This window comes from Methylobacterium sp. GC_Met_2, from assembly GCF_026540795.1.
Classification (GTDB): domain Bacteria; phylum Pseudomonadota; class Alphaproteobacteria; order Rhizobiales; family Beijerinckiaceae; genus Methylobacterium.
On sequence record NZ_JALNUM010000005.1, the window covers coordinates 1 to 108524 of the forward strand.

At 68.0% G+C, this 108524-nt stretch carries 106 protein-coding genes, 1 tRNA gene, 2 pseudogenes and 1 riboswitch; of the genes and pseudogenes, 64 read left to right on the top strand and 45 right to left on the bottom strand.

All coding sequences use genetic code 11. From position 1 onward, the window contains the following. Window positions 1–126: 126 nt before the first annotated feature. Window positions 127–939: a hypothetical protein gene (locus tag OXS49_RS03145; protein WP_267421738.1), complete on the bottom strand. Its 813-nt coding sequence runs from the start codon at window positions 937–939 to the stop codon at window positions 127–129. Window positions 940–1185: 246 nt separating this feature from the next. On the opposite strand from OXS49_RS03145, the gene OXS49_RS03150 reads away from it, so the two are divergent. From OXS49_RS03150 to OXS49_RS03185, 8 genes are all read left to right on the top strand, one after another. Next, window positions 1186–2667, top strand: coding sequence for an ATP-binding protein (locus tag OXS49_RS03150; protein WP_267421741.1), 1482 nt, complete (start codon window positions 1186–1188; stop codon window positions 2665–2667). Next, window positions 2664–3338, top strand: coding sequence for a response regulator transcription factor (locus OXS49_RS03155; protein WP_243917968.1), 675 nt, complete (start codon window positions 2664–2666; stop codon window positions 3336–3338). Before OXS49_RS03150 ends, OXS49_RS03155 begins: the two co-directional genes overlap by 4 nt. 16 nt (window positions 3339–3354) lie before the next feature. Further along, complete coding sequence (tenA, locus tag OXS49_RS03160; RefSeq protein ID WP_267421891.1) at window positions 3355–4038, top strand: thiaminase II; 684 nt, start codon at window positions 3355–3357, stop codon at window positions 4036–4038. Between the two features lie 145 nt (window positions 4039–4183). Continuing rightward, window positions 4184–4834: a DJ-1/PfpI family protein gene (locus OXS49_RS03165; RefSeq protein WP_267421893.1), complete on the top strand. Its 651-nt coding sequence runs from the start codon at window positions 4184–4186 to the stop codon at window positions 4832–4834. A 223-nt stretch (window positions 4835–5057) separates the two neighbouring features. Further along, window positions 5058–5519, top strand: a complete 462-nt coding sequence (locus OXS49_RS03170) for a TerB family tellurite resistance protein (RefSeq protein WP_244004903.1) — start codon at window positions 5058–5060, stop codon at window positions 5517–5519. Window positions 5520–5533: 14 nt separating this feature from the next. Then, window positions 5534–5938, top strand: coding sequence for a CidA/LrgA family protein (locus OXS49_RS03175; protein ID WP_244004905.1), 405 nt, complete (start codon window positions 5534–5536; stop codon window positions 5936–5938). Between the two features lie 3 nt (window positions 5939–5941). After that, window positions 5942–6658: an LrgB family protein gene (locus OXS49_RS03180; RefSeq protein ID WP_243925033.1), complete on the top strand. Its 717-nt coding sequence runs from the start codon at window positions 5942–5944 to the stop codon at window positions 6656–6658. Between the two features lie 349 nt (window positions 6659–7007). Continuing rightward, window positions 7008–7415 (top strand): MucR family transcriptional regulator, encoded by a 408-nt coding sequence (locus OXS49_RS03185; protein ID WP_267421747.1) that lies wholly within the window; start codon window positions 7008–7010, stop codon window positions 7413–7415. Between the two features lie 28 nt (window positions 7416–7443). On the opposite strand, the gene OXS49_RS03190 is transcribed toward OXS49_RS03185, so the two are convergent. Next, window positions 7444–10098 carry a glucosidase gene (locus OXS49_RS03190; protein ID WP_267421749.1) on the bottom strand — a complete coding sequence of 885 codons (2655 nt, stop codon included), beginning with the start codon at window positions 10096–10098 and terminating at the stop codon, window positions 7444–7446. Window positions 10099–10184: 86 nt separating this feature from the next. Next, window positions 10185–10847, bottom strand: a complete 663-nt coding sequence (locus tag OXS49_RS03195; RefSeq protein WP_267421751.1) for an HAD family hydrolase — start codon at window positions 10845–10847, stop codon at window positions 10185–10187. Between the two features lie 149 nt (window positions 10848–10996). Here OXS49_RS03195 and trpA point away from each other — a divergent pair, with 149 nt between their 5' ends. The 3 genes from trpA to OXS49_RS03210 all read left to right on the top strand — a co-directional run bounded on the left by trpA (window position 10997) and on the right by OXS49_RS03210 (window position 14150). Continuing rightward, entirely contained in the window at window positions 10997–11836 is an 840-nt protein-coding gene (gene trpA, locus OXS49_RS03200; RefSeq protein ID WP_244004913.1) for a tryptophan synthase subunit alpha, read from the top strand. An 81-nt stretch (window positions 11837–11917) separates the two neighbouring features. Beyond that, window positions 11918–12814, top strand: coding sequence for an acetyl-CoA carboxylase, carboxyltransferase subunit beta (gene accD / locus OXS49_RS03205; protein WP_267421753.1), 897 nt, complete (start codon window positions 11918–11920; stop codon window positions 12812–12814). A 10-nt stretch (window positions 12815–12824) separates the two neighbouring features. Beyond that, window positions 12825–14150, top strand: a complete 1326-nt coding sequence (locus OXS49_RS03210) for a folylpolyglutamate synthase/dihydrofolate synthase family protein (RefSeq protein WP_244004917.1) — start codon at window positions 12825–12827, stop codon at window positions 14148–14150. Window positions 14151–14372: 222 nt separating this feature from the next. Here the strand turns inward: OXS49_RS03210 and trxA are convergent, their stop codons facing one another. Continuing rightward, on the bottom strand, window positions 14373–14696 hold the full coding sequence (trxA, locus tag OXS49_RS03215) for a thioredoxin (protein WP_243925026.1): 324 nt from the start codon (window positions 14694–14696) through the stop codon (window positions 14373–14375). A 240-nt stretch (window positions 14697–14936) separates the two neighbouring features. Next, entirely contained in the window at window positions 14937–18422 is a 3486-nt protein-coding gene (addA, locus tag OXS49_RS03220; protein ID WP_267421756.1) for a double-strand break repair helicase AddA, read from the bottom strand. Between the two features lie 211 nt (window positions 18423–18633). Between addA and minC (OXS49_RS03225) the strand changes: the two genes are divergently transcribed. From minC (OXS49_RS03225) to minE, 5 genes and pseudogenes are all read left to right on the top strand, one after another. After that, window positions 18634–19293 carry a septum site-determining protein MinC gene (gene minC, locus OXS49_RS03225; protein WP_267421895.1) on the top strand — a complete coding sequence of 220 codons (660 nt, stop codon included), beginning with the start codon at window positions 18634–18636 and terminating at the stop codon, window positions 19291–19293. A 127-nt stretch (window positions 19294–19420) separates the two neighbouring features. Further along, a pseudogene (locus OXS49_RS03230) lies at window positions 19421–19693 on the top strand (CopG family ribbon-helix-helix protein); the annotation flags it as partial. A gap of 591 nt (window positions 19694–20284) precedes the next feature. Continuing rightward, on the top strand, window positions 20285–21013 hold the full coding sequence (gene minC, locus OXS49_RS03235; protein WP_267421759.1) for a septum site-determining protein MinC: 729 nt from the start codon (window positions 20285–20287) through the stop codon (window positions 21011–21013). Window positions 21014–21042: 29 nt separating this feature from the next. Then, window positions 21043–21858: a septum site-determining protein MinD gene (gene minD, locus OXS49_RS03240; RefSeq protein WP_267354356.1), complete on the top strand. Its 816-nt coding sequence runs from the start codon at window positions 21043–21045 to the stop codon at window positions 21856–21858. Further along, window positions 21855–22193: a cell division topological specificity factor MinE gene (gene minE / locus OXS49_RS03245; RefSeq protein ID WP_243925022.1), complete on the top strand. Its 339-nt coding sequence runs from the start codon at window positions 21855–21857 to the stop codon at window positions 22191–22193. Before minD ends, minE begins: the two co-directional genes overlap by 4 nt. Before the next feature lie 376 nt (window positions 22194–22569). Here minE and OXS49_RS03250 read toward each other — a convergent pair whose 3' ends face one another. The 3 genes and pseudogenes from OXS49_RS03250 to OXS49_RS03260 form a co-directional block, all read right to left on the bottom strand. Beyond that, window positions 22570–24006: a cytochrome P450 gene (locus tag OXS49_RS03250; RefSeq protein WP_267421761.1), complete on the bottom strand. Its 1437-nt coding sequence runs from the start codon at window positions 24004–24006 to the stop codon at window positions 22570–22572. A gap of 68 nt (window positions 24007–24074) precedes the next feature. Then, the gene (locus OXS49_RS03255; RefSeq protein ID WP_267421762.1) at window positions 24075–26720 is read right to left on the bottom strand and encodes an ABC transporter transmembrane domain-containing protein; all 2646 of its coding nucleotides are present in this window, start codon (window positions 26718–26720) and stop codon (window positions 24075–24077) included. A 287-nt stretch (window positions 26721–27007) separates the two neighbouring features. Further along, window positions 27008–27615: pseudogene (locus OXS49_RS03260) on the bottom strand (SDR family oxidoreductase). Window positions 27616–28022: 407 nt separating this feature from the next. Here OXS49_RS03260 and typA point away from each other — a divergent pair. Together typA and OXS49_RS03270 are read left to right on the top strand one after the other, a co-directional pair. Continuing rightward, on the top strand, window positions 28023–29849 hold the full coding sequence (gene typA, locus OXS49_RS03265; protein ID WP_267421764.1) for a translational GTPase TypA: 1827 nt from the start codon (window positions 28023–28025) through the stop codon (window positions 29847–29849). A 168-nt stretch (window positions 29850–30017) separates the two neighbouring features. Next, window positions 30018–30245 (top strand): RAG2 PHD domain containing protein, encoded by a 228-nt coding sequence (locus OXS49_RS03270; protein ID WP_244005094.1) that lies wholly within the window; start codon window positions 30018–30020, stop codon window positions 30243–30245. Between the two features lie 15 nt (window positions 30246–30260). Here OXS49_RS03270 and OXS49_RS03275 read toward each other — a convergent pair whose 3' ends face one another. The 5 genes from OXS49_RS03275 to cysK form a co-directional block, all read right to left on the bottom strand. Beyond that, window positions 30261–30419, bottom strand: a complete 159-nt coding sequence (locus OXS49_RS03275; protein WP_244004934.1) for a hypothetical protein — start codon at window positions 30417–30419, stop codon at window positions 30261–30263. Then, window positions 30416–30730, bottom strand: a complete 315-nt coding sequence (locus OXS49_RS03280) for a hypothetical protein (RefSeq protein WP_267421771.1) — start codon at window positions 30728–30730, stop codon at window positions 30416–30418. Before OXS49_RS03280 ends, OXS49_RS03275 begins: the two co-directional genes overlap by 4 nt. Beyond that, a complete protein-coding gene (locus OXS49_RS03285; protein ID WP_244004938.1) occupies window positions 30730–31071 on the bottom strand; it encodes a hypothetical protein in 342 nt (113 codons plus the stop codon). Before OXS49_RS03285 ends, OXS49_RS03280 begins: the two co-directional genes overlap by 1 nt. A gap of 93 nt (window positions 31072–31164) precedes the next feature. Continuing rightward, complete coding sequence (locus OXS49_RS03290; protein WP_267421773.1) at window positions 31165–31617, bottom strand: hypothetical protein; 453 nt, start codon at window positions 31615–31617, stop codon at window positions 31165–31167. 394 nt (window positions 31618–32011) lie between these two features. Beyond that, window positions 32012–32986: a cysteine synthase A gene (gene cysK, locus OXS49_RS03295; protein WP_267421775.1), complete on the bottom strand. Its 975-nt coding sequence runs from the start codon at window positions 32984–32986 to the stop codon at window positions 32012–32014. A gap of 313 nt (window positions 32987–33299) precedes the next feature. Here cysK and OXS49_RS03300 point away from each other — a divergent pair, with 313 nt between their 5' ends. Beyond that, a complete protein-coding gene (locus OXS49_RS03300) occupies window positions 33300–34214 on the top strand; it encodes a TAXI family TRAP transporter solute-binding subunit (RefSeq protein ID WP_267421777.1) in 915 nt (304 codons plus the stop codon). Window positions 34215–34226: 12 nt separating this feature from the next. On the opposite strand, the gene OXS49_RS03305 is transcribed toward OXS49_RS03300, so the two are convergent. Next, window positions 34227–34757, bottom strand: coding sequence for a GcrA family cell cycle regulator (locus tag OXS49_RS03305; RefSeq protein ID WP_267421780.1), 531 nt, complete (start codon window positions 34755–34757; stop codon window positions 34227–34229). A gap of 479 nt (window positions 34758–35236) precedes the next feature. Between OXS49_RS03305 and OXS49_RS03310 the strand changes: the two genes are divergently transcribed. Next, window positions 35237–36424, top strand: coding sequence for a patatin-like phospholipase family protein (locus OXS49_RS03310; protein WP_267421783.1), 1188 nt, complete (start codon window positions 35237–35239; stop codon window positions 36422–36424). A gap of 44 nt (window positions 36425–36468) precedes the next feature. Here OXS49_RS03310 and OXS49_RS03315 read toward each other — a convergent pair whose 3' ends face one another. The 3 genes from OXS49_RS03315 to OXS49_RS03325 form a co-directional block, all read right to left on the bottom strand. Next, window positions 36469–36597 (bottom strand): TFIIS helical bundle-like domain containing protein, encoded by a 129-nt coding sequence (locus OXS49_RS03315; protein ID WP_192706684.1) that lies wholly within the window; start codon window positions 36595–36597, stop codon window positions 36469–36471. A 103-nt stretch (window positions 36598–36700) separates the two neighbouring features. Continuing rightward, window positions 36701–38113 (bottom strand): pyruvate kinase, encoded by a 1413-nt coding sequence (gene pyk, locus OXS49_RS03320; protein WP_267421785.1) that lies wholly within the window; start codon window positions 38111–38113, stop codon window positions 36701–36703. Window positions 38114–38266: 153 nt separating this feature from the next. After that, complete coding sequence (locus tag OXS49_RS03325; RefSeq protein ID WP_267421786.1) at window positions 38267–38761, bottom strand: SRPBCC family protein; 495 nt, start codon at window positions 38759–38761, stop codon at window positions 38267–38269. 240 nt (window positions 38762–39001) lie between these two features. On the opposite strand from OXS49_RS03325, the gene OXS49_RS03330 reads away from it, so the two are divergent. After that, entirely contained in the window at window positions 39002–40198 is a 1197-nt protein-coding gene (locus tag OXS49_RS03330; RefSeq protein WP_346016925.1) for a lytic murein transglycosylase, read from the top strand. Between the two features lie 162 nt (window positions 40199–40360). Here the strand turns inward: OXS49_RS03330 and OXS49_RS03335 are convergent, their stop codons facing one another. From OXS49_RS03335 to OXS49_RS03350, 4 genes are all read right to left on the bottom strand, one after another. Further along, on the bottom strand, window positions 40361–41149 hold the full coding sequence (locus tag OXS49_RS03335; RefSeq protein ID WP_244004954.1) for an aldolase: 789 nt from the start codon (window positions 41147–41149) through the stop codon (window positions 40361–40363). Window positions 41150–41212: 63 nt separating this feature from the next. After that, entirely contained in the window at window positions 41213–42229 is a 1017-nt protein-coding gene (locus tag OXS49_RS03340) for a biotin-dependent carboxyltransferase family protein (protein WP_267421790.1), read from the bottom strand. Beyond that, the gene (locus OXS49_RS03345) at window positions 42226–42963 is read right to left on the bottom strand and encodes an allophanate hydrolase subunit 1 (protein ID WP_267421791.1); all 738 of its coding nucleotides are present in this window, start codon (window positions 42961–42963) and stop codon (window positions 42226–42228) included. Before OXS49_RS03345 ends, OXS49_RS03340 begins: the two co-directional genes overlap by 4 nt. After that, window positions 42960–43721 carry a 5-oxoprolinase subunit PxpA gene (locus tag OXS49_RS03350; RefSeq protein ID WP_267421793.1) on the bottom strand — a complete coding sequence of 254 codons (762 nt, stop codon included), beginning with the start codon at window positions 43719–43721 and terminating at the stop codon, window positions 42960–42962. The genes OXS49_RS03345 and OXS49_RS03350 overlap by 4 nt, the downstream gene beginning before the upstream one ends. 324 nt (window positions 43722–44045) lie before the next feature. Between OXS49_RS03350 and OXS49_RS03355 the strand changes: the two genes are divergently transcribed. The 19 genes from OXS49_RS03355 (at window position 44046) to OXS49_RS03445 (ending at window position 61896) form a co-directional block, all read left to right on the top strand. Beyond that, window positions 44046–44444 carry an exopolysaccharide production protein YjbE gene (locus OXS49_RS03355; RefSeq protein WP_244004961.1) on the top strand — a complete coding sequence of 133 codons (399 nt, stop codon included), beginning with the start codon at window positions 44046–44048 and terminating at the stop codon, window positions 44442–44444. Between the two features lie 237 nt (window positions 44445–44681). Beyond that, on the top strand, window positions 44682–45782 hold the full coding sequence (locus OXS49_RS03360) for an efflux RND transporter periplasmic adaptor subunit (protein ID WP_267421897.1): 1101 nt from the start codon (window positions 44682–44684) through the stop codon (window positions 45780–45782). Next, a complete protein-coding gene (locus OXS49_RS03365) occupies window positions 45775–48933 on the top strand; it encodes an efflux RND transporter permease subunit (RefSeq protein WP_267421795.1) in 3159 nt (1052 codons plus the stop codon). Before OXS49_RS03360 ends, OXS49_RS03365 begins: the two co-directional genes overlap by 8 nt. Window positions 48934–49564: 631 nt before the next feature. Further along, window positions 49565–50155, top strand: coding sequence for a cell division protein DivIVA (locus OXS49_RS03370; RefSeq protein WP_267421796.1), 591 nt, complete (start codon window positions 49565–49567; stop codon window positions 50153–50155). A gap of 50 nt (window positions 50156–50205) precedes the next feature. After that, window positions 50206–50658, top strand: a complete 453-nt coding sequence (locus OXS49_RS03375; protein ID WP_267421797.1) for a hypothetical protein — start codon at window positions 50206–50208, stop codon at window positions 50656–50658. Window positions 50659–50787: 129 nt separating this feature from the next. Continuing rightward, a complete protein-coding gene (locus OXS49_RS03380) occupies window positions 50788–51327 on the top strand; it encodes a hypothetical protein (RefSeq protein WP_267421799.1) in 540 nt (179 codons plus the stop codon). 25 nt (window positions 51328–51352) lie between these two features. After that, window positions 51353–51643, top strand: a complete 291-nt coding sequence (locus OXS49_RS03385; RefSeq protein WP_267421801.1) for a hypothetical protein — start codon at window positions 51353–51355, stop codon at window positions 51641–51643. 218 nt (window positions 51644–51861) lie between these two features. Beyond that, window positions 51862–52077 (top strand): hypothetical protein, encoded by a 216-nt coding sequence (locus tag OXS49_RS03390; protein ID WP_267421803.1) that lies wholly within the window; start codon window positions 51862–51864, stop codon window positions 52075–52077. Beyond that, the gene (locus OXS49_RS03395) at window positions 52074–52301 is read left to right on the top strand and encodes a transcriptional coactivator p15/PC4 family protein (protein WP_267421805.1); all 228 of its coding nucleotides are present in this window, start codon (window positions 52074–52076) and stop codon (window positions 52299–52301) included. The genes OXS49_RS03390 and OXS49_RS03395 overlap by 4 nt, the downstream gene beginning before the upstream one ends. Next, window positions 52298–53212, top strand: a complete 915-nt coding sequence (locus tag OXS49_RS03400) for a toprim domain-containing protein (protein WP_267421808.1) — start codon at window positions 52298–52300, stop codon at window positions 53210–53212. The genes OXS49_RS03395 and OXS49_RS03400 overlap by 4 nt, the downstream gene beginning before the upstream one ends. Continuing rightward, on the top strand, window positions 53205–54638 hold the full coding sequence (locus tag OXS49_RS03405; protein WP_267421810.1) for a phage/plasmid primase, P4 family: 1434 nt from the start codon (window positions 53205–53207) through the stop codon (window positions 54636–54638). Before OXS49_RS03400 ends, OXS49_RS03405 begins: the two co-directional genes overlap by 8 nt. A 119-nt stretch (window positions 54639–54757) precedes the next feature. Then, on the top strand, window positions 54758–55054 hold the full coding sequence (locus tag OXS49_RS03410) for a helix-turn-helix domain-containing protein (protein WP_267421812.1): 297 nt from the start codon (window positions 54758–54760) through the stop codon (window positions 55052–55054). An 89-nt stretch (window positions 55055–55143) separates the two neighbouring features. Continuing rightward, complete coding sequence (locus OXS49_RS03415; protein ID WP_267421813.1) at window positions 55144–55365, top strand: hypothetical protein; 222 nt, start codon at window positions 55144–55146, stop codon at window positions 55363–55365. Between the two features lie 129 nt (window positions 55366–55494). Next, the gene (locus tag OXS49_RS03420; protein WP_267421814.1) at window positions 55495–56106 is read left to right on the top strand and encodes a hypothetical protein; all 612 of its coding nucleotides are present in this window, start codon (window positions 55495–55497) and stop codon (window positions 56104–56106) included. A gap of 61 nt (window positions 56107–56167) precedes the next feature. Continuing rightward, entirely contained in the window at window positions 56168–57148 is a 981-nt protein-coding gene (locus OXS49_RS03425) for a hypothetical protein (RefSeq protein WP_267421817.1), read from the top strand. Then, entirely contained in the window at window positions 57145–57396 is a 252-nt protein-coding gene (locus tag OXS49_RS03430; protein WP_267421819.1) for a hypothetical protein, read from the top strand. The genes OXS49_RS03425 and OXS49_RS03430 overlap by 4 nt, the downstream gene beginning before the upstream one ends. Continuing rightward, window positions 57393–58259 carry a head maturation protease, ClpP-related gene (locus tag OXS49_RS03435; RefSeq protein WP_267421821.1) on the top strand — a complete coding sequence of 289 codons (867 nt, stop codon included), beginning with the start codon at window positions 57393–57395 and terminating at the stop codon, window positions 58257–58259. Before OXS49_RS03430 ends, OXS49_RS03435 begins: the two co-directional genes overlap by 4 nt. A gap of 142 nt (window positions 58260–58401) precedes the next feature. Then, window positions 58402–58617 carry a hypothetical protein gene (locus OXS49_RS03440; protein ID WP_267421822.1) on the top strand — a complete coding sequence of 72 codons (216 nt, stop codon included), beginning with the start codon at window positions 58402–58404 and terminating at the stop codon, window positions 58615–58617. A 12-nt stretch (window positions 58618–58629) separates the two neighbouring features. Further along, window positions 58630–61896 carry a hypothetical protein gene (locus OXS49_RS03445; protein ID WP_267421824.1) on the top strand — a complete coding sequence of 1089 codons (3267 nt, stop codon included), beginning with the start codon at window positions 58630–58632 and terminating at the stop codon, window positions 61894–61896. Window positions 61897–61981: 85 nt separating this feature from the next. Here the strand turns inward: OXS49_RS03445 and OXS49_RS03450 are convergent, their stop codons facing one another. After that, entirely contained in the window at window positions 61982–66529 is a 4548-nt protein-coding gene (locus OXS49_RS03450) for an ATP-binding protein (protein ID WP_267421826.1), read from the bottom strand. A 305-nt stretch (window positions 66530–66834) separates the two neighbouring features. Here OXS49_RS03450 and OXS49_RS03455 point away from each other — a divergent pair, with 305 nt between their 5' ends. From OXS49_RS03455 to OXS49_RS03485, 7 genes are all read left to right on the top strand, one after another. Further along, complete coding sequence (locus OXS49_RS03455; RefSeq protein ID WP_267421828.1) at window positions 66835–67371, top strand: hypothetical protein; 537 nt, start codon at window positions 66835–66837, stop codon at window positions 67369–67371. Further along, a complete protein-coding gene (locus OXS49_RS03460) occupies window positions 67368–67586 on the top strand; it encodes a hypothetical protein (RefSeq protein ID WP_267421830.1) in 219 nt (72 codons plus the stop codon). The genes OXS49_RS03455 and OXS49_RS03460 overlap by 4 nt, the downstream gene beginning before the upstream one ends. Further along, a complete protein-coding gene (locus OXS49_RS03465) occupies window positions 67583–67975 on the top strand; it encodes a hypothetical protein (protein WP_267421832.1) in 393 nt (130 codons plus the stop codon). Before OXS49_RS03460 ends, OXS49_RS03465 begins: the two co-directional genes overlap by 4 nt. Then, on the top strand, window positions 67966–68151 hold the full coding sequence (locus tag OXS49_RS03470) for a hypothetical protein (RefSeq protein WP_267421833.1): 186 nt from the start codon (window positions 67966–67968) through the stop codon (window positions 68149–68151). Before OXS49_RS03465 ends, OXS49_RS03470 begins: the two co-directional genes overlap by 10 nt. A gap of 318 nt (window positions 68152–68469) precedes the next feature. Then, on the top strand, window positions 68470–69018 hold the full coding sequence (locus tag OXS49_RS03475; RefSeq protein ID WP_267421834.1) for a hypothetical protein: 549 nt from the start codon (window positions 68470–68472) through the stop codon (window positions 69016–69018). 55 nt (window positions 69019–69073) lie between these two features. Then, entirely contained in the window at window positions 69074–69274 is a 201-nt protein-coding gene (locus OXS49_RS03480; RefSeq protein ID WP_346016926.1) for a hypothetical protein, read from the top strand. Continuing rightward, on the top strand, window positions 69264–70487 hold the full coding sequence (locus tag OXS49_RS03485) for an integrase (protein ID WP_267421837.1): 1224 nt from the start codon (window positions 69264–69266) through the stop codon (window positions 70485–70487). The genes OXS49_RS03480 and OXS49_RS03485 overlap by 11 nt, the downstream gene beginning before the upstream one ends. 87 nt (window positions 70488–70574) lie before the next feature. Here the strand turns inward: OXS49_RS03485 and OXS49_RS03490 are convergent. Both OXS49_RS03490 and OXS49_RS03495 read right to left on the bottom strand, forming a co-directional pair. Continuing rightward, window positions 70575–70649, bottom strand: a tRNA-Gly gene (locus OXS49_RS03490). A 137-nt stretch (window positions 70650–70786) separates the two neighbouring features. Next, window positions 70787–71125: a flagellar protein FlaG gene (locus OXS49_RS03495; protein ID WP_244005022.1), complete on the bottom strand. Its 339-nt coding sequence runs from the start codon at window positions 71123–71125 to the stop codon at window positions 70787–70789. A 210-nt stretch (window positions 71126–71335) separates the two neighbouring features. Between OXS49_RS03495 and OXS49_RS03500 the strand changes: the two genes are divergently transcribed. Next, window positions 71336–71872, top strand: coding sequence for a hypothetical protein (locus OXS49_RS03500; RefSeq protein WP_267421838.1), 537 nt, complete (start codon window positions 71336–71338; stop codon window positions 71870–71872). A 22-nt stretch (window positions 71873–71894) separates the two neighbouring features. Here OXS49_RS03500 and thiC read toward each other — a convergent pair whose 3' ends face one another. After that, window positions 71895–73781 carry a phosphomethylpyrimidine synthase ThiC gene (thiC, locus tag OXS49_RS03505; RefSeq protein ID WP_267421840.1) on the bottom strand — a complete coding sequence of 629 codons (1887 nt, stop codon included), beginning with the start codon at window positions 73779–73781 and terminating at the stop codon, window positions 71895–71897. A gap of 73 nt (window positions 73782–73854) precedes the next feature. Further along, window positions 73855–73960: riboswitch (TPP riboswitch) on the bottom strand. 292 nt (window positions 73961–74252) lie between these two features. Here thiC and OXS49_RS03510 point away from each other — a divergent pair. The 3 genes from OXS49_RS03510 to OXS49_RS03520 all read left to right on the top strand — a co-directional run bounded on the left by OXS49_RS03510 (window position 74253) and on the right by OXS49_RS03520 (window position 76531). Continuing rightward, window positions 74253–74954, top strand: coding sequence for an alpha/beta hydrolase (locus OXS49_RS03510; protein ID WP_267421842.1), 702 nt, complete (start codon window positions 74253–74255; stop codon window positions 74952–74954). 23 nt (window positions 74955–74977) lie between these two features. After that, on the top strand, window positions 74978–75352 hold the full coding sequence (locus OXS49_RS03515) for a restriction endonuclease (RefSeq protein WP_267421844.1): 375 nt from the start codon (window positions 74978–74980) through the stop codon (window positions 75350–75352). Window positions 75353–75460: 108 nt separating this feature from the next. Further along, a complete protein-coding gene (locus tag OXS49_RS03520) occupies window positions 75461–76531 on the top strand; it encodes an acyltransferase family protein (protein WP_267421900.1) in 1071 nt (356 codons plus the stop codon). Window positions 76532–76540: 9 nt separating this feature from the next. Here the strand turns inward: OXS49_RS03520 and OXS49_RS03525 are convergent, their stop codons facing one another. Continuing rightward, window positions 76541–76786 (bottom strand): pilus assembly protein PilZ, encoded by a 246-nt coding sequence (locus OXS49_RS03525; protein WP_243924951.1) that lies wholly within the window; start codon window positions 76784–76786, stop codon window positions 76541–76543. A gap of 114 nt (window positions 76787–76900) precedes the next feature. After that, window positions 76901–77836: a hypothetical protein gene (locus tag OXS49_RS03530; protein ID WP_267421847.1), complete on the bottom strand. Its 936-nt coding sequence runs from the start codon at window positions 77834–77836 to the stop codon at window positions 76901–76903. Window positions 77837–78123: 287 nt separating this feature from the next. Here OXS49_RS03530 and OXS49_RS03535 point away from each other — a divergent pair, with 287 nt between their 5' ends. Beyond that, window positions 78124–80322, top strand: coding sequence for a transglycosylase domain-containing protein (locus tag OXS49_RS03535; protein ID WP_267421850.1), 2199 nt, complete (start codon window positions 78124–78126; stop codon window positions 80320–80322). A gap of 39 nt (window positions 80323–80361) precedes the next feature. Here the strand turns inward: OXS49_RS03535 and OXS49_RS03540 are convergent, their stop codons facing one another. Then, window positions 80362–81201, bottom strand: a complete 840-nt coding sequence (locus OXS49_RS03540) for an aldo/keto reductase (RefSeq protein WP_267421853.1) — start codon at window positions 81199–81201, stop codon at window positions 80362–80364. Between the two features lie 262 nt (window positions 81202–81463). Between OXS49_RS03540 and OXS49_RS03545 the strand changes: the two genes are divergently transcribed. From OXS49_RS03545 to OXS49_RS03555, 3 genes are read left to right on the top strand one after another with little or no spacing between them, the layout of a single operon-like run. Next, window positions 81464–82537 (top strand): adenylate/guanylate cyclase domain-containing protein, encoded by a 1074-nt coding sequence (locus OXS49_RS03545; protein ID WP_267421854.1) that lies wholly within the window; start codon window positions 81464–81466, stop codon window positions 82535–82537. Then, window positions 82537–82740 (top strand): hypothetical protein, encoded by a 204-nt coding sequence (locus OXS49_RS03550; RefSeq protein ID WP_244005042.1) that lies wholly within the window; start codon window positions 82537–82539, stop codon window positions 82738–82740. The genes OXS49_RS03545 and OXS49_RS03550 overlap by 1 nt, the downstream gene beginning before the upstream one ends. Then, window positions 82737–83219: a YaiI/YqxD family protein gene (locus tag OXS49_RS03555; RefSeq protein ID WP_244005044.1), complete on the top strand. Its 483-nt coding sequence runs from the start codon at window positions 82737–82739 to the stop codon at window positions 83217–83219. The genes OXS49_RS03550 and OXS49_RS03555 overlap by 4 nt, the downstream gene beginning before the upstream one ends. Before the next feature lie 36 nt (window positions 83220–83255). On the opposite strand, the gene OXS49_RS03560 is transcribed toward OXS49_RS03555, so the two are convergent. The 7 genes from OXS49_RS03560 to OXS49_RS03590 all read right to left on the bottom strand — a co-directional run bounded on the left by OXS49_RS03560 (window position 83256) and on the right by OXS49_RS03590 (window position 87660). Next, window positions 83256–83516: a BrnA antitoxin family protein gene (locus OXS49_RS03560; protein WP_244005046.1), complete on the bottom strand. Its 261-nt coding sequence runs from the start codon at window positions 83514–83516 to the stop codon at window positions 83256–83258. 6 nt (window positions 83517–83522) lie between these two features. Further along, entirely contained in the window at window positions 83523–83864 is a 342-nt protein-coding gene (locus OXS49_RS03565; protein WP_244005048.1) for a hypothetical protein, read from the bottom strand. A 292-nt stretch (window positions 83865–84156) separates the two neighbouring features. Beyond that, the gene (locus tag OXS49_RS03570) at window positions 84157–85155 is read right to left on the bottom strand and encodes a TonB family protein (protein ID WP_267421856.1); all 999 of its coding nucleotides are present in this window, start codon (window positions 85153–85155) and stop codon (window positions 84157–84159) included. 4 nt (window positions 85156–85159) lie between these two features. After that, on the bottom strand, window positions 85160–85645 hold the full coding sequence (locus tag OXS49_RS03575; RefSeq protein ID WP_267421858.1) for an ExbD/TolR family protein: 486 nt from the start codon (window positions 85643–85645) through the stop codon (window positions 85160–85162). A 139-nt stretch (window positions 85646–85784) separates the two neighbouring features. Next, window positions 85785–86477, bottom strand: coding sequence for a MotA/TolQ/ExbB proton channel family protein (locus OXS49_RS03580; RefSeq protein ID WP_267421860.1), 693 nt, complete (start codon window positions 86475–86477; stop codon window positions 85785–85787). A gap of 147 nt (window positions 86478–86624) precedes the next feature. Further along, window positions 86625–87101, bottom strand: coding sequence for a Tat pathway signal protein (locus OXS49_RS03585; protein WP_267421862.1), 477 nt, complete (start codon window positions 87099–87101; stop codon window positions 86625–86627). 67 nt (window positions 87102–87168) lie between these two features. After that, window positions 87169–87660, bottom strand: coding sequence for a hypothetical protein (locus tag OXS49_RS03590; protein WP_267421864.1), 492 nt, complete (start codon window positions 87658–87660; stop codon window positions 87169–87171). Window positions 87661–88067: 407 nt separating this feature from the next. Between OXS49_RS03590 and OXS49_RS03595 the strand changes: the two genes are divergently transcribed. Together OXS49_RS03595 and OXS49_RS03600 are read left to right on the top strand one after the other, a co-directional pair. After that, complete coding sequence (locus tag OXS49_RS03595; protein ID WP_243924936.1) at window positions 88068–88496, top strand: Hsp20 family protein; 429 nt, start codon at window positions 88068–88070, stop codon at window positions 88494–88496. A 93-nt stretch (window positions 88497–88589) separates the two neighbouring features. After that, window positions 88590–88874, top strand: a complete 285-nt coding sequence (locus tag OXS49_RS03600) for a DUF1150 domain-containing protein (RefSeq protein WP_267421865.1) — start codon at window positions 88590–88592, stop codon at window positions 88872–88874. A 20-nt stretch (window positions 88875–88894) separates the two neighbouring features. Here the strand turns inward: OXS49_RS03600 and OXS49_RS03605 are convergent, their stop codons facing one another. Further along, window positions 88895–89662: an alpha/beta hydrolase gene (locus tag OXS49_RS03605; protein ID WP_267421867.1), complete on the bottom strand. Its 768-nt coding sequence runs from the start codon at window positions 89660–89662 to the stop codon at window positions 88895–88897. Between the two features lie 107 nt (window positions 89663–89769). Here OXS49_RS03605 and OXS49_RS03610 point away from each other — a divergent pair, with 107 nt between their 5' ends. The 3 genes from OXS49_RS03610 (at window position 89770) to moeB (ending at window position 92745) form a co-directional block, all read left to right on the top strand. Beyond that, window positions 89770–91056, top strand: coding sequence for a glycosyltransferase family 4 protein (locus OXS49_RS03610; protein ID WP_267421868.1), 1287 nt, complete (start codon window positions 89770–89772; stop codon window positions 91054–91056). Between the two features lie 220 nt (window positions 91057–91276). Then, window positions 91277–91798 (top strand): translation initiation factor IF-3, encoded by a 522-nt coding sequence (infC, locus tag OXS49_RS03615; RefSeq protein ID WP_243924932.1) that lies wholly within the window; start codon window positions 91277–91279, stop codon window positions 91796–91798. A 161-nt stretch (window positions 91799–91959) separates the two neighbouring features. After that, complete coding sequence (moeB, locus tag OXS49_RS03620; RefSeq protein WP_244005099.1) at window positions 91960–92745, top strand: molybdopterin-synthase adenylyltransferase MoeB; 786 nt, start codon at window positions 91960–91962, stop codon at window positions 92743–92745. Here the strand turns inward: moeB and OXS49_RS03625 are convergent. The 5 genes from OXS49_RS03625 to rpmI all read right to left on the bottom strand — a co-directional run bounded on the left by OXS49_RS03625 (window position 92734) and on the right by rpmI (window position 98011). Beyond that, a complete protein-coding gene (locus tag OXS49_RS03625; RefSeq protein WP_267421869.1) occupies window positions 92734–93615 on the bottom strand; it encodes a DUF1186 domain-containing protein in 882 nt (293 codons plus the stop codon). The two genes, moeB and OXS49_RS03625, sit on opposite strands and share 12 nt — an antisense overlap. A 10-nt stretch (window positions 93616–93625) precedes the next feature. Next, window positions 93626–96046, bottom strand: a complete 2421-nt coding sequence (pheT, locus tag OXS49_RS03630) for a phenylalanine--tRNA ligase subunit beta (RefSeq protein ID WP_267421870.1) — start codon at window positions 96044–96046, stop codon at window positions 93626–93628. A gap of 99 nt (window positions 96047–96145) precedes the next feature. After that, a complete protein-coding gene (pheS, locus tag OXS49_RS03635; protein ID WP_244005069.1) occupies window positions 96146–97228 on the bottom strand; it encodes a phenylalanine--tRNA ligase subunit alpha in 1083 nt (360 codons plus the stop codon). 151 nt (window positions 97229–97379) lie between these two features. Then, window positions 97380–97757, bottom strand: a complete 378-nt coding sequence (rplT, locus tag OXS49_RS03640; protein WP_267421875.1) for a 50S ribosomal protein L20 — start codon at window positions 97755–97757, stop codon at window positions 97380–97382. 50 nt (window positions 97758–97807) lie between these two features. After that, a complete protein-coding gene (rpmI, locus tag OXS49_RS03645; protein WP_243924925.1) occupies window positions 97808–98011 on the bottom strand; it encodes a 50S ribosomal protein L35 in 204 nt (67 codons plus the stop codon). 426 nt (window positions 98012–98437) lie between these two features. On the opposite strand from rpmI, the gene OXS49_RS03650 reads away from it, so the two are divergent. The 3 genes from OXS49_RS03650 (at window position 98438) to dapE (ending at window position 103324) form a co-directional block, all read left to right on the top strand. Further along, entirely contained in the window at window positions 98438–99568 is a 1131-nt protein-coding gene (locus OXS49_RS03650; RefSeq protein ID WP_267421880.1) for a glycosyltransferase family 4 protein, read from the top strand. A gap of 147 nt (window positions 99569–99715) precedes the next feature. Further along, on the top strand, window positions 99716–102073 hold the full coding sequence (locus OXS49_RS03655; RefSeq protein ID WP_267421883.1) for a glycogen debranching N-terminal domain-containing protein: 2358 nt from the start codon (window positions 99716–99718) through the stop codon (window positions 102071–102073). A 72-nt stretch (window positions 102074–102145) separates the two neighbouring features. Further along, entirely contained in the window at window positions 102146–103324 is a 1179-nt protein-coding gene (gene dapE, locus OXS49_RS03660; protein ID WP_244005076.1) for a succinyl-diaminopimelate desuccinylase, read from the top strand. On the opposite strand, the gene truA is transcribed toward dapE, so the two are convergent. The 4 genes from truA to recR all read right to left on the bottom strand — a co-directional run bounded on the left by truA (window position 103306) and on the right by recR (window position 106215). Continuing rightward, window positions 103306–104067 carry a tRNA pseudouridine(38-40) synthase TruA gene (truA, locus tag OXS49_RS03665; RefSeq protein ID WP_244005078.1) on the bottom strand — a complete coding sequence of 254 codons (762 nt, stop codon included), beginning with the start codon at window positions 104065–104067 and terminating at the stop codon, window positions 103306–103308. The two genes, dapE and truA, sit on opposite strands and share 19 nt — an antisense overlap. Beyond that, complete coding sequence (gene fmt, locus OXS49_RS03670; RefSeq protein ID WP_244005080.1) at window positions 104067–104996, bottom strand: methionyl-tRNA formyltransferase; 930 nt, start codon at window positions 104994–104996, stop codon at window positions 104067–104069. Before fmt ends, truA begins: the two co-directional genes overlap by 1 nt. A 7-nt stretch (window positions 104997–105003) precedes the next feature. Next, a complete protein-coding gene (gene def, locus OXS49_RS03675) occupies window positions 105004–105519 on the bottom strand; it encodes a peptide deformylase (protein WP_267421888.1) in 516 nt (171 codons plus the stop codon). Between the two features lie 90 nt (window positions 105520–105609). After that, window positions 105610–106215, bottom strand: coding sequence for a recombination mediator RecR (recR, locus tag OXS49_RS03680; RefSeq protein ID WP_244005084.1), 606 nt, complete (start codon window positions 106213–106215; stop codon window positions 105610–105612). A 412-nt stretch (window positions 106216–106627) separates the two neighbouring features. Here recR and OXS49_RS03685 point away from each other — a divergent pair, with 412 nt between their 5' ends. Then, window positions 106628–108247: a phosphoenolpyruvate carboxykinase gene (locus tag OXS49_RS03685; RefSeq protein WP_267421889.1), complete on the top strand. Its 1620-nt coding sequence runs from the start codon at window positions 106628–106630 to the stop codon at window positions 108245–108247. The last annotated feature ends 277 nt before the right edge of the window (window positions 108248–108524 follow it).

A 108524-nucleotide genomic window follows, 5' to 3' on the forward strand; every position in this document is an offset into this window, starting at 1 on the left:
CTTCCCGCAAGCTTGAGCGATCCCGAGCAAGCCCGGGGTCGCCAGGGGGGAGAGCGTGTCGGCACGATTGTGTGAACTTCGTAGCCCGCAGTGAAGCGAGGGAGGGCGCGCGAGCGGTCCAGCCGTTCAGAACACGCTCTTCACCGCGTCGCCGATGGCGTCGACGCTTTCCTTCAGCTTGCGTCCGGCGGGCGCCAGCGACGGGAGCTTGATCCCGAGCACCTCCGTTTCCTCCGACTCCGCGGGCTCGGCCTGCGCGACGGCGGTGGGGGCCGTACGCTTGGCCTTCTCGGCGGTCTTCGTCGGCGGCGTCGGCTTCGCGGCGACAGCCTTGGGCGTCGCTTTCGGAGACTTCTCCGCCGGTGCGACCGCCGCGACCGGCTTCGGGGCCGGCTCGCTCAGCACGCGGGCGCGCACCGTCTCGGACGCGCGCGGCGTCTGGAGCGCCGCCGTGCGGCTCGGCGGAAGCGGCACGACCTGTCGGCTCGCCGCGAGCGGCGCGACCGGTGTCGGGGTCGGGATGCGCCGGGTCGGCGGAACGGATGCGTCGGTGGCCTTGGCGGGGGGCGCGACCGGCGCTTTGCTGGGCGCCGCCGCCGGGGTGAACGTGTCGGGCAGGGATGCCATGCGGGGGGCCTGAGCGACCGGTTCGGCCGGCTTCGCCTCGGGGGTCGCGGATGCAACGGTTCCGGCCAGGGCCGGAAGCCCGTCCTTCAGGTCGGGCCAGTCCTGGGCGCGGCCAGGCGCGGCGGTGATCTTCATCGGGGGCGGCGATGCGAGCCCGGCCATCAGCGTCGAGGCGGCGACCCCGAAGCCGCCGAGCACGCCGATCCCGGCCAGCCCGAACAGGACGATGCGCAGGTCGAGCGCACGGCGCGGTGGCGCTGCCGGAATCCGGTTCTCCCGGGTGTCTGACGGGTCCAGAGCGAGGTCGATCATGGTCCGGGGTCTCTGACACGAGGCACGACGCGCGACCGGCCCCCCCATGACCGATCGCCTTCCTCCGGCGAGCCGGAGGCGGTTCAACTCGGCTGCCAGTAGAGGAGCCGCAATACGGCGCAAAGATGTCGGTCCGAAGTCTGGGCGGGGCCAGTCGATCCACGTCTATCCACAAGATATGCAGCGACGGCTTAACGATCCGTCATCGACCGGCACATTGGAGACGTCAGGGTCGACGGGCGCCGCATGGACTTCGCCCGCGTGCCCGCTATGGGTCTCGGAGTGGATACACGACCGACAAATCTCCCGATGCCCGCAGCTCCCGCAAGCCGGGCCGGGCGCTGGCCCTGGTCGACGTGGTCGACCCGGGCGCGGCTCATCGCCGTGGTGCTGTTCATCGACGCCCTGGCGGCCCTGATCTCGTGTGGCGTGATCGTGCTCAACGCCCGGACGGCGGTGCGGGTGGAGACACGGGCCTCGCTTGCGACGGTGGAGTCGCTGGTCGCCGACACGATCCGCCTCTCCGAGACGACCCCACCCGAGAGCCTGCTCCAGACCCTCGACCTGCGCTTCAAGGTGCTGCGGCACGTCCGCGTCGCGGTCCTCGACGATGCCAGCGCGCGCGTCGGCAGCGCGGTCCCGACCCATCGGACCGTGCGGGAAGCACCGGGCTGGTTCGCCGACCTGATCAGGCCGCCGATCGAGCGCCACACCCTTCCGATCACGGCAAAGGGGCAGCAACTCGGCACGGCGCAGATCACCACCCAGCCCCTCGACGAGATCGACGAGATCTGGGGCTACGCGCGGGCGCTCTCGCTGACCACGGCGGCGATCAACGTCGCCATGCTGATGGCGCTCTACGTCGCCCTCGGCCGCATCCTGGCGCCGCTGCGGCGGCTCGGCGCCGGCCTGACGCAGCTGGAGCACCACGATTACACCGCCCGTCTGGAGCCCCCAGGCGCCCAGGAACTCGCGGTCATCGCCGAGCGGTTCAACAAGGTGGCGGCGGCCTTGAGCGAGGTCCGCGCCGCCAACGGGCGCCTCAACCGGCAGCTGCTGACGGCGCAGGACGACGAGCGTCGCCGCACCGCCCTCGAACTGCACGACGAGTTCGGCCCTTGCCTGTTCGCACTGGAGGCGAATGCCGCCTCGATCGCCCGGATCGCCTCGGGTCCGACCGAGCCCAGCCGCGAGAAGCTCGCCGCGCGGGCGGCCGAGATCAGCGCCATCGTGGGGCAGGTCCAGACCGTCAACAGGGAGTTGCTGAACCGTCTGCGGCCACACGGGCTCGGGCAGGCGCCGCTCGCCACCTGCCTCGATCTGCTCCTGCGGGGCTTCGCCCAGCGCCATCCCGGCCTCGATCTCGTCGGCCGGTTCGACGGCCTGGCGCGCGGCTACGGCGACCTCGTGGACCTCACCGTCTTCCGCTGCGTGCAGGAGAGCGCCACCAACGCCGTGCGGCATGGCGCCGCCACCCGGGTCGAGGCGGAAGCCACGGAATCCAAGAACCACCTGACCGTGACGATCCGTGACAACGGCACCGGGCTCCCGGGTCCTGGCGCCCCGGCCGAGCCCGGCACCGGGCTGGGTCTTTCGGGGATGCGCGAGCGCGTCGAGGCTTTGGGCGGCACCTTCGCCCTTGACAATGCCGGCCCCGGCGCAATCGTCCGGATCATGATCCCGGTCCCGCCGGACCGGGGCGACGAGAACAACGCGCCGAGCGCATGAACGCCATCGCCTCCCAGATCGACATCGCCGCCACACGCCTGCCGGTTCTCGTCATCGACGATCATCCGATCGTGCTGCAGGGCTGTCGCCGCGTGCTGGAGGATGCCGGCGTCGAAACCATCGCTGAAGCGACCTCGGTGGTCGCCGGATACCGGATCTTCCACCGGCTCCGGCCGCCGGTGGTGATCTGCGACCTGACCTTCCAGGGCAGCGGCATGGCCGGTCTCGGCCTGATCCGCCGGATCCGCGCGGTGGCGCCGCAGACGCGGATCCTCGTGTTCAGCATGCACAACGATCCGGTGATCGTCGCCCGCGCCCTGGAGGCCGGGGCGCTCGGCTACGTCCTGAAGGATCATGCCTCGGCCGAGCTGTTCGAGGCCTTCGGCAAGGTGCGGATCGGGGAGGTCTATCTCGACCGGCGGCTGGCCACCGAAGTCGCGATGCTGCGGGCGGACGCCCGGCGCACGCCGGAATCGCAGCTCACCCCGCGCGAGCAGCAGATCCTGGCGCGCCTCGCCCAGGGGCGGTCCTATGGCGCCATCGCCACCGACCTGTCGGTGAGCTACAAGACCGTCACGAATGCCTGCTCGCAGATGCGCCAGAAGCTCGGCGTGCGAACACTGGCCGAACTGATCCACGTCGCCGTCACGCACGCCCAGCGGCAGGGCTGATATGGCTGATGCAGCTATGGCCGATCATGCCGGACAGGGGACGTTCTCGCAGGAGGCCTGGGCGCGCAACGCCGCCGCCTACGAGACCATCCGGTCGATGCCGTTCAACGCGGAACTCGCCGCCGGCACGCTGCGGCAGGACAGGTTCCGCCACTACATCGTGCAGGATGCGCATTACCTTGTGGGCTTCGGCCGAGCGCTGAGCCTCGCCGCCGCGAAGGCGCCGGATCCGGACGGGATCGTGCAGTTTTCGGCCGCCGCCCAGGAGGCCATCGTGGTGGAGCGCGCCCTGCATGGCGGCTTCTTCCGCGATTACGGCATCGGGCCTGAGACCTTCGCGGCCACGCCGCTGACGCCGGCCTGCGACCATTACGTGAACTACCTGCTCGCCACCGCCTATGCCGAGCCGTTCCCGGTGGTCTGCGCCGCCCTGCTGCCCTGCTTCTGGATCTACAAGGAAGTCGGCGACGACATCTTCGCCTGCGCCGCATCCGACAACCCCTACCGGGCCTGGATCGACACCTATGCGGGCGCGGATTTCGCCGAGGCCGTCGCCGCGATGATCGCCGCCACCGACCGGGCGGCGGACGACGTCACCGCCGGCCAGCGGGAACGCATGCACCACGCCTTCACCCAGGCTACCCGCCTCGAATGGATGTTCTGGGATAGCGCCTACCGCGACGCGGACTGGCCGCTGTGACGCGCCTTTCGTGACCGGGCCGGCGGGTCCGCGCCGCCGGGACCTCATCGCCGCCGCGGCCGCGGCGGGCGCCGCTTGGCCGCTCCGCGCTCGGGCGGATGATGGTCCAGGCCCGATCCCGGACGAAAGACCGGTCCGGATCGCGATGGTGCTGTTCCCGGGCCTCACCGCCCTCGATCTCGTCGGCCCGCAGGAGCTGCTCGCAGGGCTTGCGCCCGGCAGCCTGCACCTCGTCGCCGAGGCGGCCGGACCGGTGGCGAGCGATACCGGCGTGTCGCTGTTGGCGACCCACACCTTCGAGACTTGCCCGCGGGACCTCGACGTCCTGTTCGTGCCGGGGGGCGACGGCACGCCCGCGCAGATGCGCAACGCACGGCTACTGGCCTTCCTCCGGGATCGTGCCGAACGGGCCGCCTGGGTGACGAGCGTCTGCACCGGATCGCTGATCCTCGGCGCAGCCGGCCTGCTGCGGGGTTACCGCGCCACATCTCACTGGTGCGTGCGCGACGCGGTGCTGCCGCTCCTGGGCGCCGAGCCGGTGGCGGAGCGGGTCGTCGTCGATCGCAACCGCATGACCGGTTCCGGGATCTCGGCGGGGCTCGATCTCGGGCTGGCACTGGCCGCCCGCCTGCGCGGACCCGCTTATGCCCAGACCGCGCAGCTCGTGGCCGAATACGCCCCGGACCCACCGTTCCGGGCCGGCACCCCCGCGGAGGCCGGGCCCGCCGCGGTTCGTGCGGCGGACGCGATCCTGGCGGAGCTGGTCGCGGGGGCGACCGCGGCGGCGCGGGGCTAGAGCGCTCTCCGCCGCAGTGGACACCGGTTCGGCGCAAGAGAGCGCGTCACAACGAGGGCTGAGAGCCGTGCCCGATTGCAACGCGATCGGTCACGGCTGTCAGACCGGGGGCGATGCAGCGCGGCCACGCCCGGCCTCCATCAGCGATGCCATGCTTGACGACGCTCGGCGTCGGCCCGAACTGTGCGAGGCACGATCGATCGGTGCCCCCTTCGGAGCCCCCATGTCCCTTATCGCACGCCTGCGCGCCTATGCGGCCGAAGCCCTCGGCGTGGGCGCACACGAGGACGTGGACGACACGCACCTCGCCGCCACTGCGCTCCTCGTCCACGTGGCGCGGGTCGACGGGATTCTGGCGGCCTCCGAGAGCGAGCGCCTGTCCCGCCTCGTGCAGGGCCATTACGCCGACGGTCCGGACGCGGCGCGGGCGCTGATCGAGCGCGCGGCGGCGATGGATGCCGAGACCCGCGACGTGGTGAGCCTCGTGGAGATGATCCCCCACGAGGCCGATAGGGCGGAGCGCGAAGCGCTCTTGACCATGGCGTGGTCGGTCGCAGCGGCGGACGGCCGAGTCGACGAATTCGAGGAGGCCTTGGTCGAAAGGTTGGGCCGGCTCCTCGGCTTCGACGATGGCGCCATCGCAACGGCGCGACGCATCGGCCAGCGGCAGGCCGGGATGGTATAAGGGCAGCCGCGGCGATGATCGCGAGCCTGGCGCTCATTCTGCTGGCCCAGCTCGTGGGCGAGGCGATCGCCCGCGGGGCCCACGTGCCGATCCCCGGACCCGTGATCGGCATGGGGCTGATGTTCGGCTTCCTGCTGCTGCGCGACACGCCGCGGTTCGGTTTGCCCCGCTTTCTCCCGAAGCCGCTGACCGACGGCACCCTCGAGATCACCGCGCGGGGGCTCCTGATGAACCTCTCGCTGATGTTCGTTCCGGCGGGCGTCGGCGTCGTCGGCCGCCTCGACCTGCTGCGGGCGCAGGGCGTGAAGCTCGCCATCGTGCTGGTGGTGTCGACGGCGCTCTCGTTGCTCGTGACCGTGCTGGTGTTCCGCGCCGTGGCGGCCCGGGTGGAGGGGCCGGGGCGCGATGGGGAGTCCTGACGCGTGAGCGGCGATTTCTCCCTCTGGGTCTACCTCGCCAAGACGCCGCTGCTGTGGCTGACCGTGACGCTGACCGCCTACGTCCTGGCGGACCGGATCGCCGCCGCGACCGGCCGGCATCCGATCGCCAATCCGGTGCTGATCACGGTGACGCTGGTCGGCGGCGTGCTGGCCCTGAGCGGCACGGCCTATCCGGTTTATTTCGAGGGCGCGCAGTTCGTGCACTTCCTGTTGGGACCCGCGACCGTCGTGCTGGCCATGCCGCTCTATGAGCGGCGGGCTACCGTCAAGCGGGCGCTGGTACCGATGCTCACGGCCCTGGCCGCGGGCGCGGCGACGACGCTGGCGGTGGTGATCGCGTTGGCCCGGCTGCTCGACATCCCGCAGCCGGTTCTCGTCTCGCTCGCCCCGAAATCGGTGACCTCCGGCGTCGCGATGGGCATCGCGGAGGCGCTCGGCGGCGATCCGACGCTCACCGCGATCCTCGTGATCCTGACCGGCATCATCGGGGCGATTCTCGTGACGCCGATGATGAACGCGCTGAAGATCCATGACATGCGCGCCCGCGGCTTCGCGGCAGGCTTGGCCGCCCACGGCATCGGCACCGCACGCGCCTTCCAGGTGAGCGAAGTGGCCGGCACCTTCGCGGGCATCGCCATGGGGCTCAACGCCTTCCTGACGGCAATCCTGGCGCCATTGGCGCTGCATCTGCTGTTCTGAGCCACCTTCCCAGAGCGGCCGGCTGGTTTCGCGCAGGCAACGCGCGATCCACCCGGATGCCGACTGGACCCGTGCGCGCCGCCCTGTCCGGAGCATCCTGACACGCCCCGCCTCGACACTTGGCCCGCCGTCGCCGAACGACACGCCCGGCGGCATCGACGCCGTCCCCGATAGGCGCGCATGCTGGATTGGCGTTGACGACCTTTACATATTTTAGGTAGAGTGATTCATAAACTAATTCGCGCTCTAGTTGTGTCGAGTGTGCGACTGATCAGACCCTTCCGGTCGGTCGCCGTCGCAACGCGAATATAAACCCCCGTCGAAATCGGACGGTACGGAGGAGGCGGCCATGCGGATCATCCCGCCCAGTGTCGAGATCGCCGCGCGGATCACGAGCGCTTACGTCACGCGCAACAGCGTTCCGGCCGATATCCTGCCGGATCTGCTGACCACGGTACACGGCGCGGTTGTGGGTCTTGACCGCCCGTCGCAAGCGCCGACCCGACGCGCGACCGACGCGCAGATCCGGGCCTCGATCCGGCCCGACGCGATCGTCAGTTTCGAGGACGGAAAACCCTATAAGACCCTGCGGCGCCATCTGACCCTCCGCGGCCTGACGCCGGAGGCTTACAGGGCCAAGTGGGGCCTGCCGGTCGATTACCCCCTGGTGTCGGCGATCTACAGCGCCCGCCGCTCGGACATCTCGCGCCAGATCGGGGCCGATCAGCGGCTCCGAATGAGGACGGCGGCCGAGTAGGGGGCACCGTCGGGGCGCGCGCTGCCGCTCAGTCCGGCGCCGAAGCCGTGGCGACGTCCTGGATCAGCAGGGCCACGAGCCCGGACCAGCCGGTCTGATGGGAGGCGCCCACGCCGCGGCCGGTATCGCCGTCATAATATTCGTAGAACAGCACGAGCTCGCGGAAATGCGGATCGTCCTGCTCGATTTGGCTGTCCCCGTAGACCGGCCTGCGCCCGTCGGAACCCCGCGTCGAAAGAGCGATCAGGCGACGTGACAGGTCGAGGGCGATCTCGCGCAGGGAGGACGTCCCCCCCGAGCCGGTCGGTGCCTCGACCCGAAAGTCTGGGCCGTAATAATCGTGGAACCGGTTCAGGGCGGTGATCAGCAGATAGTTGACCGGCATCCAGACTGGCCCGCGCCAGTTCGAATTGCCGCCGAACAGGCGCGAGCGCGACTCCGCGGGTTCGTAGGCGAGACCGAGATCACGCCCGTCCCAGGCGAAGCAGAAGGGGTGGTCCGCATAGACGCGCGACACCCCGCGCAGGCCGTGATCGGACAGGAACTCCGCCGGATCGAGGGCGCGGTGCAGCAGCGCCTTCAGCCGATGGCCGCGCAGCAGCGACAACAGCGCGGTCTGACCCTGGCCCGGCTCGTTCCAGCGCGACACCAGGGAGGCGAGGTCCGGGCGGTTCTTCAGGAAGAACAGCATCCGGTTGCGCAACGCGGGCAGCTTCGCGAGGTCGCATTCGTTGATCGTCGCCACCGCGAAGATCGGGATCAGGCCGACCAGTGTGCGTGCCCGGATCGGCAGGCGCGCCCCGTCGCGGGTCTCGATCACGTCGTAGAAGAAGCCGTCTTCCTCGTCCCAGACGCCATCGCCCGTGGCCGCGGCGATCAGGAGGAAATGCTCGAAGAACTTTTCCGCCATGTCCTCGTAGGTCGGGTCCTGCAGCGCCAGCTCGATGGCGATGCGCATCAGGGCCAGCGCGTAGGCGGCCATCCAGGCGGTGGCGTCGGACTGGGTGAGGGTGGCGCCGTCGCCCACCGGCTTCGAGCGGTCGAAGATCCCGATATTGTCGAGACCGAGGAAGCCGCCCTGGAACAGGTTGCGGTCGTCGGCATCCTTGCGGTTGACCCACCACGTGAAGTTCAGGGTCAGCTTGTTGAAGATCCGTTTGAGGAAGGCGTGGTCCGCGGTGCCGGTGAGCGCCCGGTCCAGCTCGAACACCCGCCAGGCGGCCAGCGCGTGGATCGGCGGGTTGGCGTCCCCGAACCCCCATTCGTAGGCCGGCAGTGCCGCGTTCGGATGGGCGTAGGCCTCGTCGACCAGAAGCAGGAGCTGGTTCTTGGCGAAGTCCGGGTCGATCAGCGCGAAGACGATCGCTTGGAGGGCGAGGTCCCAGGAGGCGAACCAGGGATATTCCCAGGCATCCGGCATCGAGATGATGTCGTTGGCGCGCAGGTGCGCCCAGTCCTCGTTGCGCCCGTGCCGGCGCGCAGGGGAGGGGGCGGGCTGTGCAGGGTCGCCCGCCAGCCACTCGCGCACATCGTAATGATAGAGCTGCTTCGACCACAGCATGCCGGCCAGTGCCTGCCGCTGGACGTGGCGCATCTCGGGATCGGCGATCGGTGCCTGCAGGGCGGCGTAGAAGCGGTCCGCCTCGGATTCGCGCTGGGTGAAGACCGTGTCGAAATCCGCGAAGGGCTCCCCCGGGGCGGTCTCGGCGCGGAGGCGCAGGCGTAAGGTACGGCTCTCGCCGGGGCCGAGATGGAGCCCGTAGCGGGCGGCGCATTTGGTGCCGGACAGGTGATTGACGGCGGCCCGATCGCCGCCGACCACGCAAGCGTCGATCCCGTCCTTGTAGAAGCCCCCGGCGGGCCCGGCCCCGAACAGGCGGTGCGTGTTGGTCTCGTTCTCGGTAAACAGCAGCTCGGCGGCGTCCTCGGCGAAGAAGCGCATCGGCGCCATGTCGGGATGGCGTACCCAGACCGATCCGTCGGATCCGGCCATCAGCTCCGGCTTCGGCGTCCCCTGCTTCCACGACCATGTGTTGCGCGCCCAGAGCTGCGGCAGCAGCATCAGGTCGGCGGGTTCCGGCCCCCGGTTGGTGGCGGTGACCTGCATCAGGATGTCGTCGGGCGCCGCCTTGGCGTACGCGATCTCCACATCGCAATAGCGGCCGTTTTCGAAGGCGCCGGTGTCGAGCAGCTCGAATTCCGGATCGTCGAGGCCGCGGCGACCGTTCTCCGCGACGAGCCGTTCATAGGGGAATTCGGCCTGCGGATATTTGTAGAGCATCCGCATGAAGGCGTGGGTCGGGATGCCGTCGAGGTAGTAGTAGAGTTCCTTGACGTCCTCGCCGTGGTTGCCCTCCTGATTGGTCAGGCCGAACAGCCGCTCCTTCAGGATCGGATCGCGGCCGTTCCAAAGGGCCAGCGACAGGCACCAGTTGAGGTGCCGATCGCCGAAGCCGCCGATCCCGTCCTCACCCCAGCGATAGGCCCGGGACCGGGCGTGATCGTGGGGCAGATAATCCCAGGCCTCGCCGTCCGGGCTGTAATCCTCCCGGACCGTGCCCCATTGCCGGTCGCTGAGATACGGCCCCCAGTGGCGCCAAGCCGGATCGCTGCGCGCCGCGACCAGCCGGAGGCCTTCTTCGGTCTCGAAGAGGCGTGTCGTCACACCGTCGGGCTTGGTCATAGGCACGCTGCTCCGCGTCCGGCGTTCCCACGCTGAATAGGGCGGCGTGGCCGGCGACGAAAGTCAACGGCTCGGCCGTGATTGCCTCAACGGTCCGTGGAGAGGCGAATACCGTCCGGGCCTGCCACCGCGCGGAGCCGGCGGTAATCGGGGATCGCCGGATGCCCGGCCGGCGCCGGTTCGCGATGGGTCGCCGTCACCACGATTACGGACGCGCCCGCGACCTCGGCGGCGCAGATCCCGGCCGGCGCATCCTCGAACACGCAGCACTCCGCCGCGGCGATCCCGAGTCGGCGCGCGGCCAGCAGGAAGCAGTCCGGTGCGGGCTTACCCTGCGCGACATCCTCGGCGGCGATCATCAGGGTGGGGGTGGGCATGTCGGCCGCTTCGAGTCGGCGCTGGGCCAGGGCTCGGGGGGCCGAGGTCACGATCGCCCAGCGATCCGGCGGCAGCGTCGCCAGGAAGGCCCGCGCCCCCGGGATCTCGATGACGTCGCCGACATCCTCCATCTCGGCCCGCGTGATCGCTGCGGCCTCCGCCTCGGGGTCGACCCCTGGCAGGTTGAGGCGGCGGATCGTCTCCACAGAACGCACGCCGTGGATCGTCGGCAGGAACGTGGCCACGTCGAGCCCGTGCGCCACGGCCCAGCGCGACCACGTCCGCTCCGCCGAGGCGATCGAGCTGATGAGCGTGCCGTCCATGTCGAACAGCAGCGCGGCCAAACGGCGCGTCGGGAGCGTGATAGTCATGGCGGAGCGCTAGCGGCGGGCCGCCACGGCAGCAACCCGGGTGTGCGCAGGGGAGCCGAGCGCCGCCCGCTTCACGGGCCGCCGGCTTTGGTGTAGCGCGGGTGCAACCCCGGGCTCCGAATGCCCGCAACCGCGAACCCTGCCGACCCATGCCGAGCCGCATCGACGCCACCTTCGCCCGCGCCCGCGCGGAGAACCGGGCCGTCCTCGTCACCTACGTGATGGCGGGCGACCCCGATCCCGAGACCTCCCTGGAGGTCCTGAAGGCCCTGCCGGGCGCCGGATCCGACATTCTGGAATTCGGCCTGCCCTTCACCGACCCGATGGCGGACGGCCCGGCCATCCAGGCGGCCGGCCTGCGGGCGCTCAAGGCCGGGCAGACCGTCGCCGGCACGCTGGACCTCGTGCGCCGCTTCCGGGCGGAGAACGACGCCACGCCGATCGTGCTGATGGGCTACTACAACCCGATCCACACCTACGGCGTCGACCGGTTCCTGGAGGACGCGGTGGCGGCCGGGATCGACGGGCTGATCGTGGTCGATCTGCCGCCGGAGGAGGATTCCGAGCTGTGCCTGCCGGCCCTCGCCAAAGGGCTGGCCTTCATCCGGCTCGCGACGCCGACCACCGACGAGCGGCGCTTGCCGGCGGTGCTCGCGAATACGGCGGGCTTCGTCTATTACGTGTCGATCACCGGCATCACCGGCACCGCCACGCCGGATTTCGGCAAGGTCTCGGAGGCGGTGGGCCGCATCCGCCGCCACACCGACTTGCCGGTCGTGGTCGGCTTCGGTGTGAAGACCGGCGCGCATGCGACGGCGATCGCGAAGGGTGCGGACGGTGTCGTGGTCGGTTCGGCCCTGGTGGACGCGCTGGTGCGCTCGCTCGACGCCGAGGGCCGTCCGCAGGCGGGCAGTGTCCCGGCAGTGGCGGGGCTGGTGCGCGAACTGGCCGAGGGCGTGCGCGCCGCTTCGGTGGAGCGGGCGGCCTGAGCCGCCATCCATGCCGACCCTGGCGGTGAAGCGCCCGCCACCTGATATTGTCGCGGGCTCGAAGCGGACGGACGCGAGGCGATGGTCGAACCGATGAACTGGATCTCGGAGGTGGTGCGCCCCCGGATCAAGACCCTGTTCAAGCGCGAAACGCCCGAGAACCTCTGGGTCAAATGCCCGGATACGGGCCAGATGGTGTTCCACAAGGAGGTGGAGGCCAACAACTGGGTGATCCCCGGCTCGGAGCATCATCTCAAGATGAGCGCCCAGGCGCGCCTCAAGATGATGTTCGACGAGGGCACGTGGATCGACGTGGCGCTGCCCGAGGCGCCGACCGATCCGCTCAAGTTCCGCGACGAGAAGCGCTACGTCGACCGGCTCAAGGAGGCCCGCGCCAAGACCGGTCTGCAGGACGCGTTCAAGATCGGCTTCGGCCGGGTCGGCGGCCTGCCGATGGTGCTGGCCGCGCAGGAATTCGGCTTCATGGCCGGCTCCCTCGGCATGGCAGCGGGCGAGGCCTTCGTGCGCGGTGCCGAGACGGCGCTGGAAAAGCGCACGCCCTACGTGCTGTTCGCGGCCTCGGGCGGGGCGCGGATGCAGGAGGGCATCCTGTCGCTGATGCAGATGCCGCGCACGACCGTGGCGGTGCGCCGGCTCAATGCGGCGCGCCTCCCCTACATCGTGGTGCTGACCAACCCGACCACCGGCGGCGTCACCGCTTCTTACGCCATGCTGGGCGACGTGCACCTCGCCGAACCGGGGGCGCTGATCTGCTTCGCCGGTCCGCGCGTGATCGAGCAGACCATCCGCGAGAAGCTGCCGGACGGATTCCAGCGGGCGGAATACCTGCGTGAGCACGGCATGGTCGATCAGGTCGTCCACCGCCACCAGCTCAAGGAGACCATCGCCCGCCTCTGCGGCCTCCTGACCAACGTCGCCGCGCCGGCGACCCCGGTCACGGCCGACGAGGCGGCGTAAAGCCCGCGCGATGGCCTCATCCGATGCCCTGATGGCGCGTTTCCTCGCGCTTCATCCCCGCACCATCGACCTGTCGCTCGGCCGGATCGAGCGGCTGCTCGCCCAGCTCAACCATCCGGAGCGGCGCCTGCCGCCGGTGATCCACGTCGCCGGCACCAACGGCAAGGGCTCGACCATCGCGTTCATGCGCGCGATCCTCGAAGCCGGGGGGCTCGCCGCGCATGTCTACACCTCGCCCCATCTCGTGCGCTTCCACGAGCGGATCCGGATCGGCGGGATCGGGGGTGGACATTTCGTGGACGAGGATCGGCTGGCTGACGCGTTCGCGCGCTGCGAGACCGCCAACGCCGGCGCGCCGATCACCATGTTCGAGATCACCACGGCGGCGGCCCTGGTGCTGTTCTCGGAGAGCCCGGCCGATGTCCTGCTGCTGGAGGTGGGGCTCGGCGGCCGGCTCGACGCAACCAACGTGATCGCGCAGCCCGCCTGCGCGGTGGTCACGCCGATCGGCCGGGACCATGCGGAGTATCTCGGCGACACGGTGGAATCGGTGGCGACCGAGAAGGCCGGGATCTTCAAGCGCGGCTGTCCGGCGGTGATCGCCGCCCAGGACTACGCCGAGGCCGACGCCGTGCTGTGCCGGCGCGCCGAGGAGATCGGTGCCGGGCCCATCTTCGTCGGAAACCAGGATTTCTCGGTCCACGAGGAGCGCGGCCGGCTCGTCTACCAGGACGAGACCGACCTGTTCGACCTGCCGCGCCCCCGCCTCGCCGGGCGCCACCAACTGGTCAATGCCGGCACGGCGATCACGGCCCTGCGGGCGGCGGGCTTCGGCGACATCGGCAACACGGCCCTGGAGAAGGGCCTCACCGAGGTCGACTGGCCGGGCCGGCTGCAGCGCCTGGGGCGCGGGCGGCTGGCCGCGCAGCTCGATCCCGGCACCGAGCTGTGGCTCGATGGCGGCCACAACATCGACGGAGGCCGGATCCTCGCCGCCGCCATGGCGGATCTCGGCGAGAAGAGCGATGTCCCCCTGGTGCTGATCGTCGGGCTCCTCGGCACCAAGGACGCGGACGGTTTCCTGCGCAACTTCGTCGGACTGGCGCGCGCCCTCGTAGCGGTGCCGATCAGCGGCACGCTGGCGGCGCGTCCGGCCGAAGAAGTCGCCCGGATCGGCGAGGGCGTCGGCCTCTCGACCTATGCGGCCCCGAGCATCGAAGCGGCCCTGGCGATGGTCAAGGACATCGCCTTCGAGCGGCCACCGCGCATCCTGATCTGCGGCTCGCTCTACCTGGCCGGGTTAGTCCTTGCCGCCAACGACACCCCGCCGGTCTGACGCCGCCGTCAATGGCGTGTTCCTGTCGGTCGATGCTGTCCGCCGGCCCCAACCGGGATGCGAACGCCTTCACTGTCATCGGCGCCGGCCCGAACGGCTCCTCCTGCGACTGGACGATCGGGCTCGGGCTTCGACGCCGGATCAGAGAAAATAAATCAGCCATGAAACGGAGAAAGCCCGGCCGCATGGCCGGGCTCTCCATAAGTGATCAGAGCTCTGGGGTCAGGCGGTCTGGGCGCCGATCCAGCGCGACAGGTCGCCCTTCGGGGCGGCGCCGACCTTCTGGTCCACGCGCTCGCCGTTCTTGAACAGCAGCAGCGTCGGGATCGAGCGGATGCCGTACTGGGCGGCGATCTGCGGGTTCTCGTCGACGTTGACCTTAGCGATCTTCACCTTGCCCTGCAGATCGGTGGCGATCTCCTCGAGGGCCGGGCCGATCTGGCGGCAGGGGCCGCACCACTCTGCCCAGAAATCCACCACGACGGGCTCGGCGGACTGAAGAACGTCCTGCTCGAAGCTCGCGTCGGTCACCTTCATGGTCGCCATAACGTCACCCTTCGGAAGTCGCCGCCAGAGGGGCGGTGTCGGACGGGCAGGGGCCCGCGCGGTTCGCTCAGAATTGGCGACGGGTCGGGGCGTGGTCAAGAAGAGCGGACGCGCCGGTATGATCCGATATGGGGACATGCCTCTCAGATGTGCGCTTTCGCATAAGCGCCTTCGCCATGGCGCGCGGTTCATTGGTCGGAGATCGGGCCCAGATAAGCCTGGCGGGATCCGAGACGCGGCTCAAGCCGCGATCCCGGCCCGCTCCAGGGCTGCCGCGATGTCGGCCGCATCGAGTGCGCGGATCACCGGCCCCGATGTCCAGACCAGCATCGGGCGGATCGTGCGGCCGGGATAGATCTGGCCGAGCAGCCGGGCATAGAGGGCGATCTGTCCTGCCTCGGCGGGCGGAAGTGGGGTATCCGGATCCGGAGGCCGCCCGGTCTTGAAGTCGGCAATCCGAACCGTATCGGTGGTGACGCTCAGACGATCGACACGCCCCTGCACCACGCGCTCGCCGGCAGCCGTGCGCACCCGCCCCGACAGGCTCACCTCCGCGCGGGCGTCCGGGGCGAACAGGGGCGCGAGGTTGGGATCGTCGATGATCCGCAGGACCGAGCGCACGATCGCGACGTGGGCGGGCCGGGGCAGGCCGGGTGCCCGGGACCGGACGAAGGCGAGGCCGGCCGCCTCCCGCCGCTGGTGCTCGACGCGGGGCAGGTGCTGCAGCAGGGCGTGGATCAGGATGCCGCGGCGCCGTGCCTGGGCATCGGCGAGGCGTGGCGGCGGCACCCGGGTTCCGTCCGCCGCGGCAAGCGCCCCGGACGGGTTGAGCGCCGGGGCCTCCGGCTCCGGTGGAACGGGGCTGCGCAGCCAGCCGGGCTCCGGTACGGGCACCGCGGCCGGGGGCAGCTTTTCGCGCTCGCGGGGCGCCTCGGCCCCCTCCTGCCACACGGTGGCTGGGCCGTAGGCGAGTTCGACGGTCTGGCCTGCACCCAGCGTCGTCTCAAGGCCGGCCTGGACCATGCGGCACCACGCGGCCTCGGTCTCGCGCTCGTGGCCACGGAATGGCGCCACGATGAGCCGGTCGGCTGCCCGGGTCATGGCGACGTAGAGCAGGCGGTTGTGCTCCTGCCGCGCCCGGGCGAGCAGGGCGGCGCGGGCGGCCTCGGTGGCGGCGCAATCCTGGGTCCGGCCGCCCGACCAGACCGGCGGCAGTGCGGGTCCGGTCGCCGGCAGGGGCAACAGCGGCGGGTCGTTCCGGCCCAGGGGCTCGCAGCCGTCGAGAAGGACCACGACCGGCGCCTCCAGGCCCTTGGCCCCGTGAACCGTCATGACGCGCACCTCGTCGCGCCCGGATTCAAGGTCGCGCTTGACCGTGTGCCCGGCCTCGGCGCCGACATAGCGGGCCAGGAAGCCGCCGAGCGAGGGCGCATCCTCACCGGTTTCGGCCTGCGCGGCGGCGGCGAGGAACACGTCGATGGCGTCGCCCGCCTCGCCACCGAGCCGAGCGACGAGCTTGGCCCGGCCCCCCAGCGGCCCGAGCAGTCGCGCATAGAAGCCGAACGGACCATGCAGGCTCGCCAGCGCGATCCACTCTGTCAGTGTGGCGAGCCCATGAAGCGCCGCCGCGTCACCGGCAGCGGCGTGGCGGTGAAGGGCATCCTCCAGCGTCTCCGACAGGTCGCGGCGGGCAGCGATCCGAACCAGATCCTCATCGGTGAGCCCGGCCAGCGGCGTCTTGAGCGCGGTGGCGAGCGTCAGGTCGTCGGCGGGCAGCAGGCCGGCCCGGCCGGCGGCCACGAGATCGGCCACCGCGATATGGGCCGAGACCTCCAACCGGTCCTGGCCCGCCACCGGGACAGCGAGGCCCTTCAGGGCCCGGATCACCTCCTCGAAGGCCGGTCCGCGCTTGCGCACGAGGATCAGCACGTCGCCGGGGCGCCACACGCGGCCGGTCGCATCGCCCCGGGTAACCCAGGTCCGCACCGCCTGCGCCACCCGGCGGGCCGTGACGATCGCCGGGGCGCTGGTCTCCGGGGCGTCGACCGGAGCCGTCCAGGCATCGGGCTCGGCTGCGGGCTCGGGTTCGGCGATCGGCCACAACTCCACGGCGCCGGGGGCGCCGGGCCGCGCGCTGGCATGGACGGTCTGGCGCACCGTGTCCTCGAAGGACAGGCCCTCGTTGTGGGCATCGAGGGCGAAGACCGCATCGACGGCCTGCAGCACGAGGCTGGTCGAGCGGAACGACAGGGTGAGCGGCACGTCCTCGAAGGTCAGGCCGGCCGAGCGCGATTCCGAGATCCAAGCTGCGCGCGTCAGCGCGAATTCCCGCGGCTCCGCACCCTGGAAGCCGTAGATCGACTGCTTGGGATCGCCCACTGCGAAGCGGGTCCGGTTCCCGATCCGGGCCCCTTCGCCGGCGGCGAATTCCTGGGTGATGGCCCGAAGGATCGCCCATTGCTCCGGGTTGGTGTCCTGCGCCTCGTCGACCAGGATATGGTCGATTCCCCGGTCGAGCTTGTACAGGACCCAGCCAGCGCCGACCCGCCCGAGCAGGTCGAGGGCCTTGTGGATCAGGTCGTCGAAGTCGAGGGCGCCGAGCCTGGCCTTCTGGGCCTCAATCCGACGGTGGATCTCCGCGGCGATCTGGAACAGCGCCTGTGTGCGGCTATGGGCCCGGGCGGCGCGCAGCCGATCGAACAGCGGATCCAGCCGGTCGCGCTCGGCGATCAGCGCCTCCTTGGCGGCGGCCGGGACCGCCTTCGTGCCGAGGCTGCTGTCGGCCTTGGGCTCGTCCTTTTGGGTGAAGAAGACCGACCGGTAGAGGGCCAGCGCCTCGGCGCGGTCCGGAAACCCTTCGGAGCGGGCGCGTTCGGCCTCCGCCTCCGCCAAAGCGTCGGCGAGTTTCTCGTCGTTGGCCTTGCCGGTGCGGAGCGCCGCGACCAAGCCGGCCCTGTCCTCCGGCGCGCATCCGGGACCGCCATCGCGGATCGCGGCCTCGATCCGCTCGGCCGTCTCCTCGGCCGCGAGCCCGAGCGCCCCGTGCAGGCGCCCGAACGCGGCCTCCAGGCCGGCCGCGTCGCCGACGAAGCCCCGAGCCCGCAGCGCGGACCGTATCGCCGCCCGCAGGGCATCGCCCGTCGCCTCAGGGGTGACCCGGGCCAGGGCGGCGCTGAGCGGCGTATCGCCGTTCGAGACCGCGTCGGCCAAGACGTTGGCCATCTCGATCTCAAAAATCTCCCGGGCCTTGGTGTCGTCGAGCACCACGAAGCGGGCCGGCACGTTCGCCTCGAACGGGAACATGTGCAGCAGCCGCTCGCACAGGGCGTGCAGGGTCTCGATCTTGAGGCCGCCCGGTGTCTCCACCGCCCGGGCGAAGAGCCGGCGGGCCATGCGCAGACGCTCGGGATCCGCGCGCTCGCCGGTGAGCTCGGCGAGTTCCGCCGCAAGGGTGGCGTCGTCGAGGGTCACCCAGCGCCCGAGCAGCCGGAATACGCGGATCGCCATGTTGGCGGCGGCCGCCTTGGTGAAGGTCAGGCACAGGATCCGCCCGGGCGGCGACCCGTCGAGCAGCAGGCGCACCACGCGGTCTGTGAGCACCTTGGTCTTGCCGGCGCCGGCATTGGCCGAGACCCAGGCCGAGGCCCGCGGATCGGCCGCCCGGCGCTGGTTGGCCCGGGTCAGGTCGTCGACGACGAAGGGTTTCTGGACTGGGATGCTGCTCAAGGGCCTCGTCCGGATCGGCTGCGGCACCTCTCTACAACAGAAACGCAGCGGCGACCTCGCCAGGGCGTCACACGGGCCTCTGCGGGATTGCCCAGCGCGCGCCGGCACAGCATGGATGCAGGCGACGATTGCAGCGACATCGAAGATACCCGTGACCCAGCCGACATCCGAGCCGGTCCGCCCGCCGATCCGTTTCCGCGGCCGGTCCTTCATGGCGACCGTCCTGGCGCCGATCCCACCCGTGGCCGACTGGCTCGGCGACCTCGATGCCCTGAACCGGCGCGCGCCGAATTTTTTCGCGGGACGTCCGGTGATCCTCGACCTGGGGGGCCTGCGGCTGACGCGGGAGGATCTCGACGGGCTGCTGGCCGATCTCGCGGCGCGCCACATCGCCATCCTGGGGATCGAGGGCGCATCGCCGGCGCTGCTGGGGCCCGGGATGCCGCCGGCCCTGTCGGGCGGGCGCGCCGCCGGAGAGATCGACACGTCCGCGTCCGGCGAAGCGCCGCCGACAGAGGCTCAGCCCAAGGAGGCCGCGCGCTCGCTGATCCTCGATACGCCGGTGCGCTCGGGCCAGACCGTGCTGCATCTGGAGGGCGACGTGACCGTGCTCGGCGCCGTGGCCTCGGGGGCCGAGGTGATCGCGGGGGGCTCGATCCACGTCTATGGCGCGCTGCGCGGCCGGGCGATCGCGGGAGCCGCCGGGAACCCAACGGCGCGGATCTGGTGCCGCAAGTTCGAGCCGGAACTGGTGGCGATCGACGGCCTCTACCGCGCCGCCGACGATCTCGATCCGGCCTTCCGGGGGCAGGCCGTGGAGGTGCGGCTGCTCGAGGACGCGATCAAGCTGAACCTGTTCGAGCGGGGCTAACCGTTGTCTCGACCGTTGTCTTGAGGGGCACCGGATAGGCGCGTCGTTCAATGGAGTTGGCCGTGTCGATGAACGGGCTGGGTCCACTATTGTGGGCGCGGCAGAACCGTCCCCCTGAGTTCACAGCATGGCCGTGTCCACATCCATCGAGCTCGACGACACGCTCAGGGGGCGGGTCGAGCATCTGGCCGAGATCCGTCGCCGTACGCCTGACGGGATCATGCGCAAAGCCATCGCTCAGTATCTCGACCGCGCGGAGAAACGGGAGATCTTGCGGCAAGACACCCTGAAGGCCTGGAACGAAGCCCAGGTGACCGGCCTTCATGCGACGACCGAAGAGGTCGAGCACTGGTCGTCGCGCTGGGGAGACGCGAACGAGCGCCCCGCGCCCGAATGCCATGCGTCGTCTTCGCGGCATCCGCGGTTTGCGATCGGCAGCGCTTGCGCCTGGATTTGCCCATCAATCCGTCAATGGACGAGCGTACCGGCACAGCAGTTGTTGTGAAGCTCACTGGCTTATGGTGACGACTGCTTCGTGGATTTTCCGGCCGAGGTGCGGGTTCCCTTTGCCGTGTAGGCTTGCGGATCCAAACGTCTGTCCCCGCGGCTGGACGCTGTGAAAGGATAGCGCATTTCCCTCCCCCTTGCGGAGAGGGGCCAGGGGTGGGGGTGGTACAGAAGGCGCCGGATCGCTCGATCCTGCACCACCTCCAACTCCTCCCCGCAAGGGGGGAGGAGCGCGTCGGCGCTGCGTCCTCACCATCACCTTACGGTCCTGCGTGGCTCGCAGCATTCGCGGTGAACATACCTTCGGCGCCAATCCAGAGATTGCACGATGGTGGCCGGTGCCCGACCGATAGACCGCCCGCAATCGTCTTCCAGCGCACTGATACCAGGATCCCGGCAGAATTTGCCGACCGGATCAGAAACTTAACCCTTCGGTAACCATACCCGCCGTCAATGGTCCGGTAAGGACTCTTAACGGGCGGACATGAGCGAGACCCACCCCGAGCCAATCGATCCGGAGACCGCCCAGGCGGCATCTCCCTCCGCGCCCCGGCCGCTCAGCCTGCGCGGGCGGGCCTTCAAGGCCCTGGCCCTCTCCCCCGAACCGCCGCTTCCGCAGTGGCTCGCGGGTCTCGACGCGGCGCTCAAGCGCTCGCCGGCCCTGCTGAAGGGCCGGGCCGTCATCCTGGACTGCGCCCAGCTCAAGCCCGAGCCGGTCGCCCTCGAGACGCTCATGCGTGAACTCAAGGCCCGCGGCATCGCGGTCCTGGGGATCGAGGGCACCGACCTCGTCGGCGAGGGCCTGCCGCCGCTCCTCGTCAAGGGACACCCGTCCGACAAGATCGAGATCCCGAGCGTCCCGTCCGAGCCGGAGCCGCAGGTGGTCACCTCGATCACCGTCGAGGGTTCGGTCCGCTCCGGTCAGAGCATCATCAACCCGACCGGCGACGTGACCGTGATGGGCTCGGTCTCCTCGGGGGCCGAGATCCTGGCGGGGGGCTCGATCCACGTCTACGGCGCCCTGCGCGGTCGCGCGATCGCCGGAGCCGCGCGCAACCCGCGCGCACGAATCTACTGCCGCAAATTCGAGCCCGAGTTGCTGGGGATCGACCGCCTCGTGCGGACGGCGGAGGACATGGGCACGGCCCTGCGCGGCAAGGCCGCCCAGGTCTGGCTCGATGGCGGCAACATCCGAATGGCAAGCTTAGATTAATTCAGCTCTGGATTTAGGGAGATCGACGCGTGGCAAAGGTTCTCGTCGTCACATCGGGCAAGGGCGGCGTCGGCAAGACGACGACGACCGCGGCCCTCGGAGCGGCCCTGGCGCAGGGCGGGCAGAGCGTGTGCGTCGTCGATTTCGACGTCGGCCTGCGCAACCTCGACCTGATCATGGGCGCCGAGCGCCGCGTGGTCTACGACCTCATCAACGTGGTCAACGGCGACGCCAAGCTGACGCAGGCGCTGATCAAGGACAAGCGGGTCGATACCCTGCACCTGCTCCCGGCCTCGCAGACCCGCGACAAGGATGCGCTCACCGACGCCGGCGTCGCCCGGGTGATGGAAGAGCTGCGCGAGAAGTTTGACTGGGTGATCTGCGACTCGCCCGCAGGCATCGAGCGCGGCGCCCAGCTCGCCATGCACCACGCCGACGTGGCGGTGGTGGTGACCAACCCCGAGGTCTCCTCGGTGCGCGACTCCGACCGGATCATCGGTCTGCTCGATTCCAAGACCGCCAAGGCGGAGAAGGGCGAGGAGATGGAGAAGCACCTGATCCTCACCCGCTACGACCCCCTGCGGGCCGACCGCGGCGACATGCTCAAGACCGAAGACGTGCTCGACATCCTGTCGATCCCGCTTCTCGCGATCATCCCGGAAAGCCAGGAGGTGCTGCGCGCCTCGAACCTCGGCTGCCCGGTGACCCTCAACAACCCCCTCTGCGCCCCGGCGCGGGCCTATGCCGACGCGGCGCGCCGGCTGAAGGGCGAGGAGGTTCCGATGAGCCTGCCGGTCGAGCGCAAGTCGTTCCTCGACAAGCTGTTCATGCGGAGGGCGGCATGAGCATCCTGGGCCTCTTCCAGAAGCGCAACTCCGGCTCGGTCGCGCGCGACCGCCTGCAACTGATCCTCGCCCACGAGCGGGCCGAGTCCGGGCGTCCGGATCTCGTGATGCAGCTCCGGGACGAGATCCTGGCGGTGATCGCCAACCACGTGTCGGTGGAAGCCGACAAGGTGAAGGTCACCCTGGAGCGCGGCGAGGGCGTCTCGACCCTCGGTCTCGACATCGAGCTTCCGCTTGGTGTCGCCGGCAAGCTCGACGCGAAGCTCGCGGCCAAGCTTGCCGAGGTCGCCGCCAACAAGGGCGGGCGGCTCGGTTCTTCCAAGAAGGCCGCTTGAGCCTCAGCGGAGTCGCTCCCGCCGGCATGCAATCCAAAAGCCGCGCCCGGTCCGCCGGGTGCGGTTTCGTCGTGTTCGCGAGGCTGTATCCGGTCGACGCTATCCTGGGCGCACGCGCATTCTCCCTCCCCCCCTCTGCGGGGGAGGGTGGCGCCTGCGTGAGCAGGGGCCGGGAGAGGGGACCCGGCTTCAGGAAGGGGCGTGACCGGCATGAAGGCCGGTACTCCGTTCTGCACTGTCGCTCCCCTCTCCCGACCCCCTCTGGGGGCCACCCTCCCCCGCAGAGGGGGGAGGGAGAGAAACGGAGGCGTTCCTCTTTTCGGAGAGATCGGGTTACGCGGTCGAACAAACTCGAAGACCAAACCCGCAACGAACCTCAGGAGCCGAACGGATCCCGCGGGATCAGCCGGAATCGGGCCGCCCGCTCCGGCTGGGTGGTCACCACAGCCTGGGGCAGGATCGGCTCCGCATCGTCCAGCACGAACCGGAACCGCCGCAGCAAGTGCGCCAGCGCGATCACCGCCTCGCTCAGCGCGAATTGCGCGCCGATGCAGACCCGCGGGCCGGCGCCGAACGGCAGATAGGCGAAGCGCGGCGGCGGGGGCGACCCCGGCAGGAACCGACCGGGATCGAAGGCGTCGGGGTCCGACCAGAGCGTCCGGTGCCGGTGGAGCACCCACGGGCTCACCATCACGATGTCGCTTGTCTTCACCGCATGGCCCGCCACCGTGTCGGGCCCAAGCGCCCGGCGCACCACCACGAAGGCCGCCGGGTAGAGGCGCAGGGTCTCGTCGATCACCGCGCGGGTGAGGGGGAGGCGCCCGTCGCTCTGGCAGCCGGTGGGGTCGGCGAGGTCCGCGCTCCGTGCCTCCTCGGCGACGCGCTCCTGCACCTCCGGGGCGAGGGCCAGCAGGTAGGAGGCCCAGAACAGCGTCCCGGCCGTGGTCTCGTGGCCGGCGAGGATCATGGTCGCGACCTGATCGCGCAGCTCGGCCGGCGAGAACGGGGCGCCCGTATCGGGATTGCGCGCCGCCGCGAGCAGGTCCAGCAGGTCGCCCGACCCAGCCTGGCTCCGGTCGGTGGCTTGGCGGGCCGCGATGATCCGGTCGAGGAACGGGATCCAGCGGCGGCGGAAGCGCCCCCGCGCCCAGTCGAGCGGCACCGGCCAGCCCGGCGGCGTCACGATGTCGAGCAGGTGCGGCCGGCCCATCCGCTCGCCGTACGCGGCGATGAGCCGGCGCAACTCCGGCCCGTGCTCGTCCATGCCGACCGAGAACATGGCGCGCCCGGCCACTTCCAGGGCGAGTCGGTAGTACGCGGTGAACAGGTCGACCGGGCCCGCTTTTGCCTCCGCGGCGATGTGATCCAGCCCCTCCGTGATGGCGGTCGCGATGTGCGGCACGAGGCCGTCGATCGCCCGCGGCGTGAAGGCCGGGGCCAGCGTCCGGCGCTGGTGGCGCCAGGCCGAGCCCTCGCTGATCAGGAGGCCGTCGCCGAGGATCGGACGCAGGATCCGGATCGTCCCGGTGGTGCGCGCGTAATTCGCCTGATTCTCGACGAGGACCCGGCGGATCGCCTCCGGTTCGTTCAGGATGAAGCTCGATCGGCCGAGCAGGCCCCGGCGGGTCACCGGTTCCTCGAAGGCGCGCCGGGGGAAACCCCGGAGGCTGTTGTCGCGGATCGAGCGCAGATAGTCCCAGATCGGCAATTCCCGCTCCGGCGGCGTGCGGTGCGGAGGCACCACGCGCGGCAATCCGGCGAGGCTCGGGGTGGTGCCGGCCTGTGTCACGGTCGCGTCCAGAAGAACGGGCATGGGCGCCATCCTGTGCCGGAGACGGGCTAGGCTGTAAACCGCAAGCCCGTGCTCGGATCACGCCGCGATCATTCGGCGGCCTTCAGGCGTTCCTCCGGCTTGCGCAGCGGCAGCCGCGCGGGGAACCGGGCGGCATCCGCTTCTGCCGACAGGCTGGCCACCAAGCTGGCCTGGGGCAGGGTGGCCTCCGCGACATCCAGCAGCGTGTCGATGCCATGCTCCAAGAACTCGTCAACCCGGTCGACCACCAGGACCTCCGGCCGGCGCAGGATGGCCCGGGCGAGGCCGATCCGCACCCGCACGCGCTCGGTCAGGAGCTGTCCGCGATTGCCGACCTCCTTATCCAGACCGCGCAGCTGGATCGGGCGCTCCAGGTCGAACTCCCGGAACACTGCCCGCGCCTCCCGCTGAATGATCGCCTCGCCGTGCATCCGCGCCGTGTCGATGCGGCCGAACAGCAGGTTATCGAGCACGGTGCTGCGCGGGTTGATCCGGTTGGGATCGTAGGATTCGACGTCGCAGCCATGGTCGCCGTGCATGTGGCGCTGGACGATGGTCCGCGCGCCGACGATCCGCTGGCTCAGCGCCTCGTCGAGCAGGCCGAAGCGCATCCGCGGCTCGACATAGGCCAGGGTGAGGGCGAGGAACGCCACGCTGTCGGCCTCGCTGAGGCGCCCATCCTCGGGCAGGCGTGCGAGCCGGCGCAGATAATCCGGCAGGGCATCCGGCGTGATCAGCGAGAAGCGCCGGAACAGCGGATGGCCGGGCGGCACGTCGGCGAAGATGTCCTTGAGGCTGGTGGCGATGGCCACACCCATGCGGTCGAGGTCGTCGAGGAGGTGCGCCTCCTCCAGCGCTTCGCGGAACAGCGGGGCAGCGGCGAGGCGCTGCGGGTCCAACAGCGTCGGGTCGCGCGGGACCCCGAACAGCAGGTTCTCGCCGACGGTCGCCTGATCGTTGTAGCGACCGCGGGCGAAGGGGATCACGAGGTCGGCGAGACCCTTGTCGACGAAATGCGCGCGCAGGTGCTCCCGGGCCGCGATCATGCGCTGGCCCACCGGCGTCTCGTGGGTGACCGAGCTGAGGGCGCCGAGGCCGAAGCGATACAGGTCGTCGCCGAGATCGAGCCGGCCCAGCAGATCGAGGAGGTGGGGGTCGAGTTCTCCGACGTCGCAGATCCCGAGGTGCCGATAGTCGATCCACGGGTCGTTGATGCTGTCGCAGGGATTGCCGGTCTTCACCGCCTCGTTGATCCGCATCTTGCTGAGATCGAGGCTACCGGTCCGCAGCGGCCGGATGCGCAGGCCGTAGAGCACGTTGTCGCGCAAGGTTCCCGGGAACAGGACCGGCTCCACGCCCGCGAAGGCGATTCGATAGGCGTGGGCCGGCCGCGGCAGGGTCGACAGGTCGTGCTTGCCGATCCGAATCGTGCCGCCCGGCGCCGTCTGCAGGCCAGCGAGGACGCGGGCGAATTCCTGGGCTGCCGGGCCGGGCGGGATGAGGGCGAGCCGCGTCGGCAATGGCACCTCGGCGTCGCCGACCTCGATTGGGCCACCGCCCTGCGGATCGCGCAATGTGAGGCCCTCGACTCGGAGCGGGCCACCGAGCGGCGGCGGCGTCTCACCGAGTTCCGGCTCGGCCGGCTGCAGACGCTGTGGTCCGAAATGCGCCGCCACGGTCTCGTACTTCACCTCGACGTCGAGGCGCTGCTGATCCCAGTCGATCAGCTCCTTGAGGGGCGGGGGCAGGTCGCGATAGGCGGCGAGCACGGCCACGAGCTGGCCGATATCGAGCTCGCCTTTCAGGGCGAAGACGCCGCCGATCGCGTAGAACAGGAACGGCGTCACCTGAGCCAGCAGGTTGTTGAGGTATTTGACCGCGAACTTCCGCCGGTAGATCCGCAGGCGCAGGTCGTAGAGGCTGTAGAGCCGCCCGCCGATCTCCGCCCGTTCCCAGCGGCCGGTATCGTTGATCAGCACCGCCGGCAGCCCGTCGAGCACCTCGGCGACGCGGCCCGCGAGGGCGCGCGAGGCGATCTGACGGCGACGGCTCAGACGGATGATCTCCCGTCGCAGCCGCGGGATCACGGTCATCTGCACCGCGACCATGCCGCCGGCTGCGAGGCCGAGCCACAGGTTCTGCATCAGGATGAAGGCGAGCGCGGTTGCGGCCTGCGTGCCAAGGAACACCGGAACCACGATCGCATCGCCGATGAAGGAGCCGATCGGCTCGACCTCGTCGCGGATGATCGTCGCGGTCTCGGAGGATTTCACCTCCCGCTGCGTCTCCGGCGAGAAGCGGAGCATCAGGCAGAACAGCTGGAAGCGCAGGCGCCGCAGCATCCGCTCGCCCAAGATGCCCTTCTGCAGGTTGATCCAGAACTTGAAGGCCCCGTTGATCAGCACGAGGCCGAGGAACAGGGTGGAAAGGCCGAGCAGCAGCTCGAACCGGTCGACCTGGAACCCCTCGAACAGCCGCGTCGTCCCGCCACCGAGCAGCTGAGGCCATGACAGGGTGATGTCTAGGAACGAAGCGGTCGCCTCGCCGTGGGAGAAGGCCTTGCCGGTAATTGCGTCGTTGACGATGCGCTTGGGCAGGTCGAGTGAGGCGAAGTAAAACGGCAGAGAGGCCAGGACGACGGCACAGATCCGGAACTGGTCTGCCTTCGAATAGCGCCAGATGTACGGAAACAGCCGCGGCTCAAGCGCGCGCATCGGCTCGTTCCATGGGGCTGCCGTCGGAGCGGAGGTCATACCGGTTCGCCGCGCCCATGCGTGGGCTCAGGATCAACACGGTAGCCCAGCGGTCTGGTTTCATCCAATGCACCCGAGAGGTCCGCCCTGCGCGAACTGGTGGACCGCGTTGCGGCGTCATCAATCCGTCATATAGGGAGAAGGCCGGCGCCTTCGATCGCATGGCTGCCGCGCAGCCGCATCGTCCGGGTTGAACAGGGCGACCGCGCGGTCAGGCCACCGTCCACACGCAGGTTTGGGCCGGTGATTTAGGCGGCACCATTGGAGGCGAGGAACGCGATCGTCGCGGCGATCTCGTCGATGCGTCCGTGGCGGCCCATCGGTACGCTCTGTCGGCGCTCCTCCGTGGCCGGCAGGCTGTCGATCCAGCGGGGGCGCACGTTGTTCATGCGGACGTTGTCGGCGGCGTAGCTGTCTGCGAACAGCTTGGTGTAGGCCGCGAGCCCCGCGCAGAACACCGCCGGGGTCGGGAACATCGGGCTCGGCTCGAAGGCCCAGGCGGTCGAGATGTTGATGATCGCCCCGGCGCGCTGTGCCTTCATGATCGGCGTCACGAGGCGGAGCGAGCGCACGACGTTCATCAGCCAGATGTCCAAACCGGCGTGCCACTGGGCGTCCGTGATGTCGAGCAGCGGCGCCCGGGGCCCGTGGCCGGCGCTATTGACCAGGACATCAATTCGGTCCCAGCGCGCAATGGCTCCGTCGACGACGTGCTGAAGGCCCTCGGGGACTGGTTTGAGCCGGTCACGCCGAATCCGCTTAGCTTCTGGGCCAGCGCTTCGCCCTTGCCGGCGGACGAAAGGATCTCGACGGCGAAACCGTCCTCCGCCGGCTTGCGGGCGGCCGCCGCCCCCATGCCACTGCCCCCCGCCGTCACGAGCGCCCCTTTCCCGCCCGTCGTCGTTCGCTCGTCTCCGTCGCTTCGAAGAAGCCGGGGCGGCGAATCGCCACCGCCGGTGATTTTCCGAGCTCAGGCAATGCCGTCTCGACGGGTCCGGCGGTCCGGGCCTTCTCCCCCACACCTTTTTCCCTCTGCGGGAGGGGCGCGCATTTTGCGCATTCCGCTATTCCCCACTGAGGTGTCGAGCCCTCGCCATCCGGCAGTTAGGGGCCTGGCAGGATACAACCATGCACGCGTCGGCCTTGCCCCGGAGCGCGTGTCCTTATATTGCGACGCAACCACCACGACTCCGTACCTGGACCGGCGCGGACGGCCGCGCCGCGCGGCCGCCAGGGAGCCGGCACAACCCGTTTCGGGCCGACATGAATCTGCGCAACATCGCCATCATCGCTCACGTCGACCACGGCAAGACGACGCTCGTCGACAAGCTGCTGGCCCAGTCCGGCACCTTCCGCGAGAACCAGCGGGTCGAGGAGCGGGCGATGGACTCGAACGACCTCGAGAAGGAACGTGGCATCACGATCCTGGCGAAGGCGACTTCGGTCGTCTGGAAGGACACCCGCATCAACATCGTCGACACCCCCGGCCACGCCGATTTCGGCGGCGAGGTCGAGCGCATCCTGTCGATGGTCGACGGCGTGATCGTGCTGGTCGACGCCGCCGAGGGGCCGATGCCGCAGACCAAGTTCGTGGTCGGCAAGGCCCTCAAAATCGGCCTGCGCCCGATCGTGGCGATCAACAAGGTCGACCGGCCGGACGCCCGCATCACCGAGGTGGTGAACGAGGTGTTCGATCTCTTCGCCGCCCTCGACGCCACCGACGACCAGCTGGATTTCCCGATCCTCTACGGGTCCGGCCGCAACGGCTGGATGGCCGACAGCCCTGATGCCGACCCGTCGGTGGGCCTGGAGCCGCTGTTCGAACTCGTGCTCAAGCACGTGCCCCCGGCGCGGGTGGACGAGGGTCCGTTCCGGATGCTCGGCACCCTGCTGGAGGCCAACCCGTTCCTCGGCCGGATCATCACCGGCCGTATCGCCTCCGGCACCGTGAAGCCGAACCAGCAGATCAAGGTGCTCTCGCGCGACGGCAAGGTCGTGGAAACCGGGCGCGTCTCGAAGATCCTCGCCTTCCGCGGCCTGGAGCGGGCGCCGATCGACATCGGCGAGGCGGGCGATATCGTCTCGATCGCCGGCCTGATGAAGGGCACGGTGGCCGACACCTTCTGCGACCCGCAGGTCGATACCCCGATCCAGGCCCAGCCGATCGATCCGCCCACCGTGACGATGTCGTTCATCGTCAACGACTCGCCGCTGGCCGGCACCGAGGGCGACAAGGTCACGAGCCGGATGATCCGCGACCGCCTGTTCAAGGAAGGCGAGGGCAACGTCACGCTCAAGATCGAGGAAGCGACCGACAAGGACTCGTTCTACGTGTCCGGCCGCGGCGAATTGCAGCTCGCCATCCTGATCGAGACCATGCGTCGCGAAGGCTTCGAGATCGCGGTCTCGCGTCCCCGCGTCGTCTTCGAGAAGGACGAGGAGGGCAACCTCCTCGAGCCGATCGAGGAGGTGGTGATCGACGTGGACGAGGAGCACTCGGGCGTCGTCGTCCAGAAGATGTCGGAGCGTAAGGCTGACATGCTGGAGATGCGGCCGTCGGGCGGTGACCGCCTGCGCCTCGTGTTCCACGCCCCGACCCGCGGCCTGATCGGCTACCAGGGCGAGTTGCTGACCGACACGCGCGGCACGGCGATCATGAACCGCCTGTTCAAGGCCTACGAGCCGTTCAAGGGTGAGATCGCCGGACGCCGCAACGGCGTGCTCATCTCGAACGACAAGGGCGAGGCGGTGGCCTACGCCATGTGGAACCTCGAAGACCGAGGCCCGATGATGATCGAGCCCGGCTGGAAGGTCTATCAGGGCATGATCATCGGCGAGCACAACCGCGAGAACGATCTCGAGGTGAACGTGCTCAAGGGCAAGAAGCTCACCAACATCCGCACCACCTCGAAGGACGAGGCCGTCCGCCTGACGCCGCCGATCCGGATGACCCTAGAGAAGTCGCTGGCCTGGATCCAGGACGACGAGCTGGTCGAGGTCACGCCGAAGTCGATCCGGCTGCGCAAGACCGTGCTGGATCCGAACGACCGCAAGCGCGTCGAGCGCTCCTCCAAGGACAGCGCGGCCTGAGCTTAACGGCCGGCAACCGGACGTGAACGGCCGGCAACCGGGTGCTCAGGCCCGGTTGCTGATGCAGCCCTTATTCCGGATCGCTCTCGAGTCCATCGAACCCTTATGCCGGGCTTCATAGCTTGGCATAGCGGTACCCGAGAGGTCCGCGTAAACCCCCAGACGACCATGACCGTCGCACTGAATTCATCCCTGCCGGCCACCGCCGGCACGCCCCTGTCCTATCTCGTCGGCCAGGACGGCGCAGGCCATTGGGTGGCTGTCGAGACCGGCGGGCGTGCGGGGGGCATCTTCCGCAGCCGCCAGGATGCAATCCGCTACGCCTGTGTCGAAAGCGGCTGCCGGCCGGACGCCGTGAAGCTGGCCACAGATCCGATTCCGTTCCGGCTCGCCTGAGCCGTCCGGGCGGCGTCAGCTGCTCCCTGGGTCGGTCTCGTCGTTCTGACTCCCGCCGCTCGACGGCCCGGCTCCGGGATGACCCTCGGTTTTCTCGTTCGGATCCTTGACCGCGTCAGGTGCGACGTTCTTCGGCTTCTCGGGCTTCGCACCCGTGTCCTCGCGCTCGCTCATTCATGGTTCTCCCGTTCCGACCGGTAATGCCCGTCCGCGACCGTCTCGCCGGCGTCTGGACCGCGGGACGCTTTCTGATCTGAATGGCCACCGGACGAGCCCCCGATCGCCGGCGGCGACCGCCCAGGCTCGCCGGTGTCGCCCCAACCCTCGCGAGGTTCCGGCTGGGGCTTTTCGCCCCCGCCCATGTTGGTGATGGCCGCCTGTTCGGCCGTCTGGTGGCCGCCCCCGGCGGGCGGATCGCCGCGGGACCCGACCGCGTCGTCGGGCTTGCGGGTGACGGTTCCGGATTCGCTGGTCGGGCGGGCCATCAGCGCTTCCCGTCGTCTTGGCCGACGGCGGCCGTTGCGCGGTCGATCGCCTCGCTCAGATCCGAGCCGCTGCCGGATGCGTTTTCGCTGGACGTGCCCTTCAGCTTGTCGAGGTTCTCGCGCGGCGTCTCGGCCTCGGTCGCATCCGTGGCATCGGAGCCGGGGGTGCCGGAGGCGATCCGCGCGGCTTCGGCATCGCCCGCCGGGTTCCGTTTCAAGTCCGCCTGCGTGCGGGCAGCCGAGCCGATATCCAGCGGCGAATCCTGTCCGAGATCCTGGCCGTTTCGGTCCGCGTTCGCGTCGAAGTCCTTGAGGGACGGTCGTCCTGTCTGACCGGTCATGGCGCGCCTTTCCGTGTCTTCGCAGAACAACCGGGGCGGCGCGGGAGAGTTGCGCCCCTCGGGCGATGGGGCGCGGGCAACAGCGTTCTGGCGTTAGCGACCGATGATGCGGGGCAGGAGTTTCTGGGCCAGGCGCAGCACCGTATCCTCCGCCGCGCCGCGGTCGATCGACCGGGCATCGATCGTCAGTAGATCGCCGTCACGGAGGACGATGGCTGTCGCGCCGGCGCCCGTCTCGAAGACGTAAGACGTGATCCACGCGACCCCCGGGCCGGCCGGCAGAGTGGTGAGCCGGCAATCCGGGTTCTTCTTAACGCACATCGTTTCCAGCGCGCCCATCGTGGTCTTGCCAGTGCGGATCCGGCCCTCGGTGCCGTCCGTGAGGCGGCCCAACTGCAGCGCGACCGTCGGAGCGCCGTCGCAGCCAGGGCAGGTGAGCATGAGCTGGAACGGTTGCGCCTGCGCGGTGGCATCCTTGCCAAGGGCGGTGCGGGCGTCCTCAGCCAGCGGCGTGAGATCGTGGACCGCAAAACCCAGCGCCAGCACGGCTTGCGACCAGAGGCAGCACAAGATCACGACGAAACAACGCATGACAGAACCCCCGGCCGATCACGCTTTTCGCGGTACCGGAACGATCGAGGAAGATCCAGGCTGGAGATGCAACGTTGATCGATAAAAGTGATAGAAAAATCTGTATCTTGTTGGAAATAATCGCCGTCGATACCGAAATTGGTAGGCATTTTCAGCGGTAAATCTATGTGACGCCGCCAATTGTTCAGTAGAAATATATAACTCAAGCCACGCCATCCACGCGAAACGTAGCGGCGTACGGTTCGCCGCAGGGTCGCCCGCGATCGGATCCACCGGTGGTAGGGCTCCGCGCCGTTCGATCCGGAGCGGAGCCAGAGCCCGTTCCGTCGCGGAACGGGCTGCGTTCGGCTTAGCCGATCCCTTCAAAGAGCGCCGACGAGATGTAGCGCTCGGCGAAGCTGCAGGCGATCGTAACGATGCGCTTGCCCTTGAATTCCGGCTGCTTCGCCAGCTCGAGGGCGGCGGCGACGTTGCCGCCGGTCGAGATGCCGCCTGGGATGCCGTCGAGGCGGGCGAGCGCCCGGGCGGTCTCGAATGCGGTCTGGTTGGAGACCTTCAGCACCCCGTCGAGGATGTCGGTGTGGAGATTGTCGGGGATGAAGCCGGCGCCGATACCCTGAATCTTGTGCGGCCCCGGCTGGCCGCCCGAGATCACCGGAGAATCCTCCGGCTCGACGGCAAAGACCTTCAGGGTCGGCAGGCGAGGCTTCAGCACCTCGCCGACGCCCGTCACGGTACCACCGGTGCCGACGCCCGCCACGAACGCGTCAAGCTGGCCGCCGGTGTCGCTCCAGATCTCCTCGGCGGTGGTTTTCCGGTGGATCTCGGGGTTGGCGGGGTTCGAGAATTGCTGCGGCATCACCGAGCCGGGAATCTCTTTCAGGAGCTCCTCGGCCTTGGCGATCGCGCCCTTCATGCCCTGCGCGCCGGGTGTGAGCGCCAGTTCCGCGCCCAGGAACGCCAGCATCTTGCGCCGCTCCAGCGACATCGTCTCCGGCATGACCAGGATCAGGCGGTAGCCCCGTGCCGCTGCCGTGAAGGCGAGCGCGATGCCGGTGTTGCCCGAAGTCGGCTCCACCAGCGTGCCGCCCGGCTGAAGCTTACCGGACGCCTCCAGTGCGTCGATCATGTTGACGCCGATACGGTCCTTGACGCTCGCGATCGGGTTGAAAAACTCCAGCTTCAGCAGGATCTCGGCGTCGACCCCGTGCTCCTTCGGCAGGCGGTTCAGCCGGACCAGGGGGGTGTTGCCGATCGTCTCGGTGATCGAGCCGTAGACACGGCCATGGCCGACCTTCGCCGGCGCGTTGAGGGAATCGGCCATCGCGGAGCTCCTGCTCGTAGTGGGATCGGTGAGATGTGGGTCCGGTCGGTCGAGACCAGGCCCCCGGGCGGGAGGTTTTGGATCGGCCCGGACGGGAGGCTGCGATATCGCGTTGCCGCCACGGGGGCAATCAGGCTAAGTGCCCACATCAAAAGTTCTTTCCGCTTTCGCTGCGATCTCTGCCAAGCCGTGGAACAGCCTTGCTGGCTGTCGCGAAGCCAATAGAAAATTATTCTCCCGATCTGCGCTGGTCCGGCGCGCCGGCGCGACGAGAGTGTTGATGGCGATGCATGTGCCAGCTTCGGGAATTAAGATGGCAACCCGCCGGATGACGCTCCTCGGAGCGCTGAGTCTCCTCGCGCCCCGACGGGCCCGGTCCGAGGAGCCTGTTCGCGTAGTCTTGGCGACCGCGACGCCGGGCGGCGGGTTTCCGGCCTTCGGTGCGGCCTTCGCGGATACGATTCGGCAAGCGGACCCGGCCCTGATCATCGAGCCCCGCGCCAGCGGCGGCTCGGTCGCGAATCTCGGCCTCCTGCAGGCCGGCAGCGTCGATCTGGGTCTCGTGCAGGGGGAGTACGCCTATCCCGCGTTCACGGCGGCCGGCGGCATCTCCGTGCTGGCTCCGATGTACCCGACGCCCGGTCTGTTCGTCGTGCCGGCGGCGAGCCCGATCCGATCGGTGGCGGATCTGCGCGGGCGTACGGTCGTGCTGGGCACGCACCTGTCGGGGCTTACCGTGATGGCCCGCAGCGCGCTCGCCGCTTCGGGGCTCGACCCCGCGCGCGACATCCGCCCGGTCCTGCTCGACCGCGCCGGTGATGGCCCTACGCTGGTGCGCGATGGTCAGGCCGATGCGCTTTGGGGCGGCGGGCTCGACTGGCCGGGCTTCGCCACCATGGCCCGGGCTCCGGGCGGGGCGCGCTTCTTCGGCCCCTCGGAAGCTGGGATCGTGCGTCTGGCGCAGCCGGACGCCGCGCTGAAGCGTCTGACCGTTCCGGCCGGCAGCTTCCCCGGACAGGCAGAGTCGATCGAGACGGTGGGCTCGTGGAGCTTCATCCTGGCGCGCCGGGACTTCGAGGGCGACGCGGCCGACCGGATCGTCAGCGCGCTCGGCCGCGACAGGGGCGCCACGACGCACCCGAAAAACCTGATCGGCCTCGTGCCGGCGGATCGCATCAATCCGGCGACCGCGCGCTATCTCCGCGCAGCCGGGCTGGTCCAGCCCTAATGGAGCCGCCGATCAGCGGAACGAGGCGACGCGGCGATCCCGCTTCCGTTCGGCCGCCGGCTGATAGGCGATCTCGGCGTGATGGGTGCAGTAAGGCAGCCCGGTGATCGAGCGGCCGCCGCAGAACCGGAATTCCGGCGTGGTCGGATCGCCGAGCGGCCAGCGGCACATAGATTCCCGCAGGTCCATGATGGTGACGCGCTGGGAGACCGCAAGGGGCGTCGGCGAAGCGGCCGGCGCTGCCGCCGGGAAGGCCGGCGCCGGACGATGCGAGAGGATCGCCACCGGCTCGGGGGCCTGCGTCTCAACCACCGCGATGGCGGTCTCGATTTCGATGGCCTTCGCCGGCTGGACCGCGGCGACGGGGGCTTCTTCCCCACCCCGGGCGCGGCCCGCCAGACCCAGGCGGTGGACCTTGCCGATCACCGCGTTGCGCGTGACGCCGCCGAGCTGCGCCGCGATCTTGCTCGCGCTCTGCCCGTCCTCCCACAACCGACGCAGGAGCGCCACGCGATCATCCGTCCAGCCTACTGCTGCTTCCATCTACCCCTCCGCCCCCTGCAGCCCGCGCTGCGTCAAGGTCCGGCGCGCGCATCCCGGGTCCAACGACCCGTCCAACGGCGGATCACGCCAAGGCGCGGACCGCGCATCGGATCACGGCGGGCCGAGCGGCGGTGCGACACCCTGTCCCGCCAGGCCGCACGGAACCCTAGCGCGGCGCTGACGAACGTTGCAAGGGTGCTCGCCCGTTCCCCGCAATCCCTGTCCACCGGCAATGGCGCGATCGGGTTCGCGAATGCTGCCATCGTCACGTTGCCCGGGCATCGTCGCACACCGAACGGGCCCCGCTGCCATCCAAACCGCGTCCGGCCTCGCTTGCGCCGCGATCCCGTGGGATCGTGACCTGGGCGCAACAGCAGATCTTTATCCGGCCCACCGGGCGGCAAAGACGGAACGTACGTCACAGCCAAGCTCGTTTCATGTGGCAGGGTGGCCGGGCTTCACGGATCAGGGTGACGAGGATGGGTTTCCGTCGGACAGGCTTGCGGGCGCTGGCCGCGCTCGGGCTGGCGGGTCAGGTGGCGGCCTGCGGCAGCCTTCCGCGGACGCCTTACAGCGCTGAGCAGGCCGCATTTGCGAGCGTTCCGGGCATCCCCGGCGCGCGCGTCTACGCGGACGCCTCGGTGGAGACGATCGCGGAACTTGCCGCTAACCCGCAGCGGCGGAATAAGAGTTTCAACTACCTGGCGTTGTCCGGTGGCGGCGGCGACGGGGCTTACGGAGCCGGTGTCCTCAACGGCTGGACGGCTTCGGGCCAGCGGCCGGAATTCACCCTGGTGTCCGGCGTCTCGACCGGGGCGCTGATTGCGCCATTCGCGTTCCTGGGGTCCGGCTACGACGCTTATCTCACCGAATTCTACACCAGCGGCGTCGCCGGCGAGCTGGTCGCCTCGCCCAACATCGCCAACGTGCTGTTCGGCTCCGGGTTGTTCGGTGACGGGCGTCTGCGCAACCTTATCGACCGCTACGTCACGCCGGATCTGATCCGGGCGGTGGCCGAGGAGCACGCCAAGGGCCGGCGCCTGCTCGTGGTGACCACCAACCTCGATTCCCAGCGGGCCGTCATCTGGAACATGGGCGCCATCGCGGCGAGCGGCGTGCCGAATGCCCGTGAGCTGTTCCGCGACGTGCTGGCCGCCTCGGCCAGCATCCCGGCGGTGTTCCCGCCGCAATTCATCGATGTCTCGGCCGGCGACGCGCGCTTCCAGGAGATGCATGTCGACGGCTCGGTGGTGACGCCGGTCTTCACCCTGCCGCAGACCCTGCTGCTGCGCGACGGGCGAATCCGCACGGGCGGGAAGGCCGAGATCTACGTCGTGATCAACGGCCGCCTGGAGCCAGATTTCGAGGTGACGAAGGACAACACGCTCTCGATCGTAGAGCGCTCTTTCACGACGGCGAGCCGCGCCCGCTCGCGGGCCACGCTGACCGCGACCTACGCGCTGGCGCGGGGCAACGGCATCGGCTTCAACCTGACCTACATCGACGGGGGTGGTCCGAAGGTACCGGCCTCGAAGGGCTTCGACACCGCCTACATGCGCAGCCTCTACGACGAGGGCTTTGCCAAGGGCCGGACCGGGACGTTCTGGCAGCACACCGTGCCGGCGGCGCCGACCGTCAAGGAAGTCGCGGGTGCGGTCGCGAACTGATTGATCGCCGGGAGCCGCGCGCCCGGGGCGCGCGGCGTCGATGCTTACTTGCCCAGGATCTTCGTGACGAGGCGGCCGATCGGCGTCGCCGTGCTGGCGTTCCGGTCGTCGCGGTCGATGGGGCGGTTCTCGTTGCCGAGGAGCTTGGTGACGAGGCGTCCGATCAGGTTCATGGGATGGCCCTTCAGTTTCGCGCCAAAACGGCGCAGCTTCCAAGTCAACGATGGGAAGCGGGCCGCGTTCCACCCGCGGAGCCCGCCGTCAGCCTTGTAACACTCAGACCTGCATCAGCCGGATGTTGTTCGTGTTGCCCGCCGTGTGGAACGGGATGCCCGCGGCCACCACGATGATGTCGTTCGGCTTGGCGAAACCCTCTTCCTGCGCGTGCTGGCAGGCTTTTGCCGTCATCTCCTCGTAGGAATCGACATCGTCCGTGAGGACGCTGTGGGCGCCCCACAACAGGCTCAACCGGCGTGAGGTCGCAAGGTTCGGCGTCAGCGCCAGGATCGCGGCGGCGGGGCGCTTGCGCGCCACCCGGGCCGCCGTCGTTCCGCTCGACGTGTAGGCCACGATCGCGGCGGCATGGATCGCCTCGGCGAGGTCGGCTGTCGCGGTGGCGACCGCGTGGGGCGGCGTCTCCTCCTCGCCGGGCTCCGAGGCCGCCACGATGGAGTGGTACAGCTTATGGCCCTCCACGCTGCGGATGATCCGGTCCATCATCGCGACCGCCTCCACCGGATAGCGTCCGGTGGCCGATTCGGCCGAGAGCATGACGGCGTCGGCGCCGTCGTAGATCGCGGTCGCCACGTCCGAGGCCTCGGCCCGGGTCGGTGCGGGGGCGCTGACCATCGAGTCGAGCATCTGGGTCGCCACCACCACGGGCTTCACGGCGAGCCGGCAGGCGCGGATCAACTCCTTCTGACGGCCCGGAACGTCCTCGTGCGGGATCTCGACCCCCAGATCGCCGCGGGCCACCATCACGGCGTCGGAGAGCCGGATGATGTCGTCGATCCGCTCCAGCGCCTGCGGCTTCTCGATCTTCGACATGATCCCGGCCCTGTCGCCGATGATCCCCCGGGCCTCGATCACGTCGGACGGCTTCTGCACGAAGGACAGGGCCACCCAGTCGACGCCGAGATCGAGCCCGAAGGCGAGGTCGGCCCGGTCCTTCTCGGTGAGCGGCGACAGGTCGAGCAGCGTGCCCGGCAGGTTGACGCCCTTGCGGTTCGAGATCGCCCCACCGGTCACCACCTCGGCCATGATGGCAGTGCGCTCCGGTCCGATGACCCGCACCCGCACCCGCCCGTCGTCGATCAGCAATTCCTGACCGGGCACGACCGCATCGAAGATCTCCGGATGGTGCAGCGGGATCGTCTGCTTGTCGCCCTCGGTGCCTTCCAGGACGAAGCGCACCCGCTCGCCGGCCTCGAGATCCAGTCGGCCGCCTTGCAGCGTGCCGATTCGGATCTTGGGTCCTTGCAGATCCTGCAGGATGCCGATCGGCCGGCCGACCTCCTTTTCGAGGGCGCGGATCGCAGCGTGGACGCGGGCGTGGTCCTCCTGCGTGCCGTGGCTGAAATTCAGCCGGAAGGTATCGACCCCAGCGAGGAACAGGGCTTTCAGCTGGTCGGGCGCCGAACTAGCGGGGCCCACGGTGGCGACGATCTTGGCGTGGCGGTGGCGGCGCATGCGGGTCTCGGCCTCGTGAGGTTGCCTCTGGCAATCGAGCCGGGCGATCCTTTGCCCCGACGCCGTTCAGATCGGTGCCGGCTGGCGCCGGGACGAGGGGGATACGCCGCCGACCGGGAATCTGATCGCGCGGCCGCCCGATTCGGCCGGACGCTATCTGGACGCCTCGCGGGCGATCCCGGCAAGCCCCGCCTCGAACACACCGGCGATGTCGGCGACCGCTTCGGCATCACGCATCCCCTCGGCGTCGAACGTCGCGCTCCAGATCACCGTGGATCCGGTGCCGTTCGGCCGGACCGCCAGGGTCGCGTTGTAGGCGCGCACCGGCAGGGGGCCCTGGATCAAGCCGTAGCTGTAGCTCCGGCCCGTCTCGTCGCGGGCGGTCTCGACCTCCACGATCGTGCCGAGCCCACCCTTCACCACGAGACCCCGGATCTGCGCGCGGATGCCGTCATCGTCGTCGTCGGCCGACAGGATGCAGCGCTCGACCTGCGGGTGCCAGAACTGGATGGCGCAGAAATCGCCGACCAGCGCCCAGACCGCCTCCGCGGGTGTGGGGAGGTCGCGGCTGCGGATGACCTCCAGGGCATGCGCGGGACCGGCGGCGAGTGTAGCCACAGCGATCGTGGCGAAGGCTATCCGCTTCATCGGTCGATCTCCTTTGGACCCTCCTGAGGAAGGATGCCCGGGTCGTCTTCCATCCGGCAGGGCCGCGCAATCACGTTGGCGCGATTCCGACACTTCGAAGCGGGCCTGTTCGCCGCTGGAACCCGCCCCGATCGGCCGGGTATGCTGGGCACCCCTACAGAATGCGAGCCCAGAGCGCCGATGAGCAGCCCAACACGCCCCTGTCCGGGAACCCGCAGAGCCGTTTTATTCTGCGCCCTGATGCCGACCCTCGCGGTTGCGGCGCCCGACGCAATCCCGCCCGTGATGCCCTTCGAAAGCTGTCGCGCCGACCTCATCGCCTTCGCGACCACGCAGGCCGTGCCGCAGACCCTCGCCGACGCCCAACTCGCCAACCTGACGCCCGATCCCGACGTTCTGGCCGCCACCGCGAGCCAGGGCGAATTCGTAAGACCGCTCTGGGACTACATCGAGGCCAGCGTCACTCCGGCCCGCATCGAGGCGGGCCGGGCCAAGCTCGCCGAGCAGGCCGAGACCTTCGCGACGATCGAGGCCCGCTACGGGGTCGACCGCTACATCCTGGCGGCGTTCTGGGGCGTGGAATCGAGCTTCGGCGCAGTGCTCGACAACCTCGCTGTGGTGAAGCCGGTGGTGCGATCCCTGGCGACGCTGGCCTGCGGCGATCCCGCTCGCGCACCCTACTGGCGCAACGAGCTCTCGGCCGCGCTCCAGATCCTGGCCTGGAACCAAGCGCCCCTCGACCGGATGCCCGCTGGCCTCACCGGCTCGTGGGCGGGGGCGATGGGCCATACCCAGTTCATGCCGAGCGTCTACCTCCGCGATGCGGTTGATTTCGACGGAGACGGCAAGCGTGACATCTGGACCTCGGTGCCGGATGCGCTGGCCTCGACGGCGCATTACCTGCGCGCCCACGGCTGGAAGCCCGAAGAAGGCTGGGGCGCCGAGGCGCTGCTGCCCGAGGGCTTCGACGCCGCCCTGGCTGACGAGACCACGCCGCGCAGCCTCGCCGCGTGGCAGGCGCTCGGTGTACGGCCCGCTCGTCCGGGCGCGATCCCAGACGAGACCGCGGAGGCGACCCTGATCCTGCCCGCCGGGATCCGCGGCCCGGCCTTCCTGCTGCGACCGAACTTCGCGGTGATCCTGCGCTACAACACGGCGCTCGCCTACGCACTGACCGTCGCGCTGCTGTCGGACCGCCTGCGCGGCGATCCCGGCCTCGTCCGTGACTGGCCCCGGGGGGACCGGGCGCTCACTGGGGACGAGCGGCGCGACCTGCAGACCCGCCTCACCGAGCGCGGCTTCGCCACCGGCGGCATCGATGGGAAGATCGGCCCGAAGACCCGGACGGCACTGCGCGCGTTCCAGGGTTCGATTGGCCTGCCGGCCGATGGCTACGCTGACGCCGCGCTGCTGGAGCGGATCCGGGGGGCGCCCTGAAGAAGCTCGCCCGGTTCGGAATGGGCGGGTCCTGGGTTTCCAAAGGGCTGTGCCCACTGGTGGGCCGTCAGGGCAATGCCCTGACACGATCGCAGGGCTCTGCTTTGCACCCGCAACGGGTCTCGACCTTTTGAAATCAAGACCTTCCGGCGCTCGAACGGCTCAAGCCAGGAAGGCCGGCTCGTCCCGGGCGAGGACTCGCTTGACGCTCTCCAGATGCAGCCGCGCGCTCTCGGCGCGGCCGGCCGCCTCCTGGGCGGCGACGTGCTTCACGATACCTTCGGGCACGATCTTCAGCGACCGCCCCGTGCTGAGGGCGAGAACCTGCGCCTGTGCGGCACGCTCCAGATAGTAGAGGTCGTCCCAGGCCTCCGCGACGGTCTCGCCGAGCACCATCACGCCGTGGTTCTTCAGGAAGACCACATCGGCCTCCCCGGCGCTGGCGGCGATCCGTTGGCCTTCCTGGGAATCCAGCGCCAACCCGTTGTAATCCTCGTCCACCGCGATGCGGCCGTAGAAGCGCAGGGCTGTCTGGCCGGCCCAGACCAGGGGCTGCCCCTCCAGCATGGCGAGCGCGGTGGCGTAGGGCATGTGGGTGTGGAAGGCGGCGCGGGCGCGGGGCTTGAGCCGGTGCAACTCGGCATGGATGTGGAAGGCCGTCGCCTCCGGCTGACCGTCACCCTCCACGACGTTGCCGTGGAAGTCGCAGAGCAGCAGGCTCGAGGCGGTCACCTCGGCGAAGGCGAGGCCGTAGGGATTGACCAGGAACAGGTCGGGCCGCTCCGGCAGGACGGCCGAGAAATGATTGCAGATGCCTTCCTCAAGCCCGTTGCGCGCGGCCCAGCGCAAACAGGCGGCGAGGTCGATCCGGGCCTTCCGGACGCTGTCCGCGTTGAGCGGTTCGTTGCTGCGCGTGGGCGGTGTGCCCGAGGCGGTGACCGCGTGAGCCATACGTGGGAGCCTTTCTCGTTGTCGTCCCGGCCGGGGCCGCTCCGCCCATAGCGCGTCGCATCGTCAGGCGCGACCATCGGCGACGCCGCCGACGAGGTTGAGGCCGAGCAGGAAATCCGAGGCGAAATCCGTCCGCACCACCGGCTCCCGCGCCACCGGTTCGTGCAAGACATCGCGCTCGGCACGGCGCGCCGCCACCGCTTCGGCCACCGTGACCTGCCGGAAGGCGATCCGCGCCCCGCCGCGCACTTGGGCGAGGCGGCCGAGATCGGGGCCGATGACCGTCGCGATCTTCGGATAGCCACCGGTGGATTGCCGGTCGGCCATCAGCACGATCGGCAACCCGTTGCCGGGCACCTGGATCGCCCCCATGGCGACCCCGTCGGAGACGATGTCGTGGCCCTTGGCGTGCGTCAGGGGCGTCCCGTCGAGGAAGCAGGCCATGCGGTCGCCCCGGGGCGAGATCGTCCAGGGCCCGGCCAGGAACGCGTCGATCTGATCTGCGGCGAAGTAATCGTCCTGCGGCCCGAGCACCACCCGGATCACCCGCGGGTCCCGGTCCAGCCAGGGCATGACGAGGCGTTGCGAGGCAACATCGCCGGATCGGGTCTCGTCCACGGGCAGGCGGTCGCCGGCCGAGAGTCCGCGCCCGTCGAGGCCGCCGAGGCCCGAGCGGGTGTGGGTCGCGGTGGAGCCGAGCACCGGCGCCACCGCGATGCGGCCGCTCACCGCACAATAGCCCCAGGACCCCGCATCGCCGGCCCGCACGACGAGCGTCCGTCCGGCCTCCAGGGTCACGGCCGTGCGATCGGGCAGCGCCGCGCCGTCCAGAGCGACCCGGAAGCCCGGCGCGATGAGCGCGAGCCCGATCGCACCGCCCTCTGCGGAGAGCGTGACGCCGCCCGTGGAGATCTCGATGGCTGTGGCGTCCAGGGCATTGCCGGCCGCCCGGTTGGCGGTGGCGTGCATCAGCGGGTCCATCGGCCCCGCAGCCGTGATGCCGTAGCGCAGGTAGCCGTTCCGGCCGCTATCCTGCAGCGTGATCCCGGGGCCCGCGGCCGCGATGACGAGCGCCGTCATGTCCGCGACTCCCAGCGACGGGCCACCGGCTCGCCGGCAGCTTCCCGCGCCGACAGCGCGTCGAAGGTCGCGGCATCCACGGGCTCGAAGCGGATCAGATCGCCCGCGCCGACGAAGAAGCTCCGATCGCGCTCCGGCGCGTAGAGCCGGGCCGGGGTGGCTCCGATCACGTACCAGCCGGTCGGCATCGGGACGGTGGCGACCGCCGCGAGACCGCCGCCGATCACCACGGCGTTGGCCGGGTGAGGCGGGCGCGGGCTCGCCCGGCGGGGCACGGCGAGAACCTCCGGCAAACCGCCGAGATACGCGAAGCCCGGGGCGAAGCCGTACATGTAGACCCGGTAGGTCGCCCCCGCATGGGTCGCCACCACCGCGTCGGGCGAGAGGCCGGTGCGTTCGGCGACCTGGCTGATGTCCTCGCCGTGCGGGGCCGCGTAGCAGCAGGGCAGCGTCCACAGGGTGGTGTTGGCCGTGCGTTCGGTCGTCCCGGCCGCGAGGGCCCGGACCCGTTCGACGAGCGCCGCGCGATCGAGCACCAGCGGATCGTAGTGCAGCATCAGGGAGCGGTAGGTCGGGACGCGTTCGCGCAGGCCCTCGGGCGGATCGGCGCCGAGGGCATCGTCCAACGCCAGAACGCGGTTGCTGATCGCGGGATCGACCGTGCTGCCGAACTCGACCACCAGTGCGGCCTCGCCCGCATCGAGGAGCCGGGGCTCGTAAGAAGCCGCACTCACGGCCGGAACGATGCCAGCGTCACCCCGGCGGCCTCCAGCCGATCCCGGACCGCCCGGGCGGTGGCGACCGCGTGGGCCGTGTCGCCATGCACGCAGATCGAGCGGATCGGGGTCGGTAGTTCGCGGCCCGATGCGGTCAGGATGAACGCGCCCTGGACCATGCGCAGGATCCTGTCCGCCGCCTCGGCCGGATCGGTGATGAAGGCGCCCGGTTCGCTGCGGGGGATCAGCAGCCCCGCCTCGGTGTAACCACGGTCGGCGAAGATTTCCTGATGGACCTCGAGGCCCGCCGCCTCCCCGGCGCGCACCTGGGCGCTCAGCGCGATGGCCAGCAGCGCCAGCCCGGGATCGACCGCCTTGACGGCCCGCGCCACGGCATCGGCGACGGACTGGTCCTCGGCGGCGATGTTGCCCAGCGCCCCATGGGTCTTCACGTAGGTGAGGCGGTGGCCCGCATAGGTGGCGAGCGCCTGCGCGGCGCCGACCTGATAGGCCACCAGCCGCTCGATCTCACCCGGGCTGAACGGGATCCGCCGGCGCCCGAAGCCCCACAGGTCCGGAAAACCCGGATGGGCCCCCACCGCGACGCCGCGCGCCTTCGCCAGGGCGAAGGTCGTCGCCATGATCTCGGGATCCCCCGCGTGCAGGCCGCAAGCGACGTTGGCGGAGGTCACGATGTCGAGGATCGCCGCGTCGTCGCCGCAGGTATAGGCGCCGTAGCCCTCGCCGAGATCGGAATTCAGGTCCACGCGCGTCAACGGATCGACTCCTTCGCGACGCCATCGCGCCGCCGGAGATGATCCGACTCGCGCCTCCGGCGGAGTGCCCGGTGGGACTTTTGAGCAGGCCGGCGGCGTGTGCAAGGGTGATCCCGCACCGCATCCGCGCAGGGCGCGGAATCGTCGCCGGATGCGGCTCGCGGAAAGCCTGACGACGAAGCGCGGCTGTAGAGACATTCAGCCTGCCAAAGCGCACGAATTCTCAGCTCGCGCTGCAACAAGGCAAAGTTCCGGGCATTCGTACCGGAACTTCAAGGTGGATTTGGCAATTAGCCCCGAGTAAAAATATTTGGAGGAACGTTTATGAAGGTCACACGCCTGGTCAGCGCCGTCGCGCTCTTGGCCCTCGCGGCCAGCCCCGCCCTCGCTGCTCCGTGCGCGACCGGGACGACGATGCCCAAGACGCCCGATCAGCACGCCGCAAACCCCAAGAGTTCGGACGTCGACAAGTCGAGCAAGAACTTGGCCGGCGGCAATCAGCCCGCTTCGCCCGGCACGGTCGGCGCCATGAACAACGCAGGCGCCACGCAGACGGCGGACCGCGAAGCGAAGACCACGCCGGGCGCGAAGTCGAATTCGACCGATCCGGGTGCGGCGAACCTCGCGGGTGGCCAGCAGCCGGCGTCCCCCGGCACCGTGGGTGCCATGAACAAGGCGGTGGCCGATCGGGATACCGCCCCGGTGAAGGATGACGGCTGCTAAGCTACCGCAGCGCGAACCCGTTCCACGAGAGCCCGCCTCGCATCGCCGAGGCGGGCTTTCGTATGTGAGCGGTGATTGCCTCCGGCTGGTATGAGGCGCCGCATCGAGATGCGTGTCCCCGCGTTGCCCCCATCCCCCACCTTTGGCTGCAACCGAGTTTGAGCCGAGCCCATCCGGGTGTATTCGGCATCGGAGCCGGGACATTTCGGCAATGGCGCGGAGGGGCATGGCGTGCGTATGCGAGGGCGCCTGATCGTCGGCGGCGTGCTGATCGTGGCGACCGGCGCCGCCATTGCTGCGCCGGACGCGATCCTCCCGGCTGGGGCTGCCACCTTTCTGCACGGATTGCGCGCGCAGCTTGAGACGCTCCTACCTGACCTGCACCGATCGCCCACGGCCGACATGCGCTTGGCGGCCCCGCGTACCGCCGTCGAGGATGGGCGCACCTTCATCCGGTTGACCGGGCCGGAGCGCGAGCGGATCGGCTTGGTCGCCGAGACCCGTCCGGCCGTACCCCACCGGCAGGAACTGACCGCCTACGGCACCGTCCTCGACATCGCCCGTATCACCGAACTCACCAACAGCTACGCCGGAGCCGTCGCGGCGCTGCAGATGGCGCAGGCCCGTGTCGAGGTCTCGGCCAGCGCCGCCCGCCGCGCCCGCAATCTCGGCGCGGGCGTGGTCGCGGTCGCCCAGATCGAGACCGTCGAGGGCACCCTGCTCACCGACCGCGCCGCCCAGACGGCGGCCGAATCGCAGGTGCGCACGCTCAGCGCGACCGCGCGACAGGAATGGGGCTCGGTGCTCGGCAAGGCGATCATCGATCGCACGGCCCTCGTCACCCGCCTGATCGAGCGCGCCGATTTCCTGGTCCAGGTGACGCTGCCGCCCGGCGAGAACCTCGCGACCCCGCCCGAGGCCGCCTTCGCCGAGGTCCCGCCGCAGAGCGTGCGGGTCGCGATGCGGCTGGTCTCGGCCGCGACCCGGACCGATCCCCGCATCCAGGGGCAGAGCTTCTTCTATCTCGTCTCCGGCGACAGCGGCCTCCTGCCCGGAACCAGCACGATGGCCTTCCTGCCGGCCGAGCGGTCGGTCCGCGGCGTACTCGTGCCCGAGGACGCGGTGGTCCACGGGGAGGGGGGGGCCTGGGTGTATCGCGGCACCGGCGACGGCGCGTTCGTGCGGCACGCGATCCGTCCGGACGCGCCCATGTCGGCGGATTCGTTCGTGGTCGAGGATCTGCCGGACGGCGCCGAGATTGTGCTGCGGGGCGGGCAGGCGCTCCTCTCCGAGGAGATGAAGAGCCGCATCCGCGTCGTGGGCGACGACGATGACTGAGCCGCCGGAGGAGGCGGCTCGCGGGCCGCAGGTTGCTCTCTTGGGCTTCGCCGTCCGGCATCCGCGGGTGGTGCTGGCCCTGGCCTGCGCGCTCCTGGTGTTCGGCCTCTACGCCCTGGCGGGCGCGCGCTACGACGTCTTTCCCGAATTCGCGCCCCCGACCGTGACGATCCAGGCCGAGGCGCCCGGCCTCGACTCGGAGCAGGTGGAAATGCTGGTTACCCAGCCGGTCGAGGTCGCGGTCGGCGGCCTGCCCGGGTTGGAGACGCTGCGCTCGACCTCGATCCAGGGACTGTCGGTGATCACCGCGGTGTTCAAGGCCGGCAGCGACGTCGACCGGGTCCGCCAGCGGGTCAACGAGCGGCTGGCGGCGCTGGCCGGGCGCCTGCCGGACGGAGTCGCGGCGCCCGCCATGACGCCGCTCACGTCATCGACGCTCACCGTGCTCCTCGTCGGCCTGACCTCGGCCTCGCGCGACGCCATGGACCTGCGCCACCTCGCCGAATGGACCGTGCGCCGCCGCCTCCACGCGGTGCCGGGCATCGCCCAGGTGTCGCTCTACGGCGGGGCGGTGCGCTCGCTGCAGGTCCAGATCCGCCCGGACGACCTGATCCGCTACCAGATCGGCCTCAACGACGTACTGGCGGCGGCCCGGAAGGCGACCGGCGTTCGGGGGGCGGGCTTCGTCGACACGCCGAACCAACGCGTCCTGCTGCGGACCGAGGGGCAGTCGCTCACCCCGGAGGCTCTGGGGCAGACGGTGCTGCACAACGATGGCGGCCCGAGCGTGCTGCTCTCCGACGTCGCCACGGTGACGGCGGCCCCGGAACCCGCGATCAGCGCCGCCCTCGTGGACGGCGCGCCGGGCGTGCTTCTGATGGTCGGCGCCCAGGTCGACGTCGATACCAGGGCGGTCACGGCCCGCCTGGAGGCGGCCCTCGATGAACTGCGCCCGGTCCTGCAGCGGGAGGGCGTGACCCTGCGCGCCGACCTGTTCCGGCCGGCGAACTTCGTGGATGTCGCCACCGGCAACGTCATCCAGGCGCTCGCCCTCGGCGGCGTCTTGGTGGTGATCGTGCTGCTGGTCTTCCTGGCCGATTGGCGGGCCGCCCTGATCAGCGCGACGGCCATCCCCCTGTCGCTGATCGCGGCCGCGCTCGCGCTTCAGGCCTGGGGCGAGAGTCTCAACACCCTGACGCTCGGGGGACTGGCGCTGGCCATCGGCGAGGTGGTCGACGACGCGGTGATCGGCGTCGAGAACGCATCCCGCCGACTGCGGACGGCGCGGGCCGAGGGGCGCGGCGGTGCCCGCGTCGTGTTGAGCGCCATGCTGGAGGTGCGTAGTTCCGTCGCCTACGCGACACTCGCCGTGCTCCTGATGTTCCTGCCGGTCCTGGCGCTCACCGGGGTGGCCGGGCGCCTGTTCGGACCGCTCGCGCTCGCCTACGTCGCGGCGGTCGTCGCCTCGCTCCTCGTGGCCCTGACGGTGACACCGGCCCTCGTGCTGCTCCTGCTCGGCGGCCGGTCGACCCGCGACGGAGCCCGGCGTGAGCCCCCGGTCGTACGCTGGAGCCGCGCGGGTTATCTCCGACTGCTGGCGCGGATCGGCCGGGTGCCGCGGATCGCGATCCTGACGAGCGTGCTGGTGACGCTTGGCGGTGCCGCTATCCTACCGACCCTCGGAGCGGTGTTCCTCCCCGACCCCCGGGAGGGCCACATGATCCTCCACATGGTGGCGATACCCGGCACCGCCTTGCAGGAATCGCAGCGGTTGAGCGGCCTCGTCACCGCCGATCTGAAAGCGATACCGGGGGTGCGGGCGGTCGCCGCCCAGATCGGACGCGCGGAGGCCGGCGAGGACACGGCGGGGCCGCATTACAGCGAGATCCACATCGATCTGGAGCCCGGCCTCGACGGAGCCGCCCAGCGCAAGGTCGAGACGGAGATCCGGACTTTGATCGCGGGCTTTCCCGGCGCCGCCTTCTCGCTCAAGTCCTTCCTGACCGAACGCATCGAGGAGACGGTCTCGGGATTCACCGCTTCGGTGGTGATCAACGTCATCGGCAGCGACCTCGACCGGATCGAAGCCGCCGCCCGCTCGGTCGCCCGGGAACTCGCCGAGGTGAAGGGTGCCCGCGATGTTCAGCAGGCCGCGCCGGCCGGCTTGCCGCAGGTGACCGTAGCCTTGCGTCCGGTGGATCTGCGCCACTGGGGGCTCGACCCGGTGGAGGTGCTGGAGGCGGTGCGTACCGCCTATCAGGGCGATGTCGTCGGCCAGAGCTATCGGGGCAACGCGGTAGTCAACGTGCTGGTGATCCTCGACGCGCAGGTGCGGGGCCGCCTCAGCGCCGTCGGCGACCTTCCCCTGCGGGCGCCTGGCGGGCGCTATGTGCGCCTGTCGCAAGTCGCCGATGTCTACGAGAGCGCCGGCCGCTATCAGGTTCAGCACCTCGGCGCGCAGCGGATGCAGGCGGTCACCGCCAACGTCGCGGGCCGCGACGTGGCGACCTTCGTGGCGGCGGCCAAGCGCAAGATCGCCCGGGAGGTCCGTTTGCCGGAAGGCGTGTACGTGACCTTTTCGGGCGCGGCCGAGGCGCAGGAAGCCGCGCGGCGCGATCTCCTATTCCATGCGGGTCTCGCGGGCTTCGGCATCGTGGTCCTGCTCGCGATCGTCACGGGATCCGCGGCGAACCTGATCCTCGTCCTCGTCAACCTGCCCTTCGCCTTCGTGGGCGGCGTCGCGGCGGCCGCGCTGACCGGTGGCGTACTATCGCTCGGTTCGATCGTGGGCTTCGTCACCCTGGCGGGTATTTCACTGCGCAACAGCGTGATGATGATCGCCCATTACGAGCAGATGGTGAACCGGGACGGCCGTTCCTGGAATGCCGCCACCGCCGCTGAAGGCGCCGCCGACCGGATGGTACCGATCCTGATGACGTCGCTGGTCACCGGCCTCGGCCTGCTACCGCTCGCCCTCGGCGCGGGGGAGCCCGGCCGGGAGATCGAGGGGCCGATGGCGCTCGTGATCCTTGGCGGCCTCGTCAGCTCTACGGTTCTGAACCTTCTGGTGCTCCCGATCCTGGCCGAGCGCTTCGCCCGCTTCCGTCCGGCGCGGATCGCTGACCCTGCGTCGATGCCCGCTCACCCGTGAGAATCGCGTCCGCGGCATCCCACCGGATCGATGCCGGATTGGGTCGCTTCGGAACACGGTTCGCGCCATTAAGTGCAGAATATTGGAAGTCCATCCCAATATTCGATGCGAAAGTTTTTTGACTTTCGGACAAATACCTAAAATAATGTATAGTGTCTCAAAACGTTAGAACGATTATACCATATTGTGTGGCAATTGATGCACAAAATAATGAAATTGACTGTAATTCGTCTTATTATAAGCCAATGATCATCGATTGGCGTCACAAATATCTGCCGATCGACTGATTGAAAAGGTCGTTAACGACCAGGAAATCCAGACGAATCGCCAACCTACAGCTGCCGAATCCACCCAAGAATCTCTGGTGCCGCCGAAGGCGACGAAGATTAATTATGGTTAGGAGGAGCTTATGAAAAGCTAGCGGGCGAATACACAATTAACGGCTCATTAACCACGTCTGTGGCTTTATCATCCCATGTTCGCCCCGGGAAAGGCAGCAATGAGCATGATCGCGGCGCCCACAGCCTCTTGGTCCCACATTCTGACGCAGGTCGCGGAAAGTCTGGACCGTATTTCCGAGAAGCCCTCGGCTGAGATCTTAAGGCTCAAACCCAGTTCCGGTCACGGCGAGATGCCGGCGCTGCGCCTGAGCCTAGACACCGACGAAGGCCCCGCCGCGATGATGCCGGAGCCGGCCGTCAACGATGCGGAGCCGGTCGCTGCGCCCACGATGGCTCTGAGCGAAGCGTCGATGCCGTCGTCCTCCGAAGCCCAGACCGATGCGGTCGCGGACTGGATGACGACCCTCGACATCATCAACGGCATGGTCGGCCTCGCCGACGAGCAGAAGAAGCGCCTTCGGGAGCAGAGCGCCTCCCACGAGGTGCTGATCGAGACCCTGCAGCGCGAGTTGAAGGAGACCCAGCAGCGGCTCCAGCTGTCCGAGATGCGGTCACACGAGATCCAGACGCGGGCCGATATCCGACTCCAGCGCGTTCAGGCGGATGCCGACTCGCAGGTGGAGGAGATTCGCGCCGAGGCGGAAGCGCGGGTGCGCACCCTGCAGGCCGAGGCCGAGGCTTGGGTTCGTGCGGCCGAGGAGCAGGTGCGGGTCGCCGACCTGCGGGCCTACACTGCCGAGAAGTGGCTCTCGCGGATTGATGCGGCGGCCAAGACACTTCTGCTCGGCGGCCATATGGGTCAGGTCCAGTTCGAAGGCTGAGGGACGAGCGTCCCGATGTCTTCGTTCCCGCCCCGGCTTCAGGATCGACCATGGACCAGTCAAGACGGATCGAGTCCGACCCGGTGAACGCTTTGGCATCGGGCGAGCATGGCGCCGGATCCGAGTCCAAGGTCGTCGTCCTGGGATCGGTGCCGACGGCCACGAAATGGTCGAGCTTGCTCGATCGGGTGCGTGGCGCAGCGCATTACATCCGCGCAGTCGAGGATCGCGCGCAGGATTACGAAGTGCGGGTTCAGGAGCTGGTCGAGCAGGTCCAGGCCGATCTCCGGGACGCCGACGCGAAGGTCCGCGCCGCCGATCAACGCACCGAAGAGGCCCACGCGCAGGCCGCGATGCTGATCCAGGCCGCCGATGAGCGGGCCCGTCTCGCGGAAGAGCGTGCGGCGTCGGCCGAGGAGTGGCTGCGCCGGATTTCTGAGACGATCGAGTCCGAATTCGTCGTTGAGCCTGCCGCGCGCAGGACCGGCACATCGGGCACCTGAGATTGAGTTGCTTGGCTCCCGATCCGCGGGAGCTGCCGCAGGTCGGATAAGCCGTAACGGATGCTCCGCGCGAACATCCGACGCGGTGTCGCCGGGCCGCCGTCTTGAGACACCTACGGGCAGAAGGGAATGGCGATGCCAGCGATGGACGAGGCGTTCTGGGCCACTCTCGACGCGCATATCGTGGCGCATCGACCGGACGGCCAGGACAAGCCGCCGGTGGCTCCGTCCCCGCCCGCGCCGGCGCTCGCCGTGGTGAGCGATGCACCGCCCGTGCCCCGTCGCGTGGCCTCGGACTGGACCGGTGTTCTCGATACCCTGACGGCGGCCAAGAGCGCCGCCCAGCAGCAGGAGGCGCGCCTGCGCGAACAGGCCGCCGAGCAGGACGCCCTTCTGCAGGAATTGAAGCGGTCGCAGCAGGAGGCCCGCGCCTTCGAGCAGCTGGTGCGCGAGGTTCAGGTTCAGGCGGATGCGAAGGCCGCTGAACTCCGCGCGCGTGTCGAGGCGCAAATCGGAAAGATCCAGGCGGAGGCTGCCGCGAAGCTGCAGGCCATGGAGGCGCGGGTCCAGGCCGCCGAGCGCCGCGCCGAGGCGGCCGAGGGCTGGCTGGTGCGGATCGAGCAGGCCAGCCGGGACTTGGTTCCGGGCGAGCGGCGGGCTGCGGCCTGAGGGATTTCGTCGGAGGTTCAGACCCGTGCGCGCCCTCGGTCCCAATGCGGTTCAGCTGACCGGCCCGCGGTACAGTGCCGGGTGGCTCTTCGACCCGATGTCGCCGCGATCGCGCTCCGGGGGCGTTTGGCTCCGCCGGGCACTACTGGCGTTGCCGCTCGCGCTGGCGCTCGGCGGCTGCACGATGGTGCAGGCGGATCCGGTCGATCGGGCCACGCTCGGGCCGCTCTCACTGCTTCAGACGTCCGCCCCACATGCGGCCGCAACCGACGGCGCCGATGATGGGTCTTGGCGCCTGCGCCTGTCGCGGCTGTAGACCTGAAGCGCCACGTCTGGTGGGCGGCCGCCATCGTTTGCGCCTCCTGAACCCTCGTCGGCCTAAGCCCCCAAGAAAGGGTAACCGGCGTCAGGCGGAGGGAGGACTGGAGCGGGCGATCGGGATCGAACCGACGACATTCAGCTTGGGAAGCACAGGTAAGCCGTTGATCTAGCTCGCCCTTGTTCCTCGTCGCACAGCGACGAAAGGAACGTGTTGTGGCTCGTATCAAAGGAAACGCCGTCGCGGGGGTGAAGGCCCGCAACGGCGCTAACTCGAAGAATTCCGACCAAAGAACCGGCCACAGAAATACGGCCGTCCGCCCGGTCCTGGCAAGTGCCAAGACCGCGGTCCTCGACCGCCACGGCATGGTGCTGGCTGTCATGGCCGGCCGCGTCGAGGCACGGGCCTTCCTTCGGGGAGGCGCCTTATGACCGAGCCCCGCCACATCGCCACCGTGCCGAAGAACGCCGCGGAAGAGGTCCGCATCGCCCTGACCGAGTTTAACGGTCACGAGCTCGTCGACGTGAGGGTCTTCGCGGCCATCGAGACCGGGGGTGAACGCCGCGCCACCAAGAAGGGCGTGAGTCTGAGCCGGAGGCACCTGCCGGAGCTGATCCGTGCCTTGCAGGCGGCCGAGCGGGAGGCATCGCGATGATGGACCTCCGCACCGCCGCTCGCTTGCTCGGGGGCAAGATCAGCGGCCGCGGCATCAACTGCCCTGGTCGTGGCCACAGCGCCCGTGACGAGTCGATCTCGGTGATGTTCAGCCCGTCCGCGCCGGACGGTGTCCTGGTGTTCGACCACGCTGGCGGCGATCACCTCGGCGCGAAGGACTACGTCCTAGAACGGCTTGGGCGCGATCGTCGCAGCGAACCGAGGGCAACCTTCGAACCACGCCCAACGACGAGGCCGGAGGCTGTAGGTTCAACTACACCCTCATCCTCCGAGCGCGCCGCTGCGGCGCTGCGCATGTGGAGCGAAGCCGCCCCGCCTTGGGGCACCCCCGTCGCGACATACCTTCCCCGCCGCCGGCTTACCCTGTCGGACGATGCCGCGGAGGTCATGCGGTTCCACTCGAACATTCCCTTCGCGGGGCGGTACGTGCCGGCGATGATCGCCCTGGTGCGCGGCATCGCGTCCGATGCGCCGCAGGCTATCCACCGGACGGCCCTGAGCCTCGACGGCAACAAGGTCGAGGTGAACGGAAAGGATCGGCTGGCGCTGGGGCCGCTCGCCGGCGGGGCGGTGAAGCTGACAGCAGACGCCGAGGTCACGACTTGCCTCGGTATCGGCGAGGGAATTGAGACCACGCTCTCTCTTCAGGGTCTCCCAGAATTTGGGGCCACCCCCGTGTGGTCGTTGCTGAACGCCAGCGGGATCGCCGCCTTCCCCGTGTTGGCCGGCATCGAATGCCTCTGGATCGCCGTCGACCACGACCCCGCCGGCGAACGTGCCGCCGACGCCTGCACCGAGCGGTGGCGGGCGGCCGGGCGGGAGGTGTTCCGGGTCAAGGCGCGGGCAGCCGGTAGCGATCTCAACGACCTGCAGGAGGCGCGCCGTGCCTGAGCCCTCCTATACGATCGAGCATCTGCGGCCGGTCGAGACGGTCACGATCGAGCAACGCAGCCGCTCCCGGCAGAAGCCCAAAGGCAACGGCGACCTGGTGACGGAGGACTGGGCGGCGCAGCTCTTCGCTGAGCGCCACACCGGTCGGCTCTTGTTCGATCACGACATCGGAAAGTGGCACGAGTGGACTGGCGTTGCTTGGCGGCCGAACCGGTGCGGCCTCGCGTTCCAGTGGGCGCGCGAGCTCGCGCGGGAGTTGTGCGCCCTCGAAGAGCCGAAGACCCAGTTCATCGCGAGCAAGACCAGCTTTGCGGCGGGCGTCGAGCGGTTCTGCCGGTCGGACCCGGTGTTCGCCGTGACGATCGAGGGGTGGGACGCGGATCCCTGGTTGCTCGGGACGCCGGGCGGCACTGTCGATCTCAAGACGGGCGAGCTGCGCGCGGCCCGACCGAGCGAACGGATCACCAAGCTGACGGCGGTTGCGCCGGCCGAGACGTCGGATTGCCCGACCTGGCTGCGATTTCTCCATGAGGTCACACAGGGTGATGTCGGCTACACCCGGTTTTTGCAGCAGTGGGCCGGGTACTGCCTGACCGGCGACACGAGCGAGCAGGCGCTGTGCTTCGCCTACGGCGGCGGCGGCAACGGCAAGGGCGTGTTCATCCACGTCCTGGCCGGCATCCTGCGGGACTACGCGGTCAACGCCGCCATGGAGGTGTTCACGGCATCCAAGCACGATCGCCACCCGACGGAGATTGCTGCGCTGCGCGGGGCCCGCCTAGTTACCGCCTCGGAAACGGAGCAGGGGCGGAAGTGGGCCGAGGCCAGGATCAAGCAGCTTACCGGCGGCGACGTCATGCGCGCCAGGTTCATGCGCCAGGATGAGTTCGAGTTCGCCCCGGTGCTGAAGCTGCTGATCATCGGCAATAACAAGCCAGGGCTGTCCAACGTCGACGACGCCGCCCGGCGCCGGTTCAATTTGCTGCCGTTCCTGTTCAAGCCCGCCGTGCCGGATCCGCAGCTGGAGGCGAGGCTGCATGCTGAATGGCCGGCGATCCTGAGATGGGCGATCGACGGCTGCATCGATTGGCAGGCCAATCGGCTCGTGCGTCCCGAGGTGGTGAAAGTTGCGACCGACGAATACTTTGCGACGCAGGATACGTTCAACCTCTGGCTGGAAGAACGTTGCCTTGTTGACCATAGAAATTCTTATCGCAAATCAACAACACAGGAGTTGTTTGCATCCTGGAGCGACTTTGCTCGTACCAATAATGAGTTGATCGGGACCGTGCATAGCTTCGGCGACCGCATGGATAAGTTGGGATTTACCAAGAACAAGAACGTCCCAACTGGCACCGGGGGCCGCACACGCGGCTACGAAGGGATCGAAATTTTGTCCTCCCCGCAGCGGGAGGGGCAGTCATGAGGCGCACCGATGAGGCGGTGAGGCGCTTTGAGGCTGTCTCTCAGGTTCCACTTCATACGCGTGCGCGCACATGTGGACAGTGCGGAACAAGCGCCTCAAAGCGCCTCACCGCCTCATCGGTGGCTGATCGCGGTCCGCGGTGCCTGATCCCGTTCGACCGACGAGAGGGACTCACGACCGCCGAGGCAGCCGCCCGGGCCAACCGGACCGAGCGCACGATCCGGATGTGGTGCCGGGATCACGATATCGGTCGGCATGTGGCTGGCGGCCCATGGCTCGTGTCGCGCGTCGCGCTGGCGATGTTCCTGAACGACGACGCGGCTGCACTGCGGGCCTACCTCGCGGGCGACAGGGCAGGCCCCATGGTGGTGCCGTACTTCCAGGCCGAGGGGTTGGGCGACCTGATCAGGGGTTGATCATCGTGCGTCGCGGAAATGGCGACGTATCGATAGCGGACCATTGCGGGCACCTTTCTGCACCAGTCATCCAGACCTGGAGCCGAACAATGCGCGCCGCCGGTAGATCTCTGCAGTTCACCGACATCGTGAAGTTCAGGGGCGAGCCCGGCTTCAGCGCTGCCGTGGTCGAGGCCGCCCGCCGTGCCCGCACCAGCACACCGGAATACCTGCGGCGCATCGTGCGCGAGCGGCTCGCTGCTGATGGCGTGAGCTTGCCCGACATCGACGCTCCTGACTTCGATGCCACCACCGCCCGGCAGGCGGCCTGAACCTCCGATGCGGATCGAGCCGACCCGGCAGAGGGGGAGCATCGCGGGTCCTGGGACCTCCGCACGGCCTCTGCGGGCTGAGAGGGCGCGATCATTCGCTCTCGGCAATCCATTTTTATGGGGTGACCAGTGACCAAACCGGCCTCGAACAAGCAGGGCGTCGGCGCCCGGGAGGCCGGACGGCAGCTCGGCGTGTCGCACAGTTACCTGCTGCGGCTCTCCGGCCAGAACCGCCTCCCGCGCTTCGCGGATGGCACCTTCGATGTCGAACTTTGCCGGCGGCGCCTCGCCGAAACCACGGACCCCTCGCAGGTCCGCACGGTCGATCCGGACCGCTGGTCACAGGGGCGGCGCGGTGGTGGTCACTCGATCACCAGTGACCAGCCGCCCGCTGGGTTCAAGCTCGGCGACCTGAAAGGCATCCCGGCCGATCCGGAGCCCGATCCGGCCGACTATCGGAACCGCTCCGACTTGGCCGACGACTTCGCCCGCGGCGTCCTCTACGGCGCCCACGCGGTTGCCTACCAGGTGCCGCACTCCGTCGCCGACACGTTGCTGGCGCTGGGCTTCAACTACGACGTTCAGCGCAGCGCGTACCTCGCGGAGAAGGACGCGGCGTTCTTCCTCATGCAGCGCCCGCTCACCGCGATCGGCGTGGAGGGCGAGGATGGCGAGGAGCCCACCGCCCACTCCCCGACGCTGTTCCTCGGCCTCGGTCCCATGGGCGGGACCGGCCGATGACCCTGTGCTCCATCCCAAATCGCAGCAGCGGAACCATCCCGCGCATCGGAGGGCCCCGCCCGTGAAGGCACCCAAGATCATCCGCGACGGCCTCGCCGCCCTCATCGGCACCGCCCGCCGGGAGACCGACCTCGACAAGCTGATCACCGGGCTGTCCGAGGCCCGGCAGCAGATCGAGGCCGCGACCCGCGCCCGGGAGGCCGCAGAGGTCGGCTACCGCGATGGACTGCTAGACGTTGGGCCCGCCGAACTGGAGGGGCTGCTGGCCGAGAAGAACCGCGCGACGGTCGACCTCGATCGCGCCGAGGCCCTGGCCGCGGCTTTCACGAACCGCATCGCCAGCGTGCGCGAGGACCAGGTCCACGCCGCCCGCGCGGCGGTCCACGCCGACGCCGTCGAGAAGGTCGAGGCGATCAAGGAACGGCTACCGGCCGAGTACCGCCACCACGCCCTGGCGATCCGTCACCTGCTGCGGGATCTCTGCGAGGCCGAGGCCGCCGTCGCACGCGCGGCGACAGCGGCGCCGGACTTCCCTGCGATCGCAAGTCCGGAGGCCGAACTGCGCATCCTTCACGGACTGCCCGAGGATGTCGTCTCCGTTGAGACCGTCGAGTTGTGGGTGGTCGACGGTCGCACCGATCCCGTACCGCAGGAGCGGCAGGGCGATGTCCGCCCCTCCGCGGAGCATCCCGGGCGCGGCATGCTCTACCTCCACGGCAACGCCCACCACACCGCACCGACCTCCGGTGTACCGCTGACCTGCACCCTGCGGGCCTTCACCCGCACCCGGTATCGCGAGGCGCTGAGCCCCCGGGAGGATGGGTCGCTCCTCCGTGCGGTCGCTCTGCCCGCCTTCGGCCTGACCGATCCCACCTTCGTCACCGCCAGCCCGTACCGGGACCACAACGGCGCGCTGATCGAACTGGCATCCGACCTCCCGCCGCCCGCACCGCTCGACCGTCCGGTCCGCGAAAAGCTTGAGCTGCAACCCGCCGTACCGCGCGGCGAGTCCGAGGTGGTGCAGCTGCGGGGCGCGGCATGATGGTCTCCTCAGCCACCAGCCTGATCGACCGACAGGCCGCCGCCCGCGAGCGCATGCGAGAGATCGACCAGTCTCCCGAGGCGGCTGGCAAGGAACGGCTCGCCTTTCTCCTGGCCTGCCGCTTCGAGCTGCCGGTGATGCGGGTCCGGCAGATCCTGGCCGACGCTCCCGACTTCGCCAACCTTCCCGACCTCGTGGCCTGGGTCGAAGCCATCCCTACCCGTCCGCCGCTGGAGATCGTTCGATGAGCGACACCCCCACCAAACTGATCTGCGATGGCGCCCTCATCCTGTACGGCGATGTCGGCGAGGCCGGTTGGTCTGGTATCGATGGCTTCACCGCCGCCGACGTGGTGAGCGCCCTCGCGCAGCTCGGCTCCGGCACCGATGTGGTGGTGCGGATCAACTCGTGCGGCGGCAACGCCTTCGAGGGAGCGGCGATTCACGCGATCCTCTCGGCCCATCGCGGAAAGATCACGACGGTGGTCGAGGGCGTGGGTGCGTCCGCCGCCTCAATCATCGCCATGGCCGGCGACGAGCGCATCATCGCGCCGGGCAGCTTGATGATGGTTCACGACCCCGCCGGCCTGACGATTGGCACGGCGGAGGACCACGACGACACGGCCGGGATGCTCCGAACCCTGGCCGGCTCGATGGCTTCGATCTACGCCGCCGCGACCGGCCGTCCGGTTGCCGAGCACTTGGCCGACATGAGCGCCGAAACGTGGCTCACGGCCGAGGACGCTCTTGCCGGCCGGTACGCCACGAAGATCGGCACCGCGCCGATCGCAGCCACCGCCTGCGCACCGTTCCCGTTCCGCGCCTACGCGAAGGCCCCGCGCGAGCTGGTGGCGCTCGCCGACGCGAAGGGCTGGAGCCGCCGCGCCTTCACCGCCTCGCATGCCGCCGGGCGGCGTGCCTCTCCGACGGGAGCAACCGCTATGCCGAACCCCGCACGCCCCGCGCCCACTCTGAGCCCGTCCGAGGCCGTGATGAAGGCCTACTGCGACGCCCGCACCGCCGCCGTCACCCCGCGTGCCGACAGCGGCGGCCTCGCCCTGGCAAGTATGCGCCGGCAGCTCGAAGCCCGCGGTATCAAGCCGGCGGCCTGAATCATCACCCATCGCGGGGCTCCTTCGGACGGTGCCGCGGCCCATCGAACATCGGGAAGCCCGGCTCTCCGCCCCGCATCGGCTTAAACCGATCAGAGGAGCCAAGCCGGGCGAGGCCGCCCCCTTCACCATCGAGGCGAACGTGACCACCGCCGAACCTGCCCAGGCCCTGTCCGGCATCGAGGTCACCGCGGTGCTGTCGACCTACGTCGGCCAGATCGCGACCGATCTCGGGAAGGTCGCTACCCCTGAGGCGATCGCAGCCGTGAACGCGCTCTCGGCCGCCATGCACGCCCTCGCAGAAGCCTACCTGCTGGCCGCCAACGTTCTAGCCGACGGCCTGCCCACCGAGCATTGAGGGATCGCTGCTATGGCCTCCAAAGTAATCGAAGCTCGATTAGTCATCAGCGGCGAGGATAAGGGCGCCAGCGCTTCTATCGCCAGCGTCGTTGCGAGCGTCAGGAAGCTCGAAGAAGTCGCGAAAGTCTCGGCCCCCCTTCAGAAGCTAGCCAAGGATTTTCAGCAGGTCGAGCAGGCGACCAGGGCGGTCAATACGGCCATGTCGGCGCGGGCCGGCGCCGCTGCCGCAGAGGCAGGACTTCGAGCAACCCAGGGCGCGGCCCAGGCGGCGAAGCGTGCGCTCGACGAGGCCCGGGCCGCCAAAGCCGCATTTGACGGCGTGAAGGCCTCCCGAGGCTCGGATCAGGCGCGGCAGATCGAGGCGGCCACGAAGTCCGTCCGGGACATGACCGCGGCCTACCGGAAAGCGGAGGGCGAGGTCCGGAAGGCTACGGTTGCTGTAGCCGCCCAATCCTCCGCGCTTCAGCACGCCGAGAGCGCGGCCGGGAAGTTCGGCGCCGACCTCGGCAACTTGGAGGCGCACCAGCAGCGTCTCCGGTCCGCCACGGACAGCGCCACCGATGCGATGCGCCGCCAGATCCGGGTAGACGACCAGGCGGCGCGCTCTGCCGCCCACCTCGCGAAGGAAGAGGCCGAGGTGGTCCGCCACCGTCGCGCTCATGGCCTCATTGGTGCCGCCGGTGCGGTCGCCACCGGTGCCGTCGGCATCCATGGCGTCGGGCACGTCGTAGTCGAAGGTGCGAAGGCGGGCGCGGAGGTACAGGGCACTCGGGTCGACATGGCCAAGGCCGGTATCGACTTTGCGGAACGTCAGCACATCACTGACGAGAGTCTGAAGCTGGCCGCCAAGTACAAGAACGTCACCCAAGCCGGCGTGATGGAATTATGGAAAGAAGTACGCTCGGCGGTCACCCACCCCGAGGAGGTCGACCACGTCATTGACCCGCTTGTCCGGGCTAAGTCACTGCTCGATGCCAAGGACAAGAGCGGCCACGCCTCGGAGAACCTGAACCTCCTGGTGAAGGGTGCCGAGAGTATCGGCGCGGCGCAGGATCCCGAGCGGCTGTCCAAGCTGATCGACGGATACATGAAAGCCATCCAAGTGATGGGTAAGACCATCAACCCGGAGGATATCTACCTCTTCGATAAATACTCGAAGGTCGCGGGCGGCCAGCTCTCGGATCGCTTCCTGATGACTTCGGCGATGAGCCTGAGCCAGGAGCTGAAGGGCAACACTGCCGGCCTCGGCGTCCAGGCCTTCTACAAGCAGATCAACGGCGGGATGCAGAACCTGCACACTGCCTCGCAGGAGTTCGCCCGGGTTGGACTGATCGACCCCAAGAACCTCGATTACCTGAAGAACGGTGAGATCAAGGGCATCAAGAAGGGCGTACAGCACGCCGTGAAGGGCGACCGGCTGGCGCAGACCGACCCGGACCAGTGGGTCTACGAGATCCTGCTTCCCGCCCTGGAGCATCACGGCATCAAGAACCAGTCCGACCAGATCGCCTGGGTTCAGAAGGCATTCCCGAACACGAACGCCAATAACACCATCTCGAAGCTGATCCAGCAGCGAGAGAGCTTCGAGGCCCACGCCCGCGGTTATGGCAAGGCCATGGGCAACTCCGCGACCGACCTGAACCGCAGCGACCCGACTGCGGCGCTGGGCGAGGTCACGAAGAGCCTGGAGACGTTCCTGGGCGTGGTCACCTCACCGGTGATGGTCAACGCCGCCCACGGCCTCGACAGCTTCGCCACGGGCATATCGGCGATGTCGCTGCGCCTCGACGCGTTCGAGAAGGAGCATCCCGACATCGCCAAGGTGATCGCGCCCGCTGCTGCCGGTGCTGCTGTTGTCGGATCCGGCGCTGCGGCCGCTGCCATGTACCAAGCGTTCAACGGCGGGTTTGGATTGAGCAAGTCAGCCGTGGCTATGGACGGCGCCGCTGCCGGCCACGTCCGAGCGGCTACAGCCCTGACCGAGGCCGCGGTGCTGATGGGCGCCAAGGGGACCACTGTCGTCCCCGGCGGGAGCGGAGAGGTCGCCAAGGGCAGCAAGGTCGGCGGTGCGCTGAAGATGGGTGCCAACGTCCTCGGTGCCCTCGGCCTGGAGCCACTCGCTCAGGCAGCCCAGGACCATCACATCTTCGAGCTGCCGAACGTGAGCAAGGACGGTTGGCTCCGCTCCGGGCTGAATTTCCTGGACCCAAATGCCGGGGATGCGGTGCTCGGCAAACGGGCCGAAGAGGCAGGGAAGGATGCGGGCCAGAAGGTCGGCAAGGGTGTGGCGGACGGCGTGGAACAGGAGTCTTCGGCCGTCGAGGCCGAGGGCAAGACCCTGTTCCAGCGGCTGAACGAGCAGTTCCGGGCGGGAATTTTCGTCCCAATCCACCTCACGCCGGGCGAGGGTTTCGGTGGTGGGGCTGGCGGGGGTTCCGGCGTGCAGTCTGCCAGTTTTGGCGGCGGCGGTGGCTTGGGTGGAATGATCCGCAAGGCCAGCCTCGGCGGTGGCGGCGGGCTTGGCGGCGGTGTGTCGTCTGTCGGGGGTGCCGTAGGCCCCGGGGTCCCGGGTTCGGTCAAGATGACCGACACCGAACGGAACGAACTCGGGCTCATCACGAAGTACGAGGCCGGCGGCCGGAACGTCCCGAACTACATCAACGACCGTCGGCACACGGCGCAGGGCTACTACCAGATCACCAACACGAACTGGCGCCGGATCGCCCCGCAGCTCGGGATCACGGCGCCCAACGCCATGTCCGCGACCCTGGAAGATCAGACCCGCGTGGCGCTGCACCTGCGGCGAGCGAGCGGCCTAGGTAACTGGACTCGGTACAACCCGCGGCTCCGCGGCGCGCTCGGGCGCGGAGAGCAGATCCAGGCGGGCCCGACAGCACCGAGGGTGGCCGACGGCGAGCCACACCTCATCCGCGGCCTCGACGGCAAAGAAGGCCTCGACCTCGGCAACGGCCTCATGAAAATGCCGGATGGCAGCGTCAGGTCAATCACCCGCAGCGGCCTGGAAATCCCGGACCCGCCGGCGGGTGGCATCGGAGCGGCAGGTAACGGCCGAGGCGGCATCGGTGCCCATGTCGAGGAGTTCGGCCGCCACGTAGACCGACTTGCCGACATGGGCTTCCATGGCCAGATCGAGGTGACGGGCCTCCGCCGGGCCGGCTTGCGGGCCACGTCGCTGAAGATCCGCAGCTATGGCGGGATCGCCGACCTAGGCGTGACGGAGCCGGGGGCGAAAGAGGATCTGTCGGACTGGAGCTGACGCTGCGCCGTGCCTCAGCAGCCCAAACTGAAAGATGTGATTTTCATATCCAGGCACTTGGCTATCATGACGCTCAAGCAGGCCGTCAATGCAGGTCTTTCAGCAGCCCTTCTGTTTCATCTGGAAGCGCATCAAGGATAGCTTCGAATAGGCTGAGGGTGCGGGCGCGCAATGCTGGTTCACGATGAAGTGTCAAGACAATTGGTATAAGACCACGGGCGAGCATCGGACCCGTTCCACTATGGTCTCCTAAGCCACGGTCATGAATTTTTATGGACTCTTCCATAAAATACAGGATTGCTTCGTGGGAAAGCGGGTCTTCTAACAGGTCGCTCAGTCGGTCGTCGGCAAGCGCATCTGACGCGTAGAACAGTGCAATCGGGTTCGAGGAAAAAACTCCGAGAAGCTCTCGTGTGTCCTTTTCAGTGGGCCACGGTGAAACCCGGCGAAAGAAATCGACACAGGCTTGGGCGACCCGCGCCTCATGCCTCGCTGCTAGAAAAGCGAGGGTACGACGGCTCCACAACCGCGGAGCTGCTTCAGTTTCATTCCAGAACCCAACAGCTACGTTCGCCACACCAGCTAATACGTCCGAAGCAATAGGTCCTGCGGATGCTATATCTGGCCATGATTCAACAACCTTGTGCGGCTTAAAAAATGCTGCACGAAGAGCCTCTATCTCTCCGATCGCAATTGAGGCGAGAGGCCAATCGGACATACGCCACGCCGAAAGCACTTCATCAATAATGCCTGGCGGCAATATTCGTAGCAGCCGGGCAATAAAGCGGGCACCATCTTCGCTGTCACGAAAATTTGGCTGACGTCTCATAAGCTGTAATACGAAATTCGCTGATCGAGTGCGCTCAGCCCACGCGAGTTGATAAAGCCAAGGGCTTAGATCACCCCATACGGCCGGATTTTCCGGCACCTCGAGATGCCCCTCGAGTATGTCGAGCCAGTACGAATAATCTCGCGGCGTTCTCCTCAGCAGAGCGAATGTACAAACGCGGAGGATAGTTGAGTTGTCACCGCCAGTAACAGTTCGAAGTCGACCGCCCTCGAAAAGCACTGTTAAAGGCAGTGCCTTTTTATTCTCATCGCGAGGATCATTGATTGTGTGAACTTGATGACGGTCCTTATCGAACGGCTCAATCCAAGAAACCAGAAGGTTTATCCAGCGATCATCGAGGCCATCCACCCTTTCTGCGACCTGATGTAACGCCCATAGGATGTCGTGGTTGAACCCTTTGGCATCAAAGCCGCGATCAAGGGCGTCATCAATCAATCGTAGTATTTCATGAGGATCAACATCCTTTGTTTCCGCCAAAGCACGGAGGGCTGCACCGATTGGCAATTGATGCGTTGAAGGCGAGAACCTTTCGAGGAGCTTCTTCACTCTCTTTGGTTGGCGCTTAGCGAGTTCCCCGAAAGCCATAGAGGCCTCGCGAATTCCGCCAATTAACGACGATCTGGTCGGATGCGAACGCCACAGCTCTTCAGCTTCGGGCAAGCTTTGGAACAATTTGAGTATATGATTGTCAGACGCGCGCTCCATTGCTTCGACGGACATTGGAGACCGCACCCAGCCTGAGACGGAGCCGGAGCGGGCTCGTTCTATCTCCGGTATTGCCCGCAATTCCTCCTGAATATAGCGGCGCGCCCGCATCGATGTGTTTTCAATTTTGATGGATCCTAATAATTGCACGCGCAATCTTCGGTTCCAATACCGTGTCATTCTACGCGAATTGACATCATCAGATGCGTCAATCGAATAATGATTCCATGCTGCAATCATAGCAACCAACCGATCATTTTCCAGATAATCTAACGCACCGGAAAGCGCCGATATCAACTCTAATGTCTCTCGTTGGTCGTTCTCAAAACGTTCGCCGAGTCTAAATCGTGAGTTATCTGCAGCTACAAAAGAGAGAGCATGAGTTGACGTAGCCGCAATGTTAGCCGCAAATGCAGACGCGATCATGCGATCTAGAAGTTGGTTACCGGGTGCAATACTTGATGTAAGGTATCCGAAGGCATGCGGGTCAGTGCGTGCGAGCTCCTCAAGAGCCACACGAAGCCCTTCTACGAGATAAAGATCGTATTTAGCAGCTTGCTGATGGGCACTTTGGAGCGGTGTCAGGTCTTCATCGGCCAATTCCTCCGCGTCTGAGGCCAACAATGACTCAAACCGCGGCATCAAAATATTGATGTACGGGCTCGGGGATCGACGAACGATCTCAGGAAAGTCGTAAAGACCATGCAGGTCCCTCAACTCTTTCGCAAGCCGGTGAGAGATCGATCTGTTTTGTTCAAAGGCCAATCTTGAGACGGCTGCAATGAGACCATCGCCGTCTGTATCATCAACTTCCTGGCTGGCGTCATTATCCAGGGCAAGTTGGGCCTTAATATCCGAAACAATTTTGTCGAATATGATCCCGATAAGTTCAGCGGCAATGTCGTGCCGGCCAGATTGAGCTTGCTTACGTACAGCTGCGACTGAAAAAACATTTACTCTTGGTGAGTGGTCGAGAGCACCGCGAAATAGACTGAAGGCGCGCTCATCCCACGTCTCAAGATGCTCTAATACATGAGGTATAAGCTGTTCATGACGCTGGTGTCCGCGCCAGTGACGATCAAGCAGATTTAATACCTCGGGGCCGTTGTTGATCGTATGAGATGAAAGCCAAGGCCAAACGCTGCGCGCTCGCTCATCGTCGGCGCTCGCCATTCGGTCTGAGACTGGACCGCGCAGCAGATCAAACCAGCTCGGTTTTCCCGTGGTCAGCCGGAGTGCTCGCTGAGCAAGGGCGCTGTCTTCTCCGAATACGACGCCGACAACGATCTGCCGTTCACTTTGAGTTGGACTGTCGACCCCAGCTGCCAGATCGAGAATGAGGTGCCTTAGGTGGCGCCGAAGATTGAAATTGCCCCATAACTCTTGGATGGCGGCATCGTACCTATCTGTCGCCGCGTCACGAGCAAAGCGCAACACAGCCAAAGCTTGAGGGCGGGCAAGTAAATTTCGGCCCGCCTCGACGACTCGACTCGCTAGATCGCCCTGAGCCAAGGCCAGCCGCGCATCAAGAGTCTCAGCCCAGGTTTGATGGGCGAACCCAATGAGGCTACTTTCATGGCGATGACGGAGAATGCCTTCAGCACAGAGTCGATCAACGGCCGGGCCACTTCCGATTGGCAGGCTGCTTAGCGCTGTCCACAGGGTGCCGGTTTCTCGTAGCGAGCCGACCATGTGGTCAATCAGACGCTCAAGCCCGAGTGCTGGCTGAGAAGCAACAAGGCGATCAAATCGGTGCGCTTGCGTACTACGCCATGTCGTCATTGCGCTCCAGATAAAGCCCGCACGTCTGGCCGCAACGATGTCCCTTAGGGCTTGAGGTATCCGGATAACATCGTCAAGTGAAGCTGGAATTTCGTGCGGGTTGATATTCAAGGCCTCCAAGAGCTTATCGACATCTTTACGCTCCGGAAGTGCCAGGTCCACCCTATCTACCGCGCTTTCTCGGAACGCTGCCCGAAAACCTCCATCAGCAGCAAATTCGAACGGTCTGACCGACGCGATCACCCGAACCTCCGGCCACGCACGAAGACGGCGGGCTAGTACGACAAGTGCGCGGAGCCGACCGCCGCTGCCGTCGATAAGCGAAGCGACTGCGTCGAGTTGATCAATCAACACATATACGGCGCCGCGAGATGTTTGAGCGCCAATTTCGGCGACAACATCGACTCCCAATTCCAAAGCCGGCCCGAGATCTGCGACGGTGCTTATGTCCGCAGGTAATGCATCGGCCTTGATCCCTAGTACAACGTCGCCGCGAGCCCGAAGCCGATTACCTAATGCGGCAAGCAGGGCCGACTTTCCTGATCCGGGCGGCCCAAACAGTAAGACACTTCGGCCAGTTGTTTCTGTTCGCGGTGCGGTTAGCCGCTCTTCAAGCGAAAGTAGCTCAGGGCGCACTATGACTTGGCCATCGATATCACCTGGCCACGACAGGAGATCGCTGGACACGTCAGCAAGCTCGTCGGGCGTGAAAGCCGGTCCTGAGACGCTTGACAGCTCGGGCCGGGAAGCACCTCCTTCGAGGAGCCTTATGACTGTTTCGTCAAATCGCTGACCAATAGTACCTACAATCAGATCACGATCAGCGTTGCCTTTCTGGGTCGCAGCTCGCTCGCTGGTCGACTGTACTGAACGGACAGAGAGGACTAAGAAGTTGATCGCATCCTCATACGGACGGTCAGCCCGCTGTTGCGCATCTGAGGCGAGCACAGCGTAGCGTCTGATTGCTGTCGCTTTGTCCGTGGGATCAGGCGGTAAATTCTGCCAGCACCGCATTGCGGCTCGAACAAAAACCTCTCGGGTGGCTATGTCCCGTGCCCAAAGCTGAAAGCGAGCCTCCTTGAATGCAACTGGGACCTCGCTTGCCCAGCCCTTGGCGCCAGTGACGGCTTTCCCGAGAACGCCATCGCCTCCGGACAGAACGTCAAGTGCTTCGTTGAATTCGGGCGACCTAGACGGTAGCCCTTGCTCTGCACCACGTCGGGCAACGAACTTTTTGCCCAATGGGAAGAGCATTCGGCCTAGAAACGACAGCCCGGAATTCAGCCATGCAGGCACGAGCATATCCCTGAATTTGCTGTCGAAAATAGGATTTTAAGCGTTCGAGCGCCGAAATCAGTCCGCCATGACCGTCAGCGCTCGTTCAAGAAGCCGTCTAATGGCCTCGGGTCTTGATGGCTTCGGATCGGACTGAGCCTCGATCCAAGCGTCGAGCGGGATGAGTAGCGGCGGCGCTACTCGCACCATAATAGGCGTCGCATCCGTTCGAGGGCGGCCGCCCTTGTTCTTGGTTTTTGATATTGACAACGCCATGGGTAGACAATATCAAAAACAGCACGGGCCGCCAAGGTGCTACCAACACCATGACGGCCCTGACCACCAACCGCATTATCAGGATGCTGTTCATGGCTACCCACGCCCATAGCACACGCACGCCCTTATTACCCCCGTCCCGCAGCGCTCCGCCCTTATTAGGCCAGGGGCTCGGCAGGCAGTCGGGCCCCGTCACCCAGGCCATCCGCGCGATGCGGGCGGCTGAGCCGCTGCCGCCCGTCGACGCCGCGATCGAGGCCATCCGCGAGGGGCTGATCCGCTACTTCGTCGAGGAGGATAGCGCCGACCGTCAGCGCGTCCGTGAGCTGCGCCGGCAGATCGCCGACCGGATCGAGGCGGACCTGGCCTTATTAGATGCCCTCGACCCCGACACGGACCTTGAGGACAGCGGAGACGTTGAGCCGAGCCTCTGCGGCCTATCGGTGAGCCGGCCGAGCTACGGTGGCGATGACCGTGAATACGGCGACGACAATGGCATCGCGGATTGGGGTGGTGAAGTCGAACAGAACCAGCGCTTCCAAGCGATGGGCGGTGATCTGAATGCCTACGCGCGGAGGTTCGCATGAGCGATCAGCATCCCGCGTTTAAAACGGTCTACGACATGGAGGAGGGCGTCGCTGACATCGAGCGCTACGGCGACCTGCTGATGGATCTCGGGACGGGTGATCACGACCTGACTCGTGGTGGCGTCTATGTGATCGGCAAGCAGCTCAAGATCCTCGGGCAGGCCGTCGACACGAAGTGGAGGCTGGTGTTCGACCAGCTCAAGGTGCCGCTGTGAGCGCCCCCGCATCCCGCCGGGGCCTGCTCCTCGGCCTCGCCACGCTTCCCCTCACGGGCGGTGCGGCGGTCGCTGGCCCCACCGATTTAGCGCGCGCCTGTCGGTGGGCCGCTGATCATTGGCTTGGCATGCACGGACGGTGCTGCGCCGAAGAATGGGACGACAACAAGCTCGATGCGGAGATGGATTTGTACGATGCCGTCCTTCAACGCGCGCTTGTCGAACCATCGGCCAGTCTCGATGAGGTCGCAGCCAAGGCACAACTCTGCCTCGTCGATTTCGAGGCTCAACTCTTTCCTCTGCTGAAAAGGGCTGAGAACGACGAGCCTGGCGATGGTGACCGCATGGTCCTGACCGTGCTCAAGGAGGTGATCAAGCTATGCGCCTGATCTACTCCTGGCTGGCCTTCGCCAACCTGCGCCTCGCCCTGGCCGAGTACGGCCGGGCCGAACTGTTGGACCGGTATGCCGATGAGGCGCTAGTTCGGGCCCGTGCTCGGGTCGTGGTGGCCGACAGCTTCGGCCAGCGTGCCGGCTTCCAAGAGCGGCTGATGCCGATGCGGTGATTCCGGTTTCGGCCGCTCGCCGGCGAGGGTGTCACCGTCATGGTGATGCCTTCCGCCGAACCGGGAGCGAAAGCATCCACGCCCGCCCGCGTTGCTGCCAGGGGACGGAGCCGGAGCGGGCGTGGAGGTCAGCGACCCATCCCGAGCGCCGACCCGGACGAGATGCAAAGTCCGTGTGATCGCCCCACGCGAACGCCGCTGGCGCATCCAATGCCAGCGCTCGCCCACTGCGAAATGCGATCTGATCAAAATGCTGGATTGCTTTTCAAAAATCTGAGTGGCAGTTTGGTGCCTGTAGCGGACACGCGGATCGGAACCATGGAAGCCTCTCAGATCGAAAGCTGGGCGTTCAGCCGAAGCGATGCGGCTGCGATCACAGGCGTGACCGAAGCGCAGATCGGCAATTTCGTCAGCAAGTACGATCTGTTTCCCGGCCGCCCGAAGGGTCAGGGCTTTCATGTCAGCTTCCGCATTCGCGAGCTTATGAAACTCGCCGCAGCTCAGGCGATGGTCGAATTGGGCCTGCGCCCTGAACAAGCAGCGATCGCGTTGCGCGGGATCCAGGGTCCCTACGGTGCGATGCTCCATATCGATGCGAACCAGTTGGGCCACGCCCCAGGGACCATCGCTTTCACACGGAACTCCGATGGGCGATGGATCGCGGCGGACAGCCTCGACAAGATCGTGAGCATCCAGATTCGCGCGTGGCCGATCTTCGACGATCTCTGGCCGCGAATCCGAGCAAAGGTTCTCGAAGAGGGCAAAGCGGAGCCCGCGCCGTATCCCGGCGACGTCGAGGCGGGCCTCGCCGCCTTCGAAGCCGAGATCGCGAAGATCCGAGCGCAGCGCTGGAACACGGAGGCCTGAGATCGTGCCCCGGCGCCCGCATCAGGATCAGGGACTGTTTCCGTGCGAGGCCGAGGTGGCACGCCGCCTGAGCCAAGACCCGGGACGCTGGGCCGCTACTGCCATCGTGTTGGAGCGTGACGGACTACCGAAGATCGACCCACTCATGGGCGCGCGTTACTGGCCGGCTGTCCAAGCCTATTGGAATCGCCGCTACGGTCTCTCCCGCGTCGAGGCATCCGCCCTCGACGGACAGGAGAACCTCGATGCCCTCTGACCTCAACGCCCCCGGCCTCAAGACAAGGCCGAACCGTGATGGCAGCCGCCGGCTGTACTGGTGTGCACGTGCCGACCTGGTGAAGGCTGGTTACCGTCCCGAGACGGTGCGGTTGCCCTACAGCCTCCATGCCGCAGAAGATCGCGTGCTGATCGAAGCGGCGTGCCTACGCCTTCAGGCCGAGATGCTCGAGTGGTTCTCTGGCCGCGGTCGCAGTGCTGCGGCCTTCGACGGAACGATCCTCGGCCTCTCGCGGCGCTACCAGGTCGACGAGGCGAGCCCGTTCAAGCGGCTCAAGCACAACACCCGGACCAAGGACACCTACACGCTCATCCTGATCGAGAAGGCGTTCGGCACGCGTTCGCTCGCCGCGCTCAAGATCGGCGACTTTTATCGCTGGTACGAGGCGGCCAAGAAGCCGAAGGTCCCGGGCGGCTCGGAGCGAGTGCGCCGCGCCTACGGCATCATCAAGAAGCTGCGCGAGCTGTTCGCCTTCGGCATCATGGCCGAGCTGCCGGAGTGCCGCCGGCTCTACGAGGTGCTGGAGCACGCCCGGTTCGCCCAGCCGGCTCGCCGCCGGATCGCGATGGAGCTCGGGCACGTCGAAGCAGTCGTGGCCAAGGCGATCGAGCTCAACCGGCTATCCTTGGCGCTCGGTACGGCAATCCAGTTCGAGACGGCACTCCGTCAGAAGGACGTGATCGGGGAGTGGGAGCCGATCCCGGCAGGGCAGGGGGCCTCGGGCATCCTGTTGAATGGCCGCCGCTGGGCGAACGGTCTCACATGGTCTGATCTCGCCGCCGACCTCGTGGTGCGCAAGGCCACGACCAAGACGGGAGCCTTCGCGGCGCATGATCTCAAGCTGTGCCCGCTGGTGCTGGCGTTGCTGGAGCGCGTGCCCGCCGATCGGCGCGTCGGACCACTCATCCTCGATGAGATCGCAGGCCGGCCCTACGCCGAGTCAGCATACGGACGCGAATGGCGGATCGTGGCGCGTGCGGCCGGCGTCCCGGACCATGTCTGGAACATGGACGCTCGGGCCGGGGCGATCACGGAAGCCGAGGATGCGGGGGCCGACCTCGACCACATCCGGTCGGCCGCAGCCCACACACAGGTTTCGACGACGCAGCGCTACTCGCGCGGCGCGGTCGGTAAGTCGCGGGCGGTGGCGGAGCTGAGGCTCGCCCATCGGGCCGCGAAGAACGGGGCCTGAACAGCCCATAGGGAACGCGACGGGGAACGTGGGGAACGCGAGATCAGCGGCAGACTGTCAGAAAGGCTGATGCTTCAGCGAGTTAGTTGGAGCGGGCGATCGGGATCGAACCGACGACATTCAGCTTGGGAAGCTGACGTTCTACCACTGAACTACGCCCGCCCACATAAACGGCGTCCGAAACGGCAAAAGCGGAGTAACCGCTCAGCCCGAACCCGAAGCGTTCATGCTTGGGCATGATCTAGCAGCCGGACCGCGACGGCGTCAAACGGATCGTCCGCAGCATGCGGTCTCGGAATTCAGGCGACCCGCGATACGCCACCGGCCGGCAGTTTGTGCGTCTCGCGGGCCGAATCGTAGGCGCGGTTCCGCAGCGCGGTCTCGCTGGGCAGCTGATCGATCACGGTGCCGGACGTGGTGTCCACCACCTGGAAGACGATGGCGCTGGTATCGAGATCCTTGATGTACCGCGCCTTGCCGTTGGTGGCGGTGATGTCGAGCTTCACCGCAGGCTCCAATGTGGTGGAGCTCGCAGGCGATTCGGACGGCTGCTGCGCTTCGGCGGGGGCGGCTGTCGCGCCGAGGGCATCGAGGCCCTGCGGTCCCGGCGGCGGGGCCGCGAGCGGGCGGATCTCCATGGCTGCTCTCCTGCAATCCTGTGATCGGAGGATTCAGCCGCCTCATGGCCTAAGCGTTCCTTAACGCTGGTCGGTCATCCACCGGGCGCCGAATGGCGATCCGGCATGCACTGAACATTCCGTTACCGCACCGACACAAATTCGTGCTGATTTCGGCTGCTGCAGGGGCCGGAGCATCCCACCCGCAAGCGTCCGCGGAAGGAAGTCTGGATGCACTGGGCCTGCGCCGTTCTGATGATCACCGTCACGTCGCCGCTCGCCGCGGCGGACTTGAGCGATACGGCGGCGTCTCGGACGCGTTTCATCGCGCGGCATCGGTGTGCGATCGTGGAGCACCTCGAGATCATGCATCAGCGTGGCCCGATCGAAGAATCGCGGGACCGCTTCATCATCGTGGCGTTGCGCGGCGCGCCGCAGCGCTACGTCCAGTGCATCTTCCAGGATCGCGACACGCGGATGTTCTGCGAGGCCTCGTCCGGCGCCTACGGCCCAACCGGCGAAGGGCGGCTGCAGCTCGGCCCGCCCGAGCGGGCGGCTCTGAACGCGCTCGGCTACGTCCAGGCGAGCCCAAGCAAGAACTCCGCTCGCGACGTCGTAATCGGAGACCCGCCGGATGTCACCATCGCGGCGGATCTGATGCTCGCGGCCTTGCACGACGGCTACGGTGCCGGCCCCGGGTCCGTCATCGAGATTCAAGCTCCCTCCGGCGACGATCCGGTCGTCGCCTGTGGCACGCCCGCATCCTGAACGGACCGGGCGTGCCGTCGCCTCACTCGGCGGCGTCGACGTAGAGCTTCCCGCCTTCGGCCAGGAATTCCTGCGATTTCGCCTTCATACCAGCTTCGGCCTCCGCCTTGGTCATCGCGGGTGCCGCGCCCACGACCTCGCCGGCCTCCTCTATCGCCAGAACTTCGGCGCGCAGATCCTGCGTGATCTTCATCGAGCAGAATTTCGGCCCGCACATCGAGCAGAAATGCGCGACCTTGTGGGCGTCCTTGGGCAGGGTCTCGTCGTGGTAGCGGCGGGCCGTATCCGGATCGAGGCCCAGGTTGAACTGGTCCTCCCAGCGGAAGTCGAACCGGGCACGGCTGAGCGCATCGTCGCGCAACTGCGCGGCCGGGTGGCCCTTGGCGAGGTCGGCGGCGTGGGCGGCGATCTTGTAGGTGATCACGCCGGTCTTCACGTCGTCCCGGTCGGGCAGGCCGAGATGCTCTTTCGGGGTGACGTAGCAGAGCATCGCGGTGCCGAACCAGCCGATCATCGCGGCGCCGATGCCGGAGGTGATGTGGTCGTACCCGGGGGCGATGTCGGTGGTCAGCGGGCCGAGGGTGTAGAACGGCGCCTCGCCGCACTCCTTCAGCTGCTTCTCCATGTTGACCTTGATCTTGTGCATCGGCACGTGGCCGGGGCCCTCGATCATCACCTGGCAGCCCTTGTCCCAGGCGATCTTGGTCAGTTCGCCCAGGGTCTCGAGCTCGCCGAACTGCGCGGCATCGTTGGCGTCGGCAATCGAACCGGGGCGCAGGCCGTCGCCCAGGGAGAACGACACGTCGTAGGCCCGCATGATGTCGCAGATCTCGTCGAACCGCTCGTAGAGGAACGATTCCCGGTGCCCGGCGAGGCACCAACGGGCCATGATCGAGCCACCGCGCGAGACGATGCCGGTGACCCGCCGGGCGGTCAGCGGCACGTGGGCGAGGCGCACGCCGGCATGGATGGTGAAGTAGTCGATGCCCTGCTCGGCCTGCTCGATCAGGGTATCCTTGAACACCTCCCAGTCGAGCTTGAGCGGGTCGCCGCCGACCTTTTCCAGCGCCTGATAGATCGGCACCGTGCCGATCGGGACTGGGCTGTTGCGGATGATCCACGAGCGGATGTTGTGGATGTTGCGACCGGTCGACAGGTCCATGACCGTGTCGGCGCCCCAGCGGATCGACCAAACCAGCTTCTCGACCTCTTCGGCAGCCGACGACGTCACAGCCGAGTTGCCGATATTGGCGTTGATTTTGACCAGAAAATTCCGGCCGATCGCCATCGGCTCCAGCTCGGTGTGGTTGATGTTGGCCGGGATGATCGCGCGGCCCCGGGCGATCTCGTCGCGGACGAATTCGGGGGTGATGAAGGGCGGTACCGAAGCGCCGAAGCTCTGGCCGTCGGCGAGCGTAGCCTCGGCGCCCTCCAGCATCTGCTCGCGGCAGGCGTTCTCGCGGTGGGCGACGTAGATCATCTCCTCGGTGATGATCCCGGCGCGGGCGAACTCGTACTGCGTCACCTTTTGGCCGGGCGCCGCCTTGCGGATGGTCCGCTCGGCGGGGCAGGGGGCCACGAGCTTGTCGCCGGCAAAACCGTTATCCTCTGGCTTGACCGCCCGGGGCTCGACCGCCGTGTAGCCGCGGGCCGCGATCCAGGGCTCGCGCACGCCGGTCAGGCCGGCGCTGAGGTCGATGCGCGCGTCGGTCTCGGTGTAGGGGCCCGACGGGTCGTAGACCCGCACCGGTGCTTCCTTCGGGTCGGAGAGGGCGATCTCGCGATAGGGCACGCGGATGTCCGACCGGCCGACCGGGCTCGCATAGACCTTCCGCGATCCGGTGACCGGACCGGTGGTCACGGCCTCGGGGTTGCCTGTCACGTCCTTGGGGCGAACGGGTGCGTTCATCGTGGGCCTCTCCTCGCTTCGGAGCGGTCCGGTCCACGCGATGGGTGAGATGAGAGAGCCGGCCGCGAGGCGCGCAGCCGCAGGTTCCCGTCCCTCCGCCGGTATGAGCCGGATCAGGTTCAAGGGTCAGGGCCGGATGCCCAATCTCAGCCCCCTGCGGGGCTCCCCTCGGAACGATTCAAGACTCACGGTTGCCGGTGCCTTTGTCAATGCTGCGTAAAACGTCCGAACGACATCCGCTCCGGATGGTCTGGCGGCGTTCCAAGCGGCCCTGATTGCAACGGCGTCCGGAGCGGGCCTAGGAGAGGGCTCCCACGCCGACCACTTCGCCACCCGACGATTCGAATGCGCCTTCTCGCCGGTCTCGCGCTCACCGTAATCCTGCTCTGCGGCCTGGCGCTCGCCGCGCTCGCCCTGGGACAACGCCGCTTTCTCTAACCGGGCGCCTATCATCCACCGCCCCTCGCGCCGGTGCCGCCGGAGGTCGCGCCGATCACGTTCGCCACCGGCGACGGGGAAACCCTTCACGCCCTCTGGCGCGCGCCGCGGCCGGGTTGCGGCATCGTGGTCAGCTTTCACGGCAACGGTGGCCGCCCGGAACCGCATGCGGCGCGCTTCTCCGCAGACCCTTGGCGCGCAGCCGGCTGGGGCGTGCTGACGCCGGCCTATCGCGGTTATCCGGGTTCGACCGGCCATCCCAGCGAAGATGGCCTGATCCGCGACGGTCTGGCCGCGGTGGCGGAGGCGGCGGCGCGGGCGCCGGGTGCGCCGATCCTGCTGCACGGCCATTCCCTCGGGGCGGCCATCGCGGTCGCGGTCGCCGAGCGTTATTCCGCGATCGGGCTCTACCTTGAAGCGCCGTTCGACTCGATGACCCACACGGTGCGGCTGCATGCCCCGCTGGCACCCGCCTGGCTCCTGCGCGACACCTACCGCTCGGATCTGCGCATCCGCTCCGGGACGGCGCCGGTCCTGATCGTCCAGGGCCGCGACGATCCGGTGGTGCCGGCCAAGCTCGCCTTGGCGCTCGCCGCCGCGGCCGGACCCCGGGCGCGGATCGAGCTGGTACCGGGCGATCACGTCTCCATCCTGGGCCTCCGGGATCGCGAAGCGGAGGCAACGTTCGGCGCGCGTGTCGGCCGGGGCTGCGCGGCGGCCGAGATGGCGGGGTAGTGGACGGTTGAAGGAGGGCGTGCGTGGTTGGACGGCGGTCCCGGCGCTGGAGTGCCGATGATCCCGAGCAGCCGGGCGTCGCCGCGCGGGTCGATCCGGTCTGCCCGCTGTGCGAGCGTCCGATCCCACCCCGCGCCCGCTCCAGCCTCCATCATCTGACGCCCAAGCTGAAGGGTGGAACCCATCGTGGCACCGTCCGGCTGCACCAGATCTGTCACTCGGCGATCCACGCCCGCTACAGCGAGGCCGAGATCGCCAACCGACTCGCCGAGGTTGATGCGCTGCGCACCGATCCGGAGATCGCCCGATTTCTCGCCTGGGTCCGTGGCAAGCCCGATGATTTTCACGCCGCCACGCGCATGACCCGCGACCGGCGGACCTCGCGACGCAAGGTCTGAGCGGCGAATATTTACGAAGTCTTGGCCACGTCGGTAGAACGATCGCGTCTCGAATCTTGCCGTCAACCACATGGGGTCCAGGATCATCCCTGTATCGGGGATGCGATGATGGCCGGAGCAGCGGACGCACGGGATCGACTGGCCTGGGTCGATATCGCGAAGGGGATCTGCATCCTCCTGGTCGTGATGATGCATGCCGTGACGGGCACTGGCGACGCCATGGGCGGCGAAGGTTTCCTCCACCCGGTCGTCGCCTTCGCGAAGCCGTTCCGGATCCCGGACTTCTTCCTGCTGTCGGGTCTGTTCATGGGGCGGGTGATCGACCGCGACTGGCGCCTGTTCTCCGACCGGCGCGTGGTCCACTTCGCCTATTTCTACCTGCTGTGGCTCGTGATCCAGTCGGCGGCCCGATACGGAAAGATCGTCGGCGATGGCGGCCCCGCGGACTTCGCAGCCCATCTCGCGCACGCCCTGATCGAGCCCTATTCCAGCCTGTGGTTCATCTATCTGCTGGCTGTGTTTTCTGTGGTCACCAAGGTGCTGCGCCGCCTGCCGGGCGGTATGTTGCTGGCTGTGGCCGCGCTGTTGCAGATCGCCGATATCCGCAACGACTCGACCCTGATCGAGGAGTTCTGCGCCCGTTACGTCTACTTCGTGGCCGGATACCTGTTCGCCGACCGGATCTTCACCCTGGCCGATACGGCGCGTCGCCATGTCGGGCCGGTGCTCGGCGGACTTGCCGTCTGGGCCGCTCTAGACGCTTGGCTTGCCATGACACCCACGAGCGATCCCGCCCATCCGACGATGACGAGCCTGCCCCTGGTGAGCCTCGCCGTCGGCGCCGCCGGAGCCTTGGCGATCGTGGTGGCGGCCGCCCTGATCGGCCGGGCGGGTGGCCCCCTGGCGGACGCGATACGCGTCTGCGGCCGGCGCTCGATCGTCATCTACCTCGCGTTTTCGCTGCCGATGGCCGCGACCCGGGAGATCCTCGTGCGCACCGGAATCATCGCGGATATCGGTGCCGTGAGCCTGTTCGTGATGGTGGCCGCGGTGCTGCTGCCGCTCGCCCTGGAACGGCTCGTGCGCGGCACGCCACTGAAGATCCTGTTCGTCCGGCCCGCACGGTTCCACTTGGCGCCCCCCCGCAGGTCGGCGCGTCCGGCCCTGCAGGCGACCTGACGAGCCGCTTCAGCCCTCGAACGCGATGCCGATCCGGCGGCTTCGCCGCCACGCGACCGTAACCGGACGCGGATCGCCGTCGGCGGTCAGGCGCAGCGGGAAACGATCCGGCACCGGCTGATCGTTCTCCACCTCGATCTGGGCGCCCGTCTCGGTCGCGTCCCAGACCAGGCAACTGACCTCGCCGTGTGCGAGGAGCAGGGAGCCGAACGTGAAGGCGTTCCTGCGGAACGTGCCGCGCCGGTCCTCCGTCATGAGACTCTCCCTCGGCCGCACCCGCCCGCCGAACCGGACCTGAATGCCCGAAACCATGGCGGATCGCCGTTAACAGGCTGAATACGGCGGGAGGGCGTGGCTATCGGGGGAAGATCAATCGTCGTCCCGGTAGTCCCGGTAGTCCCGGTACTGCCGCGGCGCGGGCCGGTCGTAATCCTCGTCGTAAGGGCGCCGCATCGGCGTGCGGTCATAATCGCGGTCGTAGCCGCGATCGTCGCGGTCATCGTCGCGGCGGCGGTCATAGCCCTCGTACCGGGGGCGGTCGTTCGATCCGCCCGCATTGATACGCGGCGCGTACCAGCAGCTCTTCGGCTGGCCCGGGGCGGGATCCCCGAAGGTTTGAGCGTTACAGGCGATCACACCGCCCTGTGGGAACGGCCGACCGTTGGTGCGGCCGGGAACACCGAAATAGACGTTGGTGGGATAGGGCATCCGGCAGACACCCCCCTCCTGCGCGCACGCAATCAGGTTCACCGTGTCGAGCTGATAGGCTTGGGCCGCGGAGAGCGCGAGCAGACCCATCCCCAGCGAGCCGGCCGCGATGGCCGAGGCAATCCGAATCTTCACGTCCACGATTCCCCCGTGATGCGTCATGCCGGGCCGATTAATTCGGATGGCGGCTTCCGGCCAGCGGTCGTGCTCGCTATGGCGTCGGCTCACGATGTTGATGGCGTGGGGACGGGTCGCATCGGTCGGCGGCGGACCGCGACGCATCGGGAGGACTGAGTGAAAGATTCGTCCGCGCACGAGCTTCTTCTGCTCAGCGCCTTGCAGGAATGCCGAATCGCGCTGGCGGTCGCGCGCCAGGACGAGGCGGCGCGCACGGTCGTCCGCGGCGAACTCGAGGCCGCGCTCCGGCGCGAGGAGGCCCTGAAGACCGAGATCGTCCTCGAGCGCGAGCGCACCGAAGCCGTCCGCCTCGTGCTTCAGGCGCTGCTGATGAGCCTCCGGCGCTTCGGTCTGCGTCGACGCCTGTTCCTGGCACGCGTCGCTCGGCTCGGTCGGGAGACGCCGGATTCCGGTCCGCAATCAGCCCGTCACCCGGTGCTGCTTGCCGAGGCGCGGCGGGTGATGGGTGCCGGGCAACCTTCCGACCCGGCGCCCGGGGCGTAGAGGTTGATGCGGTCTTAACGGATTGGCGAGCCTTCTCGTCCAGCATCACCGCGATGCGGTCACAAACGGATTCGACAAGGCGGACGCGCGGCTGCCGCGTCCTGTCCTGTGTCGGGGCGGATGCCGCAGACTGAGGCGCGCGACAACCGTGCGGCGTCGCCTCTGAGGGGCGCGCCGGTCCGGATCAATCGAAGACGGGATGCATGGCCAAGGGGCAAGGCAACGGTCCAGGCAAGGGGCGCGGCAGAGTTGAGCCGAACTTCGATGTGCCGGAGGGGCGCGCGCGGGATCGTGGCGACCTCGACCTGCGCCTGTCCCGTGACGATCGTTCTGGATCAGGAGAGGGCGTGGCGAATCGAGTGGGTGGGCCGGCACGCAAGCCGGCCAAGGCGTCGGCACGGTCGGCGAGCGCGGGCCGGAAGCGGCGTCGCCGTTCGTGGCTCGGCCGGATCGTCTACGGCACAGTGGTGCTCGGCCTCTGGGCCGTCATCGGGCTCGCTGGGCTCATCGCCTACCATGCCTCCCAGCTCCCGCCGATCGACCAGCTCGCGGTCCCGAAGCGCCCGCCCAATATCGCGATCCTGGCGAGCGACGGCACATTGCTCGCCAACCGCGGCGAGACCGGCGGCCGGGTGGTCTCGATCAAGGAATTGCCGCCCTATCTGCCCCGCGCCTTCGTGGCGATCGAGGACCGACGCTTCTACCAGCATTTCGGTGTCGATCCGGTCGGCATCCTGCGCGCGGTCGGCCAGAACGTGACTCGGCGCGGCGTTGCGCAGGGCGGCTCGACGCTCACCCAGCAGCTCGCCAAGAACCTTTTCCTGACGCCCGAGCGCTCGGCCTCGCGCAAGATCCAAGAGGCGATCCTCGCGCTCTGGCTGGAGCACAAGTACACGAAGGACGAGATCCTCGAACTCTACCTGAACCGCGTCTATTTCGGCGCCGGCGCCTACGGCGTCGAGGCGGCGGCGCAACGCTATTTCGGCAAGCCCGCCAAGGAGGTATCGCTCGCCCAGGCCGCCATGCTCGGCGGCCTCGTCCAGGCGCCGTCGCGGCTCGCCCCGAACCGCAACCTGCCGGCCGCGCAGGCCCGCGCCGCGCAGGTGCTCGCCGCCATGCAGGATCTCGGCTTCGCGACCGCGCAGGACGTGAAGGTGGCGCTCGCCCAGCCGGCTAAGCCCGCCAACGCCCGCGGCGGCGGCTCGGCCAACTACGTCGCCGACCTCGTGATGGACGTACTCGACGATTACGTCGGCAAGTTCGAAACCGACATCACGGTCCAGACGACGGTCGATACCGCCCTCCAGGCCACCGCCGAGCGGACCCTGACCGAGGAGCTGAATGCCAAGGGCGCGCGCTTCAACGTCGGCCAGGGTGCACTCGTCTCGATGCGCCCCGATGGGGCGATCCGCGCGCTGATCGGCGGGCGTGACTACGCGCAGAGCCAGTTCAACCGCGCTACCACGGCCAAGCGCCAGCCCGGCTCCTCGTTCAAGCCATTCGTGTACCTGACCGCCGTGGAGCACGGCGCCACCCCCGACACGGTGCGCGACGACGCGCCGATCCGCATCGGCACCTGGGCGCCGGAGAACTATTCGCACCGCTACGAGGGGCCGGTCACCCTGCGCACGGCGCTCGCCCATTCCCTCAACACCGTGGCGGTGCGCCTCGGCCAGGAGGTCGGCCCGAAGGCGGTGGTGCAGACCGCGCAACGCCTCGGCATCACCTCGCCGCTCCAGGCCAACGGCTCGATCGCGCTCGGCACCTCCGAAGTGACGCTGCTGGAGATGGTCGGCGCCTACGGGGCCTTCGCCAATGGCGGCACCGGCGTGATCCCCTACGTGGTCACGGCCGTGAAGGGGCAGGACGGCAAGGTGCTCTACAAGCGGGCCGAGAACGGGCTCGGCCGGGTGATCAGCGCCGATGCCGACGGCATGATGAACGCCATGATGCACGAGACCTTCGTCAGCGGCACCGCCAAGAAGGCCGACATTCCGGGCTGGGACCTCGCGGGCAAGACGGGCACCACCCAGGATTACCGGGATGCGTGGTTCATCGGCTACTCGGGCAGCTTGGTGACCGGGGTCTGGCTCGGCAACGACGATGGCGAGCTGACCAAGAAGGTGACGGGCGGCAACCTGCCGGCGGAGGTCTGGAAGGGCTACATGACCCAGGCGCTGAAGGGTCAGAACCCGGTTCCGCTCCCCAACATGAACCGCTGGCGCAGGGCACCGGAGACGACGGCCTCCGTGGCCAGCGCCGGCCAGGAGGCGCCGGGCGGCGTCCTTGGCCAGATCTTCGGCGATCCGCAGGCGCCTTCATCCCGCCCGGCCGCCGCGGCCCGGCGGGCGCCGAAGGACGATCGCAACTTCATCGAGAAGCTGTTCGGCATCGGCGACTGAGCACAGACGAGAGGGCATCGCACGCCGGCTCGTCGATGCTCAGAGCATCGGCAGCATCCGGGGGCGCGGGCCGCGCGGGAAATGCGCGTCGATCATGGCGATCTCGGCGGATCCGAGATGCAGCTCAGCCGCGCCGGCATTCTCCACCGCGCGGCTCGGGCGCCCGGTCTTCGGGATCGTGAAGGTCAGGGGCATCCGGGTCAGGAAGGCGAGGGCGACCGCATGCGGGGTCGTGCCGTGCGCCTCGGCAATTCCCGCCAGCACCCGGCCGCCGGTGCTAGCCGGATCCGGGAACTCGCCGCTGCCGAACGGCGAGTAGCCGACCATCGCGACGCCGTGCTTCTCGCACCAGGGCAGAACGGCGTGTTCGATCGCCCGCTCGTTGAGATGGTAGAGCACTTGGTTGCAGGCGATGCGGTCCGGGCCGGCAATCGCCAGGGCACGATCGAGATCCTCGATGTCGAAGTTGCTGACGCCCCACGACAGGATCTTCCCGGCCCGGCGCAGATCCTCGAACCCCGCGATGGTTTCCTCCAGGGGGTGCTGGCCGGGCCAGTGCAGCAGGTAGCTGTCGAGCCGGTCGGTCCGCAATCGCCGCAGCGACTCCTCGCAGGCGCGCACGACACCGCGGCGGGTCGCGTTTCCAGGCACGACCTTCGACACGAGGAAGACCTCCTCCCGGCAATCGGCGGTCGCCTCGGCGACGATCGCCTCCGCGTCGCCGTACATCTCGGCCGTGTCGATATGGGTCATGCCGGCATCGATCCCGGCCCGAAGCGCGGCGATCGCATCGCCGCGGTCCGACCGGTCGATGTGCCACGTTCCCTGGCCGATCACCGAGACCGGGACGCGGGCTGCACCAAAGCTCCTGGCCTGCATGGCGTCGTTCCCTTCCCTGTCTTGGCGCTTTTCCGACAGCGACCCCGGCGATGGGCACCGGCGCCGCGACCCTGCCGTTCCACGCCTTACTCGCGCCATCATGGATTGTTGAGCAAGGCAGGGCGCATAAAGACGGCGCTGCACTTCAGGCCATGGCCTGCTGTCATGCTGCGCGGGCTCGCCGTGCCTGCGCTATAGGGTCAAACCCGTGAAACCCGGTCCGGTGCGCGGTCGCTCGGTTGGCCATGCTGGAGTTGCGCCGATGCTGCCCGCTCACCGCATGTTCTGGGTCCTGATCCTGCTGGCGGCGGCCGGCGCCGGGCTCCTCTACAACATCATCTTCGTGGCGGGCGCGTCCCCGCTTGCAGGATTCACGTATGGCCTCTGCATGGGCGCGACGGTGCTGGCCTTCGACCGCGGCCTGATCCTGGCGGGCCTGCAGGCGCGGATCCGCCGTTTTCCGGCTTGGCTCTACGTAGTTGCGGCCGAACTTGCCTACGTGCTGATGATCATGGCTGGCAACGCGCTCGGTGGCCTGCTGGTCTGGGCGTTTGCGCTGACGACCGACGACCTCACCTCGGCCACACGCATGACCGCCCGGGTGCTCGCCTATGCCCTGGCCGTGTCCGGCCTCCTCGTCTTCGTGATCCGAATGCGCGACCTGATCGGCGGCGAAGTGTTCGTGAACTTCATGATCGGCCGCTATCACAAGCCGGTGGCGGAGGAGCGGGTGTTCCTGTTCCTCGACGTGGTCGGCTCGACCGCCTTCGCGGAGGCGCACGGCGACCTCCGAGCCCAGGAATATCTCGGCGCCGTCTTCGCGACGTTGGCCGAGCCGGTGCGCCGCAACGGCGGCTCCGTCGATGATTATGTCGGGGATCTGGCCATCATCACTTGGCCGATCGCCCGGGGCCTGAAGGATGCGCGCTGCGTGACGTGCCTGTTCGACGTCCTCGACCGGATCGAGGCGGATGCAGAGGCCTGGACGGCCCGGTTCGGAACGGTGCCGCGCCTTCGGGCGGCCCTGCACGGCGGTTCGGTCGTCACGGCCGAAGTCGGAGTCGACCGACACAAGATCGCGTATTTCGGCGATGCCGTGAACGTTACCTCGCGGATCGAAGCCCTATGCCGTCCGCTCGGGGTCGGCATTCTGATCTCGCAGGATCTCCTGGACCGGCTGACGCGGCTTCCGGATGGCGTTCGCGCCCGCTCGCTGGGTGCCCACGCGTTGCGAGGGCGCGGCGCTCCGCTCGCGGTCGCTACGCTCGAGCGCGGTCACGGCGATATGCTGCCCATCACGGATCTGGAACCCCGTCGCGTGGCGGCAGCCCGCTGATGCCCCGCACGGAGGCACCCCGAGCCGCCATCCTGACGACCGCGAAGATGGGACTTCGCTTCGGCTTGCCGCTGCTCGGCCTGCTGGTTTTCGGACACGCCATCCTGATCTCGGTGGGCGGCGATATCGAGCACTGGCAATTCGCCCTGGGGGTGCTCCTGATCGTGGCGGGCTTCACGTCGAAGCTCGTGCCGCGACCGTGAGCGCCGATACGGCGGGGCCGCCGATCTACCTCGATGCCGATGCCTGCCCGGTCAAGGACGAGACCTACCGGGTGGCGGCCCGCTACGGGCTCACCGTCCACGTGGTCGCAAACAGCATCCTGAATTTGCCGCACGAACCCTGGATCGTGCGCGTCGTGGTCGGCTCTGCCCTCGACGCTGCCGATGACTGGATCGCCGAGCGTGCCGGCCCTGGAAGCATCGTCCTCACAGCCGACGTGCCGCTCGCCGCACGGTGCGTCAAAACCGGCGCGACGGTGCTGGCCTTTACCGGCAAGCCGTTCAGCGAGTCGTCGATCGGCATGGCGCTCGCGACCCGCGACCTGATGCAGTCCCTGCGAGAGGCCGGGACGATCACCGGCGGTCCGAAACCATTCTCGCGCGCCGACAGGTCGGCCTTCCTGTCGGCTCTTGATCGCGCGGTGAACCGGATTCTCCGCGAGCGCCCCCGCGACGCGTGAGGCGCGGGCGCCAACGCGCCAAGCTCAAATCCTGCGTTAGTCCTGAGCGGCAGGAATGAGCGTCTTGAGCGCCGCGTTGATGCGGTCCTGCCAGCCCGGCCCATCCTTCTGGAAATGGGCGAGTACCGCACTGTCGAGGCGAAGGCTCACCGTCTCCCGCGTACCGGGGGGCGTTGCGGTCCTGGGTGCCGCCTGCTGCGGGGGAGCCTCCGGCTTCGGAGACGTCGCGGCACGGAAAGCCGCCTCGGCTGCCGCGCGCGGATCGGTGAAGCGGCGGCGATTGCGATCTTCGGCCATCGGCCTCTAACCCTTTGCGGCGGTCTTTTTCGGCGCAGCCTTCTTGGCTGCGCCCTTCCCAGCACCTTTGGCCGCGACCTTCGCGGCAGCCTTGGCTTCCTTCTCGGCCGCCTTGGTCTGGGCCTCGGCTTCTTCCTTGGCCAGTCGAAGCGCCCGCAACTTGACGGTCTTCTCATCGACAGCCTTGATCGCCGCGTGATGCTCCGCCATCGCCTGCGCACCCTCGCGCGCCATCCGCTCGGCGCGTTCGGCCCGCTCGATGCGATTGTCGGCCCGCGTCTTCGCCTCCGCTTCCGCGTCGCGCGTTGCATTCTCCTCGTCGAGGTCGAACTCGGTCTCGTCGCTCATCCTGTCCCTTTCGCCCCAGCGCAGCGTATCCGACCCTTCGCAACCTGCGCGGGACGGCGACTGGGCAGGTCCGGCCTGTTGGAGGGGGAGGGCAAGGCCGGATCTTCACACCCGTGTCCCGTCGCCGAAGGCACACGGACGCGTGTTCAAGCTGACTTTAGCATGCCCGTCGGGTCGAAGGCGAATCTGCAACGCTCGCCGGGTATGCCAGCGCACAATATTCGCCAGGATCACCGGAAGCTCAGACCAGTCCAGATTCCGGCGTTCTTATCCACGCGTTGTGAGGCAAGGCTTATCTCACTCGGAAGTTGAGCGGGATGGAGACGGACAGGCTAGGCTGAGTCACGCCTGCCGGTGCGGCCGGAAGGCTGCCGCGGACGGCCGAGAGCGCGGCGCTGTCGATCTGCCCGACGCCACTGGAGCGTGCGAGGCCTGCAGCCGTAACTTGGCCTGAGCGCATCACGGTAAAGCGGACCACCGCCGTTCCGCCTCCGGTGCCGTTGGCGGCGCCCGCATTCATGCGCCCGTGGATCGCCGCACTGATCGCACCCGTCCATTGGCGCAGAGCGCTCGGATCGCTACCCGCCGCGGCGCGGCCCGCCGCGTTCTGGCGTGACGCCGAGGCGGAGTTGCGCGCTTCGGCGCCCTCCTGAGCCTTCGCCTGACGGGCTTTGGCCTCCCGCGCGGCCTTCGCCTTAGCCTCGCGAATGTCCTCCAGACGCTCCTGACGCGCCTCCTCGCGCTTCTGCTCGCGGAGCTTCTCCTCCCGGACCTTGCGCAGCTTCGCTTCCCGCTCAGCCTTGAGCTTGGCGGGATCGGGCACCGGCTTCGGCGGCTCCTCGGTCTTGGCGATCTCGGCGGGCGGGGGCGTCAGCGGCTGTGCCTCCTCCGAACTCGACGTGATCACCTGGCTCGGGGTCTCGACCGCCTCGGCCTGCGGCGGAGGCTCGACCACCGGGGTCTCGTCCGGCTTTACTTCGGCCATCTCGGTCGGTGGCGGCGGCTGGACCGCCTCGTCGGGCGGCAGGTCGACGGGCTTCGTCTCCGGTGGCGCGGCTTGGCTCATTTGCTGCTCGGACGGTGCCTCCGTCGGCGCCTCCGTCATGATCGGCGCCAGATCCACGGTGATCTGTTGCTCGCCGGGCGGCGTCGGGGGCGCAAGCCGTAGGACCATCGCGGCGGCCAGTACGAGGGCATGCAGCCCCAGTGCGACCAGGAAGGCCACGACCAGCCCGGATGGGCGGCGTTGCCCGAACCCCTCGGGCGCATCCGTCGATACGAACGTGTTCATCGGCTCAGCGGGCGGTCCCGGCAGGGGCGGCAGCGGCCGGCGCAGACTGGGGCGCCGGTGCGCCGCCGGGCGACTGCGCGATCAGCGAGACCTTGGTGAAGCCGGCCTGCCCCACCAGTCCCATGACCTCCATGACCTTGCCGTAGGGGACGTCCCGGTCGCCGCGCACGAGGATGACCTGATCCTTGTCGGCCGCCGCCATCTCGCGCAGGCGCGGCACCAAGCTCTCCATGGTAAAGATTTCCTTGGCGATCGAGGGCTTGCCGTCCTTGTCGACCGTGACCTCCTGGGGCTTCTTCGACTGCGCCACCTTCGGGGCCGCGGTCTTGGGCAGCTGCACCGGCACGCCCGTGGTCATCAACGGCGCTGCGACCATGAAGATGATCAGCAGCACGAGCATCACGTCGACCATCGGGGTCACGTTGATCTCGGACATCGGCATGTCTTCGAGATCGTCGTCGTCGCTCGCGCGAATGGATCCCATCGCCATCGGGCGTCTCCGGTTCGGTGCGTTCAGCCCACGCGTGGGCGGTCCTTTTGAAGTGGCTCAGAGCCTCTCACGAGGCTCCCGATCACCGGGAGCCCTCCCTCTGCGCGCGACGGAGCAGCGGGCGTTCTGTGGGAGGCGTCTACTCGGCGGCGGCGCGGTGCGGTGTGCCGGCGCGGTCGCGCGCCAGACGGTTGCCGAGCAGCGAGATATAGGACGAGAAGGTGCTCTGGATCGCGCCCACGTCGCCCGACAGTTTGTTGAACGCCATGACGGCCGGGATGGCGACCACGAGGCCGATTGCGGTGGCGAACAGCGCCTCCGCGATGCCCGGCGCCACCACGGCCAGCGACGTGTCCTGGCTGCGCGCGATCGACGAGAACGAGTTCATGATGCCCCAGACGGTGCCGAATAGCCCCACGAAGGGTGCGGTCGACCCGGAGGTCGCCAGCAGGGACAAGCCGGTGCGCAGGCGCTTCACCTCCATCGTGAGCGCGCCCTTCATCGCCCGCTCAATCCGCTCTCGGCGCTCCGCCCGGGTCTCGGAGGTGTCTTGATCGCGCCATGCATCGATGCCGGCCCGCGCGATGTGGCCGGCGATGCCGCTGAGTTCGCCGTCAAGCTTGCCGCCGGATTGGACCAGCGTGGCGAATTCCTTGGCCTGACGCCGGGCTGCGGCGAGGCGGATGATCTTCTCGAACACTACGGTCCAGCACGCGATCGAGGCGACAACCAAGAGGATCATCACACCCTTCACGATCGGATCGGCCTGAAGGAACAGGCCGAGGAACGAGAAGTCGTGGGCGGCCTCGATCGGCGCTTGTGTCGGGTCCATCGCGGGCTCCTGGCGTCCTGGTCTCACGCGGCGTTGCGCCGCCGTCCTATCGGGGTGCGGCGAATGCCGCTGACCGCCCGGCGATACCTGCCGCCGGACGGTCTCACCGCTTCGTCCGTCCAGCGGCCGGGATCAGCGGTCGCGAGATCAGCGGTCGAATGGGATGCCGGCCTTCGAATCCGTCTCGGTCCGTTCGAGACACGCTTCGCGGCCGGCGTCGCTTCCGTCGCAGGACAGGACGTCGTTCAACAGGACGCGCCCTACCTTGTTGCAGGCGATCCCGGGGAAATCGAAAATCTTCACGAGGGTCTTCCGGGGTGGGAGCGGCCCGAGTTCCACCGCCACACGCTTCTGTGCGACTCCGTCCGTATCAAAGGCGAAGAGATCGACTTTGTAGGATTTGAGACTCGCCCCCCTGGTGTTGTCGATCACCATTGTGATGCGGCACGCCTCAGCGGCCGTCTCGACCTTGTTGAGCTGCAGCTTCAGCGGCCCGGCCTTCTCGGGCGCGTCTTGCGCCAGGGCCGAGACCACGAGGAGCGCCGAGAGCGCGACGCAGGCCGCCGTGTCGAGGGCGATACGCCCGATCCGCCGGCGGTACAGGGGAACGCTCAAGGCAAGCACCGAACCGTCATCCTCTTCCTCGTCCTGGGGCCTGCGCCCGCCGTTCCCGCCCGATCCCGGAGGGGATTCAGTGAAGTACAACGCCACCGCGGCAGGATGTCGGCGCCAAGCGCTCGGCTGCCGCATCGAGCGGATCGACGGCCGCCCGGACCGCCGCCACGAGCCGCGGTGCCGTGCCCCGCCCGGTGATCTCCGCTGCCGCCTCCTCGAGATCCGCCCAGAGCCGTTTCCGGCCCCGGTTGATCAGGTTGACCAGCGCGCATTCATGACCGGTCACGCGGCAGCAACTCGCCGGCATGAACGACCAATCCTCCTCGCGCTCCACTCGTAGCGCACGGATGATCGCCACCACGCAGGCCACGAACCGGCACCCTTCCGCCGGCCCGAGTAGTTGTTCGGCCCCGTCGAACGCAGCATTCCAACAGGCCACATCGCTGGTCATGTAGCCGGCTGCAACGAAACGAGCCACTGACAAGGCCAGGATCTCGGCCTCGTCGCCGCACACGTCGACCACGCGCTGCAGCGCCGCACGGTCCGACAGGGTCTGGGGCGCGTCCATGGGCGCTTTGCCTCGCGTCGCAGCTGAAATCCGAGCGATCGCCCGATGTGATCGTCCGATCGCCAGCCGCGGCAGTAAGCCACCGGCGCGGCCTTGATCAAGGCCCAGCTCAAAAATCAGAGCAGTTCCAAACTGTTAGTCGGAAGCGTGACGGCTCAAAAACTTGCCAGTATTCCCTAACTATCATTGCCGAATATGCCCAGCACGGCTGTGCCGACCGGTGGTGGACTAAACGAGAGGCGTCCCTTGATGGCCAGCACCACCGTGGCCATATCGCTCTACTGCCGGCGGCGTCTCGTCCGGCGGAGCGCTGCCCCGGTGGGCTCCCTGTCGACGAGGTGCTTGGGCATTGCGGGGCGGCGGCAGGCCCCGGGGGCAGAGGCCTCGCTTTCTGGATGACGGCCGCGATGACGCGCACTTCGCCCTTCGGGCATCCGTTCCTGCTTGGGTTCGACGAGATCGAACAGGCCCTCGACCGGGTCTCCAAAGCCACCAACGATGGCTATCCGCCCTACAATATCGAGCGCCTGCCTCGGACCGAGAGCGAGCCTGAAAGGCTCCGCATCACGCTCGCGGTCGCGGGTTTCACCCGCGAGCAGCTCGACGTGATGCTGGAGGACAGCCAGCTCGTGGTGCGCGGCCGGCAGGTCGACGAGCGCGAGCGTCATTTCCTCCACCGCGGCATCGCGGCCCGGCAATTCCAGCGCACCTTCCTCCTTGCTGACGGCATGGAGGTGCTGGGCGCGGATCTGGCCAATGGCCTGCTGTCGATCGACCTCGTTCGCCCAGAGCCGGATCGAATTGTGCGCAAGATCGATATCGGCGCGCGCGGTTGAGATTGATCGGACGGCAGCAATCCCCACATGGGCTTGGTGCTGTCGGTGCCTTCGGGACCGGCCGCGGACGCTCTGCCAGCCAGGAGGGCATTGATGACCGTTCTTAATCCGTCGCCCCTGACCCCCGCCGATCTCGATCCCGCCGACTTCCAGCCGGCCGATCTTGCGGCGCTCGGTGAGGGGCACATCGCCTACGTGCGGCCGATCCGGTCCGACGAGGTGCGCCGCTTCTTCCCGCAGGCCCCTGAACTGACGCCCGGACTCGATCTGTTCGCGCTGCTCTCGGCGAGCGGTGCACCGATCATGCTTGCCGATTCCCGTGCTGTCGTTCTGGCCAATGCTGCCGCGCAGGATCTGCAGCCGGTCAGTCTGCACTGAACCAAGCGGGCTCCGGCCCGTCAGGTTATCTCGGCCACCGCCGCCACGAGCCGTGCGATATCCTGCGGTCGCGACAGGCGGTGGTCACCATCCGCGATCAGCGTCATCACCGTACCTTCGGCCGGCAGGCGGCCGAGGATCTTGAGGGCGTGGGCATACGGTACATCCGTGTCGCGCATGCCCTGAAGGATATGGATCGGGCACGTCGGATCGATGGGGCTCCCAAGCATGCAGTTCCGGCGACCATCCTCGATCAGCTTCAGAGTGAGCGGGTCCGGTTCGGGCGCATAGTCGCTGGGTCTGCGCAGGACACCGTCGCGCATCAGCATGGCGCGCCCCGCCTCGGTGAGGCGTTCCCAGATCAAATCCTCTGTGAAGTCCAGAGCCGGGGCGATGAGCACGAGGCCCGCATTTGGCGCGCCACCCGCTGCCCGGTCGCGGGCTGCAAGGCAGGCGATCCAGCCGCCCATCGAGGAGCCGACCAGGATCGGGGGCTCGCCGACATGGGTACCCAACACGGCCTGCGCGTCCTCCAGCCAGGAACTGATCGTGCAATCCGTGAACGTGCCGCTCGACTCGCCGTGGGCTGCATAATCGAACCGGACGAAGGCGCGCCCTGCTTGAGCAGCCCATTGATCGAGGGCGGTTGCCTTCGTGGCCTTCATGTCCGAGCGGAAACCGCCCAGCCATACCACCGGCGGCCCCGAGCCGGGTCGCGCGCGCACTGCAATACGACGCTGCGTGTCGCCGGTGCCGACTGTGAGGAAGCTTGGCTCCATATCGGGCATCCTGATCTTCGATATCCCCATCCAAGCGTGAAGAAACACCGTCCTTGATACGGTTCGCTTCAACATCCGTTTACCGGACCGTAAAGCGCGGCTGTGATGCTGAAGCAATGGCAGCGAGCATTTGGCAGATACCGGCAGGCGGCATGCGCGTCCTGGCCGAGGGACCGCGGACGGGCGCCGAGTCGCGCGGCCTGACGGGCTTTCCCAGCGAAGTGGGTGTCCTGGCGGGCGCTCGGATCCTCCAGATCATCCCCGAACTCGAAGCCGGCGGCGCCGAGCGCACGACGGTCGATGTCGCGGGCGCCCTGGCGTCCGTCGGGGCGCGTGCCCTGGTGGCGACCGAGGGCGGGCGTCTGGTCGGCGAATTACAGGCGAAGGGCGGCCACTGGCTCCGATTCCCAGCGGCCTCGAAGAACCCGGCGGCGATGGCGGTCAACGTCGTGCGGCTCATGATGCTCTGCCGCCGCGAGGGCGTGCAACTCATCCATGCCCGCTCGCGCGCGCCGGCCTGGGTGGCGCTTGCTGCCGCGCGCCGGCTCGGCCTGCCGTTCGTCACGACCTATCACGGCAGCTATTCCGGCCGGACCAGCGTGAAGGTGCTCTACAATTCCGTCATGGCCCGCGGGGACGTGGTGATCGCCAACTCGCGCTACACGGCCGATCTCATTACGCGGATGCATGCTGAGCAGGCCGGAGACCGGGTGCAGGTGATCCACCGGGGTACCGACCTCGCCGTTTTCAACCCTGTGGCAGTCGGTGCCGGCCGGGTCGAGGCCCTGCGCCGAGCCTGGAACGTTGCGCCCCACGAGCGGGTGATTCTGCTGGCGGCCCGCCTCACCGCCTGGAAGGGGCATCGCGTGCTGATCGAGGCGGCCGCGCAGATGCGCGACCGGGGCGTGCCGGATATCGCTGTCGTGCTGGCCGGCGATGCCCAGGGCCGAACCTCCTACGAGGGCGAACTCGACGCGCTGATTGCGGCCAGGAATCTCGGTGCCGTCGTCCGCCGGGTCGGGCATTGTACCGACATGCCGGCGGCCTTCCGGGCCGCCTCCGTGGTGGCCGTGCCGTCGATCGAGCCCGAGGCGTTCGGGCGGTCGGCCGTCGAAGCGCAGGCGCTCGGGACACCGGTGGTCGTCTCGGATCTCGGGGCTGTCCCCGAGACCGTTCTGGCACCGCCGGATGTCCCGGCCGGACAGCGCACCGGCTGGCGCGTCCCACCGGGCGATGCCGCCGCTCTCGCGTCGGCGCTGACTGAAGCCCTCTCGCTCGGCGCGAGTGCCCGGGACGCCATGGCGCGCAGAGCGCGGACCCATGTGGAGACTCACTTCTCCTTGGATCGCATGGTGGGAGACACCCTCGCGGTTTATGCCGAATTGCGCGGGGGAGCCCGTTAATCAAAGCCCGGTTTGGGGGCACGGATGACGCGCGGCATCGGCTGTTTATTTTCAGTCCGCGCCTCGGTCAGCCGTTGACTCTGGCCGCGCTTCCCCCAACGTAGTATGTCCGGAAGAGACCGGAGCGGCCGGCGGCCAGGTAATCCTTCAGGGGATTGTCGGGTCCGCCATTTCGTCGTTGCAGCAGGAGACCGAAGCCATTCGTAGACCGATGAGAGCCATGCCGGCCCCGCAGAAGGACGGGCCGCGCGCCAACCGCGACATTCGCGGTGTGCGAGAGGTGCAGCTGATCGACGATACCGGCCAGAACCGCGGTGTCGTTGCCTTCTTCGACGCGCTGACTCTTGCCGAGGAAGCCGGCCTCGATCTCGTGGAGATCGCGCCAAATTCCGTGCCGCCCGTCTGCAAGCTGCTCGATTACGGGCGCTTCCGCTTCAACGAGCAGAAGAAGCAGAACGAGGCCCGCAAGAGGCAGAAGACAGTCGAGGTCAAGGAGATCAAGCTCCGCCCCGGCATCGACAAGCACGACTACGACACCAAGATGAAGTCGGTTCACCGCTTCTTCGAGGAGGGCGACAAGGTCAAGGTGACCCTGCGCTTCCGTGGCCGTGAAATGGCTCACCAGGATATCGGCCTGCGCCTCCTGGAGCGTGTGAAGCACGAGACGGCCGAGATTGCCAAGGTCGAGAGCGAGCCGATGCTCGAAGGTCGGCAGATGATCATGATTCTGGCGCCGCGCTGAGCGAGCCGCGGCCCTGCTCGTCATGATCCTGATTCGCGGCCTGGGACGGTTTGGTCCCAGCGCTGTCGATCGTCCGCGCTCCGTTTCGGCGTCCGACCGGACATGGAACACCCGCTGGATCGGTGCTTCCGCCGGCCGCCGGGACGGCCTATGGCCTGCGCATGGCCCTCGCTCCCGATGAGATCGAACGCTACGCCCGCCACCTCGTCCTTGCCGAGGTCGGTGGTCCCGGTCAGGCGCGCCTGAAGGCGGCTCGGGTGCTGGTCATCGGGGCGGGAGGCCTAGGCGCCCCGCTGATCCAGTATCTCGCCGCCGCCGGGATCGGCACGATCGGTATCGTCGATGACGACGTGGTCGCCCTCTCAAATCTTCAGCGGCAGGTGATCCACGGTACGCCGGACCTGGGTCGTCCGAAGGTCGAGAGCGCCGCCGATGCCGTGGCCCGCCTCAACCCGCATGTGGCCGTAAGCCCCCATCCGGCCCGGATCACACCCGACAACGCGGTCGACCTGATCCGCGGCTATGACCTCGTGGCGGATGGGTCCGACAATTTCGCCACCCGATACGCCGTCTCGGATGCCTGTTTCCATGCGGGCCGGCCGCTGGTGACGGCAGCTCTAGGCCGGTTCGACGGCACGCTCACGACGATCCGGGCGCACGAGACCGGCCCGGACGGGAACCCGAATCCAACCTATCGCTGCCTGTTCCCGAACCCGCCGCCCCCCGGCAGCGTGCCCGCCTGCGCGGAGGCAGGCGTTCTCGGAGCGCTGGCAGGCGTGATGGGTTCGCTGATGGCCATGGAGGTTATCCGCGCGGTGGCGGATTTCGGCGAGCCCCTGGTCGGGCGCCTGCTGATGGTCGATGCCCGCGCGATGCGGTTCGAGACGCTGCATTATGCGTGGGATCCGGACAATCCGCTCAGCGGCAGCGGGACGTCAGCCGAATAGGGGCCCGGGGGGCATCCAGGGCCCTTCGGCCTGCTCCTTGCCGAGGCAGCATTTCTTGAACTTCTTGCCCGAGCCGCAGGGGCAGGGATCGTTGCGCCCGACATCCTTGAACGGATTGCGCTGCGGCTCGCCGGCACCTTCCACGGTCCAGTCGAGGGCGTCGATCGCATCGTCCAAGTAACCGTACTGATAGGGGCCGAGCCGCTCCCGGTCGTGGGGCTTCGCCTCGGCCTTGCGCAGGGCCTCCTTGAACCACTCGGCGTCGCTGACCTCGTCGGTGATGCGCCCGTCGGCGCGGGCCGCGGCAACCCGGGGGGCGAGGTCCCGGAAGCCGAGATGCGCGATCGTCTCCTCCCAGCCGGTCCAGGCTGGAGCCTCCTCGACGGCGGCCTGCGCGTCGTCGAAGCGGACGAGGAGGTCGTGCATCGCGGCGCGGTCGATGCGGCCCTCCAGGGTGAGGAAGGTGCAGGCGCAGAGCAGCGCCATACGGGCGAAATCGTCGACGGTGCTGTCGAGGATCAGGCGGAACAGCGGCTGCGGATCGCCATCGAATAGGCTCGCCAGCACCTTGGCCAGGGTCGCGGTCAGCGCATCGCCCAGCACGGCATCGAGGCTCTCCTCGTCCTGCCGCAGGAGACGCAGAAGGGGAGCGAGGGCCCGCGTGTCCCGGGCCTGGGCCATGACGTGCAGGCCCCAGAACAGGAGGTTGGCCTCCTCCGGGGTCAGCTCGCGCTCGTCTGCCGCCTTCTCGAGCAGCGGCAGCGTCGCCTCGGCGATCGCGGCTGGATGCTTCACGGCCTCGCGCAGAGCCGCGGTCGGCCGGCGCTCGGCCGCCGCCAGATCCGCGATGAGCAGGGCGGTCCGGTCCATGCGGTTCCCCTCAGGCGCGCAGCGTCGCGCCGGTCCGGCGCATAACTTCGGCGACGATTTTGGCGCTCACGGCCTCGATCTCGGCATCGGTCAGCGTGCGGTCCACCGGCTGCAGCCGCACTGCGATCGCCACCGACTTCGCGCCCTCCGGCACGCCTGGGCCCTCGTAGAGATCGAACACATCGACCGCCGTGACCAGCTTGCGCTCAGCGTTCTGGGCCGCCTTGATGATGTCGCCGGCCGGCACGTCGCGGCCGACCACGAAAGCGAAGTCGCGCGACAGGGGCTGGAATTCGGCGAGCACGAGCGCCGGCTTGGCCTTGGTCGGCTTCTGCTTGGGGAGCGGCAGCGCGTCGAGCACGATCTCGAAGGCGACGAGGCTGCCCTTGAGATCGAGGGCCTGAAGCGTCCGCGGGTGCACCTCGCCGAACCAGCCGATCTCGGTTTTTGGCCCAAACCGCAGCGTCCCCGAGCGGCCGGGATGCAGCCAGGACGGTCCGCCGGCCGTCACCTGAAGCCCACCCGTCGGCACGCCGAGGCTGCCAAGCAGCGCCAGGGCGTCGGACTTGGCGTCGAACGCGTCTACAGTCTCGGTCGCGCCATCCCAATGGCGCCCGGCTCCCGACAGGGTCGCGCTGCCCCGGCGGATCGCCGCCGCGCGGATCGTCTGGCCCTCCGGCTCGTCGGAGGCGAAGCACTGGCCGACCTCGAACAGGGCGGCATCCGGGTAGCCGCGGTCCGCGTTGCGCTGCGCCACGCGCAGCAGGCCAGGCACGAGGCTTGGGCGCATGTCCGACAGGTCGGAGGCGATCGGATTGGCTAGGGCAAGGTCGGCGCCGCCGCCGCCGAACAGCACGGCATCGTCATGCGACACGAAGGACCACGTCACCGCCTCCAACAGGCCGCGGCTCGCCAGGGCGCGCTTGGCAGTCCGCGTGCGTTTCTGCATCACCGTGAGCAGCGCACCGCCGATGCCGGCCAGACGCGGCAGGGGCGTCGCCACGATTCGGTCGAGGCCGGCGATACGCACGATCTCCTCCACGAGGTCGGCTTTGCCCTCCACGTCGGGCCGCCAGGACGGGGTGTGGACCTGCACCCGCTCGCCGGTGTCGGAGACGTGGAAGCCGAGCGTCTCCAGGATTCGCTGCATCTCGCCGGGCTGGACGTCGAGGCCGGCGAGGCGGCGAACCTCGGTCCAGGGGAAGTCGATGATCCGCTCGAATTCGGGCGGTTCGCCGGCGATCTGTGCTACGCTCGGCGTGCCGCCGCAGAGGTCGACCACGAGGCGAGTTGCGAGATCGAGTCCCGGGAGCGCGAAGGCCGGATCGACGCCGCGCTCGAAGCGGTAGCGGGCATCGGTGATGATGCCGAGGCGCCGGCCCGATTGCGCGATGTTGGTCGGATCCCACAGGGCCGATTCGATCAGCACGTCCGTGGTGGTCTCATCGCAGCCCGACGCTTGGCCGCCCATGATGCCGGCGATGGATTCGACGCCGTTCCCGTCGGCGATCACCACGGTATCGCCGGAGAGCGTGTGAGTGCGGCCGTCGAGGGCGAGCAGGCTCTCGCCGTCCTGCGCCCGGCGGACAACGAGCCTGTCGGAGACCTTGGCGGCGTCGAACACATGCAGCGGGCGGCCGCGGTCGAAGGTGACGTAGTTGGTGATGTCGACCAGCGCGTTGATCGGGCGCAACCCGATGGCCCGCAGCCGGGCTTGCATCCAGGCCGGGGAGGGGCCGTTCCTGACGCCGCGCACCAGCCGCAGGGCGAAGAGCGGGCAGAGGTGCCGGTCGCCCGCATCGAAGGCCACTTCGACGCCGACTGGGCAGGGGCCCTCGCCGGGCACGACCGGCAGGGCCTCGCGCTTCAGCGTGCCGATGCCGGCGGCGGCGAGATCGCGGGCGATGCCGTGGACCGAGGTGCAATCCGGGCGGTTGGGCGTCAGGTTGATCTCGATGACCGGATCGTCGAGTCCGGCATAGAGCGCGTAGGACTGGCCGATCGGAGCCTCGGCCGGGAGTTCGAGGATGCCGTCATGGTCCTCGCCGAGGCCGAGTTCGGCGCCCGAGCAAAGCATGCCGTGGCTCTCGACGCCGCGGATCGTGCCGACCGACAGGGTGATGTTCTTGCCCGGGACGTAGGTGCCAGGCGGCGCGAAGACCGACACGAGGCCGGCGCGGGCGTTCGGCGCTCCGCAGACGACCTGCGTCGGCGCGCCGGCCCCGGTCTCGACGGTGCAGACCCGCAGCCGGTCGGCGTTCGGATGCTGCTCGGCCGTCAGGATCTTGGCGACCACGTAGGGCTTGAGCGCAGCGGCCTTGTCCTCGACGCCCTCCACCTCCAGGCCGATCCGCGTCAGCGTCTCGGCGATGGTGTCGAGGGAGGCCTCGGTGTCGAGGTGGTCCTTGAGCCAGGAGAGGGTGAATTTCATGATGGACCTTCGAGAGCCTGATGTCGGCTCGACCGTCGGAGGAACAGGATTGCGGGGCCATCACCGGGGCCGGAGGGGCGCGGGTGGAGCCGGGGCGACTTAGCCCGTGAGGCCGCCCACGAGGCTCGGCACATCCAACGGCCGGAACCCGTAATGGTCGAGCCATCGGACATCCGCCTCGAAGAACGGGCGCAGGTCCGGCATCCCATATTTGAGCATGGCGATGCGATCGATGCCGACCCCGAAGGCGAAGCCCTGGACGACGTCTGGATCGAGTCCGCAATTGCGCAGCACGTTCGGGTGGACCATCCCGCAGCCTAGGATTTCCAGCCAGTCGTCGCCCTCACCGAAGCGGATTTCGCCGCCCTTGCGCGAGCACTGGATGTCCACTTCCGCGGACGGCTCGGTGAACGGGAAGAAGGACGGCCGGAAGCGCATCTTGACGCCCTCGACCTCAAAGAACGCCTTGCAGAATTCCTCCAGCACCCATTTCAGGTTGGCGATGTTGGCGCTAGTGTCGATCACCAGCCCCTCAACCTGATGGAACATTGGCGTGTGGGTCTGGTCGGAATCGTGCCGGTAGGTCCGGCCCGGAATGATCACCCGGATCGGCGGCGTTCGCGCCCGCATCGTCCGGATCTGAACCGGCGAGGTGTGAGTGCGCAGCACCTTGCGCTTCCCGTCGCGGTCCGGCGCCAGGAAGAAGGTGTCGTGCATCTCCCGGGCCGGGTGGCCGGGCGGGAAGTTAAGGGCGGTAAAGTTGAGCTCGTCGGTCTCGATGTCGGGCCCTTCGGCCACCGCGAAGCCCATATCGGCGAAGATCGCGGTGATCTCGTCGATGACTTGCGAGATCGGATGGATCCGTCCGCGTACCTCCGGCGCCTCGCGAGCCGGCAGGGTCACGTCGATCCGCTCGGAGGCAAGACGGGCCTCCAGGGCGGCTTCGGCGAGTTCGGTCTTGCGCGCAGTAACGGCGCCCTGCACCCGATCGCGCAGGCCGTTGATCAGGGGTCCGCGCTCCTTGCGCTCCTCCGGGGTCATGCTGCCCAAAGTCTTCAGAAGGTCGGAGATGCTGCCCTTCTTGCCGAGCGCGGAAACGCGCACCGCGTCGAGGGCCGCCTCGTCGGCGGCCGTCGATACCTGGGTTAGGAGGTCGCGTTCGAGGGTGTCGAGATCGGTCATCGCAGTCATCGAACTGGGTTGGAAAGGCGCCGTCGCGGGTGCTGTCGCGCGTTGTGCGCCCGGGCGCAAGCACCGGACGGACCCTTGAAAACGACGAAGGCGCGGCCCCCGGGGGAACCGCGCCTTCCGTGCGTCTCGCCGTGGGCCCGGATCAGGCGGCCTTGGCGGTGGTCTGGGGCAGCGCGGCCTTGGCCTTCTCGACCACGGCGGCAAAGCTAGCCGGCTCGTGGATCGCCAGTTCCGACAGTGCCTTGCGGTCGACGATGATGCCCAACTTCGACAGACCGTCGATGAAGCGCGAATAGGTCAGGCCGTGCTCGCGGACCGCCGCGTTGAGGCGCTGGATCCAGAGAGCGCGGAACGTGCGCTTCTTGTTCTTGCGGTCGCGGTAGGCATACTGCATGCCCTTTTCGACCGCCTGCTTGGCGATGCGGATCGTATTCTTGCGCCGGCCGTAATAGCCCTTGGCGGCCTTCAGAACTTTCTTGTGCTTCGCGTGACTGGTCACGCCGCGTTTGACGCGGGCCATCGGTTATCTCCTGGATTCGACGAAAGACAGTGGCAACGGGTGTTGAAGGCTTACCGCGCGTTCGGCAGGAAGTACTTCTTCACGTTGGCGGCATCACCCTCGAACATCGTCGTGGTGCCGCGCAGGTTGCGGATCTGCTTAGTCGTCCGCTTGATCATCCCGTGGCGCTTGCCGGCCTGGGCGTACATCACCTTGCCGGTGCCGGTGATCTTGAAGCGCTTCTTAGCGCCGGATTTGGTCTTCAACTTGGGCATTTGGCTCTCCGTTGCGCGAATATTCCCGGAGCCGACCCGTGAAGGTCGGATGAGGATCGCGCGTTGATGCTTCTGATGGAGCAGCACGAGCCGCCACGGCAGCCCTATCGGCCGGGCGGTTCGACGCGGGGCGGCTTATGACAGAAAGTTGACGCGGCGGCAACGTTTGGGCTGCAGGGCGGATCGGGTGAAATTGCCGGCCACGGACCTATGACGGCGGAACGGTCCTGCCCCGAGGCTGTTTCGGTGCAGACTGAAAGCAGTGGTGATTCGGAGGAATTCGGGGACAGCGAGCGCACCGCACAAAACGGTGCGCGACACCGGGGTCGCCAGGAACCATAACCTTAGCCGTCAGTTTCATTCATGTCCCGCTCAGGCCGGCAGGGTTAGACCCCCCGTCAAATTCGGCCAACTAGGAGACACTCCGTGCGCATTGCCCAGATCGCTCCGTTGTCGGAGGCCGTTCCTCCGAAGTTCTACGGCGGCACCGAGCGCGTCGTCAGCTGGATTACGGAGGAACTGGTCCGCCAGGGCCACGAAGTCACGCTGTTCGCCAGCGGCGACTCCGATACGTCTGCCAAACTCGCGTCTTGCACCCCAGAAGGCCTGCGCCTGTTGGGCTACCGCGATCACACCGCCAGCCACTTGGCAATGCTGCATCAGGTGCACCGCCGCGCCCACGAATTCGATATCCTGCACTTCCATATCGACCTGCTGCAGTACCCGATGTTCGAGGACTTGAACCACAAGTGCCTCACAACGATGCACGGCCGTCTGGACGTGCCGGATTTCATGCCGGTTTACCGCACTTTCACCGGCATGCCGCTGGTCTCGATCTCCGACAACCAGCGTCTGCCCATGCCGCCGACCTCGAACTGGCTGGCGACGATCCATCACGGCCTGCCGACCCAGAACTGCCCGTATACCCCCGAGACCAGGGGCGGCTACCTCGCGTTCCTCGGCCGGATCTCGCCCGAGAAGCGGCCCGACCGCGCCATCGAGATGGCGATCCGCTCCGGCACGCCGCTCAAGATCGCCGCGAAGGTCGACAAGGCTGATCAGGATTACTGGAACGAGAAGATCGAGCCGATGATCCACCACCCGCTGGTGGAGTTCATCGGTGAGATCAACGAGGAGCAGAAAAAGGATTTCCTCGGCAACGCCCTGGCGCTCGCCTTCCCGATCGATTGGCCGGAGCCGTTCGGCCTGGTAATGATCGAGGCGATGTCGGCCGGCACGCCGGTGATCGCCTTCCGGAACGGCTCGGTGCCGGAGGTGATCAAGGATGGTGTGAGCGGCGTGCTCTGCGAGACTATGGACGATGCCGTCGCCGCGGTGGCCAAGGTGAAAACCATGAGCCGCGCTGGTGTGCGCCGCCACTTCGAGGGCAACTTCACCGCCGAGTGCATGGTCAAGAAATACGTTGCTGCTTACGAGGAACTACTCAGCCGCGGTGCCGATGTGATCAAGCTGCCGAGCTCGAGCTTCAAGCCGCAATACGGTGAGCTGAACGGCTCTGCCCGTCCGGCGATTCCCGTCGCTGCCATGCCGGCGTAATCATCGGCACCGGGCTTGCAAGACGGGCCTGGATTGGCCGAACGTCTTAAAGGCGACTCATCCATCAGGTGAACAAGGGCCGCGGCATCAGCATCGATGCGGCGGCCCTCTCGATTCGTACCCTCACAGCACCCGGAGATGCCCTGCATGGCGGACAACACGGCAGCGGCCCAAGAGGCTTTGAGTCATGGGGCGACGACCCGGAATGCGGCCGCCGGCCCAGGTTTCGCGCACGGTTTCCAAGACGCGGACGACGTGCTGCCGCCCTACCACATTGAGGCGCAGACCTCCCTGGTGGAGCGGCCGCTCCGATCGCTGAAGTTCGGTGAAGCGTTCGGGGTTCTGGACTCCTACGGCGATATCGGTGTTCAGCCGGGACCCGAGGGCCTGTATTTCCAAGACACGCGCTACCTGTCCCGCCTGGAAGTGACCGTCGAGGGACAGCGCCCGCTGATGCTCTCCTCTGTGATGCAGGACGATAATGGCGCGCTCAGCGTCGACATGACGACGCCCGACATCCGCATCGACGCCCACGACGAGACCTCGATCCCCCGCGAGACGATCGCGATCGAGCGCACCAAGTTCCTGTTCCGCGGCGCCTGCTACGACCGGATCGGCCTGCGCTCCTTCGATTCGAAGCACCGCCGCCTGCGGATCGCCGTGATTTTCGACGCGGATTTCCGCGACCTGTTCGAGGTGCGCGGCACCGACCGCAAGGAGCGCGGCAAGCGCGGCGTGCTGGTGGCGAGCGATCGGGAAGTCCAGTTCCGCTATGTCGGCCTGGACGAGATCGTGCGGACCACCGCTCTGCATTTTGGCCCGAAGCCGGACCTGATCGAGCCGGGCCGCGTGGCCTTCGACGTGTCGCTGCCTCCGGAGGGCAAGGTTTCGCTGTTTATTCGCGTGACCTTCGAGGCGCACCGGGCCTTCACCAAGCCGCCGACCGACACGATGGTCGGCGAGGATGCGGCCGCCAAGCTGACGCTCGCGGCCAACGCCGGCGGCGCCCGGCGGGAACCGAAGGATCTCGGCGAGGGGATGATCTTCGCCCGCGCCTACCGGGATTCGCGCCGCGACCTGCGGACGCTGACGGCCGGGATCACAACGATCATCTCGTCGAACGACCAATTTAACGAAGGCCTCTGCCGGGCGACGGCCGACCTCTACATGCTGGCGAGCCGCACGCCGGAGGGGATCTACCCCTTCGCGGGCATCCCCTGGTACTCCACGGTGTTCGGCCGCGACGGCATCATCACGGCGATGATGGCGCTCTGGATCGACCCGAAGTTCGCCCGGGGTGTGCTGCGCTACCTCGCCTCGACGCAGGCTAAGGCGGTCGATCCTGCTGCCGATGCCCAGCCCGGTAAGGTGCTGCACGAGACGCGTCGCGGCGAGATGGCGATGCTCGGAGAGGTGCCGTTTCGGCACTATTACGGAACGATCGACGGCACGCCACTCTTCGTGATGCTGGCTTGGGAATACTACGCTGTCACAGGCGATCTCGAGACCGTGCGGGCGATCTGGCCGGCGCTGGAACTCGCCCTCGACTGGATGGACCAATACGGCGACCGGGACGGCGACGGCTTCGTCGAATACGCCCGCGACACCGACAAGGGTCTGGAGAACCAGGGCTGGAAGGACAGCCACGATTCGATCTTCCATACGGACGGTCAACTCGCCAAGGGGCCGATCGCGCTCTGCGAGGTGCAGGGCTACGTCTATGCTGCCAAGCATGGCATGGCGAAGCTCGCGGCGCTGCTCGGGCACGATCCGCTGGCCGAGCGCCTGACCCAGCAGGCCACAATCCTGCGCGAAAAATTCGACGCGGCGTTCTGGAACGAGGAGATTGGCACCTACGCGCTCGCCCTCGACGGTGAGAAAAAGCAATGTGCCGTGCGCTCTTCCAATGCCGGCCACGCCCTGTTCACGGGAATCGCTAAGCCGGAGCGTGCCGAGCGGGTCGCCGAGACCCTGCTGGGCAAGGACGGGTTCAACGGCTGGGGTGTGCGTACGATCGCCAAGGGCGAGGCGCGCTACAACCCGATGTCGTACCACAACGGCTCGATCTGGCCGCACGACAACGCGCTCATCGCGATGGGTCTCGCGCGCTACGATCGGAAGCACGAGGCGGCGCGCATCTTCCAGGGGATGTTCGACACCTCGCTCTACCAGGACCAGAAGCGGCTGCCGGAGCTGTTCTGTGGCTTCATGCGGCGCAAGCAGCGCGGGCCGGTCTCGTACCCCGTGGCCTGCAGCCCGCAGGCCTGGGCTGCAGCGGCGCCCTTCGCGTTCCTGGCCGCGTGCCTCGGGCTCGAACTCGACCATGCCGGTAACAGCGTCCGGTTGAAGAACCCGATTCTGCCGGGCTTCCTCGACGGGGTAACGCTCTACAACGTTCGGCTCGGCCAATCGCATCTCGATATCCGGTTCCAGCGCTACGACGACGACGTCACCGTCTCGGTGCAGCGCCGCCACGGCGACGTGCAGGTGGTGGTCACCAAGTAGCGGGACTCCCCCTCGCGGCCCGCTTCGGGGTAAGCGGGCCGCGAAGGCGCTTTCCGCCGCCGAGGACGCTCCATGCCGGCAGAGCACGATGCCCCGCACCCCGCTCTGCGCCTCGCGCAAGCCCTGATCCGCTGCCCCTCCGTCACCCCGGAGGATCGCGGCGCCCTCGACGTGGTCGCGGATGCGCTCGGGCTGGTGGGTTTTACCATCGAGCGGCCGGTCTTCGCCGAGTCCGGCTATCCCGACACGCCGAACCTGTTCGCGCGTATCGGGACGCGTGGCCCCTGCCTGGTCTTCGCTGGCCACACCGATGTCGTGCCGGAGGGAGAGGGGGCCTGGCGACACGGCCCCTTCGACGGCGCGGTGGCCGACGGGATGCTGTACGGCCGCGGAGCCGCTGATATGAAGGGTGGCATCGCGTGCATGCTCGCCGCGACCCTGGCCTTCCTGGGACGCCGAGGCGCCGACTTCTCCGGGTCCATCGCCTTCCTGATCACCGGCGACGAGGAGGGGCCAGCGGTCAACGGCACCGTAAAGCTACTCAACTGGGCGCGCACGCGCGGCGAGCGCTTCGATCATTGCGTGCTCGGCGAGCCGACCAATCCGGGCCGGCTGGGCGAGATGATCAAGATCGGCCGCCGGGGCTCGCTCACCGGCAAGCTCACGGTGCTCGGCCGACAGGGCCACGTCGCCTATCCACACAAGGCCAAGAATCCAATTCCGGGACTCCTGCGCCTCGCCTCGGCGCTGATTGCGGAGCCGCTCGACCGGGGCACGGCGCATTTCGACGCCTCGAATCTTGAATTCACGACGATCGATGTCGGCAACCCTGCGACCAACGTGATCCCGGCGACCGCCCGGGCGACGTTCAACGTGCGCTTCAATGACGACTGGACGGCCGAGAGCCTGGGTGGCGAGGTCCGCCGACGGCTGGAGCAGGCGGCCGGGAACGCGGTGCACTTCACCCTCGATCTTCAGCCTTCGAACGCGCCCGCGTTCCTGACGCAGCCTGACGCCTTCGTGGATCTAGTCTCCGCGGCGATCCAGGCCGAGACCGGCCTGACACCGATCCTGTCGACCACGGGCGGTACCTCGGATGCCCGCTTCATCAAGGATGCCTGCCCGGTGATCGAGTTCGGCCTCGTGGGCGAGACCATGCACCAGACCGACGAGTGCGTAGCCGTCGCCGATCTGGAGCGGCTGACGGCGATCTACGAGCGGGTTCTGGAGGCTTATTTTTCGAACTCGTAGTCTACCCCCACGAACGTCAGCCCCGCGGCCGGCGCCAGGGGCCCACACCGGCGCTTGTCGCCGGTCGCCAGGATATCGGCGACATCGTCGGCCGAGAGCCGCCCGCAGCCGGCGAGCATCAGCGTGCCGACCATCGCGCGCACCTGATGGTGCAGGAAGGAGCGCGCCGCGGTCGCCACGACGATCTCTTCGTGCAGCGCCATCGGTACATGGGCGACGTCGAGCTGCTCCAGCGTGCGCATCGGGCTCTTGGCCTGGCATTCGGCGGCCCGGAAAGCCGAGAAGTCGTGGTGGCCGACGAGGCGCTGGGCCGCCGCGCGCATCAAATCCGCGTCCAGCCTCCAAGGCACCTGCCAGACCCGGTCCCGCGTGAGCGCTGCCGGGCTGCGCCGGTTGAGGATCCGGTAGCGATAGTGGCGCCGGATCGCCGAGTGGCGGGCATCGAAGCTCTCCGGCACGATCTCGGCCGAGAGCACGGCAACCGGCTGCGGCCGGAGATGCGCATTGACGGCGTCGCGGACGGTGTCGGTCCGCCACGCCTTGGCGAGGTCGAGATGGGCAACCTGATGGATCGCATGAACGCCCGCATCGGTTCGTCCGGCGCAGGTCGACCGAACATCCTCGCCCGAGAAGCGCAGCACGGCGGCCTCGATGGCCGCCTGCACCGTGGGTTCATCGGCCTGCCGCTGCCACCCGCAGAACGGGCCACCATCGTATTCGATGACAAGCTTGTAGCGGGGCATCAGCCGAGGAAGGCCCCGGGCGTCAGCCGGGCACCGCGGACGAACTCGGCCCCGCTCGCACTGCCACCCTTGCCGGCCCGGCGCAGCTCTGTCAGACGCACAGCCCCCGTCCCGCAGGTGACGGCTCCCTCGGCGTCCAGCAGCGTCCCCGCTGCGCCCGATCCGACACTGGCCAACGCGCGCAAAACCTTCACCCGCTCCGGGCCCTTGCCGAGATCCAATTCGAAGAAGGCGCCGGGGAAGGGCGACAGGCCGTTGATCTGATTGGCGACTTCGGCGGCCGGGCGAGACCAGTCGATCCGTGCCTCGGCGTTGGTGATCTTATGGGCGTAGACGACACCCGCGTCCGGCTGCGGCGTGAAGGTGAGCGCCCCCTGATCGAGAAGGCCCAGGGCGCGGGCCATCAGGTCGGCGCCGACCGGCATCAGCGCGTCGTGTAGTTCGCCCGCTGTCATGCCGGGGGTGATCGCGACCCGTGCCTCCAGGGCGACCGGCCCGGTATCGAGCCCGGCTTCCATCCGCATCACGCCGACACCGCTCTCGGCATCCCCCGCCATTACCGCACGCTGGATCGGCGCAGCCCCGCGCCAGCGCGGCAGCAGGGAGCCGTGCAGGTTCAGGCAGCCGTGCTTCGGCGCGTCGAGGATCGCCTGCGGCAACAGCATCCCGTAGGCCACCACCACCGCGACCTCGGCCCCATGCGCGGCGAACGTCTCCGCGGCCTCCGGCGCGCGCAGGGTGGGGGGCGTCAGAACCGGCACGCCAAGCTGTTCGGCCAGCGCGTGGACCGGGGAGGGGCGCAGGCTCATGCCGCGGCCGGCCTTGGCGGGGGCACGAGTATAGACGGCCGCGATGGTGTGGCCGTCCTGAGCGAGCCTGGCCAGCGTCGGCACCGCGAAGTCCGGGGTGCCCATGAATACGATGCGCATGGCCGGCTCAGGCCGCGTCGCGCTTGGCCGCCTTGGTGAACTTCTTGAGCACCCGGTCCCGCTTCAGCTTCGACAGGTGGTCGATGAACAGCACACCGTTCAGATGGTCGATCTCGTGCTGGATGCAGGTGGCGAGCAGGCCATCGGCCGCGATCTCGTGCTCTTTGCCGTCGAGGTCGCGGAACTTCACGCGGACCCGGTCCGGCCGCTCGACCTCGCCGTAATATTCGGGGATCGACAGGCAGCCCTCGTCGTAGACCCGCTTCTCCTCCGAGGACCAGACGATCTCGGGATCGATGAAGACCTGCGGCTTGCGCACGCCCTCCTCCTTCGAGGTATCGATGGTCACGACGCGCTTCGCCACGCCGACCTGAATCGCCGCGAGGCCGACGCCAGGGGCGTCGTACATCGTCTCGAACATGTCGGCCACGAGGGTCCGGATCTCGCCGGTGATCGGGCCGACCGGATCGGAGATGCGGCGCAGGACGGGATCGGGGAGGATGACGAGCGGGCGGATGGTCATGGCGGCAACCGGCAGGGATAGCGCCGGGTCGGGTCCGGGCTTTTTTGTCGAATAGGATGCGGGTCGAGACCGGTCAAATAGCGTGCGGCCTCAGAACACGGTCCGGCTCCGGATCGCCGCCGTGAGCGTCCCCTCGTCGAGGTAATCGAGTTCCCCGCCGACCGGCACACCGTGGGCGAGGCGCGTCACCTTCACGTCGCAGTGGCGGATCGATTCCGTGACATAATGGGCCGTGGTCTGCCCATCGACGGTGGCGTTGAGCGCCAGGATCACCTCCGTGACCACGGGTTCGGCCACGCGCTCCACCAGGGAGGCGAGATTCAGGTGCTCCGGCCGCACGCCGTCGAGCGCCGAGAGCACGCCGCCGAGCACGTGGTAGCGCGCCTTCACGGCCCCGGAGCGCTCCAGCGCCCAGAGATCGGAGACATCTTCCACCACCACCAGGGTCGTGGGATCGCGCTCGGTATCCCGGCAGATCGTGCAGGGCTCGGAGGTATCGACGTTGCCGCAACTCGTGCAGACGACGATGCGCTCGACCGCGACCCGCATAGCGTCCGCCAGGGGGCCGAGCAGCGTGTCGCGCCGCTTGATGAGCTGCAGGGCGGCCCGCCGGGCCGAGCGCGGGCCCAGCCCGGGCATGCGGGCGAGAAGCTGGATCAGGCGTTCGATCTCGGGGCCGGCGACGGCTTGGGGCATCGTGCCTCTGGAAAGAGTCTGGGGCGTGGACGGGGGCGCTGTCCGCGACGGGCATACCTGTCGCCGGTCGGCATGCAAGCGCGACCCAGTGCATCATCGAGATATGGGTATTCCCATGCCGGTCCGCCCGTGTCGTGTGATCGGCCGATGCGGGTGACTGCTTACAGACATGGGTTCCTGCAGGCGCAACTGTGGTCTAACCTGTTTGTCCACATTGCGGGCCTCCCGCGAAGCTCATAATGACAGCGAAGCTTCGCCGTCTACTCAGTGGAAGGGGAAGCGGCCGGGGAGCGGTGAACCTGCGTGCGGCGGACCTGTACGACCGCACGGACGTCCCCCGGGCAATCCCGGACGCGGATCGCGTCCGGCACAGTCGCGTCGACGGTCGAACAGGGGCCCGGGAGATACACTCTTGACCAACATCGGTGATCACAACGCGGCCCACGGGGCCGAGGTGGCCGGCTTCCGCGACCTCAAGGCCGTCCACTGGAATTTCGAGGCGCCACGCCTCTACGAGGAGGCGCTGGCCCGCAAGGAGGTCCAGCTCGCCCGCGGCGGCGCCATGGTGGCGACCACGGGCAGCCATACCGGCCGCTCGCCCAAGGACAAGTTCGTGGTGCGCGACGCGAGCACCGAGAACGAGGTCTGGTGGGATAACAACGGCGCGATCACGCCGGATCAGTTCGAGACCCTGCGCCAGGATTTCCTGACGCACGCCGCCGGCAAGGAGCTGTTCGCCCAGGATCTCTACGGCGGTGCCGATCCGGCCCACCGGGTGAAGGCCCGGGTGTTCACCGAACTCGCGTGGCACTCGCTGTTCATCCGCAACCTGCTGATCCGGCCGGATCGTTCGGAGATCGCCGCCTACGTGCCGGACCTGACGATCATCGACCTGCCGAGCTTTCAGGCCGATCCCGCCCGGCATGGCTGCCGGTCCAAGACCGTGATCGCCATCGATTTTTCCAAGAAGCTCGTGTTGATCGGCGGATCCGCCTACGCGGGCGAGATGAAGAAGTCGGTCTTCACCTATCTCAACTACATCCTGCCCAAACAGGGCGTGATGCCGATGCATTGCTCGGCCAATGCGGCGCTCGACGCCGAGGGCGGCTCGGCGATCTTCTTCGGATTGTCCGGCACCGGCAAGACCACGCTGTCGAACGATTCCTCCCGCCAGCTTCTCGGCGACGACGAGCACGGCTGGTCGCCCGAGGGCATCTTCAATTTCGAGGGCGGCTGCTACGCCAAGACGATCCGGCTCTCGCGCAACGCCGAGCCCGAGATCTACGCCACCACCGAGCGCTTCGGCACGGTGATGGAGAACGTGGTGATCGATCCCGTCACCCGGGCGCCCGACTTCGACGACGCGTCGCTCACCGAGAACACCCGCTGCGCCTACCCGCTCGACTTCATCGCCAATGCCAGCGCGACCGGCCGGGCCGGGCATCCGAAGAACATCGTGATGCTGACCTGCGACGCCTTCGGGGTGATGCCGCCGATCGCCAAGCTCACCGGCGCCGAGGCGATGTACCACTTCCTCTCGGGCTATACCGCCAAGGTCGCGGGCACCGAGCGCGGCCTGACCGGGCCCGAGGCGACCTTCTCGACCTGCTTCGGCGCCCCGTTCATGCCGCGGCACCCGAGCACCTACGGCAACCTGTTGCGCGATCTGATCGCGGAACACGGCGTCGATTGCTGGCTGGTCAACACCGGCTGGACCGGCGGCGGCGTCGGCACCGGCCGGCGGATGCCGATCCGCGTGACGCGCCGCTTGCTGAGCGCGGCGCTCGACGGTTCGCTGTCGCAGGCGGAGTTCCGGCGCGATCCGTATTTCGGCTTCGCTGTGCCGGTGGCGGTGCCGGGCGTCGAGTCGCACATCCTCACCCCGGTGAAGACCTGGGGCAACAAGGGCGCCTTCGTCGAGACGGCGGCCCGGCTGGTGAAGATGTTCGACGACAACTTCAAGCGGTTCGAGGCCCATGTCGATTCCGACGTGCGCGCCGCCGGGCCGACCGCGCAGGCGATCGCGGCCTGATCGGGCGCTGGGGGCGGCCAAATCGGCCGCCCGTCGTGCGGCTTTTCTGCTTCCGCATCTCCGGCCGCAACGCATTCTCCTACATGTGCCAAGCTGAGCGACGAGCCAGCCCTGATCTCAATTCCGGGACGCCCGGAGCCGCAAGGCTCCGATGCCAAATCGTGTCGCGCCGGACATACGTCATCGTCCCCACCCGCCTTCCGGCGCCGGGGGCATGGCCCAAGAGAGACAACACGCGGGACGCGGGACGCCGCGGGAACCCAGGTGTCGGCCAAGT

What these genes read in the sequence shown, in the direction of transcription:
- OXS49_RS03145 (WP_267421738.1), bottom strand. Translation starts at nt 939, where the DNA reads ATGATCGACCTCGCTCTGGACCCGTCAGACACCCGGGAGAACCGGATT.
- OXS49_RS03150 (WP_267421741.1), top strand. Translation starts at nt 1,186, where the DNA reads ATGGACTTCGCCCGCGTGCCCGCTATGGGTCTCGGAGTGGATACACGA.
- OXS49_RS03155 (WP_243917968.1), top strand. Translation starts at nt 2,664, where the DNA reads ATGAACGCCATCGCCTCCCAGATCGACATCGCCGCCACACGCCTGCCG.
- tenA (WP_267421891.1), top strand. Translation starts at nt 3,355, where the DNA reads ATGGCCGATCATGCCGGACAGGGGACGTTCTCGCAGGAGGCCTGGGCG.
- OXS49_RS03165 (WP_267421893.1), top strand. Translation starts at nt 4,184, where the DNA reads ATGGTGCTGTTCCCGGGCCTCACCGCCCTCGATCTCGTCGGCCCGCAG.
- OXS49_RS03170 (WP_244004903.1), top strand. Translation starts at nt 5,058, where the DNA reads ATGTCCCTTATCGCACGCCTGCGCGCCTATGCGGCCGAAGCCCTCGGC.
- OXS49_RS03175 (WP_244004905.1), top strand. Translation starts at nt 5,534, where the DNA reads ATGATCGCGAGCCTGGCGCTCATTCTGCTGGCCCAGCTCGTGGGCGAG.
- OXS49_RS03185 (WP_267421747.1), top strand. Translation starts at nt 7,008, where the DNA reads ATGCGGATCATCCCGCCCAGTGTCGAGATCGCCGCGCGGATCACGAGC.
- OXS49_RS03190 (WP_267421749.1), bottom strand. Translation starts at nt 10,098, where the DNA reads ATGACCAAGCCCGACGGTGTGACGACACGCCTCTTCGAGACCGAAGAA.
- OXS49_RS03195 (WP_267421751.1), bottom strand. Translation starts at nt 10,847, where the DNA reads ATGACTATCACGCTCCCGACGCGCCGTTTGGCCGCGCTGCTGTTCGAC.
- trpA (WP_244004913.1), top strand. Translation starts at nt 10,997, where the DNA reads ATGCCGAGCCGCATCGACGCCACCTTCGCCCGCGCCCGCGCGGAGAAC.
- accD (WP_267421753.1), top strand. Translation starts at nt 11,918, where the DNA reads ATGGTCGAACCGATGAACTGGATCTCGGAGGTGGTGCGCCCCCGGATC.
- OXS49_RS03210 (WP_244004917.1), top strand. Translation starts at nt 12,825, where the DNA reads ATGGCCTCATCCGATGCCCTGATGGCGCGTTTCCTCGCGCTTCATCCC.
- trxA (WP_243925026.1), bottom strand. Translation starts at nt 14,696, where the DNA reads ATGGCGACCATGAAGGTGACCGACGCGAGCTTCGAGCAGGACGTTCTT.
- minC (WP_267421895.1), top strand. Translation starts at nt 18,634, where the DNA reads ATGGCGACCGTCCTGGCGCCGATCCCACCCGTGGCCGACTGGCTCGGC.
- minC (WP_267421759.1), top strand. Translation starts at nt 20,285, where the DNA reads ATGAGCGAGACCCACCCCGAGCCAATCGATCCGGAGACCGCCCAGGCG.
- minE (WP_243925022.1), top strand. Translation starts at nt 21,855, where the DNA reads ATGAGCATCCTGGGCCTCTTCCAGAAGCGCAACTCCGGCTCGGTCGCG.
- OXS49_RS03250 (WP_267421761.1), bottom strand. Translation starts at nt 24,006, where the DNA reads ATGCCCGTTCTTCTGGACGCGACCGTGACACAGGCCGGCACCACCCCG.
- OXS49_RS03255 (WP_267421762.1), bottom strand. Translation starts at nt 26,720, where the DNA reads ATGCGCGCGCTTGAGCCGCGGCTGTTTCCGTACATCTGGCGCTATTCG.
- typA (WP_267421764.1), top strand. Translation starts at nt 28,023, where the DNA reads ATGAATCTGCGCAACATCGCCATCATCGCTCACGTCGACCACGGCAAG.
- OXS49_RS03270 (WP_244005094.1), top strand. Translation starts at nt 30,018, where the DNA reads ATGACCGTCGCACTGAATTCATCCCTGCCGGCCACCGCCGGCACGCCC.
- OXS49_RS03275 (WP_244004934.1), bottom strand. Translation starts at nt 30,419, where the DNA reads ATGAGCGAGCGCGAGGACACGGGTGCGAAGCCCGAGAAGCCGAAGAAC.
- OXS49_RS03280 (WP_267421771.1), bottom strand. Translation starts at nt 30,730, where the DNA reads ATGGCCCGCCCGACCAGCGAATCCGGAACCGTCACCCGCAAGCCCGAC.
- OXS49_RS03285 (WP_244004938.1), bottom strand. Translation starts at nt 31,071, where the DNA reads ATGACCGGTCAGACAGGACGACCGTCCCTCAAGGACTTCGACGCGAAC.
- cysK (WP_267421775.1), bottom strand. Translation starts at nt 32,986, where the DNA reads ATGGCCGATTCCCTCAACGCGCCGGCGAAGGTCGGCCATGGCCGTGTC.
- OXS49_RS03300 (WP_267421777.1), top strand. Translation starts at nt 33,300, where the DNA reads ATGGCAACCCGCCGGATGACGCTCCTCGGAGCGCTGAGTCTCCTCGCG.
- OXS49_RS03305 (WP_267421780.1), bottom strand. Translation starts at nt 34,757, where the DNA reads ATGGAAGCAGCAGTAGGCTGGACGGATGATCGCGTGGCGCTCCTGCGT.
- OXS49_RS03310 (WP_267421783.1), top strand. Translation starts at nt 35,237, where the DNA reads ATGGGTTTCCGTCGGACAGGCTTGCGGGCGCTGGCCGCGCTCGGGCTG.
- OXS49_RS03315 (WP_192706684.1), bottom strand. Translation starts at nt 36,597, where the DNA reads ATGAACCTGATCGGACGCCTCGTCACCAAGCTCCTCGGCAACGAGAAC.
- pyk (WP_267421785.1), bottom strand. Translation starts at nt 38,113, where the DNA reads ATGCGCCGCCACCGCCACGCCAAGATCGTCGCCACCGTGGGCCCCGCT.
- OXS49_RS03325 (WP_267421786.1), bottom strand. Translation starts at nt 38,761, where the DNA reads ATGAAGCGGATAGCCTTCGCCACGATCGCTGTGGCTACACTCGCCGCC.
- OXS49_RS03330 (WP_346016925.1), top strand. Translation starts at nt 39,002, where the DNA reads ATGCCGACCCTCGCGGTTGCGGCGCCCGACGCAATCCCGCCCGTGATG.
- OXS49_RS03335 (WP_244004954.1), bottom strand. Translation starts at nt 41,149, where the DNA reads ATGGCTCACGCGGTCACCGCCTCGGGCACACCGCCCACGCGCAGCAAC.
- OXS49_RS03340 (WP_267421790.1), bottom strand. Translation starts at nt 42,229, where the DNA reads ATGACGGCGCTCGTCATCGCGGCCGCGGGCCCCGGGATCACGCTGCAG.
- OXS49_RS03355 (WP_244004961.1), top strand. Translation starts at nt 44,046, where the DNA reads ATGAAGGTCACACGCCTGGTCAGCGCCGTCGCGCTCTTGGCCCTCGCG.
- OXS49_RS03360 (WP_267421897.1), top strand. Translation starts at nt 44,682, where the DNA reads ATGCGAGGGCGCCTGATCGTCGGCGGCGTGCTGATCGTGGCGACCGGC.
- OXS49_RS03365 (WP_267421795.1), top strand. Translation starts at nt 45,775, where the DNA reads ATGACTGAGCCGCCGGAGGAGGCGGCTCGCGGGCCGCAGGTTGCTCTC.
- OXS49_RS03370 (WP_267421796.1), top strand. Translation starts at nt 49,565, where the DNA reads ATGCCGGCGCTGCGCCTGAGCCTAGACACCGACGAAGGCCCCGCCGCG.
- OXS49_RS03375 (WP_267421797.1), top strand. Translation starts at nt 50,206, where the DNA reads ATGGACCAGTCAAGACGGATCGAGTCCGACCCGGTGAACGCTTTGGCA.
- OXS49_RS03380 (WP_267421799.1), top strand. Translation starts at nt 50,788, where the DNA reads ATGGCGATGCCAGCGATGGACGAGGCGTTCTGGGCCACTCTCGACGCG.
- OXS49_RS03395 (WP_267421805.1), top strand. Translation starts at nt 52,074, where the DNA reads ATGACCGAGCCCCGCCACATCGCCACCGTGCCGAAGAACGCCGCGGAA.
- OXS49_RS03400 (WP_267421808.1), top strand. Translation starts at nt 52,298, where the DNA reads ATGATGGACCTCCGCACCGCCGCTCGCTTGCTCGGGGGCAAGATCAGC.
- OXS49_RS03415 (WP_267421813.1), top strand. Translation starts at nt 55,144, where the DNA reads ATGCGCGCCGCCGGTAGATCTCTGCAGTTCACCGACATCGTGAAGTTC.
- OXS49_RS03430 (WP_267421819.1), top strand. Translation starts at nt 57,145, where the DNA reads ATGATGGTCTCCTCAGCCACCAGCCTGATCGACCGACAGGCCGCCGCC.
- OXS49_RS03435 (WP_267421821.1), top strand. Translation starts at nt 57,393, where the DNA reads ATGAGCGACACCCCCACCAAACTGATCTGCGATGGCGCCCTCATCCTG.
- OXS49_RS03445 (WP_267421824.1), top strand. Translation starts at nt 58,630, where the DNA reads ATGGCCTCCAAAGTAATCGAAGCTCGATTAGTCATCAGCGGCGAGGAT.
- OXS49_RS03455 (WP_267421828.1), top strand. Translation starts at nt 66,835, where the DNA reads ATGACGGCCCTGACCACCAACCGCATTATCAGGATGCTGTTCATGGCT.
- OXS49_RS03460 (WP_267421830.1), top strand. Translation starts at nt 67,368, where the DNA reads ATGAGCGATCAGCATCCCGCGTTTAAAACGGTCTACGACATGGAGGAG.
- OXS49_RS03470 (WP_267421833.1), top strand. Translation starts at nt 67,966, where the DNA reads ATGCGCCTGATCTACTCCTGGCTGGCCTTCGCCAACCTGCGCCTCGCC.
- OXS49_RS03475 (WP_267421834.1), top strand. Translation starts at nt 68,470, where the DNA reads ATGGAAGCCTCTCAGATCGAAAGCTGGGCGTTCAGCCGAAGCGATGCG.
- OXS49_RS03485 (WP_267421837.1), top strand. Translation starts at nt 69,264, where the DNA reads ATGCCCTCTGACCTCAACGCCCCCGGCCTCAAGACAAGGCCGAACCGT.
- OXS49_RS03495 (WP_244005022.1), bottom strand. Translation starts at nt 71,125, where the DNA reads ATGGAGATCCGCCCGCTCGCGGCCCCGCCGCCGGGACCGCAGGGCCTC.
- OXS49_RS03500 (WP_267421838.1), top strand. Translation starts at nt 71,336, where the DNA reads ATGCACTGGGCCTGCGCCGTTCTGATGATCACCGTCACGTCGCCGCTC.
- thiC (WP_267421840.1), bottom strand. Translation starts at nt 73,781, where the DNA reads ATGAACGCACCCGTTCGCCCCAAGGACGTGACAGGCAACCCCGAGGCC.
- OXS49_RS03520 (WP_267421900.1), top strand. Translation starts at nt 75,461, where the DNA reads ATGGCCGGAGCAGCGGACGCACGGGATCGACTGGCCTGGGTCGATATC.
- OXS49_RS03525 (WP_243924951.1), bottom strand. Translation starts at nt 76,786, where the DNA reads ATGACGGAGGACCGGCGCGGCACGTTCCGCAGGAACGCCTTCACGTTC.
- OXS49_RS03535 (WP_267421850.1), top strand. Translation starts at nt 78,124, where the DNA reads ATGGCCAAGGGGCAAGGCAACGGTCCAGGCAAGGGGCGCGGCAGAGTT.
- OXS49_RS03540 (WP_267421853.1), bottom strand. Translation starts at nt 81,201, where the DNA reads ATGCAGGCCAGGAGCTTTGGTGCAGCCCGCGTCCCGGTCTCGGTGATC.
- OXS49_RS03545 (WP_267421854.1), top strand. Translation starts at nt 81,464, where the DNA reads ATGCTGCCCGCTCACCGCATGTTCTGGGTCCTGATCCTGCTGGCGGCG.
- OXS49_RS03550 (WP_244005042.1), top strand. Translation starts at nt 82,537, where the DNA reads ATGCCCCGCACGGAGGCACCCCGAGCCGCCATCCTGACGACCGCGAAG.
- OXS49_RS03560 (WP_244005046.1), bottom strand. Translation starts at nt 83,516, where the DNA reads ATGGCCGAAGATCGCAATCGCCGCCGCTTCACCGATCCGCGCGCGGCA.
- OXS49_RS03565 (WP_244005048.1), bottom strand. Translation starts at nt 83,864, where the DNA reads ATGAGCGACGAGACCGAGTTCGACCTCGACGAGGAGAATGCAACGCGC.
- OXS49_RS03570 (WP_267421856.1), bottom strand. Translation starts at nt 85,155, where the DNA reads ATGAACACGTTCGTATCGACGGATGCGCCCGAGGGGTTCGGGCAACGC.
- OXS49_RS03575 (WP_267421858.1), bottom strand. Translation starts at nt 85,645, where the DNA reads ATGGCGATGGGATCCATTCGCGCGAGCGACGACGACGATCTCGAAGAC.
- OXS49_RS03580 (WP_267421860.1), bottom strand. Translation starts at nt 86,477, where the DNA reads ATGGACCCGACACAAGCGCCGATCGAGGCCGCCCACGACTTCTCGTTC.
- OXS49_RS03590 (WP_267421864.1), bottom strand. Translation starts at nt 87,660, where the DNA reads ATGGACGCGCCCCAGACCCTGTCGGACCGTGCGGCGCTGCAGCGCGTG.
- OXS49_RS03595 (WP_243924936.1), top strand. Translation starts at nt 88,068, where the DNA reads ATGACGCGCACTTCGCCCTTCGGGCATCCGTTCCTGCTTGGGTTCGAC.
- OXS49_RS03600 (WP_267421865.1), top strand. Translation starts at nt 88,590, where the DNA reads ATGACCGTTCTTAATCCGTCGCCCCTGACCCCCGCCGATCTCGATCCC.
- OXS49_RS03605 (WP_267421867.1), bottom strand. Translation starts at nt 89,662, where the DNA reads ATGCCCGATATGGAGCCAAGCTTCCTCACAGTCGGCACCGGCGACACG.
- OXS49_RS03610 (WP_267421868.1), top strand. Translation starts at nt 89,770, where the DNA reads ATGGCAGCGAGCATTTGGCAGATACCGGCAGGCGGCATGCGCGTCCTG.
- infC (WP_243924932.1), top strand. Translation starts at nt 91,277, where the DNA reads ATGCCGGCCCCGCAGAAGGACGGGCCGCGCGCCAACCGCGACATTCGC.
- moeB (WP_244005099.1), top strand. Translation starts at nt 91,960, where the DNA reads ATGGCCCTCGCTCCCGATGAGATCGAACGCTACGCCCGCCACCTCGTC.
- OXS49_RS03625 (WP_267421869.1), bottom strand. Translation starts at nt 93,615, where the DNA reads ATGGACCGGACCGCCCTGCTCATCGCGGATCTGGCGGCGGCCGAGCGC.
- pheT (WP_267421870.1), bottom strand. Translation starts at nt 96,046, where the DNA reads ATGAAATTCACCCTCTCCTGGCTCAAGGACCACCTCGACACCGAGGCC.
- pheS (WP_244005069.1), bottom strand. Translation starts at nt 97,228, where the DNA reads ATGACCGATCTCGACACCCTCGAACGCGACCTCCTAACCCAGGTATCG.
- rplT (WP_267421875.1), bottom strand. Translation starts at nt 97,757, where the DNA reads ATGGCCCGCGTCAAACGCGGCGTGACCAGTCACGCGAAGCACAAGAAA.
- rpmI (WP_243924925.1), bottom strand. Translation starts at nt 98,011, where the DNA reads ATGCCCAAGTTGAAGACCAAATCCGGCGCTAAGAAGCGCTTCAAGATC.
- OXS49_RS03655 (WP_267421883.1), top strand. Translation starts at nt 99,716, where the DNA reads ATGGCGGACAACACGGCAGCGGCCCAAGAGGCTTTGAGTCATGGGGCG.
- dapE (WP_244005076.1), top strand. Translation starts at nt 102,146, where the DNA reads ATGCCGGCAGAGCACGATGCCCCGCACCCCGCTCTGCGCCTCGCGCAA.
- truA (WP_244005078.1), bottom strand. Translation starts at nt 104,067, where the DNA reads ATGCCCCGCTACAAGCTTGTCATCGAATACGATGGTGGCCCGTTCTGC.
- fmt (WP_244005080.1), bottom strand. Translation starts at nt 104,996, where the DNA reads ATGCGCATCGTATTCATGGGCACCCCGGACTTCGCGGTGCCGACGCTG.
- def (WP_267421888.1), bottom strand. Translation starts at nt 105,519, where the DNA reads ATGACCATCCGCCCGCTCGTCATCCTCCCCGATCCCGTCCTGCGCCGC.
- recR (WP_244005084.1), bottom strand. Translation starts at nt 106,215, where the DNA reads ATGCCCCAAGCCGTCGCCGGCCCCGAGATCGAACGCCTGATCCAGCTT.